The organism is Catellatospora sp. NPDC049111 (assembly GCF_040648615.1).
Lineage (GTDB): Bacteria > Actinomycetota > Actinomycetes > Mycobacteriales > Micromonosporaceae > Catellatospora > Catellatospora aurea.
Window position 1 is genome coordinate 1 of the sequence record NZ_JBEZEB010000021.1, and the last position, 113,550, is coordinate 113,550.

Below are 113,550 nucleotides of genomic sequence, written 5' to 3' on the forward strand. Positions count from 1 at the left end.
TGATCGTGAAGTACGGCTCCACCAGCGCCGAGTAGTTCGCCGTGTTGGTGATGAAACCGTGCACGTTGTTGACCGTGCTGCCCTCGGCGACCGCGGCCTCCTTGAGCTTCTGCGCGGTCGGGCCGAAGTTGGTGTCCCAGCCGATCCAGCCGTGGTGGGCCGAGTCGATGTAGTTGTACACGTTCGAGATCGCGCCCAGCTTGGCCAGCGCGTACCCGACGCCCTTGACGTAGCCGCCGTTGGAGTTCATCGTCGCGCACTTGGCGATGTTCGTGTTCGTCACCAGGTTCGGCAGCGAGTCGATCTCGATGATCGCCACGATCCGCAGCGGCGCGTACTTGCTCTGACCCATGATCGCCGCGATCGGGTCGATGTACTCCGACTTGTACCGGGGCAGCTCGTCCACGCCCAGCTCACCGTTGGACGCCAACGCCGAGCAGTCACGCCCGGGCAGGTTGTAGATCACGAACTGCACCGTCAGCGGCCCGGACCCGGCGTTGTACTGCCGCAGCGCCTCGTCGAGGTGGTCGGCCAGACCCATCGACCCGTTCGAGCTGCTGCCCGACGTGCCCGCGATCGCCGCGATCCGGTCCAGCCACACCGCGGTCGAGATGTTGGAGACCCGGCTGCCACCCGACACCGACGCCGCCTTCGCGCTCCACTCCGGGTTCACGTAACCACGCGCCCCCACGTACGGGTTGTCGGCCTTGCCGCTCTGCGTGATGTCGTTGTCGATCTCGGTCACGGCCAGCGAGGCGCCGGTGTAACCCGAGGCGGAGGCCGCCACGGTCGCGGTGCCGTGGGTCTGGTCGCTGTCCTCGGCGGCGGCGATGGCGACGCTCACGCCGGCGACCGCGTTCGACGGGGTCAGCGTGACCGACGACGGCGCGGTGATGCTGGTGTCGCCGCTGCGGGCCAGGGCGACCGTCACGTTCGAGGTCGGCGCGGCGCTCAGCTTGACGGTGACCGACGAGCTGCTGCCCTCGGCGACGCTCACCGACGACGGCGTGATGATGATCGAGCGGGCCTGCGGGCTCGGGCTGGTGCTCGGGCTCGGCTGGGTGCTCGGGCTCGGGCTGGTGCTCGGGCCGGTGCTCGGCGTCGGGGTCACGCCTCCCGTGGTGCAGGTGGTGTTGTTCAGCGTGAACGCGGTCGGCTTGGTGTTGACCCCGCTCCAGCGGCCGTTGAAGCCGATGCTGGTCGACGCGCCCGTGCCGAGCGTGCCGTTGTAGGACAGGCTGGTGCCCGTGATGTTGGCGCCCGACTGCGACCAGGTGGCCGACCAGCCGGGGGCGGTCAGCGTCTGTCCGGACGGGAACGCGAACTTCAGCGACCAGCTGGTGATCGGGTCGCCGGTGTTCTTGACGGTGATGGACGCGGTGAAGCCGCCGCTGCCGGGGGCCTCGGTCCAGTCGTTGGAGGTGTACGTGATGTCACAACCGGGCGCGGCGTGCGCGATCGCCGCGGGGAGCGTGACAAGGCCGGCGACCACGAGGGCGCTCGCACCGGTCAGCGCGACTACCTTGCGCCTTCCGGACAGCCTGATCGGGAATCTCATTGCCTTCTCCTTGGGCCGTGTCCGGATCCCCGGGCAGGGGTCCGGTGTGGACGCCGCAGAGACGGCCGAAAGCAGGGCCGCGCCGAGACGCCACGGAGGTGGTGCGGGGTGCCCTGCCCGGCGGGCGGAACTGAAGGTGAACGCAGACGACCGGAACGCGGTCCGTGACAACGCCGTCCCGGTGTGACACCGGGTGCCCTCGGCGATGAAATCGCGTGTGCTCCCTACGCGAGTGCGGTCATCGTCGCACACGAAACAAGCACGACACAACACCATGTGTCTATGCGTTGACCAGCGGTGAAAGTTTCAGTCGCGGTGGTTGAGCACTGCCGAGATCAGGCGTACGACGTCGCTGTGCAGCGCCGCGAACCGGCCCTCGACGTCCTCGCCGGCCGACCCGGTGTACGGGTCGATCGCGTGCAGCAGCAGCTCGTTGATGCCGCCGACGATGGCCAGCGCCTGCCCCTGCGACAGCGGCCGAAGGTCGGGATCGCTGAGCCGGCCGACCTCGACGAGGTCCACCAGGGTGCCCGCGAAACGCTGCAACGTCAGCTGGCGCAGCGTGAACGCGCGGTGCCCGGCCGCCTGCACCTCGATCAGCATGGTCCGGGTGAACGCCGGCATGGTCTCCAGCGCGCCGAGGTAGGCCGCCGCGCCGTCGCTGATCCGCTCCGGCCACGGCTGGTCGCCGGAGGCCGCGGCCCGGATGATCAGCATCAGCCGGTCGCAGACGTGTTCGTAGAGCGCCATCAGGCACTCTTCCTTGGCGGCGAAGTGCTCGTAGAAGGTGCGTTTGGAGACCCGGGCCAGCGCCACGATGTCGGCGATGGTGGTCGATGCGTAGCCCTTCTCGGCGACGCACGCCGCGAGTGCCGTGGTCAGGTCACGGCGGACCGATTCGGGCGTCCGGGTGGGGGCGGCCATGGCTCCTCCGCTGGTCGGGGCGAGTCAGGGTCGAATGGGAGCAGACTGTACCGGTGGCTCGTGACGATTTCGGGCCTTCCCCGCCCTGTTACCCGGTGGTAATTTCTCGGGCGAGGGATGGTACCCGTCGGTACCACGGAGGAGGTCACCCGTGAGCAGCGCGGATCGCCATACCCGCATCGCGATCATCGGGGCCGGGTTCGGCGGGATCGGCGCGGCGATCCGACTGCGCGGCGCGGGCCACCGGGACTTCCTGGTCTTCGACCGGGGCGACGAGGTCGGCGGGACCTGGCGGGACAACTCCTATCCGGGCTGCGCCTGCGACGTGCCCTCGCACATGTACTCCTTCTCCTTCGCCCGCAACCCGGGCTGGAGCCGCAGCTTCTCGCCGCAGCCGGAGATCTGGGCCTACCTGCGCCGCTGCGCCGACGAGCACGGCGTACGCCCGCACCTGCGGCTCGGGCACGAGGTGCACGCCGCCGCCTGGGACTCCGGCGCACGGCTGTGGCGGATCGACACCTCGCACGGGGCGTACACGGCGCAGGTGCTCGTCGCGGCGGGCGGGCCGCTCACCGAACCATCCATCCCGGACCTGCCGGGCCTGGCGGACTTCGGCGGCGAGACGTTCCACTCGGCGCGCTGGCGGCACGACCTCGACCTGGCCGGGCGGCGGGTCGCCGTCATCGGCACCGGGGCGTCGGCGATCCAGTTCGTGCCGCAGATCGCGCCGCGGGTCGGCGCACTGACGCTGTTCCAGCGCACGCCCGCCTGGGTGCTGCCGCGCCGCGACCGGCACATCAGCGCCGTCGAGCGCCGGCTGTTCCGCTCCGCGCCGTTCACCCACTGGCTGCTGCGGGCCGGGGTGTACTGGGGACGCGAGCTGCAGGCCACCGCGTTCCTGCGCCCGGCGCTGATGCGGTTCGGCCAGGCCATGGCCCGCCGCCACCTGCGCCGGTCGGTCGCCGACCCGGTGCTTCGCGAGCGGCTCACCCCCTCGTACACGATGGGTTGCAAGCGGGTCCTGCTGTCGAACGACTTCTATCCGGCGCTGGACCGCGCCAACGTGGACCTGGTGACCGAGCCGATCACCCGGGTCACGGTCGGTGGCGTGGTCACCGCGGACGGGCACGAGCACCCTGCCGACACGATCGTGTTCGGCACCGGGTTCCACGTCACCGACCTGCCGATGGCGCGGACGATCCGGGGCGCCGACGGACGCACGCTGGCCGAGCACTGGGCGGGCGGCATGTCCGCCTTCCGCGGCATCGCGGTCGCCGGCTTCCCGAACCTGTTCCTGCTGCTCGGCCCGAACACCGGGCTCGGCCACAACTCGGTCGTCTTCATGATCGAGTGCCAGCTCACGTACCTGCTGGGCGCGCTGCGCCACCTCGACACGGCGGGCGTCGCCGCGATCGAGCCCCGGCCGGACGCGCAGCGGGCCTACAACGCCGCACTGGACCGCGCGATGGACGGCACCGTGTGGACCAGCGGCGGCTGCCGCAGCTGGTATCTCGACGCCGACGGCCGCAACTCCACCCTGTGGCCCGGCTACACCTGGTCGTACTGGCTGCGTACACGCCGCTTCGACGCCGCCGCCTACCGGCCCGTGCCGGCCCGCACCCCCGCCGACGAGGAGGCCCGATGAACGAGCTTTGCGAGGAGCGGGCATGAGACGACCGCTGCGCGACCAGGTCGTGCTCATCACCGGTGCGGCCCGGGGCATCGGCGCGCACACCGCCCGCCTGGCCGTCGCGCGCGGGGCCAGGCTGTCGCTGGTCGGACTCGAACCGGACCGGCTGCGCGGGCTGGCCGGCGAACTCGACGGTGCGGCCTGGTTCGAAGCCGACGTCACCGACTCGGCAGCGCTCGAGGCGGCCGTCGCCGGGACGCTGCGACGGTTCGGGCGCATCGACTGCGTGATCGCCAACGCGGGCATCGCGGGCCTGGGCACCGTCGCGACCGGTGACGTCGAGGCGCTGGCCCGCACCGTCGAGGTGAACCTGATCGGGGTGATGCGCACGGCGGCTGCCACGGCCGCGCCGGTCATCGCCGCCCGCGGCTACTACCTGCTGGTCTCGTCGACGGCGGCGTTCACCGCGCTGCCGGGCATGTCGGCGTACTGCGCCGCGAAGGCCGGGGTGGAGCACTTCGGCAACGCGCTGCGGCTGGAGCTGGCCCATCACGGCGTCGCCGTCGGCACGGCACACCCGGGCTGGGTGGACACCGACCTGGTCCGCGACGCCAAGGACGACCTGCCGTCGTTCCGGGCCGCGTTCGGCAGCCTGCCCTGGCCGGTCGGGTCGACCAGCTCCGTCGAGCGGTGCGCGCGGGCGTTCGTCCACGGCGTCGAGCACCGGCGCAGGCGCGTCTACGTGCCGCGGGCCATCGCCGGGGTGCAGTTGCTGCGCACCGTGGTGAACAGCGCGTTCAGCGACCGCCTGGTGGGGCGGCGGTCGCGGTCGCTGGTGCCGCAGCTGGAGCAGGAGGTGGAGGCCCTGGGCAGGTCCTTCGGCGCGCACAGCGCGGAGACCGTGCGAGGGGACGCGCGATGAGCGGACTCGGGCCTGCCGCCGACGAGCGCAGCGAGGAGAGGGCATGACCATCGAAGTGGCGTACGAGCGCCGCGGCGCGGGCGAGCCCCTGGTGCTGATCCACGGCATCGGCCACCACTGGCGGGCCTGGGAGCCGGTGCTCGACCGGCTGGCCGAGCAGCACGACGTGATCGCCATCGACCTGCCCGGCTTCGGGCGCTCGCCGGTGCCGTCCGGCGGGATGCCCACCGACATGCCGCAGACCGTCGCCGCCGTCGCATTGTGGCTCGGCGAGCAGGGGCTGCACCGCCCGCACGTGGCCGGCAACAGTCTCGGCGGCGCGATCGCCCTCGAACTGGCCGCCGCCGGGGTGGTCGCCTCGGCGACGGCGATCTCCCCGGCGGGTTTCTGGACGCGCCGGCACCTGCGGTACGCCCTGACGGTGCTGACCGTGATGCGCTGGGGCACGCTGCTGCCGCAGCCGGTGGTGCGGGCCAACATGCGGCCCTCCCGTACTCGGGCGCTCGCGTTCGCGATGCTGATGCGCCACCCCGGCCGGCTCGACGCCGAACGCGCGGTCGCCGACGCCCTGGCGCTGCGCGGCGCGGCCGGTTTCCGGCCGGTCGCGCGAGCCGCCGCCCGCGGCTACGAGTTCCGCGGCGCACCGTCCGTGCCGGTGACCGTGGCCTGGGGCGACCGTGACCGGATCCTGCTGCCGCGCCAGGCCGGGACCGCCCGCGAACGGCTGCCGCAGGCCCGGCACGTGACCCTGCCCGGCTGCGGCCACGTGCCGATGAGCGACGACCCGGCCCTGCTCGCCGAAGTCATCATCGCCACCACCGCCACCCGCAACGGCTGACCGCCACCAAGCCGCGACCGGCGCTGCTCAACTGCGCCCGGCAGTTAGGAAGGGCACCTTCTACATCGCATAGCGATGGGAAGGTGCCCTTCCTTCGCTCGGGGCGGGTCAGGCGGCGAAGTCGAGGACGACTTTGATGTCGTCGGGTTGGTTTTCGAGGGCGGTGGCGTAGTCGGCGGCGGGGACGCGGCGGGTGATCAGGGCCGAGAGCCAGTCGGGGTCGGCGGACCGCAGGGCGTGGGCTGCCTCCTGCCAGTGGCGCAGGTTGGCGTTGACCGAGCCGAAGACGACGTTGTTCTCCAGGACCATGTCGCGGTTGAGGCCGCCGAGGTCGAGCGACAGTTTGCGGCCGCCGCTGGAGACGCCGGTGAGGCAGACCGTGCCGTTCGGGCCGACCTGGTCGATGACCTGTGCGATGACCGGCGGCGCGCCGGTGCACTCCAGGACCAGGTCGGGTTCGAAGTCCAGGTCGCAGACCTGGCCGGTGTGGTAGGTCGCGCCGAGACCGGCGACCAGGTCGGGTTTGGGGCCGTCGGTGGAGCGGTCGAGCACGTGCACCTCCAGGTCGCGCTGGCGGCCCATCAGCGCGGCCAGCAGGCCGATCGGGCCGGCGCCGGTGACCAGCACGGTTCTGGGCTCGTACCGGGCGCGCAGGCCGATGCGCTCGATGTGCTCCCAGGCCTTGGCGACCACGCTGGTCGGCTCCAGCAGCATGCCCACCTCCAGCAGCGAGGCGTCCAGGCCGACCGCGAAGTCGGGCTCGACGCGCCACCGCTCCCGGGCGAAGCCGTGCCGCTCCTTGATGCCGCACTCCACGTACCGGCCGTTGCGGCACATGTCCCACTCACCGACCAGGCAGTTGACGCAGGGCACCGGGTCGGGCCGGCGCACGATGCCGGCCACGAGGTCACCCGGCTGCCAGCGGCCGGAGTCGTCGGAGATGACCCGGCCCAGCGACTCGTGCCCGATCACCAGGCGGTTGTCCGGGCCAGGCGCGGTGCCGTACTCCGCCGCGATGATCTCGCGGTCGGTGCCGCACACGCCCACCGCGAGCGCCTGCACCAGCACCTGCCCCTCGGACTCGTCCGGTTCGGGCAGGTCGTCGACGTACCGAGCCGAGCCCGGGCGTCCCGCCTCGACGATCAAACCTCGCATAGCCGTCACCCTAGGCTCGTCGCTGTCGCTGCGGCGGGCATTCGCCCGCCGACCCGGCCGTGTCCCCGATGCCCGGCTTGCCGGGTGTATCGGCCAGCGGCAGACGCCACTACTCGCACGTGCGACAACACCCCGCGTAGTGCATCCTTTACGGCATGTCCACGGACCGCGCCCCCTTCGCCTACCCGCCCGCCGCCCGGCTGAACCTCGTGGAGCAGATCCACGGCCACCGGATCGCCGACCCCTACCGCTGGCTGGAGGACCCCGCCGACCCGGACACCACGGCCTGGTCGCAGGCGCAGGACGAGCTGCTGGCCGAGCACCGGGCCGGCTGGTCCGAACGTGCGGCGTTGCGCGACCGGCTGGCGCAGCTGCTGGCCGTCGGCGCGGTGACGGCCCCCGTCTGGTATGGCGAGCGCGGCTTCTTCCAGCGGCGCGCCGCCGCGCAGGACCACGCGGTGCTGCTGGTCATCGAGCCGGACGGCGCCGAGCGGGTGCTGCTCGACCCGAACGCCGCCGACCCGACCGGCGCGACGACGCTGGACTGGTACTACCCGTCGCCGGAGGGCACGCTGCTGGCGTACGCGATGTCGGTGGGCGGCACCGAGGAGCCGCTGCTGCGGGTGCTGGACGTGGCCACCGGCGCGGTCGTGGACGGGCCGATCGACCGGATGCGGCACACCGCCATCGCCTGGCTGCCCGGCGGCGAGGCGTTCTACTACTCGCGCTTCCTCGCCCCCGGCGCGGTCGAGGGCGACGACCCGAAGCTGCACCGCCGGGTCTACCTGCACCGGCTCGGCACCGACCCGGACACCGACCCGCTGATCCTCGGCGACGGCTCGCCCCGCGGCCGCTACTTCATGCCGCGCGTGTCCCGGGACGGCCGCTGGCTCACCATCAGCGAGACCCAGGGCACCGACCCGCGCAACGACCTGTGGCTGGCCGACCTGTCGGCGAGCCCGCCGGACGCGCCCGCGCTGAGCGCCGTGCAGCAGGGCGTCGACGCGATGACCCACGCGCACTTCCACGACGGCCAGGTCTACCTGCAGACCAACCGCGACGCGCCAAGGTGGCGGCTGTGCGTGGCCGACCCGGCCGACCTCGCGTACCCGAACTGGCGTGAGCTGATCGCCGAGGACCCCGGGGCGGTGCTGGAGGACTACGAGATCCTCGACGGCCCCGCGCTGCAGACGCCGGTGCTGCTGGTGGCGACGACCCGGCACGCGCTCAGCGAGCTGACCGTGCACGAGCTGCACACCGGCGAGGAGGTCGCCAAGGTGGCGCTGCCCGGGGTGGGCAGCCTCGGCCCGCTCACGTCCCGCCGCGACGGCGGCCACGAGGCCTGGTTCAGCTACGGCGACCACACCACGCCCGGCACCGTGCACCGCTTCGACGCCCGGGACAACACGGTCGGCCTGTGGGCCCGCCCGCCGGGCGCGGCCGCGGTCGGCGACGTGGTCACCGAGCAGGTCACCTACACCTCCGCCGACGGCACCGACGTGCGCATGTTCGTGGTCGCGCCCGGCGCGCCCGCCACCGGCCCGCGGCCCACGCTGCTGTACGGCTACGGCGGCTTCAACATCTCGCTGACCCCCTGGTACTCGCCGATGGCCATCGCCTGGGCGGAGGCCGGCGGGGTGTGGGCGGTGGCGAACCTGCGCGGCGGCGGCGAGGAGGGCGAGCAGTGGCACCGCGACGGCATGCTGGCCCGCAAGCAGAACGTCTTCGACGACTTCCACGCCGCCGCGGACTGGCTGGTCGCCTCCGGCACCACCACGCCGGGGCAGCTGGCGGTCATGGGCGGCTCCAACGGCGGCCTGCTCGTCGGGGCGGCGCTGACCCAGCGGCCGCAGGCGTACGCCGCGGTGGTCTGCTCCGCCCCCCTGCTGGACATGGTCCGCTACGAGCTGTTCGGCCTCGGCTCGACCTGGGCCGGGGAGTACGGCACCGCCGACGACCCGGAGCAGCTCGGCTGGCTGCTGTCGTACTCGCCGTACCACCACGTGCACGAGGGCACGGAGTATCCGGCGGTGCTGTTCACCGTGTTCGACGGCGACAGCCGGGTGGACCCGCTGCACGCCCGCAAGCTCGCGGCCGCGCTGCAGCACGCGACGACCAGTGGACGGCCGGTGCTGCTGCGCCGGGAGGGCGACGTCGGGCACGGCAACCGGTCGGTGTCGCGCACCCTGGACCTGTGCGCGGACGAGCTGGCATTCCTGACGGCGTACACCCGCCGGCCCTGACGGCCGACCGCGGGACGGCGGGCGATCTCTACGATCGGATCATGCCGCTCACGCTGCCGACCCATCCCGTCGCCGTCGTCCCGCTCAAGCTGTGGCGTCCCCGCTGGTTCGACGGTGTCGCGCTGGTGATCGGCACGGTCGCGCCCGACCTCGCCTTCGCCGCCGACGGTTACGGCGTGACGATCCACAGCCACGCGTGGCACGCGCCCCTGTGGTGGGCGCTGCCGCTGGCCGTCGTCGGCACCCGTTTGGTCCGGTGGTCCGCGCCGGCGATCGCCGCACACCTGCCCGCCGGCCGGCCTCTGGCCCTGCGCGACTACGGCGCGCTGGGCCTGGCACGGCACCACTGGCTGGTCACCGCGACCTCGGCGCTCATCGGTGCGCTCTGCCACATCGGCTGGGACGCGCTGACCCATCCGACCGTCGACGGCGGCCGGGTCCTCCTCCCCTTCCTGCATCGCCAGGCGTGGCCGGGCATGCCGTGGTGGGAGCTGCTGTCCATCGGCTCCAACCTGGCCGGTTTGGCGGCCGCCACGGCGCTGATGTTCCACATCGGCCGGGCCCGCCTGCTGCGGCGCTGGTACGGGCCGGCACCGATGGCGGACGCGCCACGGCTGGTCCTGTTCTGGTCCGTGGCGGCCGTGGTGTTCGCGCTCGGCCTGGGCTCGCTGCCGTTGCACCCGGTGCGGCTCGTGGGCGATCAGGCCGTGCGGGTGCTGCTGTTCGCGGCGTCGGCGCTGCTCGCGGGTGCCGCAGCGGTACAGGCGCGCGCCGCCGTCCGGCCGCGCGGGCCCTCAGGACGACCTGCGTCGCCGGCGGGGCAACAGTCAGCGCTGACGCCGGGGATCCACGGCCAGGATCATGCACTCCCAGGTTTCGTCCCGGCGGCCGATGGAGTCGAACGGCGAGCCGGGGCCGTCCCACTGGCTGAGCAGCGCCGGACCGCCGTGCCGCCGGATGTCCTCGTGCCGCGAGACCTGGCCTGAGCACCAGGCCAGGTCGTCGCCGGCGGCGTACAGAGCGCGCGATGTGCCCGACCAGAACAGCGTGGACCCGTGCTCCGCCACGGCGAGCATCGGCCGGTCCCAGCTCCGCTCGACGACCGGCTCCCGTGGCGACGGGACGCTCACCAGGGCGGACCGGCCGGCGCGGGTGCCACCCCCGAGCCGGGCGCGCAGGGCGGTCCAGTGCGCCGGCCGCAGGCCCACGTCGCCACGCAGGATCAGCAGGTCGGCGAGGCCCTGTTCCTGGGACCACATCTCGGCGTAATCGTCGCGCGGGTTGCGCCGCAGCGGCACGTACACGGCGGAGTGCGGGCTCACCGCGGCGAACCGGAACAGCGCGCCGAGCCGCCACAGGTCCGCGCGGGACGCCGTCAGCGCGCCCGTGTGCTGCCAGAGCAGGAGGGTCTGGTGGGTGTCGCGCAGCGGCGGGTCCGGCACCACGACCCGGCGCAGCCCGGTCCGGCCTGGCAGCGCGTGCACGCGTACCCGCAATGCCGTCCGCCTACGCCGCATCTGTCCCCCGTCGTGCCGCCGCGCACACCCGGTGCTCGCAGCGCCCCCATGGTATTGCCGGGCCGTGCTAGAAAATGCCGTGCCCACCACCCCTGAGACACACCTGCAGCTCGCGCTCATGGCCTCGCGCCGGGTGCGGCAGTACCAGTCGGCCGCCAACGGCATCGCCGCGCTCGGCTTCGGCGGCACCGTGCTGCTGTGCGCGGCGGCGGCCACCGTCACGCAGCCCTTCCCGGGCGAATTCGTCCTGGCCGACCGGCTGGCCATCCTGATGTTCCTGGCCTCGGTGCTGAGCGCGCTGAGCGCCATCGGCGTCAACCACGCCCGAGCGTGGACGCGGTTCTACCACGCCGAATCGGAGGGATGGCTCGACCAGGTGGTCCCGGCCGAGGAACGTGCGGCCGTCCACCGGCGGTTCCTCGCCGGCAACCCCGCCCCGACCGCGCTGAGCGTCGTCTGGACCGCGACGCTCGCAGTGATGTCACTGGCCGCCGGTCTCGCCGGCCTCATCTTCGTCCCCTGGCCGGCCTAGGCGGCAGCACGCACACGACGGCGGCGGAGAGAATCCAGGCATGTCCTTCTCCCTGCGCACCGCCGTCGCCGCCGACATCGAGCCGTTACTCGCGTTCTGGAAGACCGCCGCCGAGAACACCGACCGCGACGACGCCGCCGCGGCGGTGGCCGCGCTGCTGGCCCGCGACCCCGAGGCGCTGCTGCTGGCCGTGGACGGCGACGCGATCATCGGCTCGCTGATCGCGGGCTGGGACGGCTGGCGCTGCCACCTCTACCGGTACGCGGTGCACCCGGACCGCCGCCGCCAGGGCATCGGGCGGGCCCTGCTCGACGCCGCCGAGCAGCGTTTCGCGGCGCTGGGCGGGCGGCGGGCCGACGCGATGGTGCTCGACGACAACGACCTCGCCGCATCGGCCTGGACCGCCGCCGGATACCGGCCGCAGCCGCAGTGGTCCCGCTGGGTCAAGCCGCTGACCGCCCGCTGACCGCACGAGACGCCAGCGTGGCCGTCCCGCGTTTAGGATCATGGGATGCGCCCGCCCCTCGACCGCATCGCCCTCATCTCCGACGTGCACGGCAACCTCACCGCGCTGGAGGCCGTGCTCGACGACATCGACGCCCGCGGCATCACCCGCATCTTCAACCTCGGTGACTACGTCGGCAAGGGACCGCGCGGGCGCGAGGTCATCGAGATCTGCCGTACCCGGTGCGAGGTCAACATCCTCGGCAACTGGGACGACTTCCTGCCCGATCCCGACCGGGCCTACGACAGCCCGGCGCTGGCCTGGTGGCTGGCGCAGCTGGCCCCGGGGCAGGGTGACTGGCTGCGGGCGCGGCCGTTCAGCCACGACTTCCTGATGAGCGGGCGGCAGGTGCGCCTGTACCACGCGTCGTCGGACTCGGTGCACCACCGCGTGCGGTTCGACCACGACGAGGCGGAGTTCCTGTCGATGTTCGCCAACACCCCGGCGACCGGCGACGGACCCGAGCCCACGGTCGTCGGGTACGGCGACACCCACGACCCGTACTACGAGGTCGACCGTGCCCGGCGCACCCTGTTCAACACCGGCAGCGTCGGCAACGCCATGGACGACCCCACTCCGGTGTACGTGATCCTGGAGGGGTCGTACGGGTCCGATGCCGAGGCGCCGTTCTCCATCCAGTTCGTCCGGGTGCCCTACGACGTGCAGGCCGAACTCGCGGTGGCCCGGGAGACGGGCATGCCCGAGTACGCCGGCTACGAGTCGGAGATCCTGCACGGGGTCTACCGCGGCGAGATGAACGCACCCGGCGGGCCCGGCTACCACCGCCGCCCGCGGGAAGCCGCCCCGCCGGCGAGCGCCGGCTGAGCCGTCGGCGCACTCCCCCGGCCGGAAAAGTCCACGCCGCGCAGTCTGCCCGGTCGCTACTGTCGTGCCCGTGACCAGCTTTCCTGCCGCAGCGCGCCGGGTACGGACCACGGAGCTCGACCTGTTGCAGCGGATGCACATGCTGCGCGAATGCGTCGTCAAGTTCCCGCCGTACGGCTTCCGCGCGACCTGGCACCACCTGCTGGTCAGCGCCGCCATGCCGCAGCGGCTCGGGGACGACCCGGAGGCACTGGTCCGCGCTGTGGACGAACTGTCCGAGGCGCGTGCCCTCTGGACCGCCGAGCAGTCGGCGTACTCCGCCCGGCGCCTCGCGGAGAAGGCGGACGGGCGGCGCGCGGCGCGCAAGGCCGACGCCTGGCACACGTGGGGCAGGTACCGGCTCGCCTACTGCCCGGATCCCGAACTGCACCCGACAGACCGGCTGCCGGTGGTCGTCGCGCGCCTCATCACCGCCTACCGCTCCGGCGAGGACTGGTCCGACACGTGCCCGCTCTGCGGGTCGCGCTTCGAGCAGCAGCCCTGCCGCCGGTGCGGCATCGAACCATGCGGCCCGCCGAACTTCCCGGTCCGCGAGTCGGAGGTCGAGGCGGCGCACCGGTTCCGGCAGATCTGGCGGCGCACCGGCGTCGGCGGGCCCGGCGGCGGGATCGTGGACTTCGCGGGCGGCCGGCTGGCCGCGCTGCGCCTGGGGCGGCGGCTGGTCACCGAGGTCACCGCGTCGGCACCGGGTCGCCGCGCGTTCGTCGACATCACCCCCGACCTCACCGAGCACGACGAGTCCGCCCGCCGCCGCGGCTGGGAATGCCGCAACAGGTACCGGTCGTTCCGGATCACGCACTGGGAGTACGACGAGCGGTTGCTGTCCACCGACGATTACGACGTGGGCGCCGTACTCGTCCGGAAGGCCGCCGCCGCCGACGAGACGGCGCTGGTCGCCTTGCTGGCCGACTGGGACCTGCGACCGTGCCGGTTCGACCACGCCGGGAACACCGCCGACCCGTGCCGACCGGCGCTGCCGCGGACCCACGACGACCCGCCGGCGGGCTAGCCTGTGCGGCGTGCACATCCTCGACGACCCGGCGGTGAGCCGACCGCTGCGGCAGTTGCTCTCCCGGGCGGACCGGAGGGACCCGACGCCCGAGGAGGTGATCCGCGCGCAGGCGCGGGCCGTCGACACGGCCGGTCGGGTGAGCAGGCCCCCGGCGGAGGTCGTCGAAGCGATGGTCGGGTTCGAGCACCGTTTCGGGGGCATCGCCTACAGGCTCATCGTCGGCAACCCCATAACGTACGGACTGAACGGCAGACCGGCAGCCCGCGCCGCCGAGCAAGGCTGGGCGTTCAAAGGAATCGTGGACGGGGACCTGACCTGGGGTCTCGATGTGCTGGCCGACGGCCGTGTCGCCGTCGACTTCGGCGAGACCGTCCCTTACCGGGTCCTCTGCCGCAGTGTCGAGCAACGTCTCGAGAACGACGCGTTGCTGGCGGAGCTGCGTCACCGGCCCCACCGCAGCTTCGAGTTCAGGGTCCCGAACGACGTCGTGCCGCCGATCACCGGAATCGGGCTACCGCCGGTGTGCACGGAAGCCTGCGGCCCGGGACTGCTCTGGTGGGTCGGCGACGAGCTGGCCTTCTTCGCGGAACTGGGCAGCTGGATCCACGAGGGCATGGATCGGTGGAATCTGTGGGCGTTCGCCCTACGTGCCACCGAGGTCCCCGATGCGCGGGAGGTGCCGGCCTTCGGCACGCTCCAGCCCGCCGAGTCCGACTGGTGCTACCTGTGCGGTGAGCCGTCGGCGGCTGGGCGGCCGTGCGCGCCCGCTTCTGGCGAATTGATTTGAGCGCCTTTGAAAACATGGACGTCATGACCGAGCGCAAGCCGATGATCGCGGTTCTGACCGGGGCGGGTATCTCCACCGATTCCGGGATCCCGGACTTTCGCGGACCCCAGGGCGTGTGGACCCGGGATCCGGCCGCCGAGAAGATGTTCACCTACGAGTACTACATGTCCGACCCCGCCGTGCGCCGCGCCTCGTGGCAGGCCCGGGCCGACAACGCGGCGTGGACCGCTCAGCCCAACCCCGCGCATCTCGCCCTGGTCGAGCTGGAGCGGGCGGGCTTCCCGGTGCGCATCATCACGCAGAACATCGACGGCCTGCACCAGAAGGCGGGCTCGACCCCGCGCAAGGTGCTGGAGCTGCACGGCACCATGTTCACGGTGCGCTGCATGGGCTGCGGCGAGCACGGCACCATGCGCGACGCCCTGGACCGGGTCGAGGCCGGCGACCCGGACCCGGCCTGCCTGTCCTGCGGCGGCATCCTCAAGGCCGGCACGGTCATGTTCGGCGAGAACCTGGACGGCGAGACCCTCGCCCAGGCCGGCGCGATCGCCAAGGCCTGCCGCGTCTTCTGGGCGGTCGGCACCTCGCTGATGGTCCAGCCCGCCGCTTCCCTCTGCGCCATCGCCATGACCGAGGGCGCCAAGACCACCATCGTCAACGCCCAGCCCACCCCCTACGACCCCGTCGCCGACGAGGTGATCCGCGACCCGATCGGCGAAGCCCTCCCCCGCATGGTCGCGGCCCTCATCGCCGCCCACCCGTCCTGAACCTCACGACGATCTTGCGCGAACTGTTGGGCAGATGCCCGTTGCGGGCATGTCACACCCACAGTCCACGCAAGATCGTCGTGATCAGCGGGTCGATACTCGGTCGTTGGGGGGCGATCTTGGCGGTACTGTGTCCGACCATGGCCGCTGCCCTGGAGCTCTACCTCGACCCCGTCGCGACCGCGCGGCTGCGTACCCTCTGGAACGCCCTGGAGGCCGAGGGGGTGCCCACCCTGCGCGACCTCACCCATCGCAAGCACCGGCCGCACCTGTCCATCACCAGCGCGGACGCGCTCGACGGGCCCGCGGTCGAGGCGGCGCTGCGCGGGCTGGCGATCGCGCCGCCGATCCGGCTCACGTTCGACCACATCGGGCAGTTCCTGGGCCGCGTGCTCTGGCTCGGGCCGGTGCCGACCGCCGAGCTGCTGGCCCACCACGCGGCGGTGCACGGGCGGCTGACCGCGGCGGGCATCGAGACCGGATCGTTCTACCAGCCCGGGGCCTGGGTGCCGCACTGCACGCTGTCCATGCGCGTGCCGCTGGTGAAGATGACCGACGCCATCCGCCTCTGCCTGGACATGCTGCCGCTGGAGGCCACCATCACCGGCGCGGCCGTCGCCGACCACGCCCGCGACCTGTACCACCCACTCCCGGCCGCCTGAGGCAAGGAAGGGCACCTTCACATCGCTATGCGATGTGAAGGTGCCCTTCCTATCATTTCGGTGTCTTGGCCTGCGGGTATCCGGGCGGGTCAGCGCTGGACGCGGGCGCCGGCGCCGGCCATCAGGGCTTCGACCTCGGCGCGGGTCGCCATCGAGGTGTCGCCGGGAGTGGTCATCGCGAGCGCGCCGTGGGCGGCGCCGTACTCGACCGCGCGGCCCAGGTCGCCGGTGGTGAGCAGGCCGAAGATCAGGCCGCTGGCGAAGCTGTCGCCGCCGCCGACCCGGTCCATGATCTCCAGGCCGGGGCGGTGCGTGGCGTGCGCGAAGCCGTCGCGGCTCCAGGCGACCGCGCCCCAGTCGTTGATCGTCGCGCTGCGTACGGTACGCAGCGTCGTGGCGACCACCTTGAAGTTGTCGTACTCCTGCACGACCTGGCCGATCATCTTCTCGAAGTTCTCGGCTTCCAGGTCGGACAGGTCCTCGGACGTGCCGGGCACCTCGAAGCCCAGGCTGGCGGTGAAGTCCTCCTCGTTGCCGATCATCACGTCGACGTAGCGGGCCAGCCGCCGGTTGACCTCCTGCGCCCGCGCCTTGCCGCCGATCGCCTTCCACAGGCTGGGGCGGTAGTTGAGGTCGTACGAGATGACGGTGCCGTGCCGGCGGGCGGCCGCCATCGCCGCCTCGATCACGTCGGGCGTGGTGTCGGACAGCGCCGCGTAGATGCCGCCGGTGTGGAACCAACGCACACCCAGCGTGCCGAACAGGTGCTCCCAGTCCACGTCCTCGGGGCGCAGCTGCCCGGCGGCGGTGTGGCCCCGGTCGGAGACGCCGACCGCGCCGCGTACGCCGAAGCCGCGCTCGGTGAAGTTGAGTCCGTTGCGCACGGTGCGGCCGATGCCGTCGTACGGCAGCCACTTCACCAGCGAGGTGTCCACGCCGCCGGTGAGGATCATGTCCTCCAACAGCCGGCCCACCTCGTTGTCGGCGAAAGCGCTGACCAGTGCGGTACGCAAACCGAAGCACCGGCGCAGCCCGCGCGCGACGTTGTACTCCCCGCCGCCCTCCCAGGCGCGAAACGAGCGCGCGGTGCGCACCCGGCCCTCGCCCGGGTCGAGCCGCAGCATCACCTCGCCGAGCGAGACCAGGTCGTAGCGGCAGTCCTCAGCCGGGCGGACGTCAACGGGCATCGGAGTCTCCTTCGGGCTCAGCCGGGCGGGTCGCCGCGACGGCCGCGGCGGTACGCCGGGTGATCTCGGCGTAGTCCCCGGCGGCCAGCAGATCCGCGGCGACCATCCAGGTGCCGCCGACCGCGAGCACCGCCGGCACGGCCAGGTACGCTGCCAGGTTGGCGGTGGTCACCCCGCCGGTGGGCACGAAGCGCACGCCGGGGAACGGCGCGGACAGCGCCTTGACCATCGCAGCGCCGCCGAGCTGCTCGGCCGGGAAGAACTTCACCGCCTCCAGGCCCGCCTCCAGGGCCATCTGGATCTCGGTCGGGGTGGCCACGCCGGGGAACACGGGCACGCCGAGGTCCTGGCAGCGGCGGACCACCGCGGCGCTGAAACCGGGGCAGACCACGTAGCGGGCGCCGGCCTCGACGGCCCGTTCGGCCTGCTCGGGGTTCAGCACGGTGCCCGCGCCGACCAGCAGGTCCGACGAGGCCGCGAGCCGCTTGATCGACTCCAGCGCGGCGGGGGTGCGCAGGGTGACCTCGATGGAGCGGAGCCCGCCCGCGGTGATCGCGGCGGCCAGCGGTTCGGCGGCGGAGGCGTCGGGGAGGATGACCACCGGCAGCAGCCGGTCACCGGCGAGCAGCCGGACGATGTCAGATGAACGTTCATGTTGGTGAACAGCAGTCACGTATGTGACCATAGTGGCGGACGAAGGGATTGGCAATGAACCAGCAGGGGGCCGACCGCCCGCCGGTGAAGTCCGCCGACCGCACCCTCGAACTGCTGGAGGCGCTCGCCTCGGGCGGCCCGCGCGGGCTGGTCGAGCTGTCCCGTGACCTGGACATCCCCAAGAGCAGCCTGCACGGCCTGCTGCGCACGATGGCCCAGCGCGGCTGGGTGGAGGCCGATGCCACGGGCACCCGCTTCGGGCTCGGCGTACGCGCCTTGCAGGTCGGTGCGTCATATCTGGACAGCGACGACTCGGTCGGGCTGGTCAACGCCACCCTGGACGCCCTGTCGGCCCGCTTCGGCGAGACCGTGCACCTTGGCCGACTCGACGGGCCGAACGTCGTTTACATAGCGAAACGTGAGTCGGCGCATCCGCTGCGGCTGTTCAGCGCAATCGGTCGCCGGCTGCCCGCCCACGCCACCGCCCTGGGCAAGGCACTGCTGGCCGCGCGGGCCGACGACGAGGTCGACCGGCTGCTCGACTGGCCCCTGGCCGCGCTCACCCCGCACACCATCACCACGCCCGAGGCCCTGCACGCCGAGCTGGCGCGGGTGCGCGAGGCCGGCCACGCCGAGGACCGCGAGGAGAACACCGAGGGCATCATGTGCCTGGCCGTAGCCGTGCCGCTGCGTACGCCCGCCGCCGACGCGATCAGCGTCTCCGTCCCGCTGGCCCGCCTGCGCGACACCACGGTCACCGAGATCGTCGCCGACCTCCACCGCCACGCCACCCAACTCCGCGCCGCCGCCCACCTGCTCCCCTGAGCGGCCCGGTGATCAACGGGCGATCTTGGACGACCGGCGGCCGGTCAGGCGCCGAGGGCGGATTTGACCTTGGCGATGGCGGCGGTCTCGGTGTCCTTGACGCCGCCGGAGGCGTTGGCGACCTGGTCGCAGGCGGCGGTGATGACCGAGCGGAACTCGGTCAGATCCTGCGGCGACTTGGCCTGCAGGATGCCCGTCGACTGCTGCAGGGCGGTGAGCACACCGGACTCCAGCTCGGCCGGTGAGCCCTTGGGGATCTCGGGCAGGCCGCCGGACTTGAACACGCTCTGCAGCTCGGGCGACGCGCCGGCGAGCGCTTTGGCGCCCGCGATGCTCTCCTTGAAACTCGCGAAGAAGCCGGGGTCGGCATGGGATACCAGGAAGACCGCCCCGAAGGCCGCAGTGCGCAGGGTCTGGCGTTCTTCATCGGTGTATTCCGTCATGCGGCACATTCTGGACGAACGCCGCCAGTGCCTGGAGGATTTCACCGCTTTTGCCTCAGCCGTTCGGCCGACCCCCTAGGGTCGAGGAAGAGTGTCCAAGCACCGAGTACGGGGGTAACGGGAAATGGCAGTCGACCTCAACCAGATCATGAAGCTGATGAGCGACCCGCAGATCCAGAGCCTGCTCAAGGGTCTGTTCAGCCAGATGTCCGGCGGCGGTGGTGGCGGTGGCGGTCAGGCGAACCTCAGCGGTCTGGTGGATCAGCTGAGCAGGTCGGGCCTAGGCCCCCAGGTGCAGTCCTGGGTCGGCACCGGCAAGAACGAGACCGTCACCGGTGCACAGCTGCAGCAGGCGCTCGGCGGCGGCACGCTTGAGCACGTGGCCCAGGAAGCAGGCACCACGCCGCGCCAGGCCGCCGACGACCTCGCCAAGGTGCTGCCCGAGATCGTCAACCAGGCGACGCCGGAGGGCCAGATGCCTGACCCGCAGCAGCTCCAGCAGATGATGGGCAAGCTCTTCGGCCAGTGACCCGGCTGAACCGCCCGCACCAGCGCCCGCCCGGCCCCGCCGGGCGGGCGCTCCACGTCCGGGCGGATCAGGGGGCGGTGGCGGCGCGGGCCAGTTGGAGGAGGCTGGCGTGGTGGCGTTCGGCGTCGTACGCGGCGCGGCCGCCGTGCACGCCGAACAGGCGCTTGCGGTAGACGAGGAAGACCACGGCGGCGATGTTGATGACCAGGGCGGTGACCCGGACCCAGGTGACGCGCTCGACCAGCTCGTACACCTCCAGCGGGATGAAGATCGCGGTGGCCACCGCCGTCAGGTACTCGCCCCAGCGGCGCAGCAGCCACAGCCCGGTCGCCTCGGTGAGCTGGAGCAGCCCGTAGCAGGCGAGCGCGGCGGCGATCAGGGTGAGCGTCTGCGGCCGGGTGGCCAGGGCGGTGCGCACGAGGTGCACCAGCGGCGAGTCGGCAAGGTTCCAGTGCAACCGGTCGGCCAGCGGCTGGAGCAGGGGCAGGTCCTGGTCGAACTCGGCCTGTACGGCGAGCCGCTCGCCGCGAAAGCGCCAGACGGCGTACGCCCCGAGAAGCAGCAGCACCCCGCGGACCAGGCGCTCGACCGCCAGCGCCCGCAGCACCACGGCGTCGCGCAGCAGCTGGCCGCGCAGCGGCACGGGCGCCTCGTCGGCGGGCCCGGCGGCGCGCGGCGGCCCGGGCACGTAGTTCCCGCAGCGCAGGCAGCGCCAGGCCGGCCCCTCCACGGTCGGCACGCACAGGTGATCGCGCAGTTCCGGCTCGTCCGGGGAGTACGTGAGGTGGTGCCGGGCGCAGGCCAGCAGGTTCCAGTCCATAGCGCTCCCGCCTGAATACCACTCACAGGCTATCCGTTTTCGGCCCGTTTCAGGCCGATTGGCCAGGCACCTCAGCCGCACGAAATGTCCGTATTGCCATCGGCCGAAAGTACTACATCAACAATCTACGAAAGCATGGACTAGGGGCGTGACCTGCGCCTTTTCAGCGCTCAGCAGTGGCCCCGGCCACTGTTTGCGGGTGGGCAGCGGCCGATCGCCTTCATAAGCTCGGCGAATGCGTGGCAACGGAGCACACGAGCAGCGCGGAGTCGGCCGTCACCGAGCGGCTACCCGCCAGAATCCCCTGTCCAGTCCCCTCAAGTCCCTCGCGGAGGCGATCAGCCGGCTCAAGTCGGCCGACTCGCGCAAGCTGATGGCAGTGACCGGCCTCGTCGGCGCCCTGGGCGCCGCCACGGTCGGCGGAGTGGCGGCCGGCGCCGGCGCACCCGACACCCAGGTGACCCTGCAGAGCGCGAGCCGGGCCGAGGCGGCGCAGGCCGCGACGCGGTCGCTGGACCGCGCCGCGATCAGCGCGGTCACGCCCGTCGAGGCGGCGGCCCCGAAGGCCGTCCCGCAGGCGCAGCCGAAGGCCGCAGCCCCCAAGGCCAAGCCCAAGGCCGCGGCGAAGCCGAAGGCCGCCCCCCAACCCGTCCTGCGCCCCGTCGCCGGGCTGGACATGACCCAGATGCGCAACGCCCAGGCGATCGTGCAGGCCGGTCAGCAGCTTGGCCTGCCCAAGCGCGCCTACGTGGCGGCCATCGCCTGCGCGATGCAGGAGAGCCAGCTGTACAACCTGGCCAGCACCGTCTACGCGGAGTCGTACAACTACACCAACCAGGGTGAGGGTTCCGACCACGACTCGGTCGGCCTGTTCCAGCAGCGCCCGACCTCCGGCTGGGGCACCGTGCGCGACCTGATGCAGCCCAAGTACGCGGCGACCCAGTTCTACAAGGCGCTGGACAACGTCCAGGGCTGGCAGGACATGCCGCTGACCCTGGCCATCCAGGAGGTCCAGGTCTCGGCCTTCCCGTACCACTACGCCAAGCACGAGACCCGTGCCCAGCAGGTCGTCGACGCACTGACCCGATGAACCGCACGCCACCGCGGCGGTGAGTCACTGCCCCGGTCGTCCGAACCAATCGGTTCCGGACGGCCGGGGCTCTTCCATGCCCGGCGGCAGCGGCGCCAGGTGGAACCGCGTGATCAGGTTCGCCAGGATGGTGCGCAGCGCCGACAGCGTGCGGGCGCGGTCGCCGCCGCCGTCGTGCAGCAGCACGATCGCGCCCGGGGCGGCCTGCTCGGTGACGTCCGCCGCGATGCGGTAGGACGGCCCGAGCTGCCAGTCGTTCGGATCGACCCGCCAGTGCAGCGCGGTCATGCCCAGCCGCCGCGCGGCGGCCACCACGACCGGCGACCAGTTCCCGCCCGGCTGGCGGTAGTAGGAGACACGCGCCGACGGTGCGGCGCTGGTGAGCGCCTCGTTGGCGCGGCGCATGTCGGCGAGCACCGCCTGCTCGTCGCGCAGGCCGAGAAAGACGTCGTGGCTCCAGCTGTGGTTGCACAGGGTGTGCCCGTCCGCCACGACATCCCGTACCAGCTGGGGGTGCTTCGCGGCCTTGGCGCCGATCATGCAGAAGGTGGCCCGCACGCCGTAGTCGCGCAGCAGGGCCAGCACCTGCGGCGTCCACACCTCGTCCGGGCCGTCGTCGAAGGTCAGCGCGATCTCGGGGGTGCCGGTGGTCAGTCGGCTGCCGAACGGGCCGCCCTTCTCGGCGGGCAGCGGCGGGCGGTCGGGACCGGTGATCGGCTGAGGCCGGGGCGGCAGCGGCGGCAGTGCCAGCCGGACATACGGCCCGACCCGGTCGCGTGAGGTCTTCGGCAGGTCCGACCGGTCGCCGAGGCCGGTGCGCGAGTGGCTGCCGGCCAGGTGCCCGAGCATGAATCCGCCGACCAGGATGACGACGGTCAGCACCAGCGCGGTGATGATCGCGCGCCGTCGGTTCCCTGGAGCCGATCCGGCGCGCATGGGCCCTCCTGCGACCTATTTATCAGCATCATACCAAAATGCCCTAATAGGCGGTATGGCCTTCAGCGCGCTCCGCGCACCAGCGGGAACGGCAGGGTCTCCCGGATTGACCGCCCGGTGAGCAGCATGACCAGCCGGTCGACGCCGATGCCGAGTCCGCCCGTGGGCGGCATGGCGTACTCCAGGGCCTGCAGGAAGTCCTCGTCCAGCTCCATCGCCTCCGGGTCGCCGCCCGCGGCCAGCAGCGACTGCTCGGTGAGCCGGCGGCGCTGCTCGATCGGGTCGGTCAGCTCGGAGTACGCGGTGCCCAGCTCGGTGCCGAAGGCGACCAGGTCCCAGCGTTCGGCCAGCCGCGCGTCCACGCGGCTCTGCCGGGTCAGCGGCGACACGTCGGTCGGGAAGTCCTTGTAGAACGTCGGCAGGACGGTCTTCTCCTCGACCAGCCGCTCGTACATCTCCAGCACCACCGCGCCGCGGCCCCACTTCGGGTCGTACGGGATCTTCGCGGCGTCGCAGAGTTTGCGCAGCTTCTCCACATCGGTGTCGGCGGTGATCTCCTCACCGAGCGCGGACGACACCGCCTCGTCGACGGTGCGCACGGTCCAGTCCCCCGACACGTCGTGCGCCTGCCCGTCGTGCATGATCACGCACTCGCCGTTGGCGGCCCGCGCCGCGGACTGCACCACCTCGCGGGTCAGCGTGAGCATCGAGTCGTAGTCGGCATAGGCCTGGTACGCCTCCAGCATCGAGAACTCGGGGTTGTGCCTGTAGTCCACGCCCTCGTTGCGGAACGTGCGGCCCAGCTCGAACACCTTCTCCACGCCGCCGACGGCCAGCCGCTTCAGGTACAGCTCGGGCGCGATGCGCAGGTAGAGGCGCAGGTCGTAGGCGTTGATGTGGGTGGTGAACGGGCGGGCGTTGGCGCCACCGTGGATGCGCTGCAGGATCGGCGTCTCCACCTCGATGAAGCCCCGGTCACTGAACGACTGGCGCAGGCTGTGCACCGCCGCGCTGCGCGCCTTCAGCAGCTCCCGCGCGGTGCTGCTGGTGATCAGGTCCAGGTAGCGCTGGCGGACCTTGGCCTCCGGGTCGGACAGGCCGCTGTGCTTGTCCGGCAGCGGGCGCAGGCACTTTCCGGTGATCTCCCAGGCGTCCACGTGCACCGACAGCTCGCCGCGCTTGGTGGTCACGACCTCACCGGTGACGCCGACGTGGTCGCCGATGTCGATCGCCTCGGTCCACGCCGCGACGTCCCGGTCGATCATCAGCTGCAGGTCGCCGTCCCAGTCGCGGATGGTCGCGAAGGCGATGTGGCCGTGGTCACGCAGCAGCATCACCCGGCCGGCCACGGACTCCCGGTCGCCGGTGCGGGTGTCGGCGGGCGTCTCCGGATGGCGGGCACGGACCTGCCCGCAGGTCGCGGTCGGATGGAAGCCCACCGGGTACGGGTCGACGCCGGCAGCGCGCAGCCGTTCGAGCTTGGCCAGGCGTACCGCCATCTGCTCGTTGACGCTCTCGTCGTGCGCCGCACCGGCCAGCGCCGCCGGTTCCACGGGCGCGGGCAGGCCCGCAAGGACCGGGGCCGAGGTCGCATCCAGCGCAGCGACCGGCGTGCCCGGCACGGTCAGGAAACCCTCGGCGATCGCCGAGGCCAGGCCGACCTTGGCCAGGTCGCGCCGCTCGCCGAAGCACAGGAAACGCGGCACCCACTCCGGCTGGTACTTGATGTTCGAGCGGTACAGCTGCTCCAGCTGCCACCACTTGGAGAAGAACATCAGCACCCGCCGCCACAGCCGCAGAATCGGCCCGGCGCCGATGCGCCCGCCCTCCTCGAACACCGCCCGGAACACCGCGAAGTTCAGCGAGACCCGCTCCACGCCCAGCTTCGGCGCGGCGGTCATGAGCGCGGTGACCATGAACTCCATGACGCCGTTCTCGGCCTCGTGGTCGCGGCGCATCAGGTCCAGCGACAGGCCGCGGCGGCCCCACGGGCTGAACGACAGCATGGAGCGCACGATGCCGTCTCGGTCGCGGGCCTCGACCAGCACGCACTGCCCGTCGTTGGGGTCGCCGAGGCGGCCCAGTGCCATGGAGAAGCCGCGCTCGCTGTCGGTGTCGCGCCACCGGGTGGCCAGCTCCGCGATCTCCTTCATCTCCTCGGGCGGGATCTCGGCATGCCGGCGCACCGTCGAGGTGTATCCGGCCCGCTCGACCCGGTTCACGGCCTGGCGCACCTGGCGCATCTCCCGGCCGTCCAGCGAGTACCGGTCGGTCAGCAGGATCGCCTCGTCACCCAGCTCCAAAACCTTCAGACCCGCCTTGTGGTACGCGGTCGCGCCCTCCTCGCTGGCGCCCATGGCCGCCGGGGTCCAGGCGTAGCTGCGGGCCTCCTCCAGCCACGCGCCGATGGCCGCGCCCCAGGCCTCCGGGTCGCCGATCGGGTCGCCGCTGGCCAGGCTCACCCCGTTGACCGGGCGGTAGGTGACGGCGGCCTTGCCGCTCGGGGAGAAGGTCACCAGCTTGTCCCGCCGGGTGGCGAAGTAGCCCAGCGAGTCGCGCTCGCCGTAGTGGTCGAGCAGGCCGCGCACCTTGACCTCGTCGGCAGGCTCCAGCACCGCGTTGACCTGCTGCGAGCGCAGCAGTGTGAACAACGCCGCGAACACGGCGATCGCGCCGAACAGGCCGAGGAGGAAGTTGACCCAACCGGGCGCGGCGCCGTCGCGGGTCACGTCGAACTCGAACGCGCCGCCGAGCACCTTCTCCGCCGCGTACGCCAGCTGCTCGCCGGCGTCGGAGCCGAGCGTGCCGGGGAAGGCGGCGACCAGGCTGTAGCCCAGGCCGATGCCGACCGCGGCGACACCGGCGAAGACCGCGAGGGCCTTCCACACCGCGCCCTTGCGGATCCGGGCGTAGAACTGGTCGCGGGCCAGGAACAGGATGATCAGCGCCGCGACGCCGACGAGCACCGCGATGCTGGTGGCCACCCGGCCCCAGCCGCTGAACAGCGGCACTCCGGCGTCGTCGACCAGCTCGCCCTCGGGCACCAGCGTGATCACACCGAGCGCGAGCACGCTCGATCCGACGTCGATGAACAGGTAAACGATCATGGTCCACCAGGCGATCTTCTTGCGCCGGGCGGTGGCGGCGGCGAGCACCGCCATGAACGCCGCGTATGCGAGGTTCGCCGGGACGGGGATCAGGACGTCGTCGAGGACGCGCCGCAGCGGCTGGGTGCTGTGCCCGATCGCGCCGCCGATCGCGGCCAGCGCACTGATCAGGGCGATGGCGGCGATGAAGGTGGCGAAGACGCGGGGCACCTTCCCCCGCCAGTTCCGTCCGTTCGCGCGGGTCGCCGCGCCTGCAGCAGGTGGAGCCACGTGCCACCTCGTCTCGTCGGCGAAGTCTCCGGGGCGTCAACACGAACATAAGGCACTCACTAGACTTAACGCAGCAAATACGATGAAAGCTCGGGTATGGGGGCGGGGGTGGGACGGTGTCCGACTGGTTCCACCGCACGGTCGTGGAGACCGGCCGGCTGCCGCTGTTCTGCTTCTTCGCCGGGGTGATCTTCGGGTTCGTGTTCATCCGGTTCTCGGTCCGCATGATCCGAGCCCAGGTGAAGTGGTGGCCCGGCAACGTCACCCCCGGCGGCGGGCTGCACATCCACCACGTCGTCTTCGGCGTCGTATTCATGCTGGTGGCGGGCGTCGCCGCGCTGGTCGTGCCGGACGAGTACGTGCTCTGGCGCTCGGTCCTCGCCGCGCTGTTCGGCATCGGCTCGGCCCTGGTGCTCGACGAGTTCGCGCTGATCCTGCACCTGGAGGACGTGTACTGGTCGGAGAAGGGCCGCACCTCGATCGACGCCGTGTTCGTGGCGGTCGCGGTGACCGGGCTGCTGGTGCTCGGCGTACGCCCGGCAGGGATCGACCGGCTGATCCTGGCCGCCGCCGCGGCCGGCGGTTTCGGCTGGGCCATCGCCGGGGCGATCGCGTCCACCCACCTGGGCCTGGTGCTGCTCACCCTGGTCAAGGGCAAGATCTGGACGGGACTGATCGGCCTGTTCATCCCGGTGCTGCTGATCGTCGGCGCGATCCGGCTGGCCCGCCCGCACTCCCCCTGGGCCCGCTGGCGTTACCTGCGGCCGACCCCGCAGGCCGAAGCGAAGCTGGCCCGGTCCACGTGGCGCGAGACGCAGCTGCGCGGACCCGCGATCAAGGCGAAGATCTGGTTCCAGGAACTGCTGGCCGGACACCACGACGCTCCCCCACAACGGTGAGGCAGGCCGATATGGTGCAACCACCGTCGTCAGTGGAGGAGCAGCCGAAGGTGCGCCGTGCTCACGTCATCGCCGCCTGGGCGGTCTGCACCCTGCTGGGCGGTCTGCTGCTGGCCGTGCCCGACGACGGCCCGCGCCTGATCTCGTTCAGCGACGCGCACGGCCCCGGCCTGCTCGACACGGTCGGCGCGGTGCTGGCGATCGCCGGGTCGGTGCTGGCCTGGTGGTGGATCTGGCGCGACCGCCGCCGGCTGGCCGCCGCACCGCTGTGGTGGCAGGTCACCGCGCCGATCGCAGGCGGGCTAGGCGTCGGCCTGGTCGTCGCGTCGGTGTTCGGCGACTTCGCGCTGTGGTGGGCGGTCGGCGCGGTACTGGTCACGCTGGTGCAGGTCGGGCTGTTCGTCTCGGTCAGCGGCGTCGGCGCGCACCGGCCCACCCGGCTGCGGGTCACCGGATACGTCACCCGGGGCGCGAACGACGCGCTGGAACTGCTGGTCTTCGAGTATCCGAGCACCCCCGGCACGCACCTGCCCGGCGGCGGCGTCGAACGGGGCGAGCTGCTCAACGACGCGATGGTCCGGGAGACGTACGAGGAGACCGGGGTGTCCGGCCCGCTGTCCGTGCTCAGCGTGGTGGGTGTGCAGAGCGGCCGGTTCGCCGACACCCGGCGGCCCTACCTCAACGTCTACTTCCACCTGCGCGCCGACGACGAGCGCGCCCAGTGGCGGCACACCGTCATCGGCGACCCCGGCGTCTGGGACACCGGCCTCGTCGTCACCTGCCGCTTCATCCCCCTGGCCAAGGCCCGCGAGCTGCTGCGCGACACTGGCAACACCCAGCACGCCTTCCTCGACCTGCTCGCCGTCCCGGCGGCCAACCCGCTGTCCTGACAGGCGCGCCGCGCCGGTCGGTCACCACCAGCTCGCGATCCACAGGACCAGCAGCGCCAATCCGGCGGCCCACCCGGCCCACAACCCCCTGCGCCAGCCTGCCCCGCCGTACCCGGCGCCCCAGGCGACCAGCGCCAGCAGCACCGCCTCGCCGCTCAGCAGGAGGCAGACCGACGAGTAGAACACCGCGAACCTGCCACCGGCTTCAAGGTCGCCATCGGCCTCGGCCACCGCGACCCTCGCGGCGGCCAGGACCACCCCGACGACCGCAGCGTGCCCCAGCATGCCCGACAGCACCGCGCCCGCCGTCCGGCGCACCCCGGTCGGGGCCGGCACGGCCGTGGTCCCGCCGGTCGATGCGGGTGCGGTCGGGGTGAGCGCGCCCGTCCCGCCGGTCGATGCGGCGGGTTCCGTCGGGGCCGGCACGACGGACGTCCCGCCGGTCGGCGCGGGTTCGGTCGGAGTCGGCACCGGGCGACTGTACTCGCGGGAAGATCGTCGGGCGGACGGGGTGCGCTACCATCCGGGCCGTGGCGTCCCCTCGTGAACGTTTTCCGTTGCTGTTCGCCCCGCAGCGCTGGGAGTGGGCCGGCGTGGACTGCCGGTTCTCCACCACGCCGCCCGCCGACGGGCTCGTCACCAACGTGCACGTCGTCGGCTTCGACGGGGACCGCGTCGTGCTCTGCCGGGATGACCGCGACGTGTGGTTCCTGCCCGGCGGCACCCGCGAGCCCGACGAGAGCGTCGCCGCGTGCGCGGCCCGCGAGCTGCGCGAGGAGGCCGGCGCGGTGCTGCGCGGCCCGCTGCACGTCATCGGCGCGCACCATGCCGTGTCCGACCTGCTGGCGCCGTACCGGCCGCACCAGCCGCACCCGGAGAAGGCCTGGCTGTGGTGCTTCGCCGAGGTCGGCATCGAGGGCGAGCCCGACAACCCCGACGACGGCGAGACCGTCCTGGAGGTACGCGCGCACCCGCTCGCCGAGGCGCTGCGCCTGCTGCTCACCGACGGCTCCTGGTATCCCGAGCTGGTCACCCTCGCCGCCGAACAACGCGCCGCGGGCACCGCACCACCCTGGTGACGCAACGGGTCAGGGGCGGTCGGTGGGTTCTGCCGGGCGGAGGGGGACGACGAGGTAGCGGAGGTCGACGCCGGGATCGGGGGACGCCGTGGTGAACGCGGTGGGGCGCAGCGCGGACTGGATCTCCAGGCGCGCTTGGCGGCCCGCGAACGGGCGCAGCGCGTCGAGCAGGTAGCGGGCCTGGTATTGCCGGGTCAGCCGGTCGCCCAGCAGGTCGGCCTTGAGCGTCTCGGACGACTCCCCGGCCAGCGGGTCGCTGCCCCGCACGGTCAGCTCGCCGTCGCCGAGTTCGAGGGTGACCGCGCCGCGCGGCCCGGCGTAGTGCGCCGCGCGCCCCACCGCCGCGGCCAGCTCGTCGGCGTCCACCCGCACCGTCGCCTCGGCCTGCGTGGCCAGGAGCTGGTCGAGTTGCCGGTCGGGGAAGGCCACCGCCAGCGAGGCCGTGCCGACCGTCCAGCCGGGCCAGGACAGCGCGAACCGGCCGTCCTCGGCGTGCAGGCCCACCTCGGCCGCTCGGCCCGCCTGGCGGCCCAGCTCGGCCACCAGCGCGGCCGGGATCAGCACGTCCAGCTCCGCGCCGGGCTCGGGCCGCCAGGCCGGGCGCGCCGCGGCGAGCCGGAAGCGGTCAGTGGCCAGCAACGAGACCACCGCGCCCGCCGAGCGCATCCGCACGGCGGTGAACAGCGGCAGCGCGTCCTCGCGGGAGGCCGCGCCGGCGACCGCGGCCGCGGCCCGCCAGTCCGCTCCCGCGAGCACACCCCGCTGCGCGGGCGCCTGCGGCGGGCGGGGGAAGCTGTCGAGGTCGAGCGTGGGCAGCGCGAAACGGGCCCGCTCGGTGCGCACCGCCAGCCGGGATCCCTCGGTGCACAGGCGCAGCTGCGGGGCGTCGAGCGTGGCCACGGTGTCGGCCAGCGCGCGCCGCGACACCACGGTCTCGCCGTCGGTGTGCGCCGTGGCGGCCACTCGCACCCTGGCCCACGCCTCGCCGTCGGAGGCCGCCAGCTCCAGCCCTTCGGCGTCGGCGCGCAGCAGCACTCCCGCCAGCGCCGGCTGGTGCGCCCGCACCGGCAGCAGCCGCAACAACTGCGCCGCCGCCTCGGCCAGCGGCCCCGCCCCCACACTCACGTCCAACGCCATGCCCCGCACGCTAACCACCGCGTACGACATCGTCCGCCCCGCCGGCACCGCAACGCCCAAGATTCGCTCGACTTGCCAGGCAGGTGGGCGTATCCGCGCTCAAGATACGCACGATTGCCCGGCAAGTCGGATGACCTTGCGGCGCACGGCGCACGGCGCGCGCGGTGGCGGGGCGGACGTGGCGGGGCCGGTAGGGTGCGGCGGGTGGACGAGACGACCCGGCGGGCGGTGGACGCGGCGGTGGGGTGGCTGGACGCGCACCACGGCAGCGGCCCGCAGCAGCAGACCATGCGCATCCTCAAGGTGACCGAGGAGGCGGGCGAGGCGGCCAGCGCCTGGATCGGCGTACAGGGGCAGAACCCGCGCAAGGGCGTCACGCACGCACCGCGCGAGGTCGCCGACGAGCTGGCCGACGTGGCCCTGGCGTCGTTCGTCGCGATCCGCAGCCTCGGCTTCGACCCGGCGGAGGTGCTGTCGGCCAAGGCCGGCAAGGTGCTCGACCGCATGGCCGCCCACCAGCGGCTCACCGCGCAGCGCAGGCCCGGCCCGGACGCCGGGTAGGCGTAAGGACCACGGGCCGCGTCGATGCGTGATCATGCGGGTGGTTCGCTCGTTGCACCTGCGTAGCTCCCTCGACGCACGGAAGTGAGCCCGCAGATGGTGATCAAACGGCGTTCGCTGCTCGGCGGCGCGGCCGTGGCGGGTGGCCTGTTCGCCGCCGGTCCCTTCGGCGGGTTCCTGGCCCGCGAGGCCGCGCCGAAGCCGCCCACCCGGATCAAGCTCGCGCCGGCGGCCGACCTGCGCGACGGCGTACCGCGGCTGTGGGTGCCGGAGGGCTTCGCCTACCGCTCCTTTCACGACACCGAGTGGCCGGTGGTGCTCGACGACGGCAGCCGCCTGCCGGGCAGCCACGACGGCATGGGCGCGTTCCAGGCGCCGGGCGGCAACACGATCCTGGTCCGCAACCACGAGGTCAAGGTCACCGGGCAGGCGTTCGGTCCGGCCAACGTCACCTACGATCCGGCGGCCTGCGGCGGCACCAGCACGGTCGAGGTGACCCGGTACGGCGAGGTGGTGCGTTCGCACACCAGCCTGAGCGGCACGCACACCAACTGCTGCGGCGGGCGCATGCCGTGGGGCACGTGGGTCAGCTGCGAGGAGACCGTCAACGGGCCGGACGTCGCCGGGCTGGGCAACTACCTGCTCAAGGAGCGCCACGGCTTCATCTTCGAGGTGCCCGCGCAGGGCGCGGTGGAGCCGCAGCCGATCACCGCGGCGGGCCGCTTCGCGCACGAGTCGGTGGCGTACGACCCGGACGGCGGCGCGCTCTACCTGACCGAGGACAACTTCGCCTTCGCCAGCTGCTTCTACCGCTACCTGCCGCCGCGCGCGCCGGACCCGCTGCGGGCCGACGGGCGCGGCATCGCCGACGGCGGGCGGCTGCAGGCGCTGGCCGTGAAGGGCCGCCCCCGCCTGGACCTGGCCGCGGCGCAGGAACCCGGCGCGGTCTTCCCCGTCACCTGGGTCGACATCGACGACCCGGCGCCGCGCTTCCCGTACACCGAAGGGGTGCCCGCGCCGACCACCGAGCACCAGGCGCTGCGGCACGTGGGCGACCAGGGCCGCGACGGCGGCGCGGCGCTGTTCTCGCGGCTGGAGGGCTCCACGTACCGGCAGGGCGTTGTGTACTTCACCTCCACGCAGGGCGGCGGCCGGCCGGAGAAGGACGAGGGGCCCTTCGACAGCGGCTACGGCAACGGCCACGGGCAGATCTGGGCGTACCACTGCGCGGAGGAGGTGCTGCGGCTGGTGTACCAGTGCCCGGCCGTGGACGGGCTGGACTTCCCGGACAACATCACCACCAGCCCCAACGGCACGCTCATCCTGTGCGAGGACGGCGCGAACAACAACTACGTACGCGGCCTGACCCGGCACGGGGAGGTGCTCGACATCGCGCTCAACCGCCTCACCAACCGCGCCGGGGTGTCGCGTGAGCGCGACGAGTTCGCGGGCTGCGCGTTCAGCCCGGACGGGCACACGCTGTTCGTGAACGTGCTGGCGATCCACGGCATGACCATCGCGATCTGGGGGCCCTGGGCGAAACTCGGGATCTGAGCGCGGCCCCAGCTCAGGGCCGATATCAGGGTGGAAAACCACTAGGTGCTCAGGTCCAATTGCGAGATCATCGACGTATGGGCACTCTGCCGCAGCTGTCGACGAACCTCACCCTCGACGACTCCGACACTCCTCGCGACGTCGTCGACGCGATGATCCTCGCCCCGTTCAGCACGGGCGAGCAGCCGTACGCCCACACCGCCCGCCTGCCCCGGGTCCGCAAGGACGCCGCCCTGCTGCCGGAGGAGGGACACGTGCTGCGCGTGGCCACCGACGACGGCCTGCGCAGCCACCTCGCCGCGGGCGACGGCTGGACGCTGCGGGCCGCGCGCTGGCGTGGCGGCGTCGCCGAGGTGACGGTCACCGCGACCACCGAGGAGCTGGCGCTGCGCATCCTCGACGCGGCCACGCGCAACGCGCGCGAGGAGCACGCCGAGCGTGCCGACACGGTGCCGATGGGCTTCTGGCACCACTCGGCCAAGCGCGGCGCGCAGCGCAGCACCCGCCCGATCACCACCCCGGCCTGGGACGCGATCCGGGACAACTACTCCGCCGACGTGGCGGGCTCGCTGGAGCGCCTGATGACGCTCACCCCGGACTCGATCAGCGGCCGCCTGCTGCTGCTGCACGGCGTGCCCGGCACCGGCAAGACCACCGCGCTGCGCGCGCTCGCGCGGGCATGGTCGTCGTGGTGCCAGGTCGACTGCGTGCTCGACCCGGAGAACCTGTTCCACGACTCGAGCTACCTGATGGAGGTCGCCATCGGCGACGACGAGCAGGAGGAGCGCCGCTGGCGGCTGCTGCTGGTCGAGGACTGCGACGAGCTGATCTCCTCGGCCGCGAAGGCCTCCAGCGGCCAGGCGCTGTCGCGCCTGCTCAACCTCACCGACGGCCTGCTCGCCCAGGGGCGTGACGTCCTTGTCGGGCTGACCACGAACGAACCGCTCAACAAGCTGCATCCCGCCGTGGTCCGTCCCGGCCGGTGCCTGGCCCAGATCGAGGTCGGCCCGCTGCCCTTCGCGCAGGCGAGCGCCTGGCTGGGAAGCACGGTGGGCCTCAGCTCGTCGGGCGCGACACTGGCGGAGCTGTTCGCCATCCAGCGCGGCGACCGCGACCTCGTCCAGATCACCCCCGAACCCTCCACCGGCTGCTACCTGTGAACCGGGGCGTCACGAGCCACGTCCTTGCGTCGACGTTGGCCTATCTCGTCGAAAAATAGGCGATCGTTTTCGACGAGATAGGCCAACGTCTATTGCGAACGGGGCCCGGGGCCCGGGGCCCGGGTTCAGAGCAGGCGGCTGCGGCCCCAGCCGCGGTTCATGCGCCACACGGCGTAGCCGCCGGCCGCGGACGCCACCAGCAGCAGCACCCCGCAGCCGCGCAGCACGGCCGCGGCGTCACCGGCCGCCGCGCCGCCGAGCGCCTGCAGCGCCCAGTACCCCGGGGACGCGGGCGCGATCGTCTGCGCCCAGCCGGGTAGCAGCGACAGCGGCACCATCGCGCCGCCGAGCGTGGACAGCAGCAGCGCGCCGAGATCGTTGACGGCACCGAGCTCGCTGTGGCTGCGTACCGTCATCGCGGCCGCGGCCCCGAGCAGCAGCAGCGTCACCGCCCAGGCCAGGGCCGCCAGGGCGAGCAGGTCGGGGCGGGCGACCCGCAGGCCGAGCGCGACGACGCCGTACCCGAGCACCACCGCCTGCTGGGCCAGCAGCACCCCGCCGAGCGCGACCGCCTTGCCGGTCAGGATCTGCCACGGCGACGCGGGCGTGGCGCGCAGCCGGTCCAGGGTGTGCCAGGAGCGCTCGGTGAGCAGCGAGCCGCCGACGATGGACAGCCCCAGCAGCGAGAACAGCACCAGCATGCCGGTGACCGCGTGGGTCGTCCCCTGGTCGCCGATGGCGGCACGGTACAGCGGCCGCAGCACGGTGATCATCACGAGCGGCATGCCGATGCGGCTGATGACCGCCCCGGGTTCGGCGGCCAGCAGGGCCAGGTTGAGCCGGACGAGGGCGAGGCTACGCATGGTCGGCCGCCAGGGCGTGGTAGAGGTCGTCGAGGGTCTCGTGTCCGGTGAGTAGCTCGTCCTGGCTGCCCCGTTTGATGACCCGCCCGGCCCGGCACACCGCGAGCGTGGCCCCGAGATCGACCAGTTCGGGCAGGTAGTGAGTGGTGTACAGGACAGCCGCGCCGTCGGCGGCGTGGGCGCGTACGAGCCGCAGCAGCGCGGCGCGGGTGACCGGGTCGGCGCCGGTGGTGGGCTCGTCGAGCAGCAGCAGGGCGGGCCGGTGCAGCATCGCGGTCGCGGCCTGGGCGCGGCGGCGCTGCCCGCCGGAGAGCAGTCCGACGGGGCGGCGCAGCACGTCGGTCAGGCCGAGCGCCTGGGCCGTTTCGTCGATCGCCTGCCGCAGTGCCCTGCCGCGCAGTCCGGCGAGTGCGCCGAACAGGCACAGGTTGCGTTCGACGGTCACGGACAGGTAGAGCGCGATCTCCTGCGGGGCGAGGCCGACCAGGTGGCGGGCGCGGGCCGGCGGCAGGCCGCCCACGGTGACCGTGCCCGCGTCGGGGCAGGTCAGGCCGGTGACGACCTCGACGAAGGTGCTCTTGCCGGCGCCGTTGTGGCCGATCAGGCCGCAGATCTCACCGGGCGCGACGGTGAGGTCGAAGCCGTCGAGGGCGGTGACCAAGCCGTATGTCTTGCGCAGTCCCGACGCGTCCAGCATGCCGCGCCTCCTTGGTGATCTACGCTGTATAGATCTACACTGTAGAGCATGGCGGAGCTGGGTGTCGAGGCCAGGCGGCGGGAGATCCTGACCGCCGCGCTGGCGCTGGCCGACGAGCGCGGACTGGACGCGCTGTCCATGCGCGCGGTCGCGGCCCGGGTCGGGGTGACGCCGATGGCGCTGTACCCGTACGTCGGCAACAAGGACGCGCTGCTCGACGGCCTGGTCGACCTGCTGCTCGCCGAGCTGCTGCCCGCGGCGGCCACTCCCGGCGCGTGGGACGTGCGGCTGCGCGCCATCGCCCACGCGGGCCGCGCGCTGGCCCACCGTCACCCCGCCGTCTATCCGCTGCTGCTGTCGCGGCCCGCGATCACGCCCGACGCGGTGCGGCTGGTCGACGCGCTCTACGGCGCGCTGCTGGCCGCGGGCGTGCCACCGGCGCAGGTCCCGCGCCTGGAGCGCCTGGTCTCGACCTATGTGCTCGGCTACGCGGTCGGCGAGATCACCGGCCGCTTCGCGCCGGCCGACCCTCGCCGCCACGCCCGCGCCCAGGCGGCGGGCGGCGCGGCGCCATCGCATCAAGAGCTTTCGGGGGTACTGGCGCAGCCGCCCGACTGGGACGCCGAGTTCGCCGCGGGCCTCGACGACCTGCTGCGGGTGATCCTGAACCACGCCTCGACCGCCGTCACCGCGGCAGCCGCGCCACGCCGCGCCCGGTGACCCGGCACCGGCCCGTCCTTCCTGGTCAGTGGCGGACCAGCGTTAAGAAGGTGCCCTTCCGCTACGAATAGCGATGTGCAGGTGCCCTTCCTTTCGGTGGGGAGCTTGGCGGGGGTGCGGGAGTCTGCGATCGTTGGGCCGTGACCGTGTCTGGCAACGCTCCGCAGCCGTCCCATGTCGCGCTCGCCACGAGGCGGTGGGCTGATGCCCTGGTGGATGATTCAGGGCGCAACCAGCTGGCGTATTACCGCGATCTCAAGGCCGGCACGCTGCGGCTGGACGGCGCGCGGCCGGAGGCGGTGACCGTGCTGATGGCGGGCCGCACGGTGACGCTGCGTCAGTTGTTCGCCGATGAGGTCGCGCACGCGGACGCGATGCGGCGGACGCGGACCATCCGGACCCGGATGCGCACGCTGGCCGAGGAGCGGGGCGTCGACGTCGGTTATCTGGCCAGCGGGATCGCGAGCTGGTGGGAGTCGGACCGGACGCCGCGCTCGCCGGTGCTGCTGCACCGGTTGACGGTGCGCACGACCTCCGCCGCGGAGACCGACTTCGCGCTGACCCTCGATCCGGAGCCGACGGTCAACCCGGTGCTGCTGTTCAAGCTGTTCAAGGAGCACCGGCTCGACATCGACCCGGAGACGCTGCTCGACGCGCTGCCGGAGGGGCCGTACGATCCCGCGCCGCTGTTCGAGCAGCTGGCCAAGGCCGCGCAGGACGTGCGCGGCTTCACGGTGAGCCCGGAGCTGCTGGTCGGCACGTTCCTGTACGAGAAGCTGCCGATGGTCGCCGACATCACCGAGCACGGCGAGCTGCTGGAGAGCAGCGAGGTCATCGCCGCGCTGGCGGGCGACCCGCGGGCGTTGAGCGAGCTGTACGCCACCGCGCCGGTCGAGCCGGACGCCCCGGACCGGCTGCCCCCCGGTGACGAGTTCCTCGTGCTGGACGCGGACTCCTCGCAGAGCTACGCGGTCAACGCGGCGGTCGCCGGGCACCATCTGGTCGTCAAGGGTCCGCCGGGGACCGGCAAGAGCCAGACCATCGCCAACATGATCATGGCGCTGGCGGCACGGGGCCGCACCGCGCTGTTCGTCGCGGAGAAGCGCGCCGCCATCGACGCCGTGCTCGACCGGCTCAACCAGGTCGGCCTCGACGACCTCGTGCAGAACCTGCACGGCGACCAGGGCAGCCGCCGCGAGCTGGCCCGCGCGCTGGACTCGCGGCTGCAGCGGGCGCGCCACGAGACCCGGCCGACCACCGAGGACACCGACCGCAGCCTCGTCGACGCGCGCGGCGCGCTGGCCCGCCACCACGCGGCGCTGCACACCCGGCACGACCCGTGGGGCCTGTCCATGTTCGAGCTGCAGTCCCGCCTGCTGGGCATCAGCCCCGCGGACATGACCCCGCAGCGCTGGTCCGGCGAGGACCTGGCCCGCCTGGACGCGCCGGCCGCGGCCCGGCTGCGCGCCGCGCTGACGGAGCTGGCGCAGCTGGGCGCGTTCGACCCCGAGCCCGGCCCGGGTCCGTGGGTCCGCTCGACCGTGCCCGACCGCGCCACCGCGCAGCTCGCGTACACGCTGGCCGGGCAGGCGGCGACGACGCTCGCCCCGGCCCGACAGCAGATCACCGCGCTGGCCGCTCAGCTGGGCCTGTCCGTGCCGGGCACCCTGAGTTCCGCGCAGAAGATGGCCGCGCTGCTGTCCGACGTGGACGTCACGCTGCGGCGGCTGCGGCCGGAGGCGTACACCGCGGATCTCGCCGCCTGGGTCACCGCCTCGGCGGCCGGTCCCGAGCGCGGCGGCATGGGCTTCTGGCAGCGCCGCAAGGTGCTCAAGCAGATCCGGGCGCAGTGGATCGCGCCGGGCCGGCCGAGCACCGCCGAGCTGCACGAGGCCGCCGTCGCCGCAGCCGACGAGCTGGCCCGCTGGCGCGTGGTCAGCCGCGACGGTCAGCCGCCGCGCACCGGCCCTGCCGCCGCGCCGGCGCTGGCCGCGTTCGCCGAGTTCACCGGGGCGCTGGAGCCGCTGCGCGGGTACGTGCCGATCGACAACGACGACCTGACGCTGCTGCAGCCGGAGCTGGACCGGCTCGCCGGCGACCAGGCCGATCTGCTGCGCACCGCGCGCCGCAACGAGCTGGCCGCGGGGCTGGTGGAGTGGCGCGCCCGGCGGCTGCTGGACGAGCTGGCCACGCGCGGCGTCGGCGGCGACACCGCGCGGGCCGGGGCGGCGTTCGACCACGCGTGGCTCAGCTCGGTGCTGGAGCACGTGCGCTTCACCGACGAGCACCTGTCGGCGTTCCACGGCGCGGCCCTGCACGCGGCGGTGACCGAGTTCCACACCGCCGACGCCGCGCACATCACCGCCGCCGCGCAGCGGGTGCGGCACCTGGCCGCCCGCAACCTGATGGCGGTGCTCGACGAGTTCCCCGAGCAGCAGCAGCTGGTGCGCCGGGAGGCCGCGAAGAAGGCCCGGCACCTGCCGGTGCGGCGGCTGTTCGAGCAGGCCCCGGACGCGCTGACCGCGCTCAAGCCGTGCTGGGCGATGAGCCCGCTGCTGGTCAGCCAGGTGCTGCCGCCCCGGGTGCTGTTCGACGTGGTCATCTTCGACGAGGCCAGTCAGGTCGAGCCGGTCGACGGCGTGCCCGCCATCATGCGCGGCCGGCAGGTCGTGGTGGCCGGTGACGAGCACCAGCTGCCGCCGACGAACTTCTTCCAGCGCGCCGACGGCGACGCCGACCTCCCGGACGACGGCACCGCGCTCGGCGACGACGTCGAGTCGCTGCTGCAGGCGTTCGCGCACACCCTGCCGCTGCCGCAGGTGCGACATCTGGCCTGGCACTACCGCAGCCGCGACGAGCGGCTCATCGCCTTCTCCGACCGGCACGTGTACAGCCCGAACGGCAATGCGCTGACCACGTTCCCGGGCGCGGACGCCGGGGACTGCATCAGCCACGTGCTGGTCAGCGGCGAGGCCGACCCGGACGCGTCCGCCGAGAGCGGCTCCGCCGAGGTGCGCCGGGTGGTGGAGCTGATCCTCGCCCACGCCGCGCAGCGGCCCGCCGAGTCGCTGGGCGTCATCACCATGGGCATCACGCACGCCGAGCGGGTCGACGCCGCGCTGCGCCGGGCGCTGGCCGGCCGGCCGGAGCTGGAGCCGTACTTCGCCGAGCACGGGCACGAGCCGTTCTTCGTCAAGAACATCGAACGGGTGCAGGGCGACGAGCGCGACGCGGTGATCCTGACCGTCGGCTACCCGAAGGGCCTGGACGGGCGGATGCTGTACCGGTTCGGGCCGCTGAACACCAAGGGCGGCCACCGGCGGCTCAACGTGGCGATCACCCGGGCCCGCCGCCGGATGACGGTGGTCAGCTCGTTCACCCACCTGGACATGGACCCGCAGCGGCTGCGGGCCGAGGGCGCGGTGATGCTGCGCGACTTCCTGGCGTACGCCGCCTCCGGCGGCCGCCGCGAGTCGCTGGCCGCGACGACCTCCCCGGCGCTGAACCCGTTCGAGGCCGACGTGCTGGCCAAGCTCACCGCCGCGGGCATCCCGCTGGTGGTCCAGCACGGCATCGGCGGGCAGCGGATCGACTTCGCCGCGACCCACCCGGACGACCCGGAGCGGCTGGTGCTGGCGATCGAGGCCGACGGGGCGTCCTACCACGCCTCGCCGACGGTGCGCGACCGCGACCGGCTGCGCCAGCAGCACCTGGAACGGCTGGGCTGGCGCTTCCACCGGATCTGGTCCACGGACTGGATGCGCCAGCGCGAGGTGGAGATCGCCAAGGCGCGGGCCGTGTACGACCTGGCGGTGTCGGAGTCGGCCGGGCTGCCGGCGGACACCGTGGCCGAGGGCGTCACCCTGCGGCTGCCGTCGGCGACCGGGCGCAGCGGCCCGAAGCCCGAGCTGCCCGCGGCCGCGCAGATCACCGAGGTGCCGCGGCAGACGCTGGTGGACCTGATCCGCTGGATCGAGAGCGACGGCCTCAACCGCACCGAGGACGAGGTGATCGCCGAGGCCACCGCACAGCTGGGCTTCGCCCGCCGGGGTCCGCGCATCACCGAGGCGCTGCGCCAGGCACGGACCGAGGCACGGCGGGAGGCGGGACCTACTTCTTGACGGCGGCGCGCAGCACGTCGCGCACCGCGTCCAGCATCGGGATCTGGTCCAGTTCGGACGCGGAGTGCCAGCTGGGCTCGACCATGATGCCGTCGGGCTGCGGGCGCAGGTCGCCGCCGAGCACGGTCACGCCGTACAGCATGAACACGCCGTGGAAGTCGATGCCGCCGGTCAGCTGCCGGTGGTCGGAGCCGACCTCCAGCAGGGCGTCGACACGCACCTCCAGGCCCGTGGTCTCGGCGAACTCGCGCACGACCGTCTCGGCGGGGTGCTCGCCGTGCTCGATGGTGCCGCCGGGCGGCATCCATTTGCCGAGGTCCCCGTGGGCGCTGCGGCCGATCTGCACGAGCAGCACGGTGTCGCCCTCGCGCGCCAACCCGTACGCCGAGACCCGCTGCCACTGCCTGACCATCGTCACGATGAGAAAGCCTGCCATGTTCTCGCGCGGTCGCACAGATGGTCGAACCGCTGATTCGCCACTCAGAGGGCTTCTTCCTGCTCACACCTGCAGAATTCGGCCCGCGCGCCCGACACGCGGACGGTGACGGGGCAGCCGCGCGGCCCCGGTCGCCGGCCCAGCACCGGCCCGCGAGGCTGCCGCCCGGGTGGACGCGTCGCGAACAGCGGGTTGACCCGGCGAAATTCACCGATTCGGCGGAGGCGAAGTCGGCCTTTCGGTGAAACCGCAGTGACACAGGTCAAGGCCTATAGTCGCGGACATGGCACGTGACCCCGACTTCGACCCCTGCAAGCTGGTCGAGCACGGCTCCGGCGAGTTCAGCCTGATCTTCGACGACTTCGACGACTATGTGGACATCTTCGACGAGCAGGGCTGGCTCGGCAACGGCTACGCCTGGGAGGGCGTGGTGCAGGTGCTGCTGGCCGAACGCGCGCCCGAGGTGCTCGACCAGGTCGAGTTCGACTCCGAGGCCGACCTGTTCTCGGTGCGCGCCGCCGAGATCGAGCCGTTGCAGGAGGTGGCCGCCACCATCCGCGACGCGGTCGTCGACCTCGACGTGCTGGCCGACGCGATCACCCGCGCCGAGGAACAGGGCTTGCTGGACTGAATTCGGGTGCCCCGATCGGGTGGATCGGCTAGTTTCCGCCCATGCCCGACATGGTGTATCCAGCCAAGCCCCGCCCCGGCGACCGCATCGCGGTCCTGTCCCCCAGCGCCGGGGTGCCCGCGGTCTTCCCGGACGTGTACGAGCTGGGCCTGTCCCGGCTGCGTGACGAGTTCGGGCTGGTCCCGGTGGAGTTCCCGACCACCCGCGCGGCGTCGGCCACACCGCGTGAGCGGGCCCGCGACATCACCGCGGCCTTCGCCGACCCGGCGATCCGCGCGATCATCGCCAGCATCGGCGGCGACGACCAGATCACCGTGCTGCGCCACCTCGACGACGAGGTGATCCGGGCCAACCCCAAGCCGTTCTTCGGCTTCTCCGACAACACCAACCTGCTCAACCACCTGTTCCACCTCGGGGTGGTCGCCTTCCACGGCGGCGCGGTGATGACCTCGCTGGCCCGCGGCGGCGGCATGCACCAACTGTCGGCGAGCAGCCTGCGCGCTGCCCTGTTCACGCCCGGCTGGCAGGAGCTGACCGCCTCGGCCGACCACGGCGACGAGCCGAACGACTGGGCGGACGCCTCGCTGCGCGGTGTGCCGCCGCGTATGTGGCCGGTCGACGGCTGGCGCTGGGAGGGGCCGCGGCGCGTCGTCGAGGGGCCGCTGTGGGGCGGCTGCCTGGAGATCCTGTCCTGGCTGCTGCAGGCGGGCTTCGTCGGGCCGCCGGAGCGCTTCGACGGGCACGTGCTGGTCGTCGAGACCTCGGAGGAGATGCCCGCCGCCGAGGAGGTCTTCCGGACGCTGCGCAACATGGGCGAGCGCGGTCTGCTGGAGCGCTTCGGCGCGATCCTGGTCGGGCGGCCCATGGCCTGGAACTTCGAGCGGCGGCCCACGCCGGGGCAGAAGGCGGTGTACCGCGACGAGCAGCGCGACGCGGTCCGGCGGGCCGTGGCGGCGTACGCCCCGGACGCGGTGCTCGTGTTCGACCTGGACATCGGCCACACCGACCCGCAGCTGATCCTGCCGGTCGGCGGGGACGTGCGGGTCGACGCGGTCGAGCAGCGGATCAGCGTGCGCTACTGATCACGGCTGATCGGGCGGCGGGACGACGGCGACGCGGGTCTGCGGCAGTCCCTCGGGGTGGTGCTCGCGCACGTACGCGATGAGCTTCTCGCGGATCTCGCAGCGCAGGTCGTAGGCCTTCGCCGCGTCGTCGGCCGAGGCCAGCACGCGCACCACCATGGCGGTCTCGGTGGTGTCGACGACCTGCAGCACCCAGTCCCGGCGGTCCCACAGCGGCGACGCCTCCACGACGCGCTGCGCCTGCTCGCGCAGCGCGTCGACCGGCATGCGGTGGTCCAGGTAGAGGATCGACGCGCCGAGCACCCGGGCGTCGTTGCGGGTCCAGTGCTGGAACGGCGTGGTGGTGAAGTAGGTGGTGGGCAGCACCAGCCGGCGCTCGTCCCACAGCCGGACCACGACGTAGGTCAGCCGCAGCTCCTCGATGCGGCCCCACTCCCCCTCGACCACGACCACGTCGTCGAGGCGCAACTCGTCGGTGAAGGCCAGCTGCAGGCCGGCGAAGATGTGTGCCAGGGTGGCGTGCGCGGCCAGCGCCGCCACGACACCGGCCAGCCCGGCCGAGGCGAGCAGGGACGCGCCGAGGGCGCGCAGCGGTGCGAAGGTCATCAGGATCGACGCGACGGCCAGCAGGGTGACGGTGACCGCGGTGAGGCGGCGCACCATGCCGATCCGGGTACGCGCCCGCCGGTAGCGCCGGTTGTCGGCGACGTCGACGGGCAGCCGCCGGAACGCGGCGTCCTCCAGCACGAACAGCACCCGCACCGCCAGCCAGGCCGACGTCGCGATCAGAGCGATGACCAGCGTGTGGTGCACGACCTCGCGGGCCGGTCCGGTCAGCCCGGTGAACGGCAGCGCCACCATCAGCGCGACCACCACCAGCACGGCCCGGAAGGCCCACCGACAGGCCTGGCTGAGCTGTTCCAGGAACCGGCGGTACCTGCGGCGGGCGACCAGCCGCACCACCAGTCGCGACAGCCAGCCCACGACCACCGCCACGCCGATCGCCGCGATCACGACGACCGCCGCCCGCATCAGCTGCTCGGCTTCCATCAGCAGCTGCCGGTGCTGGTCGGCGTCACGGCGTCACCTCTCACGGCGGGGTACGAGATCACGTTCTCACCCCTACCCGCGCCCCCGAACGGAAAACGCCGCCTTCACCGGACCGGAAGGCCTGGTGAAGGCGGCGTATCGGGCGTGCCGAGGGGTCAAGCCCGGCCCGGACCCGCGACGTGTCAGAGGTTGGCCAGCAGCTCGACCGGCGCCTCGACGATCTTGCCGGCGGGCTTCTCGACCGTCACCGGCTCGCCGTAGGCGGAGTACGTCACGACCATGTCGGTGATGCCCGCCTGCGGCACGGCGTCGCCCACGGCCATCGTCATGGTGAGCAGGCGGCCCTGGTCGTCCAGGGTGGCGGTGAACGGCACCGCGGTGGCCTTGTCGCCCAGCGCGGCGGCCGCGGCCGCGTTCATGGTCGGCGACTTGGTCATGTCGATGGTGCCCTTGACCTTGTTGGTGCCGTCCCAGCTGACCTGCGCGGCGGTGCGCAGCAGGTTCTCGCTGAACGACGGGTCCTCCAGCGACTTGCGCACGGTGCTGTTCGGGCCGAGCTTGGTGACGTCGACGTGCATCCAGTCCTTGGGCAGGCCCGGGACGCCGGCGTACTTCAGCCAGACCTCGTCACCGATCTGCACGGTGTCCATGGTCAGGTTCTGCCCCATGGCGCCGATCACCATGTTCATGGCGACCTTCTTGTTCGGGCCGTCGACGCTGCCGGTGGCCTTCATCGAGGCGGCGCCGCCCATGGTCATGGTGATCTTCGCGGTGGTGGTCTTCAGCTTGCCCGTCGCGGCGGTGAGCGCGTCGGCGGCCGAGGCCTGCGCCTGCGTGGAAGCCGCCGCGGCCGACGGCGTCGCGCCGGGCTCGGCCTTGGAGGCCGGCTGGCAGCCGGCGACGAGCGCCGCGGCCGCGATCAGGCCGACCGCCGCGATACCCAGACGTCGTGTCCTCACGTGCATGTCCCTCCCCTTTCGAATCCCCGGCAGTCGCACCGGGGGCACAGCTCAAGGAGCCTAGAAGGCGTTCGCCAATGTCGCCTGTCGAGCGGGTGACGTCTTGACGTCACTGCCCGCGTCCGTGATCATCGACAGCGACCTGTCGCGACCTCGGCGGACACCGCATGACCTGCCTGCGGACCGTACGGGCTGAAACGTCGACTACCCCTCGACGCGGAAGGCGACACCTCATGCGTGTTCCTCATCACGCCCCCTTCGACGTACTGGTGCTCGGCGGTGCCGGGGTGGACACCATCGTCGAGGTCCCGCAACTGCCGCTGCCCTATGCGGACAGCTACCTGGTTCCGGCGATCACCACGCGGGCCGGGCAGACCGGGGACTTCCTCGCGCTCGGGCTGGCCGCGCTGGGGCTGCGCACCCACCACGTCGACGTGCTCGGCGACGACCCCGAGGGCGCGCTGGTGCGGGCCCTGCACGCCAGGGCGGGCATCGCTCTCACCGAACTGCCTAGCAGCACCGGCACCAAGCGGGCGGTCAACCTGGTCGGCCCGGACGGGCGGCGGCTGTCGCTGTACGACATCAGCCGCGGCGGCGAGCACGACCGCTTCCCCGAGCCGCTGCTGGCGGAGCTGGCCGCGGGCTGCCGGCACGTGCACGTGTGCATCACCCATCCGGGCTCGTTCGCCCTGGCGCAGCTCGCGGCGCTGGACGTGACCGTCTCCACGGACCTGCACGACTGGGACGGCGAGAACCCGTACCACGAGCAGTTCGCGGCGGCGGCCGATGTGGTGTTCGTCTCGGCCACCGCGCTGGCCGACCCCGCAGCCGCGCTGCGCCGGGTGCTGGCACTGGGTCGGGCCCGGATCGCCGTGGCCACCGACGGCGACCGCGGCGGCCACCTGCTGACCCGCGATGACCAGGCGGTACGCCGGTTCGCCGCGGTGCGGCCGCCGCGGCCGGTGGTGGACTCCAACGGCGCGGGCGACGCGTTCGCCGCCGGCTTCCTGTACGGTCTGACACAAGGCCTGCCGCCGGACGTCTGCGCACGTTACGGCGCGATCGCCGGGGCTCACGCATGCACGGTCGCGGCGACCGAAGTGGACCCGCTCGACCGCGCCGGACTTCTGGCACGCGCCGACACGTTTTGAGTGGTGCGTGTGCGGTTACATGGGGTGCATGAGCCTGCTGTTCCGCAAGACCTGGAAACTCGGCCCCCTGCGCCTGAACTTCACGCAGGGCGGCCTGTCCTCCTGGAGTCTCCGCATCGGCCGCTGGTCGTGGAACTCCCGCACCCGGGCACACCGGGTGGACCTGCCCGGCCCCTGGTCCTGGAAGCAGAACAAGGGTGGCGGGGACAGGAGCTGATCTGACCCGTTCCCGGTGCGCGCCGCTTCCGCAGGGCGCGCACCTTGCTGCGTTCAGCGGCCGGATGCTGTCGGTGGCCGGTGGTTACCTGGCAGAGGTAACCACAGGACTGAAAGGAGACCAGCCATGGCACTGGACTGGAAGGTCGTCATCGACTGCGCCGACCCGCACGCGCAGACGGCGTTCTGGGCGCAGGCCCTGGGATACGAGGTCGAGGACAACTCGGCCCTCGTCGAACAGCTCGCCGCGCAGGGCGCGATCCGCCCGGAAGTCTGGGTGGAGACCGGCGGCCGCAAGGCGTTCCGCGACCTGGTCGCCGTGCGCCACCCCGACGACCCGGTGCAGCCGTTCACCGGCGTCGGTCTGGGCCGCCGCCTGCTGTTCCAGCGGGTGCCCGAGCCCAAGCAGGGCAAGAACCGCCTGCACCTGGACCTGCACGCGGGTCCGGAGCGCCGCGACGACGAGGTCAAGCGCCTGGAGAGCCTGGGCGCGACGATCCTGCGCGAGGTGCAGGAGCCGGGCAGCCACCACGTGGTGCTGGCCGACCCCGAGGGCAACGAGTTCTGCGTGCAGTGATCAGACGGGCAGCGTCCACTGCTCGCGCACGCCGACGCGGCGGAACCCCAGCCGCTCGTTGATCGCCAGCATGTGGCTGTTCGACGGGTCGGTGGTGGTGTGCACGCGGCGCACCACCCCGCCGTCGGCGGCCAGCCGGCGCACCATCTCGGCCTTCATCCACAGCCCGAGCCCGTGTCCCCGGTGCGCGGGCACCACCACGGTGTCGTCCTGGTGGGCCAGTTCCGGGGCCAGCAGCGGGATCTCCAGCACGGTCAGCCCGGCCACCGTGCCGCCGGCCTCGTGCACCGCCGCCACCACCCGCCGCTGCACACCGGCCGCCCGCGCGCAGCGCTCCCGGGCCCGCACCAGCTCGGGCGTGTTCGGCGCGGCAAGGTAGCCGAGGCCGCCGTCGGGCGAGTCGGCCATCGCGTCGACGGCCGCGGCATACGAGGCCAGCAGCTCTTCGGGTGCCTCGTCGGACCAGCACACCAGCCGGTAGCCGGCGGCGGGGCGGTCGCCGAGCGCGGCCGGGTCGAGCGTGCCCAGGTCGGCTTCGGACTCCCACAGCTCCTGGGCCTTGCGCGCGCCGACCGCCGCCGCCCAGGCCGGGCCCGGGCCGCCCTGCGCCGCGCTCAGCACCAGCGTGTCCCGGCCCTGCTCGGACGCGGCCACGCGCATCGCGGCCAGCAGCGCGGACCCGTGACCCGACCGGCGGTGCCGCGGATGCACGGTCACCTCGGCGAAACCCCAGCCCAGGTTCTCCCGATCGGACAGGAACAGTTCGGCCAGCCCCACCACCTCGCCGCCGGCGCAGCCCAGCCAGTGCAGCACCCGACCGTCCGGGCGGGGTGCCAGCAGGGCCGCCGCCCGCGCCGCCGGGGGCAGGCAACGGTGCCCCGGATCGTCATGGGCGCCTGCGGCGGCAGCCACCTCGTGCCAGCACGCCAGTTGCTCGCGCAGCCCCAGCCGGGGATCGAACGGCGTCACACGCATACCGGTGTTGTAGCGTGCCGGACCCCGCTCACGCCAGCGGCTTTGCCCACGGCGAAGGGCGGCCCGGCGGCCCGCCCCCGTTGACAGACCGACAGGCCGCATCGCCACGCCCCAATGCGCTGGCCGCCATCCTGCGGGCGGCCGGTTGCGCGGCGGTTGCGCGCTGACTTGACCATCGAAGCGACGGTCGGACACCCTGGGCGGGACATGGGAGCAAGTGTGATCACCTTCGGCGTGCTGGGACCGCTGGCCGTGCACCGCGACGGGCAGCCGGTGGAGCTGCCGGCCGCGATGCTGCGCCGCCTGCTGGCTGCGCTGCTCAGCCGGGCCAACCAGCCGATCTCCGCGGACCGGCTGGCCGACACGCTCTGGGAGGGCAACCCGCCCGCCACCGCCCGCAAGACCCTGCAGGTGTACGTGCACCGCCTGCGCAGCGCCCTCGGCGACCCGGCCCGCGTCTCGCACGGTCCGGGCGGTTACCGGATCGCCGCCACCGCCGCCGAGCTGGACAGCCTCGCCTTCACCGACCTGCTCGGCCAGGCCAGGACATCGCGCCGGGCCGGGGACGACCACGCCGCCGCGAAACTGTTCGAGCAGGCGCTGGCGCTGTGGCGCGCCGAGCCGTACGCCGATCTGCCCGCCGACGCGCTGCTCACCGACGAGGTGGGGCGGCTGTCCGACGAGCACCTGCGGGCCCGGGAGGAGAGCCTCGGCCTGCGCCTGGACCTGGGCGGCCACGCCGAGGCCGGTCCCGAACTGGCCGCGCTGGCCGCCGCCCACCCGTACCGGGAGAGCCTGCTCGCCCTGCTGATGCTGGCCCACTACCGGGCGGGACGGCGCGCCGAGGCCCTGGAGGTGTTCCGGGCCGCGCGCGCCCGGCTGGCCGAGGAGCTGGGCATCGACGCGGGCGCGGCGCTGCGCCGGGTGCACGCCGCGGTGCTGCGCGACGACCCGCGCTTGGACCGTCTCACCGTGTCCGAGCTGGACACGCTCGCCGAGTCCGCCCCGGCCGGGCCCGGGGGCACCGTCCCGGCGCAGCTGCCCGCGGACACGCCCGTCTTCAGCGGCCGCACCGCCGAGCTGGCCCGGCTGGCCGGTCTGCTGCCCGCCGACCGCGCCGCCGGGCTGACCACCGTGGTGATCTCCGCGATCTCGGGGACCGCCGGGGTGGGCAAGACGACCCTGGCCGTGCACTGGGCGCACCGCGTCGCCGAGCGCTTCCCCGACGGCCAGCTCTACCTCAACCTGCGCGGCTACGACCCGGACGGCACCGCGATGGGGCCCGCCGAGGCGGTGCGCAGCCTGCTCGACGCGTTCGCGGTGCCGCCCGAGCGCATCCCGGCCACCCTCGACGGCAGCCTCGGCCTGTACCGCAGCCTGCTGGCAGGCAAGCGGGTGCTGGTGGTGCTCGACAACGTGCGCGACGCTGAGCACGTACGCCGACTGCTGCCCGGGTCGCCGACCTGCCTCGTGCTGGTCACCAGCCGCGACCAGCTGCCCGCGCTGGTCGCCACCGAGGGCGCGCGGCCGCTGACCCTGGGCCTGCTCGACGACGCCGAGGCGCGCGAGCTGCTCAGCCGCCGGATCGGGGCCGACCGCGCGGCCGCCGAACCGGAGGCGGTCGCGCGGCTGCTGCGCATGTGCGGGGGCCTGCCGCTGGCGCTGGCGGTCGTCGCCGCCCGCGCAGCGATCTCGGCCGAGGTGCCGCTGGCCGAGCTGGCCGAGCGGCTGCACGCCGAGGGCGCGGGCCTGGACGCGTTCACCGGCTGGGACGCCGCGACCGACGTACGGGCCGTGTTCTCCTGGTCCTACCGCGCGCTGAGCGCTCCCGCCGCCCGGATGTTCCGGCTGCTCGGCCTGCACCCGGGCCCGGATCTGGCGGTGCCCGCCGCGGCGAGCCTCGCCGGGGCGCCGCTCGCGGCGGCGCAGGCCGCGCTCGACGAGCTGGAACGGGCGCACCTGGTCACCGAGCACGTCCCGGGGCGCTACCAGTGCCACGACCTGCTGCACCTGTACGCAGCGGAGCTGGCCCAGGAGGACGAGCCCGAACCCGAGCGCCTCGCCGCGCTCGGCCGGCTGCTCGACCACTACCTGCACACCGCCCGGCGGGCTGATCTGCGGCTGGAGGCCGTCCGGCAGCCGCTGCCGGTCGACGACCCGGCCGAGGGCACGCTGGTCGACGACCCCGGCGACGCCGCGGCGGCGGTGCGCTGGTTCACCGCCGAGCACGCCTGCCTGGTGGCGGCGGTCAACCGCGCCGCGGCGGCCGGCTGGGACCGACGGGCCTGGCAGCTGTCCTGGCAGCTGACGACCTACCTGGACCGGCGCGGGCACTGGTCCGATCTGATCACCGTGCTGACCGCGGCGCTCGGCGCGACGGCCCGGCTCGGCGACCGGCCCGCCCAGGCCCACCTGCACCGGCACGTGGCCCGTACGCAGGTGCGGCTGGGTCGCCACTCCGACGCGCTGGCGAGTTTCCACGCGGCGCTGGAGCAGTACCGGGCGGTCGGCGACCACGCCGGGCAGGGCCACACCCACCACAACCTCGGCGTCGCGTTGGAGATGCAGGGCGACACCGAGCAGGCGCTGCACCACACCGAGCAGGCGCTGGCGCTGTACACCACCGCCGGTTACCTGCCCGGCCAGGCGCGGGCGCTCAACGGCATCGGCTGGTACCGCGGCCTCGCCGGCGACCACCGTGCCGCGCTGGAGCACTGCCATCGGGCGCTGGCCCTGTTCACCGAGCTGGGCGACCGCAACGGGCAGGCGCACACCCTGGACAGCCTCGGCTACGCCCACGCCCAGCTCGGCGACCACGCGCAGGCGATCGCCTGCTACGAGCAGACCCTGGCGCTGTACCTCGACTTCGGCGACCGCTTCGGCGAGGCGGAGACGAACGCCCACCTCGGCGACAGCCACCACGCCGTGGGCAACGCGCAGGCCGCCGCCTACTGGACCCGGGCGCTGGAGATCTTCGAGGAGCTCGGCCACGCCGAGGCCGCCACGGTGCGCGAGAAGCTGCGGCGGCCCGGCGGCTAGAGCAGCTCGATGACGGTGGCGTTGGCCATGCCGCCGCCCTCGCACATCGTCTGCAACCCGTAGCGGATGCCGTTGTCGCGCATGTGGTGGATCAGCGTGGTCAGCAGCCGCGCGCCGCTGGCGCCCAGCGGGTGGCCCAGCGCGATCGCGCCGCCGCGCGGGTTGAGCCGGGCCGGGTCCGCCCCCGTCTCGGCCAGCCAGGCCAGCGGCACTGGCGCGAACGCCTCGTTGACCTCGTACGCGCCGATGTCGCCGATGGACAGCCCGGCCCGCTTGAGCGCCTTGGCGGTGGCCGGGATCGGCGCGGTGAGCATGATCACCGGGTCGTCGGCGGCGACGACCGCGGTGTGGATGCGGGCGATGGGGGCGTACCCGTGCTCGGCGGCCCAGGCCGACGTCGTGACCGCGATCGCGGCCGCGCCGTCGGAGATCTGCGACGCGGTGCCCGCGGTGACCACACCGTCGGCCTTGAACGGGGTCGCCAGCTGGCCCAGCTTCTCCAGCGACGTCTCGCGCCGGATGCCCTCGTCGGCGTACACGTCGCCGACCGGGGCGATCTCCGCGGCGAACAGCCCGCCGTCCGATGCCGCGGCCGCCTTCTGGTGGCTGGCCAGCGCGTACTCGTCGAGCTGCGCCCGGCTGAAGCCCCACCGGGCGGCGATCATCTCCGCGCCGACGCCCTGGTTGAACGGCACGGGGGCGTCCCCGGCGAAGCCCGGCACCCCGGCGTAGCGGCTGCGCACCTCGGGCCCGTACGGGAAACCCAGCTCGCCGACCGACGAGCCCATCGGCACCCGGCTCATCGACTCCACGCCCGCGGCCACGACCAGGTCGGCCTGCCCCGACAGCACGGTCGCGGCGGCGAAGTGCACGGCCTGCTGGCTGGAGCCGCACTGGCGGTCCAGGGTGGTGCCGGGCACGGTCTCCGGCCAGCCCGCGGCGAGCACCGCGTTGCGGCCGATGTTCCAGGACTGCTCGCCGGTCTGCGAGACGCAGCCGAGGATGACGTCGTCCACGTCGGCCGGGTCGAATCCGCTGCGGTCGCCGAGGTCCTGCAGGATCTGCCCGGCCAGGTCGACGGGGTGCACGCTGGCCAGGCCGCCGTTGCGCCGGCCGACGGGGGTACGGACCGCTCCGATGATCACCGCATCACGCATGACAGCAGCCTACTGCGAAGTAACCTGAACGGTCACTCAGGTCCGCGGCGGCCTCCGGTCAGAACCGGAACAACCCCGCGACGAGCAGCACGACCAGCGCGCCGACCGTGATCCAGCGCGCCCGCGCCGACACCCGCCGGTCAGCCAGCAATGCACCCAGCGCGTACGCCGCCATGATGGCGACCACCCACAGCTGCGGTGTGCCCAGGAAGAACCTGCCCGCCAGGCCGAACGCCAGCAGCAGGAACACCAGCGGCCCGGCCACCGCGACCGGCCATGCCGGGCGCACCCGGGCCAGCCGCAGCAGGCCCCACATCGACACCGCCGCGCCCAGCAGGCACAGGAACATGATCCCGATCGCGTCGCCCAGGCACCGCATGCCCTCCCCGGTGCAGCCACGCAGCTGGATCACCGCGTAGGCCACGCCCATCCACACGGCCAGGGACACGAAGGCGCATCCCGCGGCGCGGGCCGCGCGGGCCGCCGGGCTCACTGCGGAATCGGGCTCGATGCTCGTCATGACCGACATCGTGGCAGACGGGAACCGGTCCGGGCACCGGCGCTATGGTTGGCCACCATGAGCCTTTACGACGTTTCGATCAAGACCCTGCAGGGCGGCGACGCCGACCTCGCCCAGTACCGCGGCAAGGCCGTGCTCGTCGTCAACGTCGCCTCCCGCTGCGGGCTGACCCCGCAGTACACCGGGCTGCAGAAGCTCGCCGAGGCGTACGCCGAGCAGGGGCTGGTCGTGCTCGGCGTGCCGTGCAACCAGTTCGCCGGGCAGGAGCCGGGCAGCGCCGAGGAGATCGCCGAGTTCTGTGACGTCAACTACGGCGTCACCTTCCCGCTGACCGAGAAGATCGACGTCAACGGCGCCGACCGGCACCCGCTGTACGACCTGCTCACCGAGACTGCCGACGCCGACGGCGAGGCCGGCGACGTCAAGTGGAACTTCGAGAAGTTCGTCGTCGACCGGTCCGGGACCGTCACCGCCCGGCTGCGCCCGCAGGTCACCCCCGAGTCGCCGGAGCTGGTCGGCGCCGTCGAGCGCGCCCTGGCCTGATCACGACCGGCCCTCGTCGGGCCGTACCTCCTCCGCCGGCTCGGCCACGGGCCGCTCGGGTGCCGCGGGCATCTCCTCGGGTCCCGCCTCCAGGGCGGGCAGCCCGTTGCGGGGATCCTGCTTGGGCACGTCGCGCAGGGGCAGGTACGGCTCGGCGTCGGGCGGCATGCCCGCCGCGATGGCCCGCGCCCGGCCCAGCTCGGCGTCGAACTTCGCCCCCAGCAGCACCGCGACGTTGGTCAGCCAGAGCCACACGAGGAAGGCGATGACCCCGCCGAGCGCGCCGTAGGTCCGGTTGTACGAGTCGAACGTCGCGATGTAGTACGCGAACCCGGCCGACACCGTGATCCAGGTGGCCATCGCCACCATCGTGCCCGGCGTGATCCAGCGGAACCCGCCCAGCCGCGCGTTCGGCGCGGCCCAGTAGAGCAGCGCCAGCAGCAGGTTGATCACCACCACCAGGATCGGCCACTTCGCGATGTCGAGGATCTTCACGGTGGTGTCCTCGACGCCGAACGCGCGCCCGACACTGGTGGCCACCCGGCCGCTGAGCACCACCGCGAGCGCGCTCGCGGCCAGCGACACCCCGGTCACCGCGGTGACGAACAGCTGCACCGGGACCGTCTTCCACAGCGGCCGGCCCTCCGGCACGTCGTAGATCACGTTCGCGGCGCGCATGAACCCGCCGATGTAGCTGGTCGCCGACCAGAACGCGATGGCCAGACCGACCGCCAGCGCGACGCCCGCCGCCCGCTGGTCGTAGCGCAGGTTGTCGATGATCTCCAGCACCGCGTGCCGAGCCGGCGGCGGCGTCAGCTCGCTCAGGTTCTCGGCGACCGCGTCGCTGGTCGGACGCCCGAACAGGCCCACCCCGGCGACCAGCACCAGCAAACCGGGCAGGATCGAGGTCACGCTGTAGTAGGTCAGCGCCGCCGCCCGGTCGGCCAGCTCGTCGTTGAGCAGCTCCACCACGGTGCGCCGGGCCACCCCCAGCCAGGCCCGCAAGCCCAGCTCCGACGGCCGCTCCGGCCCGCGGGCCAGGATGTGCAGCAGCCGCTCCCGGTGGGCCCGGCCCGGTTCCCTCGTACGCGCCACCGCTGCCTCCGCCACCGAACGATCGATACCCCCGTATGACACCAGAGGTGGGCGGCGCGCGACAAGGTCACGGTGGCGCAGCGTCGTCAGTGGATCACGCCCGCGCACCGAACCCGGCACGTATTATCAGGTCACCCCCGGTTACGCGGCGCACCGCAGTGCGCCGCGGCTAGCACGACGGGGGTAGGCGCATGGGCTGGAAGTACCACTCACCACCGGGATGGCCCACGCCGCCGGAGGACTGGACGCCCCCGGCGGGCTGGCGGCCCGATCCGGCCTGGCCACCCGCGCCCGAGGGCTGGCAGTTCTGGGTCAGCGACGGGGCCGACGACCCCACGCTGATGTTCGAACTGCCCGACGACGATTCGTTCACCAGCCTCGACGAACTCATCGGAGCTTCCCCGGAGACCGACGTACAGCCCGTGGCCGGCGTCACGGTGTCCGACCCGGTGCCGGAAGCGGCGCCTGCCTGGTCGGCGGCCGACGAGGTCGCCCAACCCGCCGCGACCGGCCCCGAGCCGTCCTTGCAGCCGGAGCCTGCCCTGGTGACGACCATGGACGGGGCCGAGCCGTCGGCTTCGGTGACGGCGATGGACGCGGACCCGCCCACAGCGGCCGTCGACGCCGCGCAGCCGGCGGCGAGCGGGCAGTCGGACCTTTTCCCGGCCGCGCAGCCGGTGCTGGCCGCGCAGACCGCGATGGCGATGGACGCGGCCGCGCAGGCGGCGTGGTCCGACGAGCGGCCGCAGCCGGCCTGGCCGGTCGATCCGGTGCTGTCGGCGGAACCGGGCTGGATCACCGAGCCCGCGCCCGAACCGGCCCTGCCCGATGCGGCCCCGCCGGCCTGGACCGACGAGCAGACCACCCCGGCCTGGGAGACCGAACCCGCCGCGTCCGCCGCACCGGTCTGGGCGAAGCCGGCCGGCGGCGAGGACGCGCAGGAGGCGGGCGACCGGATCGCGGAACCGGTGAGCGCCATGGCGGGGCAGATCCCGCCGTCATCCGAACCGGACACCGCACCAGCCGATCCCGAACCCGAACTCGTGGCCGCGAACGCGGTCGCCGGGCCTGAGCCGCTCGGCCCGGTGGACACACCCGGATTCGAGCCGATCGTGCCGGTGACCGGGCCGGTCACGCCGGTCTACGGGCCGGTCACCGCCCCGCCGCTGACCTCGGGCATCGCCTGGCCGTCGCCGGTGGACCCGCCGTCGGCGCAACCAGCCCCGGACACCGCGGTCGCCGCGCCCGTCGCGGGTGTGCCGGTCGCGGACGTGCCGGTGGCAGGCGGGGCCGTGCCCGCCATGGCGTTCGCGGCCGCGCCGCCGGACCCGGCGGCCGGTGGCACGCAGGGCCCCGACGGGGCGCACGTGCCGGCGCACGCGGCGACGCACGTGCCCGCGCACGCGGCTCCGGCCAGGCGCAAGCCCTGGTGGGTATGGGGGCTGGCCGGGGCGGCCGGGTTGCTGCTGTGCACCGTGGTCGGTGTCGGCGGCTTCGTCGCCACCCGGATCGGCGGCTCGCCCGGCGCGGTCGCCGACCCGAGCGCCACCGAGGTCGGCTCACCGCCCGACGCCCGATCCACGCAGCAGGCGCAGGGTCGGCCGATCCCGACGCCGAGCCGGCAGGCCGCCGAGGCGCTACCGCAGGACCAGGTCTTCGAGGGCACCGGGCCGCAGGTGGTGCCGGTCGAGCTGGGCAGCACCTTCCACACCGTCGCGCTCACCTACTCCGGCACGGGACCGTTCGTCGTACGCACCGTCAAGGCCGACGGCCAGGAGATCCAGACGCTGGTCAGCGCCGCGGAGAGCTACGAGGGCGTACGCCCGCTGGACCTGGGCGAGATGCGGCCCGACGCGGTGAGCATCCAGGCCGAGGGCGGCTGGCGCATGGTGGTGCGCCCGCTGGCGTCCGCGCAGACGTTCAGCGGCAACGCGTCCGGGGTGGGCGCGGACGTGCTGCTGATCCCGCGTACGGCGGCGGAGTCGGTCAAGGTCGCGTTCGACCACCGCGGCACCGGCAAGTTCACGGTGCAGGCGATCGGCTCGGACAGCGCCACGCTGATCAGCCAGGAGGGCGACTTCACCGGCGAGACGATGCTGCCCCGCGGCACGGTCGTGGTCGTGATCGACACCAACGGGGTGTGGACCTTCAGCCGCGAATAGCTGCGTACGATCACCGCCATGGGTCCGCTGGACGGCTTGAAGGTGCTCGAGGTCGGGGGGATCGGCCCCGGTCCGTTCTGCGGCATGTACCTGGCCGACCTGGGCGCGGACGTGGTACGGGTGGACCGTCCGGGCGGCGGCGTCACGGCCGTGGACCCGAGGTTCGACCTGCTGCAGCGCGGCAAGCGGGCGATCGCCGTGGACCTGAAGGACCCGGACGGTGTGGCCCTGCTGCTGCGCCTGGTGGACCGGGCCGACGTGCTGGTCGAGGGCTTCCGGCCGGGCGTCGCCGAGCGCCTGGGCTTCGGGCCGGACGTGTGCCTGCACCGCCGCCCGCAGCTGGTGTACGGCCGGATCACCGGCTGGGGCCAGGACGGGCCGCGGGCGCACACGGCCGGCCACGACCTCACCTACCTCGCGGTCACCGGCGCGCTGCACGCGATCGGCCGGGCCGGCGGGCCGCCGCAGATCCCGCTGAACCTGCTCGGCGACTTCGCGGGCGGCGCGATGTACCTGGTGGCGGGCATCCTGGCCGCGCTGTGGCGGGTGCGCGGCGGCGGACCGGGCCAGGTCGTGGACGCGGCCATCGTGGACGGTGTGGCCCATCTGACGGCGATGCAGTGGGGCATGCACGCGGGCGGCACCTGGCTCGACGAGCGCGGCGTGAACCTGTTCGACGGCGGCGCGCCCTTCTACGACGTGTACGCCACCGCCGACGGCCGCCACGTCGCGGTCGCCGCGCTGGAGCCGCAGTTCTTCGCCGAGCTGCTGGCCCGGCTGGACCTGCCCGCCGACACCCCGCAGTACGACCGGGCGTCCTGGCCGCGGCTGCGCGAGCTGCTGGCACGGCGCTTCGCGCAGCAGCCGCAGGCGCACTGGGCGCAGCTGTTCGCCGACAACGACGGCTGCGTGGCCCCGGTACTGTCGATGGGGCACGCGCCGACCGATCCGCAGCTCGCCGCCCGGAGCACCTACCTGGTGCACGACGGCGTGACCCAGCCCGCACCCGCGCCGCGCTTCTCGGCCACCCCGGCGGAGCTGGACCGTCCCCCGGCCCTGCCCGGCGAGCACACCGCCGAGGTCCTGGCCGACTGGTGCGGCTGATCAGGAGCCCGGCAGAGTCATGCGGAGCGGGCTCCGCATGACTCTGCCGGGTTGCGGCGCGTGATTAGCGTCGGGGCATGACGACGAGCATCGTGTACGACCGCAAGGAGCAGCTCCAGCAGATCCAGAGCGGGCTGCTGCCCGGCGAGCAGGTCATCGCCGTGTACGACGCCATCGGGACGGGCACGGGTTTCATCGGGCTGACCGACCGCCGGGTGATCATCCAGGACAAGTCCTTCGTGGGCAAGAAGACCGCCATCACCAGCATCCCCTATTCGAAGATCACCAGCGTGAGCGTGGTCAGCAACAAGTCCTGGGCGGGGCAGTTCTTCTCGACGGGCGCGATCGCCATCAACGTCGGCACGCACGTGTACGAAATGGAGTTCCGCGGGGACGAGAAGTCGCACCACGTCCACGATCTGATCCTGCACCGCATCACGAGCTGAGCAACCTCCCGGCCCTCGTCGCGCGTCTGGTGACGCGGCAGGGTTACGGCGACTGCCCGCGGATGGCAGGATGTCGCGTGACTCAGCGGGGACAGTCCGTAAGGCCGCGGCGTGTCGAGCCGCGGCCTCGGCGGGCATCGAGAACGGGAGAACGAGTCCATCATGGTCGGCGCCGACGCTTCGCGGCCGCTGCGGCCCAGCGACCCACGTGAGCTGGGCGGTTACACGCTCCTGGGCCGCCTCGGCGAGGGCGGCATGGGCAGCGTCTACCTGGCCCGCGACCCGCAGGACACCCTCGTCGCGGTCAAGGTGATCCGCGCCGACCTGGCCGGGGAGCCCGAGTTCCGGCAGCGTTTCCGCAGCGAGGTGGAGCGGGCCAAGCAGGTGCCGCCGTTCTGCACCGCCGAGGTGCTCGACGCCGACCCCGACCACGAGTCGCCGTACCTGGTGGTCGAGTACGTGGACGGCCCGAGCCTGTCCAGCGTCGTCCAGCAGCGCGGTCCGCTGACCCCGGCCAACCTGCACGGCCTGGCCATCGGCGTGGCCACCGCGCTGACCGCGATCCACGGCGCGGGCGTCATCCACCGCGACCTCAAGCCCAGCAACGTGCTGCTGGCCCCGGGGACCCCGAAGGTCATCGACTTCGGCATCGCCCGCGCGGTCGAGGGGCAGCCCGGCAACACCCGCACCGACCAGCTCATCGGCACGGTCGCGTACATGGCCCCGGAGCGCCTGGACACCAAGGCGCGCAAGGCGCTGACCCCGGCCGCGGACGTGTTCGCGTGGGGCGCGGTGGTCGCGTTCGCGGGCACCGGCCGGGTCACCTTCGCCGCCGACTCGATGCCGGCGGTCGCCGTGCGCATCATGACCTCCGAGCCCGACCTCGACGGCCTGACCGGGCCGCTGCGCGAGCTGGTCGAGGCGGCCCTGTCCAAGGACCCCGCCGACCGCCCGACCGCCCGCGACCTGCTCGACCGGCTGCTCACCCGGGGGCCGGACCGGGCGCTGAGCTCCGGCGAGCTGCCCCGGCAGGCGGCGGCGGCGGCCGCGGCGGGCAGCAAGTTCGCCGTGGTCGACGCCGACCTGACCAACCTGCAGCCCGAGGCCGGCCGCCGGCCGGGCGGCTCCCGGTGGGCCAAGCCGGTCGCGGCCGGGCTCGGTGCGACGACGCTGCTGCTGGGCGGCCTGACGGTGGCACTGCTGACCGGGGCGCTGCCGCTGCCGGCCGGTTTCGCGGCCGCGCCGTCCCCGACCGCCTCGCCCAGCGCCTCCCCCACACCGTCGCCGAGTCCGTCGCCGTCGCCCTCCCCGTCCCCTTCGCCTTCGCCGTCGCCGTCGGCCTCGCCGAAGCCGTCCAAGCCCGCGCCGTACCGGGTCGAGAAGCTGAACCGGGCGCAGAGCTGGACGAAGCGCGAGGACGACCCCGATGGGGCGACGTGCCGCTACGAGAACCAGTCGTTCCTGGTGACCACGCTGAAGGACTGGAGCTACCAGTGCAGCGGCCCGGACGACACGCTCGGCGACTTCCGGGTCGAGGTGGACGTGGCGCTGGTCGACGAGGGTGCCTGCGCCGGGATCTGGTTCCGGTATCGCGCCCAGCGGGGTTACGAGCTGCGGGTGTGTGACGACAAGGTCCGCATGATGCGCCACGCCGATGACGACCCGAGCAACGGCCGGACCCTGGTCGATTTCCCGCTGGACAAGAAACTGGAGCTCGGCCGGTTCCACCGGGTCGCGATCTCGGCCACCGGATCGGAGTTCCGCCTGTTCCTGGGCGGCAAGGAGCTCACCATGGCCGCGGGCGTCGTCGTGCCGGTGGTGAACACGCAGTTCCCGGAGGGCCGCGTGATCCTGGGCGTGTCCACCGAAGGCAAGATCGGCGTCACGCCGTGGCGGGTCCGGTACCGCGACATCTCGATGTGGCGGAGCGCCTTCTGAGCCGCTCGGCCGCGTTTAAGGTGGAGCGTGAAGGCAACCGTTGCGCCCGCGTGGCGGGCTGAGGGGTGACCCGGATGTCGGACGTGGAGGTCTTCGACTCCCGGCGCTGTGAGCTGGGTGAAGGGCCGCTGTACGCGCACCGGGACGGCCGGGTCTGGTGGGTGGACATCCTGCGCAGCCGGGTGCTGTGGCGCTCGGTGGAGGGCGACGAGTCCGGCGAGGTGAGCACCTCGGCGCACGTCGGCGCGGCGGTGCCAGCCTGCGGCGGCGGCTTCGTCGCCTGCCTGCCGGAAGGGCCGGTGCGCCTGCTGCCCGGCGGCGGCGAGCAGCGGCTGCCCGGCTTCCCCGGCGACACCGCCGGGCTGCGCGCCAACGACGCCAAGGCCGACCCGGCCGGGCGGCTCTGGCTGGGCACCATGGCCTACGACGAGCGCCCCGGCGCGGCGGCGCTGTACCGCCTGGACCCGGGCGCGGACGCGCTCACCACCGTGTTCACCGGGCTGACCATCAGCAATGGGCTGGGCTGGTCGCCCGACGGCACGACGATGTACCACATCGACACCCCCACCGGCCGGGTCGACGCCTACGACTACGACCTCGGCTCCGGCGAACCGGCGGCGCGGCGCACGCTGGCACGGATCGACGAGGGCCATCCCGACGGCATGTGCGTGGACGCCGAGGGCGGGGTCTGGGTGGCGCTGTGGGCCGGGGGCGCGGTGCGCCGGTACACCCCCGACGGGCGGCTGGACCGGGTGGTCGCACTGCCGACCCCGCTGGTGACCAGCTGTGCGTTCGCCGGACCCCGGCTGGACACGCTGGTGATCACGACGGCGTCGGTCGGGCGGCCCGACGATCCGCACGCCGGCCTGGTCTACGCCCACCAGCCGGTGGACGTGGCGGGCAGGCCTGCCGACTGCTTCCGGGGCTGAGCTTCTCCACACGGGACCACCCGCATACGCTTTAGTGAATCTTCCTCACTTCGGTATGCTGAGCTGCCTATATTCGTGGCTATGGTGCAGCGGTTAATCAGCGCTTTCGGCCGGTACAGCGGGATGCTCCGCACCGGCGTCCTGGGCGGGGTCGTGCTGGCCCTCGCCTCGCTACCGCTGGCCGTACCGGCGGGCATCGGAGCCATGAAGGGCGCGGCCATCTATCAGAACCTGCCGACCCAGCTCAAGGAGCATCAGGTCGGCCAGACCACGTACGTCTACGCCAACGACGGCAAGTCGCTGATCACGATGTTCTACGACGAGCACCGCAAGTTCGTGCCGCTCGGCTCGATGAACCAGAACGTGGTCAACGCTGTGCTCGCCGCCGAGGACGCGCGCTTCTACTCCCACATGGGCGTCGACTTCCAGTCCATCGCCCGCGCCTTCGTGGCCAACCGCCAGCAGGGCGAGGTCTCCCAGGGCGCGTCGACGCTGACCATGCAGTACGTGCGCATGGCGCTGCGCGACAGCGCCCAGACGGCCCAGGAGGCCGTCGCGGCCACCGAGCAGACCCCGCAGCGCAAGCTCAACGAGATCCGCCTCGCGATCAAGCTGGAAGGTCAGTGGACCAAGCAGCAGATCATGGAGGGCTACCTGAACATGGCCTACTTCGGCCACCGGGCGTACGGCATCTACGCCGCCTCCCAGATCTTCTTCTCCAAGGAGCCCAAGGACCTGACCCTGGTCGAGGCCGCCACGCTGGCCGGACTGGTCAAGGCGCCGTCGGCGTTCGACCCGGCGAACCAGACCGGCCCGGCCCTCGACCGGCGCAACTACGTGATCCGGCGGATGGCCGAGCTCAAGTTCATCACCACCGAGCAGGCCAACAAGGCGACCGCCGAGCCGATCAAGCTCAAGCTCAGCAGCCCGCCGCGCGACTGCGGCTCGGTGCCGGCGAGCACCCGCGACTGGGGCTTCTTCTGCGACTTCTTCAAGAACTGGTGGATGCAGCAGCCCGCGTTCGGGCCCAACCCGGTCGCCCGCCTGGACAAGCTGCGCACCGGCGGCTACAAGGTGGTCACCAGCCTCGACCCGCAGCTGCAGGCGTTCGGGATGAAGGATCTGCTGAGCCGGTCCAAGACCGACATGCGGCTGGCGTACGGCAACGTCGTCGTCCAGCCCGGCACCGGCCGGGTGCTCAGCATGACCGTCAACCGGGTCTACTCGATGGACCAGAGCAAGAACGGCCCGAACTCCGACCCGATCAAGCGGTCCTTCAACGTCAAGGGCAGCTACCCGAACACCGTCGCGCCGCTGCTCGGCGGTGGTGACATCCCGGGCTACCAGGCCGGATCGACGTTCAAGATGTTCACCATGCTCGCCGCGCTGGACTCGGGCATGAAGATGTCCAAGTCGTTCTACGCCCCGCACCGCTACACCTCGATCTACGTGGTGGAGCCCGGCGGGCCGGCCGCCTGCGGCAACCGCTGGTGCCCGTCCAACGCCAGCGGCAGCATGACCGGCAAGCACAACATGTACTCCGGCTTCGGCAAGTCGGTGAACACCTACTTCGTGCAGCTGGAGCAGGCGGTGGGCTCGGACAAGGCGGTGCGCATGGCCGAGCGGATCGGCCTGGTCTGGCACACCGACGTGGACCGGCTGCACGCCTCGCCCAAGCACGCCGACAAGTGGGGCGCGTTCACGCTCGGCGTGGCCGACACGACCCCGCTGGAGATGGCCAACGCGTACGCGACCGTCGCCGCCGAGGGCATGTACTGCAAGCCCAGCCCGGTGCTGTCGATCAAGGCCCCGGACGGCCAGGAGTTCACCGCGACCGTCGACGGCAAGCAGGTCGAGGCCGCCGCCCCGCAGTGCAACCGGGCGTTCAGCGCCGACGTCGCCCGCGCCGCCACCGACGCCGCGCGCTGCGTCACCGGATACAAGGCCGCCCGCGGCAGCTGCGGCGACTGGTCCACCGGTTCCCGGGTATACCCGATGATGGAGCGCCCGATCGCGGGCAAGACCGGTACCACCGACGACACCCGGGCCGCCTGGTTCGTCGGGTTCACGCCCGAACTGGCCGCGGCGAGCTTCATCGCCGACCCCGACTACGTCAAGAACGTGGCCGGCGACGGCAACTACAACATGCCGCTGGACGCGGTGACCAACTCACTGAAGTACGCCCTGAAGGACAAGCCGGTGCGCGACTTCAACCCGCCCTCCAGCGAGATCCTCAACTGATCCCACCGGACCGCCGCCCCACCCCGGTGCCCGGGGTGGGGCGGCGGGCGTCTCAGGACAGCACGGAGCGCTGCTCGGGGACCCGCCAGTCGGTCATCCAGGACTGCTCCAGCGCCAGCGCGTGGCACAGCGACTCGGTGTTCCACTGCTCGTGCGGCGCGGGCACGGCGACGGTGTCGGCGCGCAGCCGGCGGCAGGCGGCGTCGAACAGGCGCTGGTCATGCCTGCCGTTCCCGCCCTCCAGCAGCCGCCGCGCCTGCACCAGCTCCTCCACCAGCGCCCGCTCAACCTGCCCGGCCAGCAGCGGCGGCTTGGCGTCGACCTCGACCCGGCGGCCCAGCAGGGCGACCGCGGTCGCCGCCAGCACCAGCAGCACCGCGACCCGGTACGCCACCGCCAGGCCGTCCTGCAGCCCGCCCGCGGCCAGCGCCGCCGGCCGCGACCAGCCGAGCACGTCGGCCAGCCCGAGCATCGGCACCATGTCCACCAGGTGCCAGGCGTAGTCGGCCACCGCGGCGACCGCGACGTCCAGCGCGGGCAGCACGTCCGGGTTGGGCACCCGTCCGCCGAGTTCCATGTCGGCAGGCACCGCAGCCGGGGCATGTGCGCCCAGCCAGCCGGCCCGCCACGCGCCGACGGTGAGCACCGCTGCCAGCGCGGTGACGCCGGTCAGCCGGGGCACGACCGCGCGCAGTTCCCGACTGCGCGCCCAGCGGTGGGCCCACCGCACCCGGACGGCATGCGGGGCGGTCCGGCGCGGGCGCACCAGCCGCAGCAGCCTGCGGTGTAGCGGGTCGCCCAGCCAGGAGGGCAGGTCCAGGGCGGCGGGCTCGTGCTCGAACCGGGACGGCGGACGCCGCCAGGACCAGTACTCCCGGGCCACGGCTGCCTGCCGGCTCGCCTCGCTGCGCCGCCGCAGCCCGCGGGTGACCCGGACCAGCAGCGCGACCAGCGCCGCGCCCGCCGCCGCGAACAGCACCGGGCCAGGCACACCCGGCAGCACCGCCGCCGCCGCGACGACGCCCACGCCCAGCACCGCCGCGGCCGCCCACACGGCCAGGCGCAGCAATGTCGACAGGCCGACCCACAGCCACATCGCGGCTGGGAACGGCAGCACGCCGTCACGTTCCCGGCGCGGCAGCCGTTCTGTCCGCACGGCCAGCTCGTTGACCCTGGTGAAGTCCGGCTGCAGACGCGTCGTCCCGCCGACGGTCCTGACGTCCATGGCGCTCCCCGGCTCTTCCGCGCACGGCGCGGCAACGGTATTCAAGCCGCAGACTAGGGCAAATCATCGCCATTGACAGTCAACTGTCTTACACCTGGACGGACAGGATGTGCGACACAGTAGCCCGGACCGGTGGAACCGCCCCCACCCAGGTGAAACTCCCACCCGCACGGGTCATGATCGTCCGACTTGCCTGGCACTCGTGCGTATCTTGTGCGCGCTTTCGCCCACATGCCCGGCAACTCGGACGATCATGGGCGCGCCGCGCCCCGGCCCGCGCGGGCTGCGGGCCGTGGGCAGTGGGCAGTGGGCAGTGGGCCGAGGGCTCCGGACTCGCGACCGTGAGCAGCCACGATCCGGGCTCGATGATGGGAAGGGCACCTTCCACAACGCATAGCGATGTGAAGGTGCCCTTCCTTTCCTCGTGACGGTCAGAGGTGGGTGAACCAGGTGCGGGCGGCGGCGACGCCGGGGGCGGCGCCGAGGGCGGCCATCAGGGCGACGCGGGCCTTCTCCGCGCGCATGCCGTAGGCCGGGATCGCACCCAGGCGCACGGCCATGCCCATGTCGCGGGGCGGCTCGCCCGGACCCGGCCGGTGATGACTGCGGGAGGCGACGACCACCGGGATGTCGTCGTCGAGCAGGTCGCTGATCGCGGCGAGCAGGCTCGCCGGGATGTTGCCCTGGCCGGTGCCCTCCAGCACGAGCCCCTGCACGCCGCGGTCCGCCAGGCCGCCGAGCACGTCGGGGTCCATGCCCGGATAGGTCTTGACCAGCGCGACGTCCCACTCGGGCTCGCCGCCGTACGGCGGACGCGGTGGCGCGGCGGTCAGCCGTTCGACCCGGCCGTCCACGACCCGGGCCACCGGGCCGTACGGCGCCGAGGTGAACCCGCCCGGCTCGGACGCATCGGCCAGGGTGACCCAGCGGGCGGCGTGCAGCTCGCCGGCCGCGCAGACCACCGCGCCGAGGCCCCGGGTCGCCGGCTCCGCCGCGGCGGTCAGCGCCGCCGCCAGGTTGCCCGGCCCGTCGCTGTCCTGGTCGTCGAGCGCCCGGACCGCGCCGGTCAGCACGATCGCGGCCCGCTCGGCGGCCGGACCCGCCATGAGGTCCACCAGGTAGGCGGTCTCCTCGACGGTGTCGACGCCGTGGGTGAGCACCACGCCGTCGTACTCCCCCGCGGCCTGCCGCACCCGGCGGCCCAGCGCCAGCATCGTCGTCGGCGAGATGTCCCAGCCCGGCTCGGAGGTCACGTCCACGACGGTGACCTCTGCGCCGACCGGGCCCGCCGCGGCCAGCAGCTCCGCGCCCGACGCGACGGACTCGCGCCCGGCGCGCCGCCGGTACGCGATGGTGTCCTTGGTGGCCAGCAGCAGGACCCGGCTGCCCATGTGGACTCCCTCTGACCTAGGCGGGTGGGTTGAGGGCCGAGGGCAGGCTCACGCGGCCGCCCAGGGCCAGGAACACCCGCAGCACGGCGTATCCGGCCAGGGCCACCAGGCCGAGTCGGGCGATGGTGAGCACCACGTGCCCGAGCGCGTCGATCGTCTCCGGGAAGGTGTCGACCCAGCCCAGGCCGCCCAGACCGATCAGGAACGTGACGCCGCCGAGCACGATCGCCACGGCGTACTCGATCAGCGCGACCAGCGCGAAGATCTTCGCCCCGGTCAGCTGCGGGCTCAGGTGCGTGGCGATCAGGACGGCCAGCAGCGGGAAAGCCATGAGGAACAGGTCCAGGAAGCCGGCCGACTGCGAACGGGAGATCAGGGTCGAGTTCTGCGCGGGCAGGATCCAGTGCAGGAACTGGAAGCCGAGGTGGAGCGCGGCGTAGCCGAGCAGCGCGAGCGTGAACAGCAGCCGCAGCGGCTTGATGCTCTGGTCGGCCGCGGCGGTGACGGGGGCGGTCATGGCGGCATACTAAACGCGCCGTACGCACCGGACAAAAGATCGGCCGGGCCGCGCGGGCGGCCCACAGCAGCCGCACTGCGCGCCGCGGCCGATCCCTCCGGCCCGCGTCCTGCGTCAAACCGGCCCTTGAGCAATGGCTGACGCTGACGCCCTGCCGGTCAGATGCTTATCGTCGCCGCCGACCCGTGTGTGTCTGCCGTGCCTGGCTCTGCATCGGAATCCGCACGCCGACGTCTGCCACCGAATCCGGTGAGGGCCGTGAAGGCGGCTCGCCGGGTACGTCACTGAGGACAGCTCAGCCTTCCCCTGAAAAGAGGTGGTGTTGGCTAGCGCTGCCCTTTCTTGTTCTTCCTGTTGATCCTGTTGGGGCGCGTTGCGGGTTGGCGTGAGGCTCTAGGCCCGAACCACCACCACGGCAGGGAAAAGACCGCACCCAGTGCGACGGCCCCGAAGCCCATCTGAAATACCCAGGACGAGCCCGACATGTGCGCAGTAGTGCTGTTCGGCCCACTGACCCGTGCCGGGACCGGATCCGATGGTCGATCTTCAAAGAATTCCTTGAAGGCAATGTGGTCAATCATTACCGATTCGTCGAACGAACGAAATGTTCCTGCGCAGTCCCAGCCGATCTGACCTCCTGTCCGGCCGAGTTCAGGCTCGCACTCAGTGATCGTTACAGTTCCAGCCATGCCTCCCCACGTCGCGCGAAGGTTGTCGATGCCGATGGGCAGAATCCAGACGGACATGGCCAGGAAAATCCCGCATAGGGCGAGCGGCACGATGTTGAGCCAGCCCATTTCACGAGCTTCCTGCACGCGCATTCGAAAGGCGGCCTTGATCGTCTGAGGCATCGCCCGAAGGTATCAGCCCTGTTCTCCCGTCGACGCGGTGAACCGATCCGCTGTTGCGTGGGTTCATTGCCCCAGGAATATCGGCAAAGCGCCAGCTTTCACCCTTCGTACGCGCAGCGCTCGCAGCACAGGAAACGGCAGCGCCCCTTGGCGCGACCATGCGGCCTACGACCCCGCCCATGGCCAACCAGCGCGCCCGATTGCAGCGAGTCGACCCGAGCACGATCGGCGTGCCGCTTGACGAAGATCGTACAGGTGTTCGAGAATGCGCAGGTGAAGCACAGGGCACAGGCGATCGTCGCGGTACACCTGATCCTCCGGCGCGACGACGACGTGCTGCTGGGTCTGCGTGTCAACACGGGCTGGTCCGACGGGTGCTGGCACCTGCCGGCCGGGCACCTGGAGGCGGGCGAGTCCCCACTGGACGCGCTGGTGCGCGAGTCCGCCGAGGAGCTCGGCCTCACCCTCGACCCGGCGCACGCCGACCTCGTGCACCTGCTGCACTACCACGAGTCCCCGCCGCGGTTGAACCTGTTCTTCCAGGTGCGGCAGTGGTCGGGCAGCCCGGTCAACGCCGAGCCGGACAAGTGCGCCGACCTGCACTGGTTCTCGCTGCGCAAGCTGCCCACGCCGCTGGTCGGCTACACCGGCGCGGCGCTGGCGCGGCTGCGAGACGGCACCCCCTACAGCGAGTGGGCCGAGGCCGGGTCCGCCGCGCGGTAGGCCAGGTGCCGCAGCCCGCGCCGCACCCGCACGCGCGAGCCGAAGCGCAGCTCGCCGAGCCAGTCCGGCGCACTCTCGCCGCGTAGCCAGGCGTAGTTGGCCAGCGCGTACGCGTACAGCGGCCGGGTCAGCCCGGCTCGGCGGCGCGACCGGCGCACCGCCGCCCGGGAGCCGAAGACGCCCAGCCCGAAGTAGACGGTGACCAGGTCGGCGAGCCGCTCGGCGTCGGGCTGGTCGGGCTTGACGCGCCCGTCGCCGACGAGCAGCACATGCCCCAGCTCATGCGCGATGGTCGCGACCAGCGGCACCGGGTCGGCCGCGTGGCCGAACGCCACCCCGATCACCGGGTGGCCGTCGCGCAGCCGCAGGTGCCCGTCGGGCACCTCGCCGGCGTGCAGCTCCAGCTCCACCCGCACCGGGTCGACGCCCATCCGCACGCAGATCGCGTCGAGCAGGGTGCGCGCCTCCTGCACACCGCCGGCGTAGCCGGCGGGCACCAGGTCTGCCGGGCGCACCGGGGGCAGTTCCAGCGGCCCGCGGCCGAACTCGCCCACGAGCCACGTCAGGGACGACGCCACCCAGGCGTCCTCCTCGGGACTGACGGGGCACCGGGGACCGAACCAACGCATGATCAGCATTGTGCGACGCGCGCGCCACTATGAGCTAGTGCCTGGGCGGCAGTCGTCCGCATCCGGTCCGCGCCGGACGAGGTTCGGCCTGGTCAGCGGGCTGCTGCCGCGGTCGGCAATCCGACCGTACAGTTTGCGCGGCGCACGGCCGCCCGCGTGTCCGCACCGCCGCAGGCAGCGGTGCGGACAACGTTGGGAAGGGCACCTTCCACAACGCATGGCGATGTGAAGGTGCCCTTCCTTTCTCAGGGGTGGAGGTAGGTGGTGTCGGCGCCGATCTTGCCGGGGGCGGGGTTGCCGGGCAGGGAGAGGACGTAGACGCGCAGGTTGCCCTTGCCGGAGGCGGTGGCGGTCAGGGTGCCGTTGGTGACGGTGATCGACGTGCCGGTGACGGCGTCGGTGTAGACGCCGTTGGGGATGCCGGTGAAGGTGGCGCTGCCGGAGACGGTGACCAGCGCGAAGCTGTCCACCGCGCCGCTGGTGTAGCGGCGCTTGTAGGCCATCTGGCCGGACACGCCCTCGGTGGAGTACTGGCCCATCTGCAGCGCGGGCACCGCTCGGCGGATCTGGTTGAGCCGCTGCAGGTGCTTGACCAGCGGCTTGTTCAGGGTCGTCGCCACCGCGCCGGACGCCGAGGAGACCACGCCGAAGTCGGGGGCGGTGACGCTGCCCTCGACGTTCGCGCCGTAGTAGGCGCGCCCGGTGCCGGCCAGCGGGCAGCTCGGCCCGCAGTCGATCTGCTTGCCGGCCTGGAACTCGATCTCCGAGCCGTAGTACAGCGTGGGCACGCCGCGGAACGTCCACATCAGCGACATGTTCTCGGCCCAGGCGTCGGTGCCCCCGGCATAGCGGGTGCTGGACTTGTTCGGGCCGTAGTCGTGCGAGTCGACGTACACCACGTTGTAGGTGGCGTCGTTGACGCTGTCGTCGCTGTCCTTGCCGTTGTTGAAGGCGTTGGGCGCGTCGCCGAAGTTCATGTGCATACGCATGTCGATGATGTTCATGCCGGAGAACTGCGTGCGATCGGGCGCGTGGTAGACGTTGCCCTGCAGGAACGCGTTGGTGCTGGTGGGCTGGTTGCCGGTGCCGAGGTTGTTCTCGTAGTCGAACTGCTCGATCGCCGCCGTCACGTCGTCGGCGCTGTAGGTCGCCCGCTCCTTCCAGGTGAAGAACTGGGCGGAGTGGTTGACCGAGCCGCGGTTCCACTTGTCGTTGACGAACGCGGCGACCTCGCCGAAGACGTAGAAGTCCTTGGCCTTGGCCGCGCCGTACTTACTGATCAGCTTCTGCTCCAGGGCGGGCAGGAAACGCCGGTTCCAGGTCACGCGCGGGATGTGCACCGCGGTGTCGATGCGGAACCCGTCCACACCCATGTCGATGAACCGGTGGTACGCGTCGATCAGGTACTGCTGCACCGCCGGGTTCTCGGTGTTGAAGTCGGCCAGGTCCTCGTGCAGCCAGCAGCTGCGCGCGTCCTCGCCCTCCCAGTTGCCGATCCAGCACTGGTGGTACAGGTTGCTCGGGAACATGCCACTGGTCGGGCTCGGCCACTGGCAGTTGTACACCTTGTAGCCCTCGGCGCTGTAGAAGCCGCTGAACGTGCCCCAGTTGCGGCAGGTGTTGCCCGCCGGTTCGGGGGTCGACCACAGGTCGCCGGTGTAGTAGCTCTTGCCTGAGTTCGGTTCCACGGACAGGCCGTCGTAGGTGAACGACGGGTTGGGCACGTCGTAGTACCAGCTCCACTGGCTGTCGCGCACGCCGTACACGGTCGGCGTGAACAGGCCTTCGGCGCCCCAGCGGGAGCTGTGGTTGTACACCACGTCCTGGTAGATCTTCAGGCCCTTGGCATGCGCGGTGTCGATGAGGTTCTGGTAGCTCGCGCCGGGCGACTCCAGCCGGGCGTCGATCCGGAAGAAGTCGTAGCCGTGGTAGCCGTGGTAGTCGTAGTCGGACCGGTTGAGCACCACCGGCGTGATCCAGATGGCGGAGAAGCCCAGGCCCTTGATGTAGTCGAGCTTGGAGATCAGGCCGGAGAAGTCGCCGCGGAACATCGGGTCGTTGTTGGCGGCGTTGCCGGACTTGGTGTGCTGGCTGCCGCCGCGGTTGTTGGCCGCGTCGCCGTCGTAGAACCGGGCGGTCATCACGAAGTAGATGGCGTCCTTGCGCGGGTCGCCCCCGAGCATGGTGCCGGTCGTCGTGGGCGGCGGGGTGCTCGGTGAGGTCGACGGCGTCGGTGACGGCGAGGCCGAGGGCGAGGTCGACGGGGACGGCGAGGCGGTGGCGCAGGGGTCGCCGGTGCCCTTCACGCCGCCGGACACGGTGACGTTGCCCGTACCCAGGCTGTAGTTGGCCCCGTTGTTGTTGTCCCAGGTGCCGGAGCCGTTGTTGAACACCACCTGCAGACCCGTCGCCGTGCCCAGGCTGATGGTCTTCTTGCGCCACCCGGTGCAGGCGGCGTCCATGGCCACGCCCGGCACCGCCGTCCACGAGCCACCGGTCGGCGCGTAGTGGATGTTCACCGTGCTCCAGGCCGTGTTCGGCTGGTAGAACACGGTCACGTTGTTGCCGGACGAGGACGGCGTGGGCGACGGCGAGGCGGTGGCGCAGGGGTCGCCGGTGCCCTTCACGCCGCCGGACACGGTGACGTTGCCCGTACCCAGGCTGTAGTTGGCCCCGTTGTTGTTGTCCCAGGTGCCGGAGCCGTTGTTGAACACCACCTGCAGACCCGTCGCCGTGCCCAGGTCGATGGTCTTCTTGCGCCACCCGGTGCAGGCGGCGTCCATGGCCACCCCGGGCACCGCCGTCCACGACCCGCCCGTCGGCGCGTAGTGGATGTTGACGGTGGTCCAGGCGGTGTTGGACCGGTAGAACACGGTGACGGTGTTGGCGGCCGACGCGGGCAGCGTCAGCAGCGGGATCAGGCTCGCGACGAGACCGGTCAGGGCGAGCAGCATTGCTCCCCACCGGGCGCGAGCACGACGTCGAGCGCTCACGACAACTCCTCACACGGGGCCGTGCGGCATCGACGGAGGCCGGTTCATCCTCGGTGGAAACGGACACCGTTCTTGCGCAAGGCGATTGAAAGTTTCTGAAAGCTAGCAACAGATTTCGGGCATGTAAAGAGCCGCACATATCTATGGCATGCGCTTGACCCGCCGACCTGCTCCGCAGGCCGGTTGAAATTCCTTTCAATCCCTGGGCGTACGCCGCACCGGGGTCAGGACAGCAGGCGCGCCCCCAGCGGGCGCTCGCTCACCACGCCCGCGGCGTCGGCCTCGACGCGGTACGCGTCGGCACCCTCGGCGCTGGTGACGGCCTCGACGAGTTCGGTGCCGACGTAGTGCAGGCCGGTGCCGTCGTCGGTGGCGTAGCCCGCGGGCAGCAGGCCGCTGCCGACGTACTCGTGGAACCGGGCGCGGCGGGGCTGGTCGGGGAAGTCGTGGTGCACGCCGTTGCCGTACGGCAGGAACGCCAGCGCGTCGGTGACCGGGTCGAGGTCGTCGGAGAAGGAGTCGGTGCTGCCGCCCACGTGCCAGCAGATGCTGCCCGCGCTGCCGCCGCCGAGCACGACCCCGGCCTCCCACGCCTCACGCATGACCGCGTCGAGCCGGTGTGCGCGCCACACCGCCAGCAGGTTGACCACACTGCCGCCGCTCACCCAGATCAGGTCCTGCGCCAGCAGGTGCGCCCGCACGTCGGCGTGGTTGGGCTGCGGGAACAGCCGCAGGTGGGTGACCGTGTGTGCCGTGTCGTCGAAGGCCTGGCCGAACGCGGCGATCGCGGCGGGATCGTCCCCGACGGCGGTCGGCACGTAGCAGATCCGGGCCCGGCGCACCCCGGTCAGCGAGACCGCGTGCTCCATCAGCAGGCTGCGCTTGCGCGGTGCGGCACCCGGCGGCAGGCGCAGCAGTCCGGACGCGGCGAAGATCTGCGGTGGGCGGGCCATCAGCCGATCATTCCACAACCGGGTCTTTCGACCCGTGAGGCCTCCGTCCCGTAATGGCTACTGTCTGTCCGATACAGAACACGAATCGCGTTCGGGACAGTCCGATGCCGACTTAATTCATAGGATCGCCACACGTTCCGTTCCAATAGTCAGGGGAAGCTATGGGAAGAATGCGCAAGTTGGCAGTCGGGCTGTGCCTGGTGGCCGCCGCGACGCTGATGCCGGTGTCACCGGCCGCGGCCGTCGCTGCGGGCACACCGGGCAACGTCGCCTTCATCCGCGGCGGCAACCTGTTCGTCGCCGAGCCGGGCGGGACCGTCTGGCAGGCCACCACGGGCGGCGGCTACGAGTGGCCGCGCTGGCGGCCGTACTCCGACAGCATGGCCATCCTCAAGGACGGCAACCTGTGGGTGGGCATCTACTCCACCTACGACCACGCCTTCCACGCCACGCAGCAGATCACCTCCGGGGCCGTCGTGGGCGCCGCGGCGTGGTCGCCCGACGGCAACCGCCTGGCGTACGCGCAGGGGACCTTCGCGCCGACGGTCTTCATCGCCTACTTCGGCCCGGCCTCGGAGTCGGCCAAGGCGTCGGCCACGGTGCAGAAGGTGAAGGTGGACGCGCCGCTGAGCCCTGCCGCCCAGCGGATCGCCGACCGGCTGCCGAAGAAGAGCCAGGGCGTCGTGGCGGCTGCCGCGCCGACCACCTGGCACGCCGCCAAGGATTCGCTGGCGGTCGCCTGGTCGCCGGACGGCCGTTACATCGCCTACCCGAACGGCGAGTGCTTCGCGGTCTTCGACGACTGCCTCGGCATGATCGACCTCACCACCTGGACCGAGGTCTGGGTGGCCGCGTTCGGCGGCGGCGGTGCGGATTTGGACGGTTTCGCCACCATCCCCGCGTTCACCGCGGACTCCTCGCGCATCCTGTGGACCCAGCAGACCCGGCCTCGCTACGAGGCCGATCCGCAGATCAGCTACATCCACACCATGTCGGCCCTGGTCACCGACCCGTTCGGCAGCCAGACCCAGGTGGGCGCCAGCGGCGAGTACAGCGCCGTCCCGTCCCCCGCCGGCGGCACCACCATGCTGGTCACCAGCGGCCGCAACAGCGTCGCCTGGGTGGCCCGCCGCACCGGCACCACCCGCACCTGGCTCTACCAGGGCTACCAGCACGACTGGCAGTCCCTGCCCTAACCGAAGGAAGGGCACCTTCTTAACGCTGTGCGTAGAGGAAGGGCACCTTCTTAACGCCCACCGGCCGTCGTGCTGCCACGACGGCCGGTGGCGTGTATGGCCTAGCCTGCGTGCAGACGACGAGGAGGGCCACCATGAGCGACGAGCAGCAGGCCAAGGTTCCGCCACCGCAGCAACCGCCGTACCCGTACTACCCGCCGCAGCCGCCGTACAACACCTACGCGATCCTGTCGCTGGTGCTGGGCATCTTCGTCCTGCCCCCGCTGGGCATCTACTTCGGCAACCAGGCGAAGAAGCAGATCGCCGCCTCCGGCGAGCGCGGCATCGAACTGGCCAACGCGGGCGTCATCGTCGGCTGGGTGCTGACCGGCCTGTTCCTGGCGTTCTTCGTGGTCTGGTGCGTGATGGGCGCACTGATGTTCGGCATGTTCGGCCTGACCAGCGCCACCACGGTCGGCGTCGCGTCCTGACCGGAGATCGCCGCGGAGCGGGCAGCGCGTCCGAGGGCGAGACGCTACGGTGGCGCTTCACCGAGTGACACTGGAGCGCCCGCTGTGGAGTACGAGCTGAATCTGCGCCTCTGGCAGGAGGAGCGGGAGCAGATCCGCCACCGCCTGCGCCTCGCCGTGACCTGGAGCGCCGCCTGCCTGGCCGCGACGGTCACGCTGTGCGGGCTGCTGCTGGTCGCCGAGGCCGCCGCGCCGTCACGGCCGCGGTCCGCGGCCGACGGCGCGAGCGCCCTGGCGGGTGTGATCCTGGTGCTGTTGGGCGGGCTGGGCGTCGCGGTGGTGATGGTGGTCCGGTCGGAGGTCGAGACGCACCGCCGCCGCGCGGAGGCGCTGTTCGCCGAGTTCGCTCTGCCCACCGAGGACCGCGCTCGGCTGCCGCAGGGCAACAGGGGTGTCTACAGCACCGCGCACGGGGAGGTCCTGCTGACCGCGCCGCTGCTGACCGCGCACGGATTCGTGGTCCTCGGCGGGGTCGTGGCCCTGCTCGTCGGAGCCGCCTGACCCCGGCTTCACGGTCCGGCCGGCGGCACCCGGTCCAGGATCGCCGCCAGGTCGAGCCCGGCCGGCAGGGTGCCGAAGGCGAGGCCCCGGTCACCGGCCAGCCGGGAGGCGCAGAACGCGTCCGCGACCGCGGCGGGCGCGTGCCGGACCAGCAGCGAGCCCTGCAGCACCAGCGCCAGACGCTCGACGGTGCGCCGGGCGCGCAGTTCGGCGTCGGCCGGGTCGGCGAGTTCCTCGCGCAGCTCCTGCCAGGCCTGATCGAGCCGGGCATCGCCGCCCAGGCCGGCCGCGATCTCCTGCTCGTACGCGGCGAGGCTCAACGGTTCTCGGGCCAGCGCCCGCAGCACGTCGAGGGCGTTGACGTTGCCGGAGCCCTCCCAGATCCCGTTCAGCGGCGCCTCGCGATACAGCCGCGGCAGACCGGAGTCCTCGGTGTAGCCGTTGCCGCCCAGGCATTCCAGGGCCTCGGCGACCATCGCCGGCTGCCGCTTGCACACCCAGTACTTGGCCAGCGCGGTGGCCAGCCGGGCGAACTCCTGCTCGCCGCGGTCGCCGCGGGCGGCCCGGTCGACCGCGCCCGCCACCCGCAGCACCAGCGTCGTCGCGGCCTCGGACTCGATCGCCAGGTCGGCCAGCACGTTGCGCATCAGCGGCTTGTCCAGCAGCGGCCCGCCGAACGCGTGCCGGTGCCGGGCGTGGTGCACGGCCTGCATGAGCGCGGCCCGCATCCCGGCGGCCGAGCCGAGGCTCGAGTCGAGCCGGGTCAGCGACACCATCTCGATGATGACGGCCACGCCCCGGCCCTGCTCGCCGACGAGCCAGGCGACGGTGTCGTCGAACTCGGGTTCGCCGCTGGCGTTGCTGCGGTTGCCGAGCTTGTCCTTGAGCCGCTGGATGCGGAAGGTGTTGCGGGTCCCGTCGGGCAGCACACGCGGCACCAGGAAGCACGACAGGCCGCCGGGTGCCTGGGCGAGCACGAGAAACAGGTCGTTCATGGGCGCGCTGGTGAACCACTTGTGCCCGCGCAGCAGCCACGTGCCGTCCCCGGCGGGGGTGGCGGTGGTGGTGTTCGTGCGCACGTCCGAGCCGCCCTGCTTCTCGGTCATGCCCATTCCGGCGAGCAGCCCGGCCTTGCCTTCCGGCGCGCGCAGGCCCGGGTCGTACACCCGGCCGGTCAGCAGCGGTTCGAAGCGCGCGGCGAGGTCGGGCTGGTGGCGCAGCGCGGGCACGGCGGCGTACGTCATCGAGATCGGGCAGGTGTGGCCCTGCTCGACGACGCTCCACACCAGCAGCCCGGCGGCGCGGGCCACGTGCGCGCCCGGCCGCGGGTCGGCCCAGGGCCCGCCGGCGAGGCCTTCGCCGACGGCGACGCGCATCAGCTCGTGCCACGACGGGTGGAAGTCGACCTCGTCGACGCGGTTGCCGTACCGGTCGTGGGTGCGCAGCACCGGGGTGTGCCGGTTGGCCTCGTCGCCCCAGCGCTGGGCCTGCTCGGTGCCCGCGAGCCGGCCGAGCCGGCGCAGGTCGTCAAGGTGCCAGGCCGCGCCTTCGCGGGCCGTCGCGGCCAGCAGCGCCGGGTCGGCGGCGACGTCATGTCCGGCCAGTGGCGGCACCTGGTTGAAGACCTCGTGGGTGGCGGCCATCCCCACATCCTGCCGCATCGGCTGAACGAGCGTTAGCCCTCCGCGCGCACGCCGTCGCGGAGTAGGTCTCGGCGCTCAGGCCTCCGGCAGCGGCGCCGTCGGGGCCGGGTCGCCGGGCGCGGAGGACTCGGCCGTCACGCCGCCGGGGGCGCGCAGCAGGCGCACCCAGCCCGCCAGGTTGCCCAGCCCCACCAGCACCAGCGCCAGCAGCGCGAACCCGAACCCGCCCTGGTCGTGTACGAAGTCGCCGATCTGCTTGCCGTCCGGCAGCGGCCCGGTCAGTTGCTCGCGCAGCCGCTCCTCCACCAGCACCCGTACCGTGGCCTGGTTGACCAGCAGGAACAGCGCCGCGATCGCGGCGAGCGCGGCGACCACACCCCGGCGGGTACGCGCCCGGCCGACGCCGATCGTGACGAGCACACCGATCACCAGCAGCACCAGCACCGTGCCGGCCAGCGGCTGCGGGGCGAGCACGTCGCTGCGCCGCTGCTCGGGTGGCAGCAGCTTGTCCGCGGTGACGTCGGGGGTGCCGCCGGTGGCCAGGTCCCAGCCGGTGTACGTGGTCGTGCCGCCCGGCGCGGCCCGGCCGTAACCGCCGGGGGCGTCGCAGGACACGGTCAGGAACGGGGCCAGGAACAGCAGGCCCGCCAGCACCAGCCCGGCCGGGCTGAGCAGCCGGGAGAACCGGCGCACCGATCGACGCTCGCCATCCGCCATTCGCGACAGCGTAGGCGGCCCCGACCATCCCGTCACCCCCAGCGGACGTCGGCGCGGTCACCGACCGCACCAAGGTCACTCGACTTGCCTGGCACCTGCGGGAATGAGCCTTCAAGATACGCACGAGTGCCAGGCAGGTCGGACGATCATGGGGTGGTCCGGGCGGCACGCGGGCGCGAGGCGAGGATACTCGGCGGGTGCTTGAGGAACTGTGGGTGACGGCGGCGCATGTGCGGGCGCTCGACGAGCGGGTGCGGGGGCTGGTGACGGGGCTGTTCGTCACCGGGTCCGTGCCGCTGGGCGACTACTGGCCGGGCCGCAGCGACATCGACTTCGTGGCGGTGATGGACCGGGAGCCGACGTCGGCCGAGCTGGCCGCGCTGGGCAAGGTGCACCTGTCGCTGCCTGACGCGATGCCCGGCCCGGACTACGACGGCATCTACCTGACCCGCGCGCAGCTGGCCGCGCCCCCGGTCGACGGCGACACCGCGCCGCAGATCCTGGCGGGCGACTTCCAGCCGGCGAAGGCCGGTGGGCAGCTCAACCCGGTGACCTGGCTCGAAGTGGCCCGCCACGGCCTGCCGATCCTGGGCGAGCGGCCGGAGGTGGCGCTCGACTCCGACGTGCTGCGCCGGTGGCTGCTGGACAACCTGTCCGGCTACTGGGCGGGCTTCGCCGAGCAGGCCACCCCGCAGTTCGCGGCGCTGCCACCGGACCTGCCGATCCCGCCCGACCCCGTGCTGTGGGCGGTGACGGGACCGGGCCGGCTGCACTACACGCTGGCCACCGGCGAGGTGACCACGAAGACGGGCGGTGCGCACCACACCGCCGAGGTGCTGCCGCAGTGGGCGGAGCTGTGCGAACGCGTGGTGCGTTCCCGCGCGGGCGGCGACGAGCCGTTCACCGCCGCCGACGGCCTCGCCTCGCTCAGCCTCGTCACCGACGTCGTCACCGACGCCCGCACCCGCTGGCCCGCCTGACCGGGCTGCGGCCCGTCAGGCGCGGCGGTGGGCCGCGGTGCGGTGGGCAGGTGCGAGGCCGGCTGCTTCGGCGGCCAGGGCGGTGACCCGGTCGGCGGCGCGGGCCGCGCGGCCGGAGACCTTCCAGGCGGCCATACGCAGTGCGACGGCGGGCGTCGGCGGGAAGACGCCGAGCTGGCCGAGCATGGTCAGGTCGTCGCGCAGCGCCTCGTGCCGGACGACCTGGCCCTCGCGGATGTCGAGCAGGTGCACCTGCTCGAAGTCGACGTCCCGGCCGGTGGACGGGACGGCCTGGTCGAGCGCGCCGTCCCGGAAGCGCACGAACGGGCCGGTGTGCCGTCCGCGCATCCGCAGCCGGAGCCAGACCTGGTGGTCGTTGCGGGCCACGCCGAGCACGGGGAAGCGCAGGTCACTGAAGGCCGAACGCAGCCAGGCGCCCGAGGCCAGGGTCCCGGCCGGGCCGGGGATCGAGCACGCGGCGGGCGCGACGGCGGCCTCGCGGTTGTGGTTGTCAGGGGCGACCACCTGGGCCGCCAGCTCGGAATCGCCCGTCTCCAGGATGCGGAACAGGGCCACCGCCAGGTCCTCGTACACCATGGTCATCGTCTTCTCCCCCTCGGTCGGTCGGCGCAGGGCCCCACCGCCCTGGCCTGAATTGAGGTTATAGGCCGCCTATTCAATAAGTCAAAGATGCAACGATCTCCCGTAGGATGTGCCCATGCCCGACAAGCGCGCCTACGTCTCCCCGCTACGCGAGAAGGCGGCCGCGCAGACGCGTGCGCTGATCCTGGCGGAGGCCGAGCAGTTGTTCGCCGAGCGCGGCTACGGGCGCGTGACGGTCGCCGACATCGCCGCCGCGGCCGGCGTCTCGTCGAAGACCGTGTTCGCCGGCGTCGGCAGCAAGGCCGACATCCTGGACCGCATCGTCGACAAGGCCGTGGTGCTGTCCGGCTACCGGGAGGCCGTCGCGCACGTGCTGGCGATGCCGACGCCCGAGGCGGTGCTGGAAGCGCTCGCCCGGGGCACCCGGGCGGGCAACGAGAGCCAGTTCAAGGTGCACGAGGCGATCCACAAGGCGCTGCCGGTGCACGAGAACGGGCAGGCGCTGTGGGAGCGGGCCACGGCCGCCTACCGCGGTGCGCTGCACGACGTCGCCCGCCACCTGCGCGAGGTGAGCCCGCCGCCGCACCGCTACTCGGTGGAGGAGACGTCCGACCTGCTGTGGCTGTGGTTCGGCCCCACCGGCTGGCGCACGCTGGTGGTCGAGAACGGCTGGTCCTGGGACCGGGCCGAGCAGGTCCTGCACCGTACGGCCGTGGCCGCGCTCGGCTGAGCGCTCACTCGTCTTCGGTGGACAGCAGTTCGCGGGCAGCGGCGAGGATCTCGGCGGGCATGGGGCACGAGCGGCGGTGCGCGGTGTCCAGGTGCACCCCGGTCAGCGTGGTCACCGCGACGGTCTCGCCGGACGCGTTGGTCATCGCGTGCCGGAACCGGATCACCTTCTCGCGAACTTCCAGCAGCTCAGAGTGCACGGTGACCGTGTCGCCGGCGAAGACTTCGCGTTGGTACACGATGTGCTGCTCCACCGCGACCATGCCGCGCGAGGCCGACCGGAGGTAGTCCGGGGTGAGGCCCAGCGTGCTGAACAGGTTCCACGTCGCCTCGTCGAACTTGCCGACGTACCACATGACGTTCATGTGCCCCATGTGGTCGCAGTGCCACGGGTACACCGCGCCCCGGTAGGTCAGGACCGACTCGGCCATCGCACGCCCCTCCGCCATGACGATCATGCCCGGTCCAGGGTAACCGAACGATCGTTAAGCGCGGCGCGGACCACAGGTCACGGAACGGTTAACCGGTACGTCCATCTATTCGCATTAATCAGTTCGATGGCTAGTCTGCGCCTGCCGGTAACCCCCGGCACACCCCGTGATCCCCTGAGGAGTCAGGTCTTGCGACCCTACGCAGCAACACGCGCCCTGCTCGCGCTCGCCCTGGCGGGCACCGCGCTGGCCGCGCCCACGGCCGCCACCGCCGCCCCGGCGCCCGTCGCCGCGCGGGCCGCGGCACTCGCCCTGGCCGCGCCGGACATCTCGCTGACCAACGTGAAGGCGCACCTGCAGCAGTTCCAGACCATCGCCAGCAGCAACGGCGGCAACCGCCGCTCGAACACCGCGGGCTACACGGCGTCGGTGAACTACGTCTACAACAAGCTGGTCGCGGCGGGCTTCTCCGTGGTCAAGCAGAACTGCACCTCCGGCTGCACCAGCGGGGCCGGCCCGAACGTGATCGCGGACTGGCCGGGCGGCGACGCCAACAACGTCTACATGTTCGGCGCGCACCTCGACGGCGTCGCGGCGGGCCCCGGCATCAACGACAACGCGTCGGGCTCCTCGACCGTGCTGGAGATCGCGCTGACCCTGGCGGCGACCAACCCGTCGATGCTCAACCACGTGCGGTTCGGCTTCTGGACCGACGAGGAGCAGGGCCTCAACGGCTCGGAGTTCTACGCCAACAGCCTGCCGTCGGCGGAGCGCACCAAGATCAAGGGCTACTTCAACTTCGACATGGTCGCCTCGACCAACGGCGGCTACTTCATCAACCGGATCACCTCCAGCATCGGGCAGGTCCTGAAGGCGTACTACGACACGAACTTCCCGGGCCTGAACCCGGAGGAGAACGTCGAGGGGGCGGGCCGCTCCGACGACGCCTCGTTCAACGCGGTCGGCATCCAGACCTCGGGCGTGGCGGCCGGCGCGAGCGCCAACAAGACCTCCTCGCAGGTCACCAAGTGGGGCGGCACCACCGGGGACTACGACCCCTGCTACCACTCGTCCTGCGACACGTACCCCTCGAACATCAACGACACGATCCTGAACCGGGCCGGCGACGCCGCGGCGTACGCCCTGTGGACGCTGGCCACCGGCACCCCGGCCACCACGGTGTGGACCGACACGTTCGAGACGGCGACCGGCTGGACCACCAACCCGAACGCCACCGACACCGCCACCACCGGCGCCTGGGAGCGCGGCGACCCAGCCGACACCAACTCCAGCGGCGCCAAGCAGCTCGGCACCACCGTCTCGGGGTCCAACGACCTGGTCACCGGGCGGCTGGCGGGCACCGCCGCGGGTGACTACGACCTCGACGGCGGCGTGAGCAGCGTGCGCTCCCCGGCGGTGACCCTGCCGAGCAGCGGCACGATCAACCTGTCGCTGAACTGGTACCTGGCGCACGGCTCGAACTCCTCCAGCGCCGACTACTTCCGGGTGTCCATCGTGCACAGCGGCGGCACCACGACGCTGTTCACCCAGGCGGGCGCGGCCAGCAACCGCAACGGCTCGTGGGCGTCGGGCACCTGGAACATCTCGGCGTACGCCGGCCAGTCGGTGCGGATCCTGATCTCCGCCGCCGACGCCTCCACGGCGAGCCTCGTCGAGGCCGGCGTGGACGACGTCAAGATCACGGTTTCCTGACCTTGATCGATCAACCGGGCCCCACCTGCGCTGTTCGGCGGCACAGGTGGGGCCCGGAACACGTCCCGGGCCGGCCGTCACCCACTCGGGGTATGAGCATGAACACAGTGCGTCGTGGCATCCCCATGGGGGTCCGTTCACCATTTGGCCCTAGACTCCACCGTCGGCCACCAAACGGGCCGCATTCACCATTTTCACTGGAGGATTAGCGAGACGATGGCGATGACCAACGGCAAGACCCTGGTCACCATGATCGCGGCAGGAAACCGCGAGATCCAGGACTTCCTCGACTCCGACCAGCGCGAGACTCCCTACCTGGTCATTGATCTGAAGGTCGCGGCGCAGCAGTTCCGCCGCCTGACCGGCGCCTTCCGCGAGACGACCGTCTTCTACGCGGTGAAGGCCAACCCCCAGCCGAAGCTGATCAGGCAACTCGCCCAGCTCGGCTCCTCGTTCGACGTGGCGAGCCCCGCCGAGATCGATCTCTGCCTCTCCGAAGGCGCCGATCCGAGCAGACTGTCGTACGGCAACACGATCAAGAAGGCGTCGGACATCCGCTACGCCTACGATCGCGGTGTCCGCATGTTCGTCTTCGACAGCGAAGCGGAGCTGCGCAAACTCGCCGAGAACGCCCCCGGCTCCGCGGTGTTCTGCCGCCTGCTGGCCGGCAGCGCGGGCGCGCAGTGGCCGTTGAGCCGCAAGTTCGGGTGCTCCCCGGACATGGCGGTGTCGCTGCTGGTCCAGGCCCGAGAACTCGGCCTGCGGCCGATCGGGGTGTCGTTCCACGTCGGCTCGCAGCAGCTCGACCCCACCCGCTGGGATCCCAGCATCGCGCAGGCCGCCCAGGTCTTCCGCGAGGTGGCCGAGCACGGCATCCACCTGACGCTGCTCAACTGCGGCGGCGGCTTCCCCGCGGGATACCAGGTGCCGGTCGAGCCGATCGAGGCGTACGCCGAGGCGATCAACTCGGCGGTCGAGCGGCACTTCGGCCCGTACCGGCCGACGCTGGCGATCGAACCCGGCCGCTTCATCGCGGCCGACACGGGAGTGCTGCGGGCACAGGTCGTGCTCGTGTCCCAGAAGTCCTACGACGACGACCACCGATGGGTCTACCTGGACATCGGGCGCTTCGGCGGGCTGGCCGAGACGGAGGGCGAGGCGATCCAGTACCGCCTGGTCACCTCCCGCGACGGGGAGCCGACCGGCCCGGTCGTGCTCGCCGGGCCGACCTGCGACAGCGTCGACATCCTCTACGAGAAGGCGCCGTACCGGCTGCCGCTGGACCTGGAGCCCGGCGATTACGTCGACATCCTCGGCACCGGCGCCTACACGACCACGTATTCTTCCGTTGGATTCAACGGTTTTGCACCTTTAGCAACGTTTTGTATCGGAGACAACGCGTGACGACGATCCCCAAGCTGGCCTTCGGCGGCCGCATCCTCCTGCTCGGCAGCGGCTCGGTGTCGCAGTGCCTGCAGCCCCTGCTGCTGCGCCACGTCGACATGGACTTCACGCGCCTGACCGTGATGGACTTCGAGGACCTCGCCCACACCGCCGCGGAGGTCACCGCCGCCGGCGCGACCTACGTGCGTGAGCGCATCACCCCGGAGAACATCGAGACCAAGCTCGCCGAGTACGTCGGCGAGGGCGACGTCCTGATCAACCTGGCGTGGAACATCGACACCGGCGTGATCATCGACTGGTGCCAGCGCCACGGCACCCTCTACGTCGACACCTCCGTCGAGGAGTGGGACCCGTACGCCGACCAGCTCAACGCGACCCCGCAGTCGCGCACGCTGTACGCCCGGCACATGAAGCTGCGCGAGCGCGCGAAGGGCTGGAAGAAGGACGGCCCGACGGCCATCGTCGAGCACGGCGCGAACCCCGGCCTGGTCAGCCACTGGGCCAAGATCGCCCTGATGGACATCGCCACCGCGATGCTCAAGGAGCCCGAGCGCCTGCCCAAGCCGCTCGACCCGGCCCGCAAGGCAAAGCTCGAGGAGGCCCTGGCCGGCCGCGACTTCGCGGCGCTGGGCATGCTCACCGGCACCAAGGTGATCCACATCTCCGAGCGCGACACCCAGGTCAGCGACAAGCCCAAGCAGGTCGGCGAGTTCGTCAACACCTGGTCCGTCGAGGGCTTCTACGAGGAGGGCATCGCGCCCGCCGAGATGGGCTGGGGCACCCACGAGCCCACGCTGCCCGAGCACGCCTACACCCACGAGTCGGGTCCGCAGAACCAGATCTGCCTCGCCCAGACCGGCATCACCACCAAGGTCCGCTCCTGGGTGCCGCTGGGCGGCCCCATCATCGGCATGGTCGTGCGCCACGGCGAGGCGTTCACCATCAGCGACCACCTGACGGTGTGGGAGGACGGCAAGGCGGTCTACCGCCCCACCGTGCACTACGCGTACCAGCCGTCCGACGCGGCGCTGAACAGCCTGCACGAGTGCCAGATGAACGGCTACACGCTGCAGACCGACCAGCGCATCATGAACGACGAGATCATCAGCGGCATCGACGAACTGGGCGTGCTCCTGCTCGGCCACGAGCTCAACGGCTGGTGGGTCGGCTCGCAGCTCGGCATCGACGAGTCGCGCGCCCTGGTCCCGCACCAGAACGCCACCACCCTGCAGGTCGCCGCCTCGGTCCTCGGCGCGGTCTACTGGATGGTCAACAACCCGAACCGGGGCCTGTGCGTCCCCGACGACCTCGACCCCGAGGCCGTCCTCGACGTCGCCAACCCCTACCTGGGCCCGGTCCCGTCGGTGCACACCGACTGGACCCCCCGCAGCTCCCACTACGAGCCGTTCGCCAACTTCCGCCCGAAGACCGGCGACGACTCCGAGCCCTGGGCCTTCGCCAACTTCCTGGTCTGAGGCAAGGAAGGGCACCTTCTTATCGCTACGCGTTGTAGAAGGGCACCTTATTAACGCCGCGGCCCCGGCCACCTGCGGGTGGTCGGGGCCGTCGCATGTCTGCCGTCGGATCAGGCGGGCAGCGCTTCCAGCCGGCGCTCGGCAGCCGTCATGATGCGCTCCAGCCACCACTCGGCGGTCCGCTGGTCGGCGCCCATGCTCGACACCGTGGTCACCACCCCGCCGCGGCCCAGGTAGGCGTAGCAGTTGACCGATCCGGAGACCGCGAAGCAGGCGGCGGCCCCCCTCATCTCGACGGGAAGCTTGATCTTGTTACTCGCGGTACGGCGGTAGCTGTCGCCGTGGTCGGCGTAGCTCGCGCAGCCCTTCAGCATGCTCGCCGCCTTGGCGACCACGTCCTCGGCCCGCTGCCGGGGCAGCACGTGCACCTCCTGCGTGAGCACCGTGCCGTTGATGACCCAGGCCCGCACGTGCGCCTTGACCTGCTTGGCGTCCTTGGCCGCGGACACCGGCCGGGTCCCGCAGGCGGTGACGGTGCCGGCCGGGAAACCCGGCGCGCGCTCACCGTCGTACGCGCGCTCCAGGTCCGTTCCGGACTCGGTGAGCTCAGCCGCCAGCACCTCGTCGGTGACGAGGACCGCGGTCAACTTCTGCGCCGGGGTGAGCGCCGCCGCGGGTGACGGGGCGGTCGACGCGGACGGCGCGGCCGGAGCCGACGGGGCGGGAACCCACGCCGCCGGGGCGGAGGGAGCGCAGCCCCCAGCGAGCAGCGCCGCCACGGCGGCGAGGGGGGCGAGGCGTCTCACGAACGTGCTCATCTCCGGCGGTCGGCGAGGGGACGTCGCAGGATACCGCCGCGGCGGTCGAGCCCGCCGAGCGGCGGCGCAGCTGGAGCACCGCGACCGACGCCAGCACCGCCAGACCGCCGGCGGCCTGCACCGGGGTCAGCCGCTCGCCGTAGACCAGGGCGGTGGTGGCCACCGTGACGGCGGGCTCGGCGCAGGACAGGATCGCGGCGGCGGACGCGCCGACGTCGCGCACCCCGACGAACATGCCCGCGATCGGCACGACGGTGGACACCACGGCCAGCAGCCCGATCCACAGCCAGCCCGAGGCCTGCCCCGGCGCGTGCAGGCTGCCGGTGGCCAGGCCCGCGACCACCATGCTGACCGCGGCGGAGGTGCACACCACCGCGGTCACCGCGAAGATGTCCAGGCCGGCGGGCAGGCCGGCGGAGACGGTCAGATAGAGGGCGTACGCCACCGCGGCGCCCAGCGCCAGCAGCACTCCCCCGGTGGCGGCCGAGCCGCCGACCCCGCCCGCGCCGAGCATCAGCAGCATGCCCACGGCCGAGCAGCCCAGAGCGGCCAGCCGGCGGCGGTCCGGGCGTTCCCGGCGCAGCGCGATCGCGAGCACGGTCACCAGCGCGGGGTACGCGTACAGCAGCAGCGCGGTCAGCGAGGCGTCGATCTGGGCCAGCGCCCCGAAGTAGAAGCCCGCCTGCAGCGCGTAGCCGAGCGCACCCAGCCCGACGCAGACGGCCAGGGCCCGCCCCCGGGGCAGCGGCGCGCGCCGCCACGCCACCACGGCCCACAGCAGCACGGCGGCGAGCGCGAACCGGCCCGACAGCATGCTCGGCACGTTGAAACCGGCCGCGTACGCCTGCTTGGCGAACACCGCCGACATGCCGAACCCGGTCGCGGAGAGGAGCACCAGGACGGCGCCACGCCGAGCCGAACGGGCTCGGGGCGTGCTCACGGGGGCGGGTGCGGAGACGGTGGCGGTCATGGAACAGAACGGTAGGTCGGATTCAGCCATCGAGGTAGCCTTGGTTTCCAGCATTGTCCGAAGGCAATGCCTATAGATCATCCGAGGCCGAATCTTGCTGTCGCTGCATCAGCTCCGCTGCTTCCTGGCCACCCTGGAGCACGGCTCGTTCACCGCCGCCGCGGGCGCGCTCGGCTACGCCCAGCCGTCGATCTCCGAGCAGGTCCGGCTGCTGGAGCAGCAGCTCGACACGACCCTGTTCCGGCGGGTCGGCCGCGGCCTGGTGCCGACGGAGGCGGCCCGCGCCCTCCAGCCGCACGCCTCCGCGGCGCTGGCCGCCGTCGCCGAGGCGGGGCGCGCCGTCGCCTCGGTGCGCGAGCTGCTGACCGGCACGGTGCGCTTCGGGCTGTTCCGCACCGCCCGGTTCTACCTCACCGCCGACCTGGTCGCCGACGTGCTGCAGCGGCACCCGGGAGTGCGGGTCGAACTGGTCGGGCAGAACTCCGCCGAGGTCCTGGAGCACCTGCGCAAGGGCCGGCTGGAGGCGGCGGTGATCGCGCTGCCGGTCGAGGACGAGAACATGGTCGTGACCCCGGTGCTGCGCGACGAGCTGGTGTACGTCAGCGCCGACCCGGCCCGGCTGCACGCCCGGATCACCCCCGCCGACCTGGCCGCGGCCCAGCTGGTGCTGCCCGACGCGAGCTGGCGCGAGACCGACACCACCCGCCGCCAGCTCGCCCAGGCGGTGCAGCGCAGCGGCCATCCGCTGCGCCCGCGGATCGAGGTCGAGGACACCGAGACGGCGCTGGAGATCGCGGCCCGCGGGCTGGCCGACACCGTCACCTGGCGCGGCGTGCTGCACGGCCTCGGCGACCGGCTGCCCGCCGGGCTCGGCTGGGCTCCGCTGCGCCCGGCGATGTACGAGACGTTCGCCGTGGTACACCGCGAGGGCGAGCTGTCCCCCGCCAGCCGCGTCGTCGTCGACCTGGTCACCGGCCGGATGCGCGAGCTGGACCGAGCGATGCGGGCCCGGACCGGCTGAGCCGTCACCGTCTGGGAGCGGCACGCCGCAGGGCCGCTCCACGGTCTGCCGGGCAGCGGTTGCGGCAACCGACACCATCGGTATCCCGTCCTAGGCTGCTAGGTGAGCAGGTCGATCGGACGAGCGCGGGTGTCGCCGTCCACACCGGATCACGACGGCCGATGTGACACTTTGCCATCTAGCGTCACTCTTCTATGTGTGGTAAAAATCTTCCCATAGCTGCGCAGCGGACGGCAAATAACTCCAACACCCTCAGGAGCACCCCCATGTCCCGCTTCGTACCCCGGGCCCTCGCCGTGGTCGCGGCCGGTGTCATCGCGTCCGTGCTGGCCTTCGCCAGCCCCGCGCACGCCGCGACGTTCCTCACTCACTCCCAGGCGGCCTCGCAGCTCAGCGCGGCCGGGATCACCTGGTCGTCGAGCGGCAACTGCAGCAACCGCAACAACGCGAGCTGCACCTCGTTCACCGACGTCCGCCAGGTCACCATCAACGGCATCAAGACGCTCAAGAGCGCCAGCGGCTGCGCCATCAACATCACCGCGGGCACCGAGACCGGCCACTCCTCCGGCACCTACAGCCACTGGAACGGCTACAAACTCGACATCAGCAAGTACTCATGCATCGGCAACTACATCACCGGCCACTTCACCTACGTCGGCTACATCTCCGGCTGGGGCTACCAGTACCGCTCCGGCGCCGGCAACCTCTACACCGACGAGGGCAACCACTGGGACATCCTGTTCTACAACTGCGGTGGCTGCTGACCGCCGCACCGACGTCCTCGATCACCGAACTTGCCTGGCACCTGTGCGAATGCCACTGCAAGATACGCACAGGTGCCAGGCAGGTCGGTGGATCTAGGAGCGGGCCGAGGTGGGCGCCGGGGCGTCGGGGACCAGGAAGATCTCCTTGTTCTCGGCGACGAACAGCAGGTCGTGTGTGCCGGGCACGTAACTGCCGCCCTCCACGGAGGCGTTGCCCGCCGCCGACGCGAAGGTGGCGGTGTGCACCGGCTTGCCGCTCATCGCCTCGCGCAGGAACTCGTCGCCGGTCAGCTCCGGGTCCGCCGCGAAGACCCAGTACCGGGAATGGCCGGCCAGGGTCAGCCGGGTGCGGTCGTCGGAGACCGTGCTGACCGAGATCTTGTTGACGTTGTAGTCGAACTTCGCCACCGGGAGCAGGGTGACCGGGGTGTTGCGCTCGGCCGGCAGCACCGCCCGGTACACCGGGGAGTTGGCGGTCTTGGCGAACATGTACAGCTCCCCGTCGAGCCAGAGCATCGCCTCGGCGTTGCGGGTCTTGCAACCGGGAGCCGGATCGGGGAAGGCCAGCGGATACTTCGCCGTCACCATGAACGGGTCGTCGGTGTCCGGATCGGGCTCCAGCGTGCGGTAGAGGTACTGCTTGCTCACGCAGTCGTTGGCGCCGATGTCGCCGATCCACAGGTTGTCGTCGTCGTCGATGACGACGTCCTCCCAGTCGGCGTTGGGCGCCTCGAAGACCTGCGCGAACGGGAAGTTCTCGCCACGGCGCACCGGATGGGACTGGGCGTCCTCACCCAGCCGGATCGTCCACAACGCGGCGCGCGGCCGCTGCGTCGTCGCGCCGCCGCCGTCGCGCAGCCAGTAGAAGACCCCCGGGTGCCGTCGGCTGGCCGCCAGGCCCGAAGCCTCGTTGGCGGGCAGGTCGGCGGTGTGGATGGCGATCGGCTGCCCGGCCCCGGCCGCCATGCCCGGCATCGCGAACGGAGCCTGCCCGTACGGCGTGGCAGGCGCGGCCGTCTGCGCGGCGGGCGACACCGGCGTGTCCCCCGGCGCGCCGGGGTCGGTCGTGCCCACGGCGGCCGGGTCGGGCTTGCCGGGCCACGGCCGGCTGTCGTACTCGGTCGCCGACAGCAGTGCCACGGCCGTCGCCAGCACCGCCGCTGCGATGATCACCACTCGGGTCATACCCTGCTAACGGGGCAACCCGCCCCGGCGCAACCGGCGGCCCGGCCGTGGCGTCTGGACATTCATGACCAGCTTTCGATTGACCGGCCGCGCCTTGGCGGCCCTGCTGATCGCCGCGGCTCTGTCGGGCTGCGCGGGCCAGAAAGCGGCCGCCGACGAGGCGGGCGCCCCGCCGCCGACCCTGGACGGCGCCGCCACGCCGGGCTGCGGCCTGGCCCGGCCCACCCCCAGCCCCATCGAGACCGCCGGGTCGACCATGTGGCCGACCAGCGCCTCCCTCGACGACCTGCTCGGCCGGATCGGCACCGCGGGCGAGAGCCGGTTCGCCGAGCACTTCGCCGGGCTGGAGGTGGTGCCGGAGAAGGGACACGCGATCGTGTACCGGGTGCCCTCGGCCGACTTCGACGCCTTCGTCCAGCGCGAGGCCGGCGACGAGTGCGTCTACCTGCGCGACGCCGCCTTCGGCAGGTCCACGCTGCAGGCCCTGGCCGACAAGGTGATCAACGACTCCGCGTACTGGCGCAAGCAGGGCATCCAGATCAACTCGACGTCGGCCGGCAACGACGGCACCGCCGTGACGGTCGGGGTACTGCCCGCCGACGTCGCCCGCGCCCGCGTCGAGCTGCCCAAGCGCTACGGCACCGCGGTGCCGATCATCATCGAGGAGCAGGAGCCGATCAGGGCCTGGTGAACGCGGTGGGCAGGGTCACCCGCCCCGCGGTGCGCGGGGCGGGTGGGCAGGCGGCACACTTCCAGGGTGACCGACACCGCTGCCGACTTCGTCCGCTCGTATGCCGCGCTCGCTCCCGTGCCCTTCCTGCCCGAGCTCAAGCTGCACCAGGCCGACGAGCCGATCGGCCTGTGGGAGCTGACCGAGGGCGAATACCGCAGCGAGCAGCCGCCGCCGTTCTGGGCGTTCGCCTGGGCCGGCGGCCAGGCGCTGGCCCGCTTCCTGTTCGACCACCCGCAGACGACGGCCGGCAAGCGGGTGCTGGACCTGGCGTCGGGCTCCGGGCTGGTCGCGGTGGCCGCCGCGCTGACCGGGGCGGCGTCGGTGCGGGCCGTGGACATCGATCCGCTGTCGGCCGCCGCGATCGGCCTCAACGCCGCCGCCAACGGTGTGCGGGTGTCCGTGGAGCAGGCCGACATCCTGGGCGGTGACGCCGCCGACGCCGAGATCGTGCTGGCCGGGGACGTGTTCTACAGCCAGGCGATGGCCGACCGGATGACCGGTTTCCTGCGCCGGGCGGCCAAGAACGGGGCGCGGGTGCTGGTCGGCGACCCCGACCGGGCGTTCCTGCCCAAACCGCTGTTCCGCGAGCTGGGCGCGTACGACGTGCCGACCCCGTTCGCGCTGGAGAGCGTGACGGTCAAGCACACCCGGGTGTGGGAGCTGCGCGGCCCGGCGAAGAGCTGATCAGCGGGGCACTCCCAGGCCGCTGAGGATCAGCAGCCAGACACCCTCGAACTCGGTCTTGATCTCGGGGTCGTTCCATTCCGCGAGGTGCGCGGGGTTGTGGAAGCGGCTGGTGGCGTCGAACACGGCCCGGCCCGTCCGGAACGGGTCGGCGACCGCGAAGTCGCCCCGGCCCACCCCGTCGGCGATGATCCCGCCGAGCTGCGCCGCCAGCGCGTTGATGTGCGCCCGGACCACCTCGTCGGCCTCCAGCGCCAGGTGGTAGTACGTGGTGAACAGCTCCGGCTCGTCGCGGGCCCGCCGCTGCTTGGCGTCGCACAGCGCCTCCAGCCACCGGCGCAGCCGCGGCTGCGCCGGGCCGCGCTCGGCTGCGATCTCGGCCAGCGGCTCCGACAGCCGCGCCAGCCAGCGCTCCGCCACCGCGCTACGCAGCGCCGCCTTGCTGGGGAAATGCCGGTACACGCTGCCGTGGCTGACGTTCAGCGCGCGCGCGACATCGACGACGTTGGCCTTCGCCGGCCCGAAGCGGCGGAGGGCCTCCTCCGCCGCTTCCAGGATGCGATCGGGTGTGAGCGGAGCATCTGCCATAACGGGCAGACCTTACCTCTCGCTGTCGAGCGCCGACATCGAATGCGGGTCATAGCGGTCCCCGGACACCGATCCGGCCGGCACCGCCGAGGAGATCCGGGCCAGGTCGGTCTCGGTCAGCACGACCGGCAGCGCGCCCAGCGACTCCTCCAGCCGCGCCCGGGTGCGCGCCCCGACCAGGGGCACGATGTCGTCGCCCTGGGCCAGCGCCCAGGCCACCGCGATCTGCGCGACGCTGGCGCCTTTGTCCTGGCCGACCTCGCGCAGCGCGTCGACCAGGGCCAGGTTGCGGTCCAGGTTGTCACCGGCGAACCGGGGCAGGTGCCCGCGGAAGTCGCCGGGCGCGGTGGCACGCTCGCGGGACCAATGGCCCGACAGCAGGCCGCGCGACAGCACGCCGTACGCGGTGATGCCGATGCCCAGCTCGCGGGCGGTGGGCAGGATGTCGCGCTCGATGCCCCGCGAGATCAGCGAGTACTCGATCTGCAGGTCGGCGATGGGGTGCACGGCAGCGGCCCGGCGCAAGGTGGACGCGCCGACCTCGGACAGCCCGATGTGCCGGACGTAACCGGCCTTGACCAGGTCGGCCAGCGCCCCGACGGTCTCCTCGATCGGCACGTTCGGATCGAGGCGGGCCGGGCGGTAGATGTCGACGTGGTCGGTGCCGAGGCGCTTGAGGGTGTACGCGAGGAAGTTCTTGATCGCGATCGGCCGGGTGTCGACGCCGTTCCAGCCGCCCGCGGCGTCGCGCAGCGCGCCGAACTTGACGCTGATGACGGCGTTCTCACGGGCGCGGCCCTTGAGCGCGTCGCGCAGCAGCAGCTCGTTGTGGCCCATGCCGTAGAAGTCGCCGGTGTCGAGCAGGGTGACCCCGGCGTCCAGGGCGGCGTGGATCGTGGCGATGCTCTCCGCCTCGTCGGCGGGGCCGTACAGGTCGGACATGCCCATCAGGCCCAGCCCCAGCGCGGAGACGCGCGGGCCGGAGGTGCCGAGCGGGCGAGTGGTCATGGTGTTGGTGGTCATGCCCAGAACGATAGGGATGACAGATGACAGATTTCAAGTTTTGTCAGTTGTACAGTGATCGCGGTCACCATGATCATGCGGTCCGCGGCGGAGGCGGTCCCTGCGGTGGACCCGCCGCGACCGTCTCCGGCCAGGCCGGGGCACGGGCAGGTCGCCGTAGCGGTCCCGCACGTCGCGGCGGTACGCCCAGGCCTCGTGCCAGACGTGCAGGTAGACGCCGCGAGTGAAATAGCGGCCCGGTCCGGTGATCGGGTAGCCGTCGTGGTCGTGGTAGAACCACCACACCGGCAGCACGCTGAACAGGGCGTAGTTCAGCCCGACCAGCGGCAGGTAGAGCGGCCCCAGCAGGCGCGCCTGGCGGACGTGCAGGTCCTCGTGGCGCTCGTTGGCCGCAGTCCCGCCGGCAACGACGTTGCCCAGCGTGGTGGCGTACCCCTGGATGGCCTGCTCATGGACGTCGATCCGGCCGCGGTGGCAGCAGCGCGGCGGGTCCAGGTGGTGCCCGCGGGCCAGGTTGACCGCGAGGAAGCCCGCCCCGGCGATCGTGTTCACCAGGCTCCAGCTGTGGTCGACCGCGAACAGCGCGACCCCGCGCGGGCTCGCCGGATAGGCCCGCACCCGCCCGACCGCCCAGCCGTACGGCACCGCGACGACCGCGATCACCACGCCCGCGAACACCGCCCACCCCGCGCCCAGCAGCGACCCGGCCGCGACCGCCGCCACGACCTGGATCAGCGCCGACAGCGCCCCACCCGCATACGCACCTATACGCGCACCCTACCCACGCACCACACGTCTCGGACGGTCTCGATCATCCGACTTGCCCGGCAAACGGGCGTATCTTGGACCGCTTTTCGCCCAGGCGCCAGGCAAATCGGATGGTCATGCGCGGCGGCGGGGCGGGCGGGTCAGCCGATGACGTCGAGGAAGGCACGGGCGATCACGGCGTGGCCGGGCAGGTTCGGGTGGATGCGGTCGTGGGCCCAGTCGGCGGGCCGGGTCGAGGTCAGCACCCGGTCGAACGCGGCCTGCACGGGCACGTGCAGCGCGCCGAACTCCTTCGCCAGCGTGGCGACGGTCGCGGCGTAGTCGCCGGTCATCGTGTACTGCGGGTCGTCGTGATCGGACTCGATCAGGTAGGGGTCGGCCAGGATCAGCCGGCAGCCGGTGCGCTCGACCGCCGTGGTCAGCAGCGCACGCAGAGTGGCCGTGTACTCGTCGAGCGGGACCGCGGCGTCGGGCTGGTTCTCGAAGAAGCGCCAGACGTCGTTGATGCCGATCTTCACACTGAGCCAGTCGGGGCGCTCGTCGACGACGTCGGCCTGCCACCGGGCGGCCAGGTCGCGCACGGTGTCGCCGCTGACGCCGCGGTTGACCCAGCTCAGGCCGAGGTCGGGGCGGGCGGCGGTGACGAACGCCCGCACCAGGCTCATGTAGCCGTCGCCGTACGGTGCGGCGCTGTCGCGCCGGCCGCAGTCGGTGATGCTGTCGCCGATGAACACGATGCGCTGACCCTGCTCGAAAATCACGGGCCCCATGGTAGGTGCCCGGCAGCGCGGGCGCGACCCTCAGCGCGGCGAGAACAGCCAGGGCTCGGTCAGGTCGTGATAGGACAGCATGGAGGTCAGCTCCTCGGCCCGGTCGAGCGCGCCCTGCAGCTCCGGCGGCAGCTGCCGCTGCTCCCCGGCCCGCGCCTGCTCCAGCGAGGTGAAGTACACCGCCTCGGTGAAGGTGCCGTCGTGGTGCAGCGCCACGGTGCCGCCGATGAGGTCCGGGCGGAACTGGTGCAGGCTGGCCGACAGCCGTACGACGCTGTCCATCATCTTGTCCGGATCGCCGGTCCGACCGGTGATGACCTGCACGAACCCGGCGTCGTCGGAGCCGGTGGCCAGGTAGCCGCGCACGTCGGCGCTGTCGTGGAAGGTCGGGTCGGACACCAGCGACGCCGTCTGCCGCCACCAGCGGTCCTGTTCGGGACGTCTGCTGTTGGCCCGCGCCGCCTCCTCGGAGGCGAACCGGGCGAGCACGACCAGCCGGCCGTCGGCGGTGACCCCGCCGGTGGTGCCGAGCCAGCCGTCCGCCCCGGGCGACAGCTCGCGGACCCAGCCGTCGAAAGCCTCGCGGGCCGCCTCATGATCGGACACGCGGCCGCGAATGACCTGAACGAACATGGCGGACCTCCCCTCCCCCCGACGGTACGTCCCACCCGGCCGCCCGGGTCGCCGAAGCCGGATCTCGGCCCGTTCGGCCTGCATATACTGCTTGGCGAGGTGGATGCCATGGACCTGCTGAACGGCTACCGGGCCAGTCTGGCCGAGTTCACCGACCGCGTCGCGCAGGTGCGGCCGCAGCAGTGGTCGTCGCCCACGCCGTGCCCGGAGTGGGACGTCCGAGCGCTCGTCAACCATCTGGTGGGCGAGGACCGGTGGACAGTGCCGATCTTCGCCGGGGCGACCGTCGACGACGTCGGTGACCGGTTCGCCGGCGACCTGCTGGGCGCGGACCCGGTCGCGGCGGCCGCCGACGCCGCGCGCGAGGCGGAGGCCGCGGTGACCGCACCCGGGGCGATGGACCGCATCGTGCATCTGTCCTTCGGCGACACCGCCGCCAGCGAGTACGCCTACCAGCTCACCGCCGACCACCTGGTGCACGCCTGGGACCTGGCCGTGGCGCTGGGCGTGGATCCGCAGCTGGATCCCCAGGCGGTGAAGGTGGTCGCGGACTGGTTCGACACCGAGGAGCACGCCTACCGCGGGGCGGGGGCGATCGGGCCGCGGATCGACCTGCCCGACGGCTCCGACGCCCAGGACCGGCTGCTGGCCGCGTTCGGCCGCGACCCGGCCTGGGCCCCGGCCTGAGCCAGGGCCTGTGCACCCGCGCGCGGGTCAGGCGGCGCTGTACGCGGTGGCGTGGGTGGGCCGGTAGACGCCCAGGGTCGCGCCGCCGGGCAGGCGTACCACGGCCTCGGTGCCCCACTCGCGCACGGTCGGCGCGACGATGATCTCCAGCCCGCGCTCGCCCCATTGCGCCACCGTGGACTCGACGTCGTCCACGGTCAGGTAGAGCTCGCAGCGGGTGTGCGCCTCGGCCGGGTGGAAGGCGATCTCGGCGGGCGGAGCCTTGAAGATCAGCCAGCCCTCGCCGGTGTCCACGTGCGGGAAGCCCAGCACGTCCCGGAAGAAGGCGCGGTCGGCGTCGGCGTTCGTGCTGTAGATCAGAGCATGCATACCGTTGATCATGTCTTGATTTTATGCCGCCTGACCTGCGCGGCAGCCTGCTTCACCGGGGTCTGCTTCGCACGGACGGCTCACTCGAAAAGCGAGTGCGGCGCGCCGTGGTCCGCGCGGCGGCGCTGCCGCCGCCGACGGGTGATCACGATCAGGTCGACGACCGTGACGGCCATCAGCAGCACGCTCAGCCAGCCCAGCCAGCTCAGTCCGAAGGCGAACGAGATGACCGCCAGCACGCCCGCGAACACCAGGCCGAACCCGGCCAGTGCCAGGCGCAGGTTCAGCGCGCTGTACGGATGGTCGTGGGTGCCGTCCGGCTTCTGTCTGGTCATCGTGGCCTCACCCACCATGTTAGTCCGCGCAGGGCGGCTCAGGACGGTCCCGCGGCGGGCGGGGCGCCGAGCATCACGCGGTCCAGCGTGGGCTGGAAGCCCAGTGCCCGGTACTTCGCGCCCGCGACCGCGGTGCCGGCGAAGACCAGCACGTGGTCGGCGATCCGCCGGGCGGCGGCACAGGCCGCGGCGAACACCGCGTCGGCGTGGGCGTCGCCGCCGCCCGGCGCGTGGACGGCGCTCAGCCGGACCATCCCCGCGACCAGCCTGCTGCGGCCCGCCATCGCCACCGGCCGGACCACGCCCTGCGGATCCGCTGCCTCCCACAGTGTGATGCCGCCGTGATCGAGCGGGTCGTCCACGACGTACGCGGCCTCGCTGGGATCGTCCGGGTGGGCGGCCATCAGCTCGTGGAACCACGCCAGGAGCAGATCCCGGTCGGCGGGCCCGGCGACGCGGGCGCGACCGGGCGGCGGTGCGGGCGGTGTGAACCGATCCAGCCGGTACAGCGTGATGCGCGAACGCTCGACGGGCCGGTCGCCGCGAGCGGCCCGCCAGGCCCGCGCCACCCGGTCGGCCGCGCCGCCGTCCACTCCCACCGCGTCCACCTCGCCGAGCGCGTCGAACAGGCGGGCTATCGCCCCGTCGGGCAGCGGGGACAGGATCGGCGCGTGCCCCGGTGCGCGCAGGAAAGCCCCCGTGACCTCGCCGTCGGCCCCCCGCCACCAGCCGTACCGCTGGTCGGAAGCGGTGCTGGGGCGCGCCTGGAGGTAGGCGGCCTCGGTGAGCAGCGCCGTGTGCTCGACCGGACGGGTGCGCAGGAACTCTCCCGCCGCGTCGAGCAGGTCACGGACATCCGTTGCGGTGGACCAGGTCACGGTCACATCCTCGCGGTCCCCGCCGTCGCGCCGCCAGCCCCGTCGCGCGGCGGGTCCGCATACCATGAGAAAACACCCCAGCAGGCAGGAGAGGCCATGTCCGAGGCGACGATCGCCGTCACCGGGGCCACCGGCCGGCTCGGCGCGCAGGTGGCCCACCGCCTGGCCGAGGCCGGGCTGCCCCAGCGCCTCGTGGTGCGCGACCCGTCCCGCGCGCCCGAACTTCCCGGCGCGGAGGTCCGCCGCGCGGCGTATGGCGATCGCGCGGCGGCGATCGACGCGCTGACCGGCGTCGACACGCTGTTCATGGTCTCCGGCGCGGAGTCCGCCGAGCGGGTCGACGAACACCGCCGGTTCATCGACGCCGCCGTGGCGGCCGGGGTGCGCCGGCTGGTGTACACGTCGTTCTACGGCGCGGCGCCCGACGCGACGTTCACGCTGGCCCGCGACCACTGGGCCACCGAAGAGCACCTGCGGGACACACCGCTGGCGTGGACGTTCCTGCGCAACAACCTCTACCTGGAGATGCTGCCGCTGTTCGCCGGGCGCGACGGGGTGCTTCGCGGCCCGGCGGGGCAGGGCCGGGTGGCCGGGGTGTCCATCAGCGATGTGGCCGCCGTCGCCGCGCTGGTGCTGCGGGAGCCCGGCCGCCACGACGGGCAGACGTACGAGCTGACCGGGCCGCAGGCGCTGACGCTGGAGCAGGTCGCCGAGATCATCACGTTCGTGACCGGACGGCCGACGAGTTTCCACGACGAGACCCCCGAGGAGGCGTACGCGTCCCGGGCGGTCTACGACGCCCCCGGCTGGCAGGTCGAGGCGTGGGTCAGCACCTACCTGGCCATCGCCCGGGGGGAACTGGGTTCCACCACCGGCACCGTGGAGCGGTTGACCGGTGTGCCCGCGGTGAGCCTGGAGGAACTGCTGCGCCTCGACTGAGCCCGGCCAGGCCGCACCGGCGTAGACTGGCCGTGTCGCTCAGGACCTCGGTGGCAGCGGAATCGCACCTCTCACTCCAGCCGGGACCTGAACCGCATGATCGAAGTGGCCGGCCCGGGACAGGACGGTTGATCATGCTCGCTGACGCCCCGCTCACCATCGCCGCTCCGAACACCGAGACCGCGGCCGAGCCGGCCAGGCTGGTGCTCGCTCCCGCCAGGGCCGATCGGGCCGTCCTCGACGGCGGCTGGTGGCCGCGCTCCTGGGACGCCGCCGCAGAGGTGCCCGGCCTCGTGACGGCGCTGGTCGCGCGTTACGGTCCGATCCGGCACGTCATGCTCAGCAGGAGCACCTGGGGCGGCGGCGCCCGCCGGTTGCCGGCCGGGTCCGGCACCGTCCGGATGGGATGGTTCGCCTCCCAGGACAGCGCCCTGGCGATCGCGATCACCGACCACGACGACCAGATCGACCTCCTGGTCGTGCCGCCCACCGCCACCCCCGCCGCGGCGGACAGCGCCATGGCCGCCGCCGCCGATCCAGCCGACGACAGGCACGCTCAGACCATCCTCGCGGCGTAGCCGGCCTCCGCGGCCTGCACCCTGAACAGGGCCGACCGCGTCGACCGGCGTGCCGCGTGACCACACGGCGCACGCCGTCCGCTCTCCGGCTGAGGATCGGCGTAGGCTCGGTGATATACGTTGGCTCCGGACCTCGGCGACGTCCATGTACGTCGATTCTGGGAGGCCCCGTGAGCACCAACATCCTGGCCGGTGCCGCTGTGCGATCGCCGTGGGCGCGGGCAAGCGCATGGCAGGCCGAGAGCCTGAACAGGTCACCCACCGGTGCGGTCGGCCATGCTCAATGAGCGCACCATGCGCGTCTGGGCCCAGGTCGGCAAGCAGACGCAAGGGGCCCCGGCAACGCTGGCGCACATCTGCGCCGCGGCGGTGGCCGGCGTCAACGTCGACGGGGCCGGCGTGACGATCATGACCAGTGCCGCCGCCCGGGATGTCGTGCACACCTCGGACCGGGTGGCCGCCGATCTGGAGGAGTGGCAGCTGACCTACGGGCAGGGCCCGTGTGTCGACGCGTTCGCCGCGGGTGGACCGGTGCTCGCGCTGGATCTGCGCTCGGCGGAGAGCCTGGCCCGCTGGCCGGTGTTCACCCCGGCCGCCCTCGACAGCGGCGCGCGGGCCGTGTTCGCCCTTCCGCTGCAGATCGGCGCGATCCGGCTGGGCGTGCTCGACCTGTACCGGGCCCGGCCCGGTGCGATGAGCGCCTACGAACTCGCCGACGCCCTGGCGTTCGCCGAGGCCACCGCGCTGATGGTGATCGACGACGCAGCCGGGCAGCGGCCGGATACGGCCGAGCTGGCCTGGCAGCGCGCTGACCCGACCGCACATCAGGCGCAGGTGCACCAGGCCACCGGAATGATCGTGGCGCAGATCGGGACCAGCGCCGAGGCCGCATTCGCCCGGCTCCGCGCCTATGCCTACGCCCATGACCGCAGGCTCGGGGATGTCGCCCGCGACGTCGTGGAACGGCGCCTGCGGTTCGAGCCCGACCCGCCGCTGGAAAGCCATGAGGGTGACGAGGAGATGGCATGAGCGTCCAGGTCCGGCGCCTGCGTCGAGGACTATCGTTGGGGAGGGAGCACGCATGAGTGAGCGACAGCTGGCCGAGGCTTTCGTCGAGCTGGCCGACACGCTGGTCGACGACTTCGACCTGATGGACTTCCTCCATCAGGTCACGGTGCGATGCGCTCAGGTGCTCGGCGTGGCGGCGGCCGGCGTGCTGCTGACCGACCAGCGCGGCGCGCTGCGGGTCGCCGCCGCGTCCACCGAGCAGACCCGATTGCTGGAGCTGCTCCAACTGCAGACCGACGAGGGACCGTGTCCGGAGTGCTTCCACTCCGGTCGTCCGGTCGCGGTCGCGGACCTGTCCACGGCCGCCGACCGCTGGCCGCGCTTCGTCGCCCAGGCCCGCCAGAGCGGGTTCGCGTCGGTCCACGCGCTGCCGATGCGGCTGCGTGCCGACCTCATCGGCGCGCTGAACCTCTTCGGCGGCGTCCCGGGCGCGCTCGACGAACGTACGATCCAGCTGGGACAGGCACTGGCCGACGTGGCCACGATCGGGTTGTTGCAGGCCCGCGCCATCCGCCACCACGAGACGCTGGCCGAGCAGCTGCAGACCGCGCTCAACAGCCGCATCATCATCGAGCAGGCGAAGGGCGTCATCGCCGAACGTCGCGGCGTCGACATGGACGAGGCGTTCAACCTGCTCCGCGACACCGCCCGGCGCAGCAACCGGCGGCTGTCCGAGCTGGCCCGGACGGTGGTGGACGGGTCGGAGGAGCTGTGGCTCACCCAGCCGGCGGCCCCCACGCATGCGTCGATCCCCTTGCGCCGTACGGACGGCGGCGTAGGCTGAGCAGACGCATCGGAGGAACATCCGATCCGGCCGGCACTGGCGACAGTGCCGGGACAGTCATCCACGCCGCCCAGACCCCGCGGTCGTGACCAGGCAACACCGGCTGCCTCAGCAGAGGCTGCCGGCTCAGCCGGCACACCGCTGCCTCCAGTCACCAGGGCGCTGATCCGTATGACCGTCTCCGCCGAGCGCGCACCGAAACGCGCCGAGCACCTGCTGAAACTGCGCGACGAACTGCCACCCGACCACCCCGACCGGGCACGCATCCGCGCCCGGGTCGTCGAGGAGCACCTGCCGATGGCCGGACGGCTCGCCCGGCGCTTCGCCGGACGTGGGGAACTCGTCGAAGATCTGGCACAGGTCGCCGCCCTCGCCTTGATCAAGGCCGTCGACCGATACGACCCCGCGCAGCAGGTGCCCTTCACCGGATACGCGGTGCCGTTCATCCTCGGCGCCCTCAAGCGGCACTTCCGCGACGCCACGTGGGGTATGCGGGTGCCGCGCGCGGTCAAGGACCTGGGCCCTCAGGTCGCCACCGCCGCCCGCGAGCTCGGCCAGCAGCGGGGCCGCACGCCCACCGCCGACGAGATCGCCGACCACCTGCATGTCGCGCTGGCCGATGTGCTGACCGCGTTGGAGTCCTGGCACGCATACCGCGTGCTCTCGCTGAACACGTCTCCGGCGGGCCGCACGGGCCTCGACCTCATCGACGGCATCGGCGACATCGACCAGCGCTACGCCGCGGTCGAGGACCGCATGTGCCTGCGGCCCGTGCTGGCGGGGCTCGCGCCGCGGGAGCGCCGTATCCTCGCCATGCGCGTGTACGCCCGGATGAGCCAGTCAGAGATCGCCGCCGAGGTCGGGCTCTCCCAGATGCACGTGTCCCGGCTGCTGAAGCGCACTCTCGACCGGCTGCGGGCACAGCTACCGCAGTGAACGCGCCGACGGCGGCGCCGCCGCTCAGAGGTACTGACCGGTGGTGTCGCTGTCGGTCTTCGAGACGCGCACGGACACCACGTTGGCGAGGTTGATGACGACACCGTTCTCGCTCGCCTCGCGGTTGTACCTGGCTCGGGACAGGACCAGACCACGCCGCTCGTCCAGGGCCCTGGCAATCGTCTCCAGCGCCTCATCAGGACCGGCGAAGTCGGAACTCAGCAGCGCCACGTCCTCGCCGCCCACCGGGTGAAACCGCATGATCAGTTCGATGTTGTCAGCCACGGCCGGACTCCTCCCGCGCGCAGTCCGACGGCGGCGCCCCGAGCCCGGAATCGGGCCCGGGCCTGCCGGCGACCGTCGGCTCCCGCTGCTGTCAAGTATCCCCTCCCCGAGCTGCGGTCGGCAGACCCCGGACCGAACGGTGTGTCTCACGCCGGCCACGAGGCCTCGATGAGGGCCTGCGTCGCCGCTCTCTCGTACACGGCCGCGGCGAGCCACGCGCGGGCGAACTCGTCGCCGTCGTCGACCGTGATCCGGCCGAAGACGTCGCGGGGCCGGTGGCGGGCGGCAGCCGTGACCGAGGCCAGCAGGTAGGCCCCGAGATCCAGCCGGGCCTGCCGCAGCCTGCGTTCCTGGGTGTCGGCGAGCGCGTGCACGGCCCGGCCGCCACTGACCACCCGCTCCAGATGGCGGCGCAGCAACTGCAGTGCCGGATCACCGGTGGTGGGCGGGCGGCCCGCGACCGCCGCCGGCTGCTGCCCCGACAGCAGCTGGCTGCGGTGCAGTCGGTCGTAGCCCAGATCGGCGTGACCGGCCCAGGACTGCGGCAGCCGCAGCCCGTCACCGGTGCCGGGCGCGAGCCCGATCGACAGCGCCTCGACGGTCGCCCGCCGTCCCGGGTCGGGGCGGCCCACCACCAGCAGCTCCAGGCCAGCGGCCGCGCCGAGCAGCCGCAGGTTTTCCCGGTACGCCAGCTCCGGGTGGTCATCGGCGACGGTGAGCAGCACCGGAGCCCCGTCGGCGGTCTCCGCGAGCACCGCGTCCCCGGTCGCCGCGCCGCGCAGCCGCACCGTCAGGAACACCAGGTCCGATCCCGCCACCCGGTCCCCGACCGGCTCGGCGAGCGCGGCGAAGGCGCGGCTGACCTGCTCGCCCAGCGGCTGCTCCCACAGTGCCCGCAGCGGCGGCTCGGTCCAGGCCGCGCCGGTGGCGCGCACCGCACGCACCGACCTGCCCGCGCCCAGCCGGCCCGAGGCGCTGGCGGTGCCCCCGGAGACGATCATGCCGGCGCGGGTCAGCTCGCGGTGGGACAACCCCGCCTCGCCCAGCGCCACCACCGTGTCGCCGGAGCGGGCTGCCCGGTCCGCGCCGCCCGGGGCGACGTCGGTGGCCGTCCACAGCCGACCGTCGCGGTCCACCACATACGTGGCCGTGCCCGCGTACCCGGACTCGGCGACGACGGGGACCGTGCACAGGCCGTACAGGCGCAGTCCCGCCTGCGGGTCGTAGCCGCGGCGGGCCACGCCGAGCAGGTCCGCGGACGTGCCGCCGGACCGGCCCGGCGCGCGCAGCCCGTGTGACACGGTCAGCAGTTCGCGCAGGTCGTCGGTGAGCTCGGCGAGCCGGAACTGCGGCTGCGCCTCCCGCAGCGACTGCAGCCCGGCCGCGACCCGTGTGCCTGCCGCTGCGGCGCGGTGCAGGCCGTTGGCGCGGCCCTCGTGCACGGCTCGCAGCAAGGCGGTACGCAGCACCAGCCCGCTGCCGGACGTGCCCGCCGCGAGCACTGCCGCCCCGGCCCGCCACAGCCCCTCGGCCGCGTCGCGCTGCCGTGGCGTGATCACGACCGGCACGTCACCGGTCTCATCGCCGGGCACCTGCCCCCCGGCTGGCTGCTCGCCGATGGTCTTGGCCAGGCCCGCCGTCCGTGGGCCGGTCGCGGCCGGCTGACCGCCGCTCGCGCTGCCGTCCCCGCTCGCGGGGTGCTCGCCGATCGCCGGCAGCCCGATGTCCGTTGCGGAGGGTCCGCTCGCTCCCGGTTCCGGCTGAGCACCGGCCTCCGGCTCGTCGTCGAGGCCGTCGTGGACCGGGGCCAGGGCCAGCACCGCAACCCGGTGCAGGCAGTTGGGCGCGAGCAGGCAGCTGCACCGGGCGTCGCCCCCGGTGCGCACCACGCCGCCGGTCAGCACCAGGGTGACCGTGGTGCCCTCGTCGACGGCGACCGTGACCCGGCCGTCGGCCGCGGACACCGGCCAGGCGGCGGCCCGGGTCACGGCGTCGTCGACCTTCTTGCGCAACCGTCCCGGCAGCGCGTCGAGCGTCTCCGCCAGCGCCGGGGCGGTGACCGGAGGCAGGTCGCTCATCGTTTCTCCTCGTTACGCGCATGGGCGGGCAGGGGCGGAGCGGGTCGCAGGTTCACCGGCGCACCTGCTCCCCCACCCAGCGGGCAAGTTCCAGCGGGCTCAGCGCCGCGATCGGCATACCCGCCGCGACCAGCTGGCCCGCGGCCGCCACCGAGTAGCGCGGCCGTCCCGCGTCGTCGAGGCTGGCGCAGCCCAGCACGGTCGCGCCGGACTCCACCAGTGCGCGCACCTCGGCCAGCAGGCCACCCATGGAGTACCCCTCCTCGAAGTCGCTCACCAGCACCACCAGCGTGCGCGCGGGCACGGTGACCAGCGACCGGGCATGGCGCAGACCCGCCGCGATGTGGGTGCCGCCGCCGACCTTCACCTCCAGCAGCAGGCTCAACGGGTCGCCGACGCGGTCGGTCAGGTCCACCACCTCGGTGGAGAACGCGACGAAGTGCGTCGTCAGCGCGGGCACCCCGGCCAGCACCGACGCGGTCAGCGCGGACCAGATCACCGACTCCTCCATGGAGCCGGACACGTCCACGACCAGCACCAGCCGCCAGTCCACGCCGCGGCGGGCGCGGGTGCGGAAGACAGGACGTTCGGGCACCACGGTGACCCGGCCGTCCTGTTCGCGGCGGCTGGTGGCGAGGTTCGCCTGCAGGGTGCGGGCCAGGTCGAGCCGCCCGCCCGGCCGGGAGGTGGGCCGGGGCGTGGTGAGGCCGTTGAGCGCCGGGCGCAGCGTGGTGGCCAGTTCCCTGGTCAGCTCCGCGATGATGCGGGCCACCAGCGGGCGCAGCCGGGCCACGACCGCCTCGGGCATGCCGCCGGCCAGCGACAGCACGTCGCGCAGCAGGTCCATGGAGGGGCGCACCGCGTCAGGGTCGAGTTCGAGCGCGGCGTCGAGGCGGCCGGACTCCACGGCGGCGGCCAGCACCTCTTCGCGTACGCCGGGCCCGAACAGCGCGGACAGCTCCTCGGACCATTCGCGTACGCCCGGGAACGACGGCTCGCGCCCCGCGCCCGCGCCGCGGTCCTCGCGTGCGCCTTCGCCCCGGCCCATCCCGTAGAGCTCGTCGAGCGCGGTCGCGTAGCGCCTGGCCTTGCCGCCCATGCCCGTGCGGTCCCGGCCCAGGATGAGCCGCCAGCGGTCGGCGGGCGACAACTCACCGGACGGCGCGGGCCTGGCGTCCCGGTCCGTGGACGATCCGGCGGCGCGTTTCTCGCCTGCCGTGGTCCGGTCCGCCTCCGAGGCACCGGCCGCGGCCAGGTCGGCGGATGCGGCCGTGTCGTCGGCCGTCGGCGGGGACGCCGTGCCGTCGGCGGCCAACAGGCCCAGCTCCACCAGGGCGGCCCGGCCCGCTCGGTCGGCGAGCAGCCGGGCCAGCAGGGCGTCCGGGTCGTCGACGTCGCCGAGGTCGGCCACGTCGTGCCCGCCGAGCCGTTCGTCGACGACCGCGAGCAGCCGGTCGCGCCCGGCGGGGCTGGCGGTGTGGAAGCCGCCGCGCAGCGCGGGCAGCCGGTGCAGGAACGCCTCGTCGGGCAGCGTCTCGACGCGGTCGAGCAGCCCGGTCAGCACGCCCCCGGCAGCCTGCAGCAGCGGCTCGGCGACGGCCAGCAGGCCGCTGACGTGCCCCTGCAGGGCGCGGCGGGCCTCCTCGGTGCCGGCGGTGTCCACCCAGGACGCCACCCGCACGCCGAACTCCTCCGGCGGGACGTGGCCGAGCAGCACCCGCACCGCGCCCGCGGCGGCGGCCATCAGCGGCGTGCCGCGGGTGGCCAGCCGGGCCAGCGCGTCGGCCAGGCGCAGCGCCGACCCGGACGCCTCGGCGCGCTGCGCGAGCGCGGCCAGGGCCCGCGCGTCGTCGACGGCTTCGGAGCCGGCGAGCCCGTCGATCTGCCGGACGGCGGCGGTCTCCACCGCCTCGGCGGCTTCGGCGACGGCGGCGCGGTCGGGTTCGGGCAGGCCCGGCACGTGGCCGTGGCGCAGCCGGTCGAGCAGGGCCAGGGCCGCCATCGCCTCGGTGAGCGAGCCCTGGGCGGGCACCACCGCGGCGACCTCGGCCAGCCGCCGCCCGGCCAGCGCGGGCAGCCCGCACACCGCGGCGGCGTGCAGGCCCTCGACGACCTCGGCCGCCGACGGGCCGCCGTCAGCGGTCTCGCGGCGGCGGCGCTCGCCGAGCGCGCCTTCGGTGGCCTGTTCCAGGGTGACCCCGCGCAGCCCGGCGACCTCGATGCCGGCCTCGGTGTGCGGGGTCCACTGCAGCCGCCAGCGGGTGGTGATGGCGTCGACGCCGCCCGCGCCGCCGTCTCCGGCGATCGGTTCGGCGTAGGCGACCCCGCAGGCGGCCAGCCGCTGCAGGGTGACCTCGCGGCGGCGGTCCAGGTCGGAGCGCAGCGGGTCGAGGCGGGTGTCCTTGGCGGCGTCGCCGGGGCCGGGCAGCCGCAGGGACGCCAGCAGCTCCCGGACCGCGGGCCCGAGCCCGGAGCGCGGGGTGCCCGGGGCGAGCCGCCCGCGCCGGTCCCCCACCATCACGTGCTCCATCGCGGTGGCGACGACGCGGCCGCGGCCGAGCACCTCGCCGTGCGCGAGCACGCTCTGCAGCGCCTCGACCAGCTCGCCGCGGCCCGGGGCGGGCAGCCCGCGCAGCCGGGCCAGGTCGACGGCGAGCCGCACGGCCTCGCGCGCCTCGGCGGGCCCGGCCGGGTGCCCGGCGGCGCGCACCCCGGCGCACACCGCCACGACGGCGGCCAGCGCCGCCGCCTCGACCTGGGCCGGGTCGCCCGCGGCGGTCAGCACGGACTGCTGCCACTGCGGGTCGCGGATGCCCGCCGGATAGCCGGACTGGGCGTCGAGCAGCCCGAAGGTGTACGGCACCAGCGAGCTCACCACCTTCGCGCCCGCCGGGGCCGGGTTCGCCGGTCCCGCCGCGCGCAGCGCCGGGGCGTGGAACGCGCCGACCAGCATCGCGACCCGTTCGCCCGCGTGCTCGGCGAGGCAGCCGCGCATGTACGCCTCCCGGCGCAGATCCAGGGTGGACACCCCGTCGCCGGTCTCGGCGTCGCGGCGCAGCGCCCAGCCGACCAGCAGCGCCGCCCGGCGTACCGCCTCGGCGTCCGCGCCGGGTGCGCGGGCCTCGACCATGCGGTCCCACATGTCCTCGTCGGCGCGGCCGGTCGCGGCGCCCTTGAGCGCCCCGGCCAGCGACAGCCGCTGCCCGGCCGGCCCGGCGGCGGGCTGTTCCCGCTCGTGCCAGGCGCGGTCGGCCAGCGGCAGGTCACACGGCACGACGGGCACGCCGCGCCGGTGCGCCCAGCGCACCGCGGCCAGCTCCGGCGAGAAGTCCGCGAACGGGTAGAACGCCAGACCGGCGTCCCCCACCACGCCCGCCAGCGCGACGGGCGCGGTGGTGTCCGGGTCGGCCAGCCAGGGCAGCCACTCGCCCAGCTCCGGAGGCAGCTCCAGCAGCAGCGCCTCGGGGGCGTGCCGGTCGAGCAGCTCCGGCAGCACGACCGACAGCGCGGGCGAGTGGTGCCGCACGCCGATCAGGAACGGGTCGCGCTGCCCGGCCAGCTCGGCGACGGCGACCGCGGGGTCGCCGTCGAGCTCCGTCGTCACCTCAGCCACCGAGGACATCGCGCAGTTCCCACAGTCGCCGCCACAGCCGCGCGCCGTCCTCGGCCCGGCGGCGCACCGCCCCGTCCCAGTAGCCGAGCAGCTTCGCGCCGTCGGCCGGGTCGTCCTTGCGCACCACGCCGAGCAGGTGCCCCGGCAGCAGCGACAGCACGTCCCGGTCGCCGGGGAAGTACGCCTGGGCCAGGCCCAGCGACGTCGCGACCGCGACCGCCTCGGCGGTGCTCATCACCGTCGACGGACGCTCCACGTCCCAACCCTCGACCGAGCGGCCCTCGCGCAGGTCCCGGAACGCGGTGACCAGCGCCTCCAGCACCGCGTCGTCGACGGCGAACGGCGCCTTGACCCGCTCCAGCGCGGCGCGGGCCTGCTTGCCGACCAGCGCGGTCTCGGCCGCGAGGTCGCCGATCGGGCCGACGGTCTCGAAGTTGAAGCGGCGCTTGAGCGCCGCCGACATCTCCGACACGCCCCGGTCGCGCAGGTTCGCGGTGGCGATCAGCGTGAAGCCGGGTGCGGCGTGCACGGTCGCGCCGTCGGTGCCGGCCAGCTCCGGCACCGCGATACGGCGGTCGGACAGCAGCGACACCAGCGCGTCCTGCACCTCGGGCAGGCAGCGGGTGATCTCCTCGACGCGGGCCACCGCACCGGTGCGCATCGCCGACAGGATCGGCGAGGGCACCAGCGCCTCACTGCTCGGGCCGTGGGCCAGCAGCAGCGCGTAGTTCCAGCCGTAACGCAGCTGGTCCTCGGTCGTGCCCGCGGTGCCCTGCACGACCAGCTCGCTGCTGCCGCACACGGCCGCGGACAGCAGCTCCGACAGCATCGACTTGGCCGTGCCCGGCTCGCCGACCAGCAGCAGGCCGCGCTCTCCGGCCAGCGTGACCACGCACCGCTCGACCAGGGCCCGCTCGCCGACGAACTTCGCCGGGATCGTCAGCTTGTTCGGCAGGCCCTCGCGGCGGTCCTCCTTGGCCAGCTCCAGCTCGCGGCCGTCGCTGCCGGTGATGAAGGTGACCACGGCCCGGGGGGTGAGCCGCCAGCCGGGCGGGCGCGGCCCGCCGTCGTACGCGGCCAGGAACGCCAGCTCGCCGGCGTACGCGTGCTCGGCAGGGTCGACCTGCCGCGCGGTCGTGGTGGTGGTCATCGGCGCCTCTCGGTTACCAGTTCGTCGAATCGGGGTCCGTCGCCCGCGGTGATCCTGTCCCAGGCCAGCGCGAACAGCTGCGGCGCGGGCGCGACCGGCAGCACGATGTCCAGGCCGGACACCCCGTTCTCGCCGCCGATGAGCAGCGGCAGCTTCCACCGCTCCAGGGGCAGGTGCGGGGCTTTGAGCGCCAGCCACCCGCCGGGCAGGAACAGGCTGCGTCCGGCCCGGGGCCGCTTGGCCTCGACCACGAGGTCGGTGGCGGCCAGCGCGGCACGGGCCGCCTTCAGCCGGGCCGGCTTCCAGCCCGTCCACAGCGCCGTGTTCTTGTCGGTCGGGTCGGGCAGCGCCAGCAGCTGCAGGTACAGCGCCGCCGCGTCGGCGGGCAGCCCGCGCTCCTGCGCGACCCGGGCCACGAGATCGGGCACGGACCGGGCCGGGTCCTGGGCGTACCCGTCGAGCCCGGCCGGCACCGGGTAGCCGACCAGCCGGGCGAGCTGGCCGCCGAGCAGCGCGTGCAGCGCGGCGTCGACGCCGTCGGAGTGGCTGTCCAGCCTGGCCCGCAGCACGTGCAGCACCGGGTCGTCGGCGCCGGTCAGCAGCGCTGGGCGCACGTGCACCACGCGCCAGCCGGTGTCCGGCGGCAGCAGCACCGACCCGGCCGAGATGCTGCCGTCGGCGCCGTTCACCCGGGTCGCGCCGGTCGCCGCGAGCAACGCGTCGATCTTGCGTTCGGTGACGTAGCCGGCCGGCAGGGACAGCGCCGGGTCGGCCAGCCGGGCCTGGGCCAGCTCCACCGTCCGCGGCAGCGCGGCCCGGATCGGGTCGTCGGCCGGCAGGTGGTAGACCAGCCACGGCAGGCACTTGACGAGCGCGACGAACACGTCGTCGTCGTCGATGCCGTCGACGGTGCCGTGCAGCCACCGGCAGGTGTCCGGGTTGGCGATGCCGTGGATCAGCTCGGAGGCGTTCATCGAGCCGTCCACATCGGCCTTGTCGATGGCGACGATGAGGTCGTCGCGCACCGGGCGGCGTACGCCGTGGCGCTCCGTCCACGCGGCCGCGAACCGCGCGCCAGCCGGGCCGGACCGCCACAGCGCGGCCAGCTCGGCGGGCAGCAGCAGGGCCAGCATCCGCGCGGTCGCGGCGACGCTGCCCGACCGCATCCGGCTCGCGGCGGCGGCCGCCGGACCGGCTTCGACCGCGAGCAGCTCGCGCACCCACTCCGACTCCGGCTTGTGCCACGCCTGCTGGGGCAGGCCCGCCAACACCATGGTCGCCTCGGCGAGGCTGATCCCGGCCGCGTCGGACAGTGCGGCTACCCGGTCGGGCTGCCAGGCTATCGGCCCGTTCGCGGCCAGCAGGCCGGTGAACTCGGCGATCGCGTCGGGGGTGGCCCCGGCGGTGTCGAGCATCCGCTCGGCGGTGATGGCGTAGCCGGTCAGCGCCCCGAACACCCCGTCAGGGGCGTACTCCAGCCCCTTGGCCTCGCGGTCGTCGGCGTCGGCGGACAGCACCAGCAGGCGGCGGGCACCGAACGTCAGCACCGTGCCGGGCAGGCCGTCCTCGTTGAAAGGCTGGTCGGCCTTCAGGTCGACCAGCCGCAGCCGCGACCCCGGGGTGAGCAGCCCGCTGCGGGCGACGACGCCGAGCAACTCCACCAGCGCGGACCGGTGCTCGGGGCTGGTCACCGGGCTCGCCGCGCGGTACATCGCGGCGGGCAGGATGCCGAGCGCGTCGAACCAGTCGTCGTCGGCGTCCAGGTACAGCTGCCCGGTGGGCGCCTGCTCGGCGGTGAACGCCGCGCCGGTCGCGGCGAACAGGCGCACCGCGCTGTCGCCACGGCTGTAGCAGTAGCGGATGAGGCCGGACAGCGCGTGGCTGAGCACGTGGTCCTGCACGCCGCCGGTCCACTCCGCGGCCGGCTTCGCGGCGGCCTCGACCGCCTTGCCCTCGCACCGGTCGCGCAGCTCGGCGAGCCGGGTGACGTGCACGGCGGCCCGCTCCACCAGCCCGGCGACCCCGGCCCGCAGCGACGGGTCGGTGACCTGCGGCAGGTGCGACGCCACCAGCGCGACCAGGGCCTCCTGCGCGGCGGCGTCGTCCTGCGCGGCGGCGATCGCCGTGACGGACTCGCCCAGCAGCGCCGCGCACCACTCGTCGGTGACCGCGCGCAGCGCCGCCGAACCGGCCTCGTCGCGCGGACGCAGCAGGTGCCAGTACGCGGCCCCGGGCACCAGCCGCGTGCCACGGGCGTACGCCGACGGGCCCTGCGGCACCGAGTACTCGCCGAGCAGCCAGCCCTCGGGGTCGGCCAGGGTCATCGAGCTGCGCCGCCAGTCGCGGGCGGTGAACACGCCGCAGACCGCGTCCGAGCCCGGCAGGCGCACCGCACCGGACAGGTCGCCGCGGACGCTCGCCCCGGCGGGCAGCGTGTACGTCGTGCCGTCGGTCGACTGCCCGGTCAGGCCGCCGTCCGCGTGGCGGCGCACCCGCCAGCCGAGCAGCGGGCTCCGCCCACCGGCCGCCGGGTCGCGCGGCGCGAGCCGGGACAGGTGCAGCACCAGCGACTCCCCGTCGGCCGCGCCGTCCTCCAGGAACGCGGGCAGGCTGGCCCGGCCGCGCTCGCCGGTGGCCGGGTCGAACTCCTGGCACACCAGCTTGTCGCCGTTGTGCCGGATCACCCAGTACGAGGCCCCGTCGGTGAGCACCCGGCCGGTGTGCCGCTCGCTGCGGTCGCCGACGTGCAGCGGACGGCTGCCGAGGGTGCGGCCGCCGCCGGGCAGCGGCAGCGACATGGCGTCGGTCATGTCGAAGGCGCTGTCGGGCACGGTGAACACGTCGTCGGGCGCGCCGCTCCAGTAGCCCGACCGCTCGCGGCCGATGTCCCAGCAGACCAGCAGCTGCTTGTCGACGTAGCGCAGCACCAGCCGCCACAGGTAGTGGCGCTGGTCGGCGGGGATGCGCAACAGGTGCTCCAGCTCGACGCCGTGCTCGCCGAGCACCAGCACCAGGTCGCCGCGGCGCAGCACCAGGTACGGGTACTGGCTGACGATGGCGAGGCTGTCCTCGTTGTCGTCAGCCGTCACGCCCAGCCGGGCGACGGCCTCCTCCAGCGCGGGCCAGCCCAGCTCGTCGAGCAGGCCGGTGCGCAGCGAGCGGCCCAGCATCGCGGCGACGTCGTGGCCGAGCACCCGCTCGGCGGCGGCCGGGTTGACGGCGACGCCGTCGGGGCAGCCGAGCAGGGCCAGCCGGTCCAGGTGCTTGGCGAGCGTGGGCAGGCTGTGCCGGGCGGTGTCGGCGGCGATCAGGTCGAGCAGGGTGTGGGCCGCGGTGCGCAGGCCCGGCACGGCCGTGACGGCACGCACCCGCTCGGAGTCGCCCGCGGTCTCCCGGTAGTTCGGGCGCAGGTGCTGCTCGACGGACTCGGCGAGCGCGGTCAGGAAGCGGTCGTCGCCGGCGACGGCGACCAGGTCGCGGCGGCCCTCGCGCTCGTCGGACAGCCAGCGCGACACCTGGTAGCGGGCGGCGTCGTCCGGGTCGGCGACCGGCACGCCCAGCGCCAGGCAGGCGTCGAGCAGGTCGAGGTCGACGCCGCTGTGCCGGCGGCACAGCACGACCGGCAGCCCGTCGGCCTTCAACCGGCCCGACATGCGCTCCAGCAGGGCCAGCAGGTGGACCGAACGGCCGCTCTGCCGCCAGCCCCGGCGCTGGCGGTGCACGTCGAACCGGCCGAGCCAGCCCGCCGGGCCGTCGGGCGACTCGGCGGCGAACGGCACCGTGCCCTGCGGCTCGGTGAGCGCGGCGGTCGCCCCGGCGCGCTCCAGCACGTCCAGCCACACCTCGTCGGCGACGTTCTGCGGGAACATGCCGAGCAGGCGGCCGCGCAGGGCCGGGTCGGCGGCGGCGAGCGCGGCCAGCGCGGTGGCGTACGCCGTCCAGAAGCCCTCGGGCGCGCGCGACAGCGACGGGGCGGACAGCAGCTGCGCGAGCACCTGCCGATCGGCCTCGCCCTGGTCGAGCTTGGCGGCCTTGGCCAGGCGGCGCAGGTCGACATGCATCTGCGCGTACGGCGGCAGCCCGCCCAGGGTCCGCTCCACGCACAGGCGCAGGAAGCGCTCGTACGCGTCGGCCGGTGTGCACCGTGCGGCCAGCTCCCGGGCGTGCTGCGACAGGGCCTTCGCGGTCAGCGCGCCGGCCAGCGCGAACTCCAGGAACACCGCGTGCTGGCGCTCCTCGTCGATGCGCAGCGCGTACGCCCGCTCGGCGTCGCGCGCCTTGCCGAACATCGTCGCCGCGTACGTGGTGCTGTCGGCGGCCAGGAAGGCCCGGCCCGCCTCCTCGTAGTACGTCGGCAGGAAGTGCGGGACCGCGCGGGCCAGCCGCTCGCCGAGGGCGTTGAAGCCGTCCTTGGCCGGGCCGATGCGCGACTTCGCCTGCCGGGCCAGCCGCTCGATCTCCTTGACCAGGGCCAGCGCGTGGTGGCCGTTGGCCGGGTCGTGGACCAGCGCCCAGGCCGGAAAGCCCAGCGCCTGCTGGCGGACCAGGCCGACCTCGTTGACCGGCGCCGGCTTGTCGAACCCGAGGAACTCCATGCTCAGGTCCTCGGCCGCGCCGATGGTCCCGGGCACCAGCCGCACCACGACACGTTCCCCCAGCACCGGGTGCCGGTAGGACCGCGAGGTCAGCGCGTCGACGGTGTCGTCCTTGGCCACCGGCGAACCGGTCGGCAGCACCGCCCCGGCCTCCAGCAGCGTCACGTTCTGCTCGCTCACGTCAGTCCTCGTCCTCGTCGTCATAGTCCTCGTCGTCGTCTTCGTCGGCGTCCGCGATCTGGTCCTCGGCGGAGTCCTCGTCCTCGTCCTTCTCGACGACGCGGCCCGCGTACAGGGCCGCGGCCATGCGGGTGCCCTCGGACCAGGCGACCGGGCCGACCTCGGCCAGGGTCAGGGCCGTGCCGTTGCGGTCGGTGAAGACCAGGTCCCCGGTCTCGGTCTCGTAGTACGGGTCGTCGGAGCCGACCCAGGAACGCGCCTCGACGGTGACGCCGCCCTCGAACACGCGGCAGACGGCGTTGCCGCCGCGCACCGGGTAGCCGAGCTTGGTGGCGCGGGCGGTCAGGTGGCGCAGCTCGGCGTACTTGCCCCCGGAGTAGTCGGCGACACGCCGAGCGGCCGGATCCGCATCGGCCGGGCGGACGAAGATCTGCCGGAACAGCTGGTCCACGGACTGGGAAACGCCCAGGTCGGCGGCGAACTCGCGCAGGTCGTCGAGGTCGGGCAGGGTCACCGGGTGCGGGATCACCACCCGCTGCGCGGTCAGCCGCACCGTGTCGCCGTCGAGGTTGACGATGCCGATCTGCCCGGGGGCCGCGTCGCGCAGGAAGCCGACCTCGTCCGGGTCGAAGACGCCGTCGTCGTCGAGCACCCCGACCACCAGGTCGGTCAGCGCCGCGCGCCAGGTCTCGTCGGCCCACACGTCGGCCAGCACCGCGACGGGCACCGGCAGCGAGCGGACCATCCACCGTTCGATGTCGGCGCGGCACTGCGCCTCGTGCCGGCCCAGCCACTCGGTGAGCTGCCGCAGCCCGGTCACCACCGGGTCGTCGCGCAGGGCCGACGGCACCGACTTCAGCTCCTTGCCCTTGGCGTTGCGGGCGACCAGATCGCTCCCGCGCAGGGTGACCTCATAGCCACCCGATGCCACCAACCATCCCATGTGGACGGCCACCTCCCTGTCGAAGACACCGGACGCTAAACCACCGCGCCGACAGTCCGGCAAACGGCTGGTCGCGGCCCCGCCCCGTTCGCGGCATACCGACCGGGAACCATTCGGCCACACCGCCCGCGGCGGCGCGCAGCGGGGTCCCCGCGCCGCGGCCGCCGCGGCCGCGAGGTGTGCAAAGCCATGTCAACGGGTATATGCAGGCATGACCACGCGTCTCGGGAGTACCGTCGAAGGTCCAGCGCCGGGCACGCCGCCGGTCGGCCGCAGCCGCACGGGTGCGGGCGTCGCCGGGCCGCTGGGCAGTGCGTCAGCGGTGACGGAGGAGGCGGCGGTGAAGGGCAGAGCACTCGTGCTCGGTGGCGGCGGGGTCACCGGTATCGCGTGGGAACTGGGCATCCTGGCCGGACTCGCCGAGGCTGGGGTCGACCTGAGCACCGCCGACCTGCTGATCGGCACGTCGGCCGGGTCGGTGGTCGCCTCGGTGATGGCCACCGAGCCCAGCCTGGAGGAGCGCTACCAGACCCAGCTGGAGGACCCGAAGGACGAGGTCGCGGCCCGCATCAGCACGCGCACCCTGCTGGCGTACGGCTGGGCGATGGTGCGCAGCCGCGCCCCCGAGCAGTACCGCGCCCGCCTCGGCGCGCTCGCGCTGGCCGCCGCCTCGATGACACCCGAGGAGCGCAAGGCCGTCATCGCGTCCCGGCTGCCTGTCGTCGAGTGGCCCGCCCAGCCCCTGAAGATCACCGCGTCCGACGCGCACACCGGCGAGTTCACCGTGTTCGACCGCGACAGCGGCGTGGAGCTCATCGACGCCGTCGCCGCGAGCTGCGCCGTCCCCGGCGTATGGCCGCCCGCCGCGGTCAACGGCCACCGCTACATCGACGGCGGCATGCGCTCGGCGACCAACGCCGACCTGGCCAAGGGGCACGAACGCGTGGTCATCATCGCGCCGGTGACCGTCGGCGGCGGCCTGGTCACCAGCACCGCCCGCCACGTCGCCGAGCTGACGGCGGCCGGCACCCGCGTGACGGTCATCAGCCCCGACCGCGACGCCCGGAATGCGATCGGCCGCAACATGCTCGACCCGGCCCGCCGGGCGGCGTCGGCCCGCGCCGGCCGCGCCCAGTCCGCGCACGTCGTCGAGCAGGTCGGCGCCGTCTGGTGCTGACCTGCCACCGACCGTCCGTTCAGGATGTTCCCAGGGAAGCGCACGACGATCACTGTCTCAACGCCGCGACCAGGTAGAACTCGAT

At 72.8% G+C, this 113,550-nt stretch carries 104 protein-coding genes; 56 read left to right on the top strand and 48 right to left on the bottom strand.

Translation table 11 applies throughout. From position 1 onward, the window contains the following. Positions 1-1,558: glycoside hydrolase family 6 protein (locus AB0B66_RS25395; RefSeq protein ID WP_360534523.1), on the bottom strand; the 1,558-nt coding region annotated here is incomplete at its 3' end. A 306-nt stretch (positions 1,559-1,864) separates the two neighbouring features. After that, on the bottom strand, positions 1,865-2,482 hold the full coding sequence (locus tag AB0B66_RS25400; RefSeq protein WP_360534525.1) for a TetR/AcrR family transcriptional regulator: 618 nt from the start codon (positions 2,480-2,482) through the stop codon (positions 1,865-1,867). Between the two features lie 151 nt (positions 2,483-2,633). Between AB0B66_RS25400 and AB0B66_RS25405 the strand changes: the two genes are divergently transcribed. From AB0B66_RS25405 to AB0B66_RS25415, 3 genes are read left to right on the top strand one after another with little or no spacing between them, the layout of a single operon-like run. Further along, the gene (locus tag AB0B66_RS25405; protein ID WP_360534527.1) at positions 2,634-4,127 is read left to right on the top strand and encodes an NAD(P)/FAD-dependent oxidoreductase; all 1,494 of its coding nucleotides are present in this window, start codon (positions 2,634-2,636) and stop codon (positions 4,125-4,127) included. Between the two features lie 22 nt (positions 4,128-4,149). Further along, positions 4,150-5,034: an SDR family oxidoreductase gene (locus AB0B66_RS25410; protein ID WP_360534529.1), complete on the top strand. Its 885-nt coding sequence runs from the start codon at positions 4,150-4,152 to the stop codon at positions 5,032-5,034. A 43-nt stretch (positions 5,035-5,077) separates the two neighbouring features. After that, positions 5,078-5,872 carry an alpha/beta hydrolase gene (locus AB0B66_RS25415; protein ID WP_360534531.1) on the top strand — a complete coding sequence of 265 codons (795 nt, stop codon included), beginning with the start codon at positions 5,078-5,080 and terminating at the stop codon, positions 5,870-5,872. Positions 5,873-5,980: 108 nt separating this feature from the next. On the opposite strand, the gene AB0B66_RS25420 is transcribed toward AB0B66_RS25415, so the two are convergent. Continuing rightward, positions 5,981-7,027, bottom strand: a complete 1,047-nt coding sequence (locus tag AB0B66_RS25420; RefSeq protein ID WP_360534533.1) for a glucose 1-dehydrogenase — start codon at positions 7,025-7,027, stop codon at positions 5,981-5,983. Between the two features lie 155 nt (positions 7,028-7,182). Between AB0B66_RS25420 and AB0B66_RS25425 the strand changes: the two genes are divergently transcribed. The 9 genes from AB0B66_RS25425 (at position 7,183) to AB0B66_RS25465 (ending at position 15,937) form a co-directional block, all read left to right on the top strand. Next, complete coding sequence (locus AB0B66_RS25425) at positions 7,183-9,270, top strand: prolyl oligopeptidase family serine peptidase (protein ID WP_360534535.1); 2,088 nt, start codon at positions 7,183-7,185, stop codon at positions 9,268-9,270. Positions 9,271-9,311: 41 nt separating this feature from the next. Continuing rightward, positions 9,312-10,256, top strand: a complete 945-nt coding sequence (locus tag AB0B66_RS25430) for a DUF4184 family protein (protein ID WP_360534537.1) — start codon at positions 9,312-9,314, stop codon at positions 10,254-10,256. Between the two features lie 610 nt (positions 10,257-10,866). Next, positions 10,867-11,319 carry a hypothetical protein gene (locus tag AB0B66_RS25435; protein ID WP_360534539.1) on the top strand — a complete coding sequence of 151 codons (453 nt, stop codon included), beginning with the start codon at positions 10,867-10,869 and terminating at the stop codon, positions 11,317-11,319. A 40-nt stretch (positions 11,320-11,359) separates the two neighbouring features. After that, the gene (locus tag AB0B66_RS25440; RefSeq protein ID WP_360534541.1) at positions 11,360-11,785 is read left to right on the top strand and encodes a GNAT family N-acetyltransferase; all 426 of its coding nucleotides are present in this window, start codon (positions 11,360-11,362) and stop codon (positions 11,783-11,785) included. A 45-nt stretch (positions 11,786-11,830) separates the two neighbouring features. Then, positions 11,831-12,649 (top strand): metallophosphoesterase family protein, encoded by an 819-nt coding sequence (locus AB0B66_RS25445; RefSeq protein WP_360534543.1) that lies wholly within the window; start codon positions 11,831-11,833, stop codon positions 12,647-12,649. Between the two features lie 70 nt (positions 12,650-12,719). Continuing rightward, complete coding sequence (locus AB0B66_RS25450) at positions 12,720-13,718, top strand: hypothetical protein (protein WP_360534545.1); 999 nt, start codon at positions 12,720-12,722, stop codon at positions 13,716-13,718. Between the two features lie 10 nt (positions 13,719-13,728). Then, positions 13,729-14,508 carry a hypothetical protein gene (locus tag AB0B66_RS25455; protein ID WP_360534547.1) on the top strand — a complete coding sequence of 260 codons (780 nt, stop codon included), beginning with the start codon at positions 13,729-13,731 and terminating at the stop codon, positions 14,506-14,508. 23 nt (positions 14,509-14,531) lie between these two features. Next, a complete protein-coding gene (locus AB0B66_RS25460) occupies positions 14,532-15,275 on the top strand; it encodes a Sir2 family NAD-dependent protein deacetylase (RefSeq protein WP_360534549.1) in 744 nt (247 codons plus the stop codon). Positions 15,276-15,415: 140 nt separating this feature from the next. Continuing rightward, positions 15,416-15,937, top strand: coding sequence for a 2'-5' RNA ligase family protein (locus tag AB0B66_RS25465; protein WP_360534551.1), 522 nt, complete (start codon positions 15,416-15,418; stop codon positions 15,935-15,937). 89 nt (positions 15,938-16,026) lie between these two features. Here AB0B66_RS25465 and AB0B66_RS25470 read toward each other — a convergent pair whose 3' ends face one another. Together AB0B66_RS25470 and eda are read right to left on the bottom strand one after the other, a co-directional pair. Continuing rightward, complete coding sequence (locus tag AB0B66_RS25470; RefSeq protein ID WP_360534553.1) at positions 16,027-17,124, bottom strand: sugar kinase; 1,098 nt, start codon at positions 17,122-17,124, stop codon at positions 16,027-16,029. Beyond that, the gene (gene eda, locus AB0B66_RS25475) at positions 17,114-17,797 is read right to left on the bottom strand and encodes a bifunctional 4-hydroxy-2-oxoglutarate aldolase/2-dehydro-3-deoxy-phosphogluconate aldolase (RefSeq protein ID WP_360534555.1); all 684 of its coding nucleotides are present in this window, start codon (positions 17,795-17,797) and stop codon (positions 17,114-17,116) included. Before eda ends, AB0B66_RS25470 begins: the two co-directional genes overlap by 11 nt. 35 nt (positions 17,798-17,832) lie before the next feature. On the opposite strand from eda, the gene AB0B66_RS25480 reads away from it, so the two are divergent. Continuing rightward, on the top strand, positions 17,833-18,603 hold the full coding sequence (locus tag AB0B66_RS25480; RefSeq protein WP_360534557.1) for an IclR family transcriptional regulator: 771 nt from the start codon (positions 17,833-17,835) through the stop codon (positions 18,601-18,603). A 44-nt stretch (positions 18,604-18,647) separates the two neighbouring features. On the opposite strand, the gene AB0B66_RS25485 is transcribed toward AB0B66_RS25480, so the two are convergent. Further along, complete coding sequence (locus tag AB0B66_RS25485; protein ID WP_360534559.1) at positions 18,648-19,046, bottom strand: hypothetical protein; 399 nt, start codon at positions 19,044-19,046, stop codon at positions 18,648-18,650. Positions 19,047-19,170: 124 nt separating this feature from the next. On the opposite strand from AB0B66_RS25485, the gene AB0B66_RS25490 reads away from it, so the two are divergent. Next, positions 19,171-19,575 (top strand): YidB family protein, encoded by a 405-nt coding sequence (locus AB0B66_RS25490; protein WP_360534561.1) that lies wholly within the window; start codon positions 19,171-19,173, stop codon positions 19,573-19,575. 67 nt (positions 19,576-19,642) lie between these two features. Here the strand turns inward: AB0B66_RS25490 and AB0B66_RS25495 are convergent, their stop codons facing one another. Further along, the gene (locus AB0B66_RS25495; RefSeq protein ID WP_360534563.1) at positions 19,643-20,395 is read right to left on the bottom strand and encodes a DUF2127 domain-containing protein; all 753 of its coding nucleotides are present in this window, start codon (positions 20,393-20,395) and stop codon (positions 19,643-19,645) included. 235 nt (positions 20,396-20,630) lie between these two features. Here AB0B66_RS25495 and AB0B66_RS25500 point away from each other — a divergent pair, with 235 nt between their 5' ends. Next, positions 20,631-21,485, top strand: a complete 855-nt coding sequence (locus AB0B66_RS25500; RefSeq protein WP_360534565.1) for a hypothetical protein — start codon at positions 20,631-20,633, stop codon at positions 21,483-21,485. Between the two features lie 24 nt (positions 21,486-21,509). On the opposite strand, the gene AB0B66_RS25505 is transcribed toward AB0B66_RS25500, so the two are convergent. Further along, complete coding sequence (locus AB0B66_RS25505) at positions 21,510-22,421, bottom strand: polysaccharide deacetylase family protein (RefSeq protein WP_360534567.1); 912 nt, start codon at positions 22,419-22,421, stop codon at positions 21,510-21,512. Between the two features lie 62 nt (positions 22,422-22,483). Then, positions 22,484-25,798 carry a bifunctional lysylphosphatidylglycerol synthetase/lysine--tRNA ligase LysX gene (gene lysX / locus AB0B66_RS25510; protein WP_360534568.1) on the bottom strand — a complete coding sequence of 1,105 codons (3,315 nt, stop codon included), beginning with the start codon at positions 25,796-25,798 and terminating at the stop codon, positions 22,484-22,486. A gap of 116 nt (positions 25,799-25,914) precedes the next feature. Between lysX and AB0B66_RS25515 the strand changes: the two genes are divergently transcribed. Both AB0B66_RS25515 and AB0B66_RS25520 read left to right on the top strand, forming a co-directional pair. Beyond that, the gene (locus AB0B66_RS25515) at positions 25,915-26,697 is read left to right on the top strand and encodes a hypothetical protein (protein WP_360534570.1); all 783 of its coding nucleotides are present in this window, start codon (positions 25,915-25,917) and stop codon (positions 26,695-26,697) included. Between the two features lie 50 nt (positions 26,698-26,747). Beyond that, positions 26,748-27,587: an NUDIX domain-containing protein gene (locus AB0B66_RS25520; protein ID WP_360534572.1), complete on the top strand. Its 840-nt coding sequence runs from the start codon at positions 26,748-26,750 to the stop codon at positions 27,585-27,587. Positions 27,588-27,608: 21 nt separating this feature from the next. Here AB0B66_RS25520 and AB0B66_RS25525 read toward each other — a convergent pair whose 3' ends face one another. Further along, positions 27,609-28,058 (bottom strand): hypothetical protein, encoded by a 450-nt coding sequence (locus AB0B66_RS25525; protein WP_360534574.1) that lies wholly within the window; start codon positions 28,056-28,058, stop codon positions 27,609-27,611. Between the two features lie 59 nt (positions 28,059-28,117). Between AB0B66_RS25525 and AB0B66_RS25530 the strand changes: the two genes are divergently transcribed. Beyond that, entirely contained in the window at positions 28,118-28,666 is a 549-nt protein-coding gene (locus AB0B66_RS25530) for an NUDIX hydrolase (protein WP_360534576.1), read from the top strand. A gap of 9 nt (positions 28,667-28,675) precedes the next feature. Here the strand turns inward: AB0B66_RS25530 and AB0B66_RS25535 are convergent, their stop codons facing one another. Continuing rightward, on the bottom strand, positions 28,676-29,803 hold the full coding sequence (locus AB0B66_RS25535; protein ID WP_360534578.1) for a DNA polymerase III subunit beta: 1,128 nt from the start codon (positions 29,801-29,803) through the stop codon (positions 28,676-28,678). A gap of 204 nt (positions 29,804-30,007) precedes the next feature. On the opposite strand from AB0B66_RS25535, the gene AB0B66_RS25540 reads away from it, so the two are divergent. The 3 genes from AB0B66_RS25540 to AB0B66_RS25550 all read left to right on the top strand — a co-directional run bounded on the left by AB0B66_RS25540 (position 30,008) and on the right by AB0B66_RS25550 (position 33,078). After that, on the top strand, positions 30,008-30,364 hold the full coding sequence (locus tag AB0B66_RS25540) for a MazG-like family protein (RefSeq protein ID WP_360534580.1): 357 nt from the start codon (positions 30,008-30,010) through the stop codon (positions 30,362-30,364). A gap of 96 nt (positions 30,365-30,460) precedes the next feature. Continuing rightward, a complete protein-coding gene (locus AB0B66_RS25545; protein ID WP_360534582.1) occupies positions 30,461-31,918 on the top strand; it encodes an alkaline phosphatase PhoX in 1,458 nt (485 codons plus the stop codon). Positions 31,919-31,995: 77 nt separating this feature from the next. Further along, positions 31,996-33,078 (top strand): DUF5925 domain-containing protein, encoded by a 1,083-nt coding sequence (locus AB0B66_RS25550; protein ID WP_360534584.1) that lies wholly within the window; start codon positions 31,996-31,998, stop codon positions 33,076-33,078. Between the two features lie 125 nt (positions 33,079-33,203). Here the strand turns inward: AB0B66_RS25550 and AB0B66_RS25555 are convergent, their stop codons facing one another. Together AB0B66_RS25555 and AB0B66_RS25560 are read right to left on the bottom strand one after the other, a co-directional pair. Beyond that, a complete protein-coding gene (locus AB0B66_RS25555; protein ID WP_360534586.1) occupies positions 33,204-33,941 on the bottom strand; it encodes an ABC transporter permease in 738 nt (245 codons plus the stop codon). Continuing rightward, the gene (locus tag AB0B66_RS25560; protein WP_360534588.1) at positions 33,934-34,638 is read right to left on the bottom strand and encodes an ABC transporter ATP-binding protein; all 705 of its coding nucleotides are present in this window, start codon (positions 34,636-34,638) and stop codon (positions 33,934-33,936) included. The genes AB0B66_RS25555 and AB0B66_RS25560 overlap by 8 nt, the downstream gene beginning before the upstream one ends. 48 nt (positions 34,639-34,686) lie before the next feature. Between AB0B66_RS25560 and AB0B66_RS25565 the strand changes: the two genes are divergently transcribed. Next, positions 34,687-35,358, top strand: coding sequence for a TetR/AcrR family transcriptional regulator (locus AB0B66_RS25565; RefSeq protein WP_360534590.1), 672 nt, complete (start codon positions 34,687-34,689; stop codon positions 35,356-35,358). 212 nt (positions 35,359-35,570) lie between these two features. Further along, positions 35,571-39,479 (top strand): AAA domain-containing protein, encoded by a 3,909-nt coding sequence (locus AB0B66_RS25570; protein ID WP_360534592.1) that lies wholly within the window; start codon positions 35,571-35,573, stop codon positions 39,477-39,479. Here AB0B66_RS25570 and AB0B66_RS25575 read toward each other — a convergent pair. Then, positions 39,469-39,891 (bottom strand): NUDIX domain-containing protein, encoded by a 423-nt coding sequence (locus AB0B66_RS25575; protein WP_360534771.1) that lies wholly within the window; start codon positions 39,889-39,891, stop codon positions 39,469-39,471. The genes AB0B66_RS25570 and AB0B66_RS25575 overlap by 11 nt on opposite strands. 307 nt (positions 39,892-40,198) lie before the next feature. On the opposite strand from AB0B66_RS25575, the gene AB0B66_RS25580 reads away from it, so the two are divergent. Further along, on the top strand, positions 40,199-40,546 hold the full coding sequence (locus AB0B66_RS25580; protein WP_360534594.1) for an Imm51 family immunity protein: 348 nt from the start codon (positions 40,199-40,201) through the stop codon (positions 40,544-40,546). A 41-nt stretch (positions 40,547-40,587) separates the two neighbouring features. Further along, on the top strand, positions 40,588-41,628 hold the full coding sequence (locus AB0B66_RS25585) for a S66 peptidase family protein (RefSeq protein ID WP_360534596.1): 1,041 nt from the start codon (positions 40,588-40,590) through the stop codon (positions 41,626-41,628). On the opposite strand, the gene AB0B66_RS25590 is transcribed toward AB0B66_RS25585, so the two are convergent. Then, positions 41,629-42,678 carry a mechanosensitive ion channel domain-containing protein gene (locus AB0B66_RS25590; protein WP_360534598.1) on the bottom strand — a complete coding sequence of 350 codons (1,050 nt, stop codon included), beginning with the start codon at positions 42,676-42,678 and terminating at the stop codon, positions 41,629-41,631. It abuts the gene before it with no gap. Positions 42,679-42,860: 182 nt separating this feature from the next. Then, positions 42,861-43,637, bottom strand: coding sequence for a hypothetical protein (locus AB0B66_RS25595; RefSeq protein WP_360534600.1), 777 nt, complete (start codon positions 43,635-43,637; stop codon positions 42,861-42,863). Between the two features lie 233 nt (positions 43,638-43,870). Here AB0B66_RS25595 and AB0B66_RS25600 point away from each other — a divergent pair, with 233 nt between their 5' ends. The 3 genes from AB0B66_RS25600 (at position 43,871) to AB0B66_RS25610 (ending at position 45,581) form a co-directional block, all read left to right on the top strand. After that, positions 43,871-44,788 carry a PfkB family carbohydrate kinase gene (locus AB0B66_RS25600; protein WP_360534602.1) on the top strand — a complete coding sequence of 306 codons (918 nt, stop codon included), beginning with the start codon at positions 43,871-43,873 and terminating at the stop codon, positions 44,786-44,788. Between the two features lie 28 nt (positions 44,789-44,816). Further along, positions 44,817-45,005: a DUF4236 domain-containing protein gene (locus AB0B66_RS25605; RefSeq protein ID WP_360534604.1), complete on the top strand. Its 189-nt coding sequence runs from the start codon at positions 44,817-44,819 to the stop codon at positions 45,003-45,005. 126 nt (positions 45,006-45,131) lie between these two features. After that, positions 45,132-45,581 (top strand): VOC family protein, encoded by a 450-nt coding sequence (locus AB0B66_RS25610; protein WP_360534606.1) that lies wholly within the window; start codon positions 45,132-45,134, stop codon positions 45,579-45,581. On the opposite strand, the gene AB0B66_RS25615 is transcribed toward AB0B66_RS25610, so the two are convergent. After that, positions 45,582-46,556 (bottom strand): GNAT family N-acetyltransferase, encoded by a 975-nt coding sequence (locus tag AB0B66_RS25615; protein ID WP_360534608.1) that lies wholly within the window; start codon positions 46,554-46,556, stop codon positions 45,582-45,584. A 207-nt stretch (positions 46,557-46,763) separates the two neighbouring features. Between AB0B66_RS25615 and AB0B66_RS25620 the strand changes: the two genes are divergently transcribed. Next, entirely contained in the window at positions 46,764-49,595 is a 2,832-nt protein-coding gene (locus AB0B66_RS25620; protein WP_360534610.1) for a BTAD domain-containing putative transcriptional regulator, read from the top strand. Here AB0B66_RS25620 and AB0B66_RS25625 read toward each other — a convergent pair. After that, the gene (locus AB0B66_RS25625; protein ID WP_360534612.1) at positions 49,592-50,752 is read right to left on the bottom strand and encodes an acetyl-CoA C-acyltransferase; all 1,161 of its coding nucleotides are present in this window, start codon (positions 50,750-50,752) and stop codon (positions 49,592-49,594) included. The genes AB0B66_RS25620 and AB0B66_RS25625 overlap by 4 nt on opposite strands. A 58-nt stretch (positions 50,753-50,810) precedes the next feature. Next, a complete protein-coding gene (locus AB0B66_RS25630; protein ID WP_360534614.1) occupies positions 50,811-51,272 on the bottom strand; it encodes a hypothetical protein in 462 nt (153 codons plus the stop codon). A 57-nt stretch (positions 51,273-51,329) separates the two neighbouring features. On the opposite strand from AB0B66_RS25630, the gene AB0B66_RS25635 reads away from it, so the two are divergent. Then, positions 51,330-51,815, top strand: coding sequence for a glutathione peroxidase (locus tag AB0B66_RS25635; RefSeq protein WP_360534616.1), 486 nt, complete (start codon positions 51,330-51,332; stop codon positions 51,813-51,815). Here AB0B66_RS25635 and AB0B66_RS25640 read toward each other — a convergent pair whose 3' ends face one another. Continuing rightward, complete coding sequence (locus AB0B66_RS25640; protein WP_360534618.1) at positions 51,816-52,910, bottom strand: YihY/virulence factor BrkB family protein; 1,095 nt, start codon at positions 52,908-52,910, stop codon at positions 51,816-51,818. A 191-nt stretch (positions 52,911-53,101) separates the two neighbouring features. Between AB0B66_RS25640 and AB0B66_RS25645 the strand changes: the two genes are divergently transcribed. The 6 genes from AB0B66_RS25645 to AB0B66_RS25670 all read left to right on the top strand — a co-directional run bounded on the left by AB0B66_RS25645 (position 53,102) and on the right by AB0B66_RS25670 (position 61,730). Continuing rightward, positions 53,102-55,072 carry a hypothetical protein gene (locus tag AB0B66_RS25645; RefSeq protein WP_360534620.1) on the top strand — a complete coding sequence of 657 codons (1,971 nt, stop codon included), beginning with the start codon at positions 53,102-53,104 and terminating at the stop codon, positions 55,070-55,072. 18 nt (positions 55,073-55,090) lie between these two features. Then, positions 55,091-56,176, top strand: coding sequence for a CaiB/BaiF CoA-transferase family protein (locus AB0B66_RS25650; RefSeq protein ID WP_360534622.1), 1,086 nt, complete (start codon positions 55,091-55,093; stop codon positions 56,174-56,176). Between the two features lie 77 nt (positions 56,177-56,253). Further along, positions 56,254-56,622, top strand: coding sequence for a PH domain-containing protein (locus AB0B66_RS25655; protein ID WP_360534624.1), 369 nt, complete (start codon positions 56,254-56,256; stop codon positions 56,620-56,622). Between the two features lie 162 nt (positions 56,623-56,784). Next, positions 56,785-58,560 (top strand): serine/threonine-protein kinase, encoded by a 1,776-nt coding sequence (locus AB0B66_RS25660; RefSeq protein ID WP_360534626.1) that lies wholly within the window; start codon positions 56,785-56,787, stop codon positions 58,558-58,560. Between the two features lie 74 nt (positions 58,561-58,634). Then, the gene (locus AB0B66_RS25665; RefSeq protein ID WP_360534628.1) at positions 58,635-59,489 is read left to right on the top strand and encodes an SMP-30/gluconolactonase/LRE family protein; all 855 of its coding nucleotides are present in this window, start codon (positions 58,635-58,637) and stop codon (positions 59,487-59,489) included. A gap of 81 nt (positions 59,490-59,570) precedes the next feature. Further along, positions 59,571-61,730, top strand: coding sequence for a transglycosylase domain-containing protein (locus tag AB0B66_RS25670; protein WP_360534630.1), 2,160 nt, complete (start codon positions 59,571-59,573; stop codon positions 61,728-61,730). A gap of 52 nt (positions 61,731-61,782) precedes the next feature. Here AB0B66_RS25670 and AB0B66_RS25675 read toward each other — a convergent pair whose 3' ends face one another. The 4 genes from AB0B66_RS25675 to AB0B66_RS25690 all read right to left on the bottom strand — a co-directional run bounded on the left by AB0B66_RS25675 (position 61,783) and on the right by AB0B66_RS25690 (position 65,714). Beyond that, positions 61,783-62,955 (bottom strand): hypothetical protein, encoded by a 1,173-nt coding sequence (locus tag AB0B66_RS25675; RefSeq protein WP_360534632.1) that lies wholly within the window; start codon positions 62,953-62,955, stop codon positions 61,783-61,785. A gap of 431 nt (positions 62,956-63,386) precedes the next feature. After that, on the bottom strand, positions 63,387-64,346 hold the full coding sequence (locus AB0B66_RS25680) for an asparaginase domain-containing protein (protein ID WP_360534634.1): 960 nt from the start codon (positions 64,344-64,346) through the stop codon (positions 63,387-63,389). Positions 64,347-64,362: 16 nt separating this feature from the next. Continuing rightward, positions 64,363-64,863, bottom strand: a complete 501-nt coding sequence (locus AB0B66_RS25685) for a hypothetical protein (protein ID WP_360534636.1) — start codon at positions 64,861-64,863, stop codon at positions 64,363-64,365. Positions 64,864-65,189: 326 nt separating this feature from the next. Beyond that, positions 65,190-65,714, bottom strand: coding sequence for a hypothetical protein (locus AB0B66_RS25690; protein WP_360534638.1), 525 nt, complete (start codon positions 65,712-65,714; stop codon positions 65,190-65,192). A 273-nt stretch (positions 65,715-65,987) separates the two neighbouring features. On the opposite strand from AB0B66_RS25690, the gene AB0B66_RS25695 reads away from it, so the two are divergent. Then, on the top strand, positions 65,988-66,437 hold the full coding sequence (locus AB0B66_RS25695; protein WP_360534640.1) for an NUDIX domain-containing protein: 450 nt from the start codon (positions 65,988-65,990) through the stop codon (positions 66,435-66,437). Here the strand turns inward: AB0B66_RS25695 and AB0B66_RS25700 are convergent. From AB0B66_RS25700 to AB0B66_RS25710, 3 genes are all read right to left on the bottom strand, one after another. After that, entirely contained in the window at positions 66,398-67,066 is a 669-nt protein-coding gene (locus AB0B66_RS25700; protein WP_360534642.1) for a hypothetical protein, read from the bottom strand. The genes AB0B66_RS25695 and AB0B66_RS25700 overlap by 40 nt on opposite strands. Positions 67,067-67,311: 245 nt before the next feature. Continuing rightward, the gene (locus tag AB0B66_RS25705) at positions 67,312-70,059 is read right to left on the bottom strand and encodes a carbohydrate binding domain-containing protein (RefSeq protein WP_360534644.1); all 2,748 of its coding nucleotides are present in this window, start codon (positions 70,057-70,059) and stop codon (positions 67,312-67,314) included. 224 nt (positions 70,060-70,283) lie between these two features. Further along, complete coding sequence (locus AB0B66_RS25710; RefSeq protein ID WP_360534646.1) at positions 70,284-71,012, bottom strand: peptidase E; 729 nt, start codon at positions 71,010-71,012, stop codon at positions 70,284-70,286. Positions 71,013-71,182: 170 nt separating this feature from the next. Between AB0B66_RS25710 and AB0B66_RS25715 the strand changes: the two genes are divergently transcribed. From AB0B66_RS25715 to AB0B66_RS25725, 3 genes are all read left to right on the top strand, one after another. After that, a complete protein-coding gene (locus tag AB0B66_RS25715; RefSeq protein WP_360534648.1) occupies positions 71,183-72,208 on the top strand; it encodes a hypothetical protein in 1,026 nt (341 codons plus the stop codon). A 134-nt stretch (positions 72,209-72,342) separates the two neighbouring features. Continuing rightward, complete coding sequence (locus AB0B66_RS25720) at positions 72,343-72,678, top strand: DUF4190 domain-containing protein (protein WP_360534650.1); 336 nt, start codon at positions 72,343-72,345, stop codon at positions 72,676-72,678. An 84-nt stretch (positions 72,679-72,762) separates the two neighbouring features. After that, the gene (locus AB0B66_RS25725) at positions 72,763-73,218 is read left to right on the top strand and encodes a hypothetical protein (RefSeq protein WP_360534652.1); all 456 of its coding nucleotides are present in this window, start codon (positions 72,763-72,765) and stop codon (positions 73,216-73,218) included. Between the two features lie 8 nt (positions 73,219-73,226). Here AB0B66_RS25725 and AB0B66_RS25730 read toward each other — a convergent pair whose 3' ends face one another. Further along, positions 73,227-74,861 (bottom strand): acyl-CoA dehydrogenase family protein, encoded by a 1,635-nt coding sequence (locus AB0B66_RS25730; protein WP_360534654.1) that lies wholly within the window; start codon positions 74,859-74,861, stop codon positions 73,227-73,229. Positions 74,862-74,936: 75 nt separating this feature from the next. Then, on the bottom strand, positions 74,937-75,578 hold the full coding sequence (locus AB0B66_RS25735; protein WP_360534656.1) for a hypothetical protein: 642 nt from the start codon (positions 75,576-75,578) through the stop codon (positions 74,937-74,939). Positions 75,579-75,775: 197 nt separating this feature from the next. Between AB0B66_RS25735 and AB0B66_RS25740 the strand changes: the two genes are divergently transcribed. Next, entirely contained in the window at positions 75,776-76,558 is a 783-nt protein-coding gene (locus tag AB0B66_RS25740) for a nucleotidyltransferase domain-containing protein (protein ID WP_360534658.1), read from the top strand. Between the two features lie 15 nt (positions 76,559-76,573). On the opposite strand, the gene AB0B66_RS25745 is transcribed toward AB0B66_RS25740, so the two are convergent. Further along, a complete protein-coding gene (locus AB0B66_RS25745; protein WP_360534660.1) occupies positions 76,574-77,161 on the bottom strand; it encodes an ester cyclase in 588 nt (195 codons plus the stop codon). 115 nt (positions 77,162-77,276) lie between these two features. On the opposite strand from AB0B66_RS25745, the gene AB0B66_RS25750 reads away from it, so the two are divergent. Further along, complete coding sequence (locus tag AB0B66_RS25750) at positions 77,277-77,891, top strand: helix-turn-helix domain-containing protein (protein ID WP_360534662.1); 615 nt, start codon at positions 77,277-77,279, stop codon at positions 77,889-77,891. 4 nt (positions 77,892-77,895) lie between these two features. Here the strand turns inward: AB0B66_RS25750 and AB0B66_RS25755 are convergent, their stop codons facing one another. Further along, positions 77,896-78,321: a thioesterase family protein gene (locus AB0B66_RS25755; RefSeq protein ID WP_360534664.1), complete on the bottom strand. Its 426-nt coding sequence runs from the start codon at positions 78,319-78,321 to the stop codon at positions 77,896-77,898. Between the two features lie 189 nt (positions 78,322-78,510). On the opposite strand from AB0B66_RS25755, the gene AB0B66_RS25760 reads away from it, so the two are divergent. From AB0B66_RS25760 to AB0B66_RS25770, 3 genes are all read left to right on the top strand, one after another. After that, positions 78,511-80,034 (top strand): M28 family peptidase, encoded by a 1,524-nt coding sequence (locus AB0B66_RS25760; protein WP_360534666.1) that lies wholly within the window; start codon positions 78,511-78,513, stop codon positions 80,032-80,034. A gap of 216 nt (positions 80,035-80,250) precedes the next feature. After that, positions 80,251-81,438: a type III PLP-dependent enzyme gene (locus AB0B66_RS25765; RefSeq protein WP_360534668.1), complete on the top strand. Its 1,188-nt coding sequence runs from the start codon at positions 80,251-80,253 to the stop codon at positions 81,436-81,438. Then, on the top strand, positions 81,435-82,913 hold the full coding sequence (locus AB0B66_RS25770; protein WP_360534670.1) for a saccharopine dehydrogenase NADP-binding domain-containing protein: 1,479 nt from the start codon (positions 81,435-81,437) through the stop codon (positions 82,911-82,913). The genes AB0B66_RS25765 and AB0B66_RS25770 overlap by 4 nt, the downstream gene beginning before the upstream one ends. 110 nt (positions 82,914-83,023) lie before the next feature. On the opposite strand, the gene AB0B66_RS25775 is transcribed toward AB0B66_RS25770, so the two are convergent. Both AB0B66_RS25775 and AB0B66_RS25780 read right to left on the bottom strand, forming a co-directional pair. Continuing rightward, positions 83,024-83,560 carry a hypothetical protein gene (locus AB0B66_RS25775; protein ID WP_360534672.1) on the bottom strand — a complete coding sequence of 179 codons (537 nt, stop codon included), beginning with the start codon at positions 83,558-83,560 and terminating at the stop codon, positions 83,024-83,026. Beyond that, positions 83,520-84,701 carry a DMT family transporter gene (locus AB0B66_RS25780; RefSeq protein WP_360534674.1) on the bottom strand — a complete coding sequence of 394 codons (1,182 nt, stop codon included), beginning with the start codon at positions 84,699-84,701 and terminating at the stop codon, positions 83,520-83,522. The genes AB0B66_RS25775 and AB0B66_RS25780 overlap by 41 nt, the downstream gene beginning before the upstream one ends. Positions 84,702-84,795: 94 nt before the next feature. On the opposite strand from AB0B66_RS25780, the gene AB0B66_RS25785 reads away from it, so the two are divergent. Both AB0B66_RS25785 and AB0B66_RS25790 read left to right on the top strand, forming a co-directional pair. Continuing rightward, positions 84,796-85,722, top strand: a complete 927-nt coding sequence (locus AB0B66_RS25785) for a LysR family transcriptional regulator (RefSeq protein WP_360534676.1) — start codon at positions 84,796-84,798, stop codon at positions 85,720-85,722. Between the two features lie 266 nt (positions 85,723-85,988). Then, positions 85,989-86,486, top strand: a complete 498-nt coding sequence (locus tag AB0B66_RS25790; protein WP_360534678.1) for a hypothetical protein — start codon at positions 85,989-85,991, stop codon at positions 86,484-86,486. Positions 86,487-86,579: 93 nt separating this feature from the next. Here AB0B66_RS25790 and AB0B66_RS25795 read toward each other — a convergent pair whose 3' ends face one another. Beyond that, the gene (locus AB0B66_RS25795) at positions 86,580-87,659 is read right to left on the bottom strand and encodes a hypothetical protein (RefSeq protein ID WP_360534680.1); all 1,080 of its coding nucleotides are present in this window, start codon (positions 87,657-87,659) and stop codon (positions 86,580-86,582) included. Positions 87,660-87,735: 76 nt separating this feature from the next. On the opposite strand from AB0B66_RS25795, the gene AB0B66_RS25800 reads away from it, so the two are divergent. Further along, entirely contained in the window at positions 87,736-88,362 is a 627-nt protein-coding gene (locus AB0B66_RS25800; protein WP_360534682.1) for a hypothetical protein, read from the top strand. A 66-nt stretch (positions 88,363-88,428) separates the two neighbouring features. Further along, positions 88,429-89,088 carry a 50S ribosomal protein L11 methyltransferase gene (locus AB0B66_RS25805; protein WP_360534684.1) on the top strand — a complete coding sequence of 220 codons (660 nt, stop codon included), beginning with the start codon at positions 88,429-88,431 and terminating at the stop codon, positions 89,086-89,088. Here AB0B66_RS25805 and AB0B66_RS25810 read toward each other — a convergent pair whose 3' ends face one another. The 5 genes from AB0B66_RS25810 to AB0B66_RS25830 form a co-directional block, all read right to left on the bottom strand. Then, positions 89,089-89,676 (bottom strand): TetR family transcriptional regulator, encoded by a 588-nt coding sequence (locus AB0B66_RS25810; protein ID WP_360534686.1) that lies wholly within the window; start codon positions 89,674-89,676, stop codon positions 89,089-89,091. Positions 89,677-89,688: 12 nt separating this feature from the next. Continuing rightward, a complete protein-coding gene (locus AB0B66_RS25815; RefSeq protein WP_360534688.1) occupies positions 89,689-90,699 on the bottom strand; it encodes an aldo/keto reductase in 1,011 nt (336 codons plus the stop codon). 33 nt (positions 90,700-90,732) lie between these two features. After that, positions 90,733-91,422, bottom strand: coding sequence for a glycine zipper family protein (locus AB0B66_RS25820; protein ID WP_360534690.1), 690 nt, complete (start codon positions 91,420-91,422; stop codon positions 90,733-90,735). Between the two features lie 185 nt (positions 91,423-91,607). After that, the gene (locus tag AB0B66_RS25825; RefSeq protein WP_360534692.1) at positions 91,608-92,237 is read right to left on the bottom strand and encodes an SGNH/GDSL hydrolase family protein; all 630 of its coding nucleotides are present in this window, start codon (positions 92,235-92,237) and stop codon (positions 91,608-91,610) included. A gap of 30 nt (positions 92,238-92,267) precedes the next feature. Then, positions 92,268-92,870 carry a hypothetical protein gene (locus tag AB0B66_RS25830; RefSeq protein WP_360534694.1) on the bottom strand — a complete coding sequence of 201 codons (603 nt, stop codon included), beginning with the start codon at positions 92,868-92,870 and terminating at the stop codon, positions 92,268-92,270. A 108-nt stretch (positions 92,871-92,978) separates the two neighbouring features. On the opposite strand from AB0B66_RS25830, the gene AB0B66_RS25835 reads away from it, so the two are divergent. Beyond that, on the top strand, positions 92,979-93,557 hold the full coding sequence (locus tag AB0B66_RS25835; protein ID WP_360534696.1) for a TIGR03086 family metal-binding protein: 579 nt from the start codon (positions 92,979-92,981) through the stop codon (positions 93,555-93,557). A 27-nt stretch (positions 93,558-93,584) separates the two neighbouring features. Here AB0B66_RS25835 and AB0B66_RS25840 read toward each other — a convergent pair whose 3' ends face one another. The 3 genes from AB0B66_RS25840 to AB0B66_RS25850 form a co-directional block, all read right to left on the bottom strand. Continuing rightward, positions 93,585-93,938 (bottom strand): VOC family protein, encoded by a 354-nt coding sequence (locus AB0B66_RS25840; RefSeq protein WP_360534698.1) that lies wholly within the window; start codon positions 93,936-93,938, stop codon positions 93,585-93,587. Positions 93,939-94,006: 68 nt separating this feature from the next. Further along, positions 94,007-94,261, bottom strand: coding sequence for a DUF6343 family protein (locus AB0B66_RS25845; RefSeq protein ID WP_360534700.1), 255 nt, complete (start codon positions 94,259-94,261; stop codon positions 94,007-94,009). Between the two features lie 38 nt (positions 94,262-94,299). Further along, positions 94,300-95,139 carry a hypothetical protein gene (locus tag AB0B66_RS25850; RefSeq protein ID WP_360534702.1) on the bottom strand — a complete coding sequence of 280 codons (840 nt, stop codon included), beginning with the start codon at positions 95,137-95,139 and terminating at the stop codon, positions 94,300-94,302. Between the two features lie 96 nt (positions 95,140-95,235). On the opposite strand from AB0B66_RS25850, the gene AB0B66_RS25855 reads away from it, so the two are divergent. From AB0B66_RS25855 to AB0B66_RS25875, 5 genes are all read left to right on the top strand, one after another. Next, the gene (locus AB0B66_RS25855) at positions 95,236-96,078 is read left to right on the top strand and encodes an SDR family oxidoreductase (RefSeq protein ID WP_360534704.1); all 843 of its coding nucleotides are present in this window, start codon (positions 95,236-95,238) and stop codon (positions 96,076-96,078) included. A 134-nt stretch (positions 96,079-96,212) separates the two neighbouring features. Next, positions 96,213-96,656: a DUF5994 family protein gene (locus AB0B66_RS25860; RefSeq protein ID WP_360534706.1), complete on the top strand. Its 444-nt coding sequence runs from the start codon at positions 96,213-96,215 to the stop codon at positions 96,654-96,656. Positions 96,657-96,950: 294 nt separating this feature from the next. After that, positions 96,951-97,685, top strand: a complete 735-nt coding sequence (locus tag AB0B66_RS25865; RefSeq protein WP_360534708.1) for a GAF and ANTAR domain-containing protein — start codon at positions 96,951-96,953, stop codon at positions 97,683-97,685. Positions 97,686-97,737: 52 nt separating this feature from the next. Beyond that, positions 97,738-98,508 (top strand): GAF and ANTAR domain-containing protein, encoded by a 771-nt coding sequence (locus AB0B66_RS25870; protein WP_360534710.1) that lies wholly within the window; start codon positions 97,738-97,740, stop codon positions 98,506-98,508. A gap of 171 nt (positions 98,509-98,679) precedes the next feature. Next, positions 98,680-99,444 (top strand): SigB/SigF/SigG family RNA polymerase sigma factor, encoded by a 765-nt coding sequence (locus AB0B66_RS25875; protein ID WP_360534712.1) that lies wholly within the window; start codon positions 98,680-98,682, stop codon positions 99,442-99,444. 24 nt (positions 99,445-99,468) lie between these two features. Here the strand turns inward: AB0B66_RS25875 and AB0B66_RS25880 are convergent, their stop codons facing one another. The 6 genes from AB0B66_RS25880 to AB0B66_RS25905 form a co-directional block, all read right to left on the bottom strand. After that, positions 99,469-99,729 carry a hypothetical protein gene (locus AB0B66_RS25880; protein ID WP_360534714.1) on the bottom strand — a complete coding sequence of 87 codons (261 nt, stop codon included), beginning with the start codon at positions 99,727-99,729 and terminating at the stop codon, positions 99,469-99,471. A gap of 146 nt (positions 99,730-99,875) precedes the next feature. Beyond that, a complete protein-coding gene (locus AB0B66_RS25885) occupies positions 99,876-101,807 on the bottom strand; it encodes a hypothetical protein (RefSeq protein ID WP_360534716.1) in 1,932 nt (643 codons plus the stop codon). Positions 101,808-101,859: 52 nt separating this feature from the next. After that, on the bottom strand, positions 101,860-105,411 hold the full coding sequence (locus AB0B66_RS25890; protein WP_360534718.1) for a DUF5682 family protein: 3,552 nt from the start codon (positions 105,409-105,411) through the stop codon (positions 101,860-101,862). A 1-nt stretch (position 105,412) separates the two neighbouring features. Then, positions 105,413-106,570 carry an AAA family ATPase gene (locus AB0B66_RS25895; RefSeq protein WP_360534720.1) on the bottom strand — a complete coding sequence of 386 codons (1,158 nt, stop codon included), beginning with the start codon at positions 106,568-106,570 and terminating at the stop codon, positions 105,413-105,415. Continuing rightward, entirely contained in the window at positions 106,567-111,345 is a 4,779-nt protein-coding gene (locus AB0B66_RS25900) for a hypothetical protein (RefSeq protein ID WP_360534722.1), read from the bottom strand. Before AB0B66_RS25900 ends, AB0B66_RS25895 begins: the two co-directional genes overlap by 4 nt. A 1-nt stretch (position 111,346) precedes the next feature. Continuing rightward, positions 111,347-112,288, bottom strand: a complete 942-nt coding sequence (locus AB0B66_RS25905) for a DUF4132 domain-containing protein (RefSeq protein ID WP_360534724.1) — start codon at positions 112,286-112,288, stop codon at positions 111,347-111,349. Between the two features lie 340 nt (positions 112,289-112,628). Between AB0B66_RS25905 and AB0B66_RS25910 the strand changes: the two genes are divergently transcribed. Further along, positions 112,629-113,465, top strand: a complete 837-nt coding sequence (locus AB0B66_RS25910) for a patatin-like phospholipase family protein (protein WP_360534726.1) — start codon at positions 112,629-112,631, stop codon at positions 113,463-113,465. Positions 113,466-113,550 lie beyond the last annotated feature (85 nt).

Coding starts and splice junctions, on each gene's coding strand:
- AB0B66_RS25400 (WP_360534525.1), bottom strand. CDS start 2,482: ATGGCCGCCCCCACCCGGACGCCCGAATCGGTCCGCCGTGACCTGACC.
- AB0B66_RS25410 (WP_360534529.1), top strand. CDS start 4,150: ATGAGACGACCGCTGCGCGACCAGGTCGTGCTCATCACCGGTGCGGCC.
- AB0B66_RS25415 (WP_360534531.1), top strand. CDS start 5,078: ATGACCATCGAAGTGGCGTACGAGCGCCGCGGCGCGGGCGAGCCCCTG.
- AB0B66_RS25420 (WP_360534533.1), bottom strand. CDS start 7,027: ATGCGAGGTTTGATCGTCGAGGCGGGACGCCCGGGCTCGGCTCGGTAC.
- AB0B66_RS25425 (WP_360534535.1), top strand. CDS start 7,183: ATGTCCACGGACCGCGCCCCCTTCGCCTACCCGCCCGCCGCCCGGCTG.
- AB0B66_RS25430 (WP_360534537.1), top strand. CDS start 9,312: ATGCCGCTCACGCTGCCGACCCATCCCGTCGCCGTCGTCCCGCTCAAG.
- AB0B66_RS25440 (WP_360534541.1), top strand. CDS start 11,360: ATGTCCTTCTCCCTGCGCACCGCCGTCGCCGCCGACATCGAGCCGTTA.
- AB0B66_RS25445 (WP_360534543.1), top strand. CDS start 11,831: ATGCGCCCGCCCCTCGACCGCATCGCCCTCATCTCCGACGTGCACGGC.
- AB0B66_RS25460 (WP_360534549.1), top strand. CDS start 14,532: ATGACCGAGCGCAAGCCGATGATCGCGGTTCTGACCGGGGCGGGTATC.
- AB0B66_RS25465 (WP_360534551.1), top strand. CDS start 15,416: ATGGCCGCTGCCCTGGAGCTCTACCTCGACCCCGTCGCGACCGCGCGG.
- AB0B66_RS25470 (WP_360534553.1), bottom strand. CDS start 17,124: ATGCCCGTTGACGTCCGCCCGGCTGAGGACTGCCGCTACGACCTGGTC.
- AB0B66_RS25480 (WP_360534557.1), top strand. CDS start 17,833: ATGAACCAGCAGGGGGCCGACCGCCCGCCGGTGAAGTCCGCCGACCGC.
- AB0B66_RS25485 (WP_360534559.1), bottom strand. CDS start 19,046: ATGACGGAATACACCGATGAAGAACGCCAGACCCTGCGCACTGCGGCC.
- AB0B66_RS25490 (WP_360534561.1), top strand. CDS start 19,171: ATGGCAGTCGACCTCAACCAGATCATGAAGCTGATGAGCGACCCGCAG.
- AB0B66_RS25495 (WP_360534563.1), bottom strand. CDS start 20,395: ATGGACTGGAACCTGCTGGCCTGCGCCCGGCACCACCTCACGTACTCC.
- AB0B66_RS25500 (WP_360534565.1), top strand. CDS start 20,631: ATGCGTGGCAACGGAGCACACGAGCAGCGCGGAGTCGGCCGTCACCGA.
- AB0B66_RS25505 (WP_360534567.1), bottom strand. CDS start 22,421: ATGCGCGCCGGATCGGCTCCAGGGAACCGACGGCGCGCGATCATCACC.
- AB0B66_RS25535 (WP_360534578.1), bottom strand. CDS start 29,803: ATGGCGTTGGACGTGAGTGTGGGGGCGGGGCCGCTGGCCGAGGCGGCG.
- AB0B66_RS25545 (WP_360534582.1), top strand. CDS start 30,461: ATGGTGATCAAACGGCGTTCGCTGCTCGGCGGCGCGGCCGTGGCGGGT.
- AB0B66_RS25550 (WP_360534584.1), top strand. CDS start 31,996: ATGGGCACTCTGCCGCAGCTGTCGACGAACCTCACCCTCGACGACTCC.
- AB0B66_RS25555 (WP_360534586.1), bottom strand. CDS start 33,941: ATGCGTAGCCTCGCCCTCGTCCGGCTCAACCTGGCCCTGCTGGCCGCC.
- AB0B66_RS25560 (WP_360534588.1), bottom strand. CDS start 34,638: ATGCTGGACGCGTCGGGACTGCGCAAGACATACGGCTTGGTCACCGCC.
- AB0B66_RS25565 (WP_360534590.1), top strand. CDS start 34,687: ATGGCGGAGCTGGGTGTCGAGGCCAGGCGGCGGGAGATCCTGACCGCC.
- AB0B66_RS25575 (WP_360534771.1), bottom strand. CDS start 39,891: ATGGTCAGGCAGTGGCAGCGGGTCTCGGCGTACGGGTTGGCGCGCGAG.
- AB0B66_RS25580 (WP_360534594.1), top strand. CDS start 40,199: ATGGCACGTGACCCCGACTTCGACCCCTGCAAGCTGGTCGAGCACGGC.
- AB0B66_RS25585 (WP_360534596.1), top strand. CDS start 40,588: ATGCCCGACATGGTGTATCCAGCCAAGCCCCGCCCCGGCGACCGCATC.
- AB0B66_RS25590 (WP_360534598.1), bottom strand. CDS start 42,678: ATGGAAGCCGAGCAGCTGATGCGGGCGGCGGTCGTCGTGATCGCGGCG.
- AB0B66_RS25600 (WP_360534602.1), top strand. CDS start 43,871: ATGCGTGTTCCTCATCACGCCCCCTTCGACGTACTGGTGCTCGGCGGT.
- AB0B66_RS25605 (WP_360534604.1), top strand. CDS start 44,817: ATGAGCCTGCTGTTCCGCAAGACCTGGAAACTCGGCCCCCTGCGCCTG.
- AB0B66_RS25610 (WP_360534606.1), top strand. CDS start 45,132: ATGGCACTGGACTGGAAGGTCGTCATCGACTGCGCCGACCCGCACGCG.
- AB0B66_RS25615 (WP_360534608.1), bottom strand. CDS start 46,556: ATGCGTGTGACGCCGTTCGATCCCCGGCTGGGGCTGCGCGAGCAACTG.
- AB0B66_RS25620 (WP_360534610.1), top strand. CDS start 46,764: ATGGGAGCAAGTGTGATCACCTTCGGCGTGCTGGGACCGCTGGCCGTG.
- AB0B66_RS25625 (WP_360534612.1), bottom strand. CDS start 50,752: ATGCGTGATGCGGTGATCATCGGAGCGGTCCGTACCCCCGTCGGCCGG.
- AB0B66_RS25630 (WP_360534614.1), bottom strand. CDS start 51,272: ATGACGAGCATCGAGCCCGATTCCGCAGTGAGCCCGGCGGCCCGCGCG.
- AB0B66_RS25635 (WP_360534616.1), top strand. CDS start 51,330: ATGAGCCTTTACGACGTTTCGATCAAGACCCTGCAGGGCGGCGACGCC.
- AB0B66_RS25645 (WP_360534620.1), top strand. CDS start 53,102: ATGGGCTGGAAGTACCACTCACCACCGGGATGGCCCACGCCGCCGGAG.
- AB0B66_RS25650 (WP_360534622.1), top strand. CDS start 55,091: ATGGGTCCGCTGGACGGCTTGAAGGTGCTCGAGGTCGGGGGGATCGGC.
- AB0B66_RS25655 (WP_360534624.1), top strand. CDS start 56,254: ATGACGACGAGCATCGTGTACGACCGCAAGGAGCAGCTCCAGCAGATC.
- AB0B66_RS25660 (WP_360534626.1), top strand. CDS start 56,785: ATGGTCGGCGCCGACGCTTCGCGGCCGCTGCGGCCCAGCGACCCACGT.
- AB0B66_RS25665 (WP_360534628.1), top strand. CDS start 58,635: ATGTCGGACGTGGAGGTCTTCGACTCCCGGCGCTGTGAGCTGGGTGAA.
- AB0B66_RS25670 (WP_360534630.1), top strand. CDS start 59,571: ATGGTGCAGCGGTTAATCAGCGCTTTCGGCCGGTACAGCGGGATGCTC.
- AB0B66_RS25675 (WP_360534632.1), bottom strand. CDS start 62,955: ATGGACGTCAGGACCGTCGGCGGGACGACGCGTCTGCAGCCGGACTTC.
- AB0B66_RS25680 (WP_360534634.1), bottom strand. CDS start 64,346: ATGGGCAGCCGGGTCCTGCTGCTGGCCACCAAGGACACCATCGCGTAC.
- AB0B66_RS25685 (WP_360534636.1), bottom strand. CDS start 64,863: ATGACCGCCCCCGTCACCGCCGCGGCCGACCAGAGCATCAAGCCGCTG.
- AB0B66_RS25690 (WP_360534638.1), bottom strand. CDS start 65,714: ATGCCTCAGACGATCAAGGCCGCCTTTCGAATGCGCGTGCAGGAAGCT.
- AB0B66_RS25700 (WP_360534642.1), bottom strand. CDS start 67,066: ATGCGTTGGTTCGGTCCCCGGTGCCCCGTCAGTCCCGAGGAGGACGCC.
- AB0B66_RS25710 (WP_360534646.1), bottom strand. CDS start 71,012: ATGGCCCGCCCACCGCAGATCTTCGCCGCGTCCGGACTGCTGCGCCTG.
- AB0B66_RS25715 (WP_360534648.1), top strand. CDS start 71,183: ATGCGCAAGTTGGCAGTCGGGCTGTGCCTGGTGGCCGCCGCGACGCTG.
- AB0B66_RS25720 (WP_360534650.1), top strand. CDS start 72,343: ATGAGCGACGAGCAGCAGGCCAAGGTTCCGCCACCGCAGCAACCGCCG.
- AB0B66_RS25730 (WP_360534654.1), bottom strand. CDS start 74,861: ATGGCCGCCACCCACGAGGTCTTCAACCAGGTGCCGCCACTGGCCGGA.
- AB0B66_RS25735 (WP_360534656.1), bottom strand. CDS start 75,578: ATGGCGGATGGCGAGCGTCGATCGGTGCGCCGGTTCTCCCGGCTGCTC.
- AB0B66_RS25745 (WP_360534660.1), bottom strand. CDS start 77,161: ATGACCATGGTGTACGAGGACCTGGCGGTGGCCCTGTTCCGCATCCTG.
- AB0B66_RS25750 (WP_360534662.1), top strand. CDS start 77,277: ATGCCCGACAAGCGCGCCTACGTCTCCCCGCTACGCGAGAAGGCGGCC.
- AB0B66_RS25755 (WP_360534664.1), bottom strand. CDS start 78,321: ATGGCCGAGTCGGTCCTGACCTACCGGGGCGCGGTGTACCCGTGGCAC.
- AB0B66_RS25765 (WP_360534668.1), top strand. CDS start 80,251: ATGGCGATGACCAACGGCAAGACCCTGGTCACCATGATCGCGGCAGGA.
- AB0B66_RS25780 (WP_360534674.1), bottom strand. CDS start 84,701: ATGACCGCCACCGTCTCCGCACCCGCCCCCGTGAGCACGCCCCGAGCC.
- AB0B66_RS25790 (WP_360534678.1), top strand. CDS start 85,989: ATGTCCCGCTTCGTACCCCGGGCCCTCGCCGTGGTCGCGGCCGGTGTC.
- AB0B66_RS25800 (WP_360534682.1), top strand. CDS start 87,736: ATGACCAGCTTTCGATTGACCGGCCGCGCCTTGGCGGCCCTGCTGATC.
- AB0B66_RS25810 (WP_360534686.1), bottom strand. CDS start 89,676: ATGGCAGATGCTCCGCTCACACCCGATCGCATCCTGGAAGCGGCGGAG.
- AB0B66_RS25815 (WP_360534688.1), bottom strand. CDS start 90,699: ATGACCACCAACACCATGACCACTCGCCCGCTCGGCACCTCCGGCCCG.
- AB0B66_RS25825 (WP_360534692.1), bottom strand. CDS start 92,237: ATGGGGCCCGTGATTTTCGAGCAGGGTCAGCGCATCGTGTTCATCGGC.
- AB0B66_RS25830 (WP_360534694.1), bottom strand. CDS start 92,870: ATGTTCGTTCAGGTCATTCGCGGCCGCGTGTCCGATCATGAGGCGGCC.
- AB0B66_RS25835 (WP_360534696.1), top strand. CDS start 92,979: ATGGACCTGCTGAACGGCTACCGGGCCAGTCTGGCCGAGTTCACCGAC.
- AB0B66_RS25840 (WP_360534698.1), bottom strand. CDS start 93,938: ATGATCAACGGTATGCATGCTCTGATCTACAGCACGAACGCCGACGCC.
- AB0B66_RS25845 (WP_360534700.1), bottom strand. CDS start 94,261: ATGACCAGACAGAAGCCGGACGGCACCCACGACCATCCGTACAGCGCG.
- AB0B66_RS25855 (WP_360534704.1), top strand. CDS start 95,236: ATGTCCGAGGCGACGATCGCCGTCACCGGGGCCACCGGCCGGCTCGGC.
- AB0B66_RS25860 (WP_360534706.1), top strand. CDS start 96,213: ATGCTCGCTGACGCCCCGCTCACCATCGCCGCTCCGAACACCGAGACC.
- AB0B66_RS25865 (WP_360534708.1), top strand. CDS start 96,951: ATGCGCGTCTGGGCCCAGGTCGGCAAGCAGACGCAAGGGGCCCCGGCA.
- AB0B66_RS25870 (WP_360534710.1), top strand. CDS start 97,738: ATGAGTGAGCGACAGCTGGCCGAGGCTTTCGTCGAGCTGGCCGACACG.
- AB0B66_RS25875 (WP_360534712.1), top strand. CDS start 98,680: ATGACCGTCTCCGCCGAGCGCGCACCGAAACGCGCCGAGCACCTGCTG.
- AB0B66_RS25885 (WP_360534716.1), bottom strand. CDS start 101,807: ATGAGCGACCTGCCTCCGGTCACCGCCCCGGCGCTGGCGGAGACGCTC.
- AB0B66_RS25895 (WP_360534720.1), bottom strand. CDS start 106,570: ATGACCACCACCACGACCGCGCGGCAGGTCGACCCTGCCGAGCACGCG.
- AB0B66_RS25905 (WP_360534724.1), bottom strand. CDS start 112,288: ATGGGATGGTTGGTGGCATCGGGTGGCTATGAGGTCACCCTGCGCGGG.